This window comes from Arthrobacter sp. 24S4-2 (genome assembly GCF_005280255.1).
Taxonomy (GTDB): Bacteria; Actinomycetota; Actinomycetes; order Actinomycetales; family Micrococcaceae; genus Arthrobacter.
The window spans coordinates 1,082,661-1,196,883 of record NZ_CP040018.1; the positions used below are offsets into that span (position 1 = coordinate 1,082,661).

Sequence of the window (114,223 nt, forward strand, 5' to 3'; positions counted from 1 at the left end):
TGGTGTCGTCGTGCCAGACGATGACTTTGCCGTCCTCGGTCAGGTGGGTGTCCAGCTCCAGCGTGGTCACACCCAGCTTGAGGGAGTTGGCAAAGGCACCCAGTGATTCCTCGGTCCACTGGCCGCGGCCACCGCGGTGGGACTGCAGGTCAAAGGGGCGGTTGCGTTCGTTGGTCTTGATGGCAGCGCCCGAAGATGGCGCAGTGCCCGGCGCCAAAGCAGTGCCAGGCGCCGGCGCGGAGCCCGACGACGGCGTACCGGCTTCCGCGTCCGGTGCGGCGACGGCGGGGCTCGCCAGGGAGACGATGAGGGCGGCAGCTGCCGCGGCAGTCAGGATGGTGCGCATGGTGATGGTTCCTCCTGGTTGACGGGTCACCGGCCGTGCGCCGGCGACCCGCCCACGCTAGGCACGCCAGATGGACTCCCGCCACTGTGAAGTTGACCGGGGGGTTAACGATGGCTGTGACAAGGACTTTGCCCCGATAGTTTCTATACTTCGTCCGAAACAGGAATCCCAGGCCAAGGCCGGAGGTCGATTTTCCGGGCGAAAATCCCCGCAAAGTCGGGCCAAATCCCGTGCCGCCACTGCAACAGCCAAGCCGTGAAACATTCAGGTTCTTCAAAAGAATCATTGTGGTTGCGTAAACTTTACGATAGTTTCTACATGTGATGCAGGTCGCACAGGAGAAATCGTGCGACGGAGGCGCCGAGCAAAGGACAACGATGACCATCAGCCCAGACGCGCACATGGCGGAGGAACGCCTCCAGCGCATGCATAAACGCTTGGGAGGCATTGCCTACGGCGGGGACTACAACCCCGAGCAGTGGCCCCGCGAGGTATGGCTTGAGGACGCCCGCCTGATGCAGGAGGCCGGCGTCAACCTGGTCACGCTGGCTGTTTTCTCCTGGAGCCGGCTGGAAACCGCCGACGGCGTGTACGACTTCGGCTGGCTGGATGAGGTCATGGACCTGATGCACCAGCACGGCATCGGCGTGGACCTGGCCACTCCGGACGCGGTTCCCCCGGCATGGCTGATCGCCCGGCACCCGGACATCCTGCCGGAACTCGCTGACGGCACCACCTTCGGGTTCGGATCCCGCCAGCACTTCGACGTTTCGCACCCCGTCTACCGCAAGAAGGCGCTGGCCATCGCGGACCGGATGGGCGAGCACTACGCAAAGCACCCTGCCCTGATGATGTGGCACGTGGGCAACGAATACGGCCCGGTGTCCTACGGCCGCTGGGCGGACGCGGCCTTCCGCGAGTGGCTGCAGCAGAAGTACTCCTCGCTCGAAGAACTGAACCGGGCCTGGAGCGCGGACGTCTGGGGCCAGGTGTATTCGGACTGGAGCCAGGTGGGTGCCCCGGCACGGCCGCGGACCTGGTCCAACCCCACCCGCAGGCTGGATTTCCACCGGTTCACATCCAGCAGCATGCTGGAGCACTTCAAGGCCGAGCGGGACATCCTGCGCCGCCACACTCCGGACCTTCCCATCGTCACGAACTTCATGCGCTTCTTCAAGACCAACGACTACTGGTCGTGGGCGGCCGAAGAGGACGCCGCGGCCCTGGACATCTACCCGGACCCGCGTGAATCCGACGCCCACGTGGCGGCAGCCCTGAACTTCGACCTGATGCGCTCCCTCCGGAACGGCCAGCCGTGGATGGTCATGGAGCAGGCCACCGGTGCAGTGAGCCAGTGGTCGGTGAACGTCTCCAAGCTGCCCGGCAAGATGCGGCTGGGCTCCTACCAGGCCATCGCCCAGGGCGCGGATTCCATCCTCTTCTTCCAGTGGCGCCAGGCCAGCGGCGGCACGGAGCGGTACCACTCGGGCATGGTCAACCACGCGGGCCCCAACACCCGGGTGTTCCGCGAGGTCACGCAGCTGGGCAACGAACTCAAGGAACTCGGCGCGCTCACCGGCACGCGCTCCAGGGCCAAGGTGGCCATCGTCTTCGACTGGGACTGCTGGTGGGCCCTTGAGCTGGGCAACTCGCCCCGCTCGGACCTGAACTACGCCCAGGAAGTCCTCAGGCTTTACCGCCCCCTCTTCGACGCCAACATCACCGTTGACTTCGTGGACACCAAGAGCGACCTCGGCCAGTACAACCTGGTCCTCCTTCCGGCCAGCTACCTGCTCACCGATGACGCGGCGCAGCGGTTCGAGGACTACGTGTCCGACGGCGGTCGCCTGGTGGTCAGCTACCTCTCCGGCATTGTGGATGAGTCCAACACCATCCGCCTGGGGGGCTACCCCGGCGCTCTCCGCAAGGTTCTCGGTGCCTGGAGCGAGGAAATGCACCCGCTCGCCGGCGAGGGTGAGGAAGTGAAACTCGCAACGGCCGACGGCGGCACCGCCTCAGCCAGTTACTGGACGGAGCACCTGCACACCGGGACGGCAGACGTGCTGGCCACTTACGATTCAGGCCGGCTCGCCGGGACGCCGGCGGTCACCCGCAACTCCTTCGGAAAGGGCACCGCCGTGTACCTGTCCGCGCGGGTGGACGACACCTTCCTGGAATCCCTGCTCGCGTCCGAACGCGAGGCGGCGGGGATCCGGCCGGAACTGGCGGCTCCGCTGGGAGTCCAGGTCCGCCGTCGCGCTGGCAACGGCAGCAGCTTCCTGCTGGTACTGAACCACAACGACGGTCCTGCCAGTGTCGACGTCGGCCGCGGGGGAACCGACCGGCTCAGCGGCCGTCCCCTTCAGGGAACCGTTGAGCTGCCGGCCAACGGGGTGCTGGTACTCCAGGAATCCGGCGCCGAAGAATCCGGCGCTGAAGAATCCGTCCCCGGCGAATCCGAACGATAGGAGGGAACCACCATGGCAATGCGACTGGAAGCTCCTCCCGAGGCGGTCGCGGGGAACCCGTCCGGCAAACACGGCAGGCCCGGCAAACGCGACAAGTCCCGGAAGCCCGGGAACAAGCCCGGCGGCTGGAAGCTGGCGCTCAAAAGGGACTGGCGTTTGTACACCTTGTTAGCGCTACCACTGCTGTATTTCGCGGTGTTCCGGTACCTGCCCATGGCCGGGAACGTGATCGCGTTCCGGCAGTTCCAGCCTGGCGGCAGCATCTTCGGGGAGAAGTGGGTGGGCCTGAAGTACGTCACCCTGTTCATCAATGATCCGAGCTTCTGGCAGGCGTTCCAGAACACCATCGTCCTGGGCGTGCTGACGCTGCTGTTCTGCTTCCCCATGCCCATCATCTTCGCGCTGATGCTGAACGAACTGCGCTCGCAGAAATTCAAGAAGTTCGTGCAGACCGTGGCGTACCTGCCGCACTTCATGTCGGTGGTGATCATCGCCGGCATGATCCTGCAGAACTTCTCCATGACGGGCACGGTCAACCAGATCGCCAGCACGCTGTTCGGCACCACGGTGAACTTCACCCAGGACGCCGGCTGGTTCCGCCCCATGTACATCAGCTCCGAGGTCTGGCAGACCATGGGCTGGGGCGCCATCCTCTACCTCGCCGCACTGACCCGCGTGGACGAGTCGCTGTATGAGGCGGCACGGATCGACGGTGCAAACCGGTGGCAGCAAACCTGGCACGTGACGCTGCCGGCCATACGGCCCACCATCATCACGCTGCTGATACTGAATATCGGCACGTTCATGGCGGTGGGTTTCGAAAAGATCCTGCTGATCTACAACCCGCTCAACTATGAAACCTCCGATGTCATCTCCACCTACCTGTACCGGGTGGGCCTGGAGTCCAGCAACTTCAGCTACGCGGCCGCGATCGGAATGTTCGAATCCGTCATCGGCCTCACGCTGATCCTCTCCGCGAACGCCATCTCCAAGCGCCTCGCCGGAACGAGCCTGTGGTGAAAGGGGCAAACATGGAGGGAAAACTCCTGAACCGGGCCGGTTTCAAGCCAGCCAAGAAAGAAACCGGTGTCCTGTTGAAGGACATGAAGGAATCACGCGGGATGAAGGCCTTCCGGATCTTCAACCTGGTGTTCCTGCTGGCGGTGGTGTTCCTGACGATGTACCCGTTCCTGAACATCATGGCCCAGTCCTTCTCCAGCGAAGGGTTCATCAACTCCGGGCAGGTCAACCTGTTCCCGCGCGGCTTCAACGTGGAGACCTACAAGCTGATCCTGGCGGACTCCACCTTTTGGAACAACTACGGCAACACGGTCCTCTACACGGTGGTGGCTACGGCCATCTCCATGGTCCTGACCACCACGTTCGCCTACGCCATCGCCAAGAAGGACCTCAAGGGCCGCGGCTTCTTCATCGGCATTGCGGTGTTCACCATGTTCTTCAACGGCGGACTGATCCCCAACTACGTGCTGATCAGCTCGCTGGGGATGCGGGACTCCATCTGGGCCGTGGTGCTGCCCAACGCCATCAGCGTCTTCAACCTGCTGATCATGAAGTCCTTCTTCGAGAACATGCCCCGGGAACTGGAGGAAGCCGCCGCCATCGACGGGCTCACCCAGTACGGGGTGCTCTTCAAGGTGGTCCTCCCGCTCAGCAAGGCCATTGTGGCCACGATGGTGCTGTTCTACGCGGTGGCCAACTGGAATTCCTGGTTCCAGGCCTTCCTGTACCTGGACAAGCCCGGGCTGTTCCCGGTGACCATCTACCTGCGCAACATGATCGCCGGCGTTACCACAGCCGGCTCCGCGGGAGGCACCGCGGAAAACGTCGGCCAGATCGCCGCCAACATCCAGTCGGTCACCATCGTCCTCACCGTCATCCCCATTCTGTGCGTCTACCCGTTCGTCCAGAAGTACTTCTTCTCGGGCGTCATGCTCGGTTCCGTCAAGGAATAACCCCTAAGAAAGGACATCCAATGATCCCCAAACGAGAGCTCCGCAGACGAGACTTTCTCGGCCTTGCGTCCGTTGTCACCATCGGCCTGATGCTGACCAGCTGCGATTCCGAATCCGCCAAAGTGGACACGTCCAAGTCCCGCACCGGGGCCATGGACAGCTTCGGGGTAGGGGACACGTTCAAGGCGACGGCGCCGCTGACGTTCAGCTTCCTCTTCAGCGACCAACCCACGTACCCGTACAAGAAGGACTGGCTGCTGTTCACCACGATGGCCAGCGATAACAACGTCACCCTCGATACCACGGTGGTACCGTTCAGCGACTACGAGCAGAAGCGCAGCCTGCTCATCAGCTCCGGCAACGCCCCGGAGATCATCGCCAAGACCTACCCCGGCCAGGAATCGGCCTACGTGTCCTCCGGCGCCGTGCTGCCGGTCAGCGACTACGTGGACCTGATGCCGCATTTCCAGGACAAGGTCAAGAAATGGAAGCTGGAGCCGGAGATCGCCGGCCTCACCCAGGAGGACGGCAAGTACTACGTGCTGCCGGGCCTGCACGAGGAGCTGTGGCCGGACTACTCGCTGGCGTTCCGCAAAGACATCCTCGAGAAGGAAGGCATTAAGGAGCCCAAGACCTGGGATGAGGTCCGCGAAGTGCTGCGTTCGCTCAAGAAGGCTTATCCCGATGTCGTGCCCTTCTCCGACCGGTTCAAGGGCGACAGCGTGCTCAACATCGCGGGCAACGCCTTCGGTACGGTGGCCGGCTGGGGCTTGGTGGACGGCCTGAGCTTCGACGAGTCCAAGAAGGAATTCGAGTTTGGCGCCGGGTCGCAGAAATTCAAGGAGCTGGTGACTTACTTCAACTCGCTGGTGGCTGAGGGCCTCATGGACCCGGAGAGCTTCACCCAGACGGACGATTCCGCCATCCAGAAGTTCGTCTCCGGCAAGTCGTTTGTGATCAGCGCGAACTCGCAGAACATCATCACCTACCGCACCTCCATGGAACAGTCCCTGGGTAAAGGGAACTTTGCCGTGGGCAAGATTACGGTGCCGGGCGGCCCGGACGGGGACATCATCGGCGGCTCGCGGCTGGAGAACGGCATCATGCTGAACGCGTCCGTGAAGGGCAAGGACAGCTTTGTGGCGCTGATCCAGTTCATCGACTGGCTGTTCTACAGCGACGCAGGACAGGAGTTCTCCAAGTGGGGCGTGGAAGGGACCACGTTCACCAAGGAGAACGGCAAGCGGGTCCTGGCCAAGGACATCAACTTCCAGGGCCTGAACCCGTCCGGCACCAAGGACCTGCGCGTGGATTACGGATTCTCCGGCGGCAACTTTGCCTACGGCGGCACCACGGACCTGCTGCAGTCCACTTTCAACGAGGAAGAACTGGCGTTCCAGAAGGCGATGAAGAGCAAGACGCCCAAGGCCGTGGCGCCACCGGTGCCGTTCAGCGATGCGGACCGCGAACAGGCCACCCTGGTGCTCACCCCGCTGAAGGACCACGTCAAGCAGAACACCCTGAAGTTCATCACCGGCCAGCGGAACCTCAGCGAGTTCGACGCCTACGTCAAGGAGCTCGACGCCAAGGGCAGTCCAAGTACGTTGAGCTGGCGAACAAGGCGTACAAGGCGTACGCAGAGAAGAAGTAGCTAACGGCCGACGGCCACAGGCCGGGCCCGGTGCACGCGGGTTGATTAGGGGAGAGGCAGCAGTGGAACAGAAGAAAGCGGAGTACGGCTCCGGCCCGCTGTTCAGGGCGGCCACCACGGTTTACAGCGTGATGGTGGGCGATGTGCTGCTGGTGTTCAGCAACATCCTGCTGGTGCTGGCTCCCGTGCTGGCTCCGGTGCTGGTCAGCGTTGCCGGCGGTTCTGCCCTGCCGGCCGCCGGCGTCCTGCTCGTGGCGTTCGTGCCGGTGGGCCCGTCCCTGGTGGCCGCGGCATACGCCTTCAACCGGTTGCTGGCCGGTGAGGAAACCGGGGTGTTCCGCGACTTCGTCCGTGGCTACCGGGCCAACTTCCGGCAGGCGCTCGCGGTGTGGCTGCCGTACGTGGCGGTGCTGGCCGCCGTCGTCGTCAATCTTTTGCTTCTTCCCGGAACGCCCGACGCCGGGAGCCCCGCCCTGTCAGCCGCACGGATCGGGCTGCTGGGGCTGGGACTGCTGGTGGCCACTGCCGGTGTCACGGCCATGCTGCTGCTGTCGCGGTTCACCTTCCGGACGCGGGACCTGTACCGGCTGTCGCTGTACAGCCTGGGCGCGCGGAAGCGGGTCTCGCTGGGCAATGCCGGGATCCTGTTCATCACGGCCTTCCTGCTCACGGCCACCACCGCGGGGCTGATGGCTGTGATCGCCGGCTTGGTGATGTTCCTGACCTGCCTGAACTCCCGGCCGCTGCTGCGGTTCGTTGAGGGGAAGTTCACGGTGCGGGAGTCGGTGCGTGATTCGGTGCGGGAGGCCGCGGCGCGGGCGGAATAGAGCGACGGACTAGAGCAGGCGCAATAAAGAAGCCGGCCGGACTCCGGGCGGCGTTGCACGCCCGGAGTCCGGCCTTCCGTTGCCTAGAGCCCGTTGCGGACCAGTGCCCCTGGGCCACTACGGTGGTGACCTTCTCCAGGGCCGAGGCGTCTGCCAGGGGATCGGCGTCCACCACGATCACGTCGGCGAAGGAACCGCGGACCAGCCGGCCGGCGTTCTCGCCCCAGCCGAGCAGGCGGGCAGCATGGACCGTCGCGGACCGCAGGGCCTCCAGCGGCGAGAGCCCGGCCTCGGCGAGCAGGCGTGCTTCTGTACCGATGGGGGTCACATCGGTACCGAAGGAGTCGGTGCCGGCAACGATCGTCACGCCTGCCTCGTGCGCGGCGCGCACCGCAGCCTGGAGGATCGGCGTGTACTCCTTGCCGCGGGCAGCGAGGATCGGATTGGCCGAGCTTGCCATGCCGGTGATGGCATCCATAGTCGGCGTGAAGTAGGTCCCGCGGCGGGCCATCTCGGAGATGGTTTTCTCGGTGACGAAGACGCCGTGCTCGACGCTGCGCACCCCGGCGCGGACAGCGCCGTCGATCCCCTCGGCGCTGTAGGCGTGGCACAGGACGCCCGCGCCGTTGGCCGCCTTGACCACGGCAGAGAGCTGCTCGTAGTTGTAGACCAGCTCACGGGGGTCCTGTTCCGGCAGCCCGGCGCGGGGATTGGCACGGGTCTTGATGACTTCGGCGCCGCGCTTGAGGTTGACCCGGGTCAGGTAGGCCAGGTCTCTCGTCTCCTTGACGCCCCCGGACAGGGTGGCCAGCGGCGCGAGATCCGGGTCTGACAGGAGGGAGTCGCCGAGCTCCGGCGAGATGAACAGCCCTGCGGGCAGCATGCGTGGCGACACGCCCGGGGCCCACCCGGGGAGCGCCGCAAGCGCGACGTCCTGGTAGAAGCTGGTGGATCCGCTCCTGACACTGGTGGCGCCGCCCTGCAGGATGGCGCGGGCATCGGCCAAGGCATTGGCGTGGACGTGCACGTCGATGAGCCCGGGGAGTACCCAGCGCCCGGCGGCGTTGAGCACACGCGCACGGCCGGCGACGGCGGCCACCGCCTTCCGCGTGGAGTCCCGGGTACCGACGGCGGCGACTTTGCCGCCGTCGAGCACCAGCACGCCGTCCGCGACGGCGTCTCCGGTCTTGGGATCCACGATGGTGCCGCCCTCGATGATCAGGGGCTGGGGGGAGATGGGGCTGCCGTGGTAGTCGGGCCCGGAAGGCCGGTCTGCGGCATGCGCCGCCGAAGCCCCGCCGAGCTGGGCGGCGATAGTCGCAACAGAGATGCCGGCGAGGGCGGCGGCACCGGCCAGGATGCCGCGGCGCGGGACGTCAGCCGGGGGCTGCGGGGCTGAGGTGTGGTCGTGAAGGCACATCATTGTCTCCTTGGGGAAGGCCGCCCGGGGAGCAAGGGGCGGTTTGCCCTTAGAACGTTACTTGGTATTCCAAAATCCGAATAGCCCTTAATGCCTTAGTCGCCGCGCAATGTGCCGGCGATCTCATATTCCAGACAGATAATGGTCTGCCTGGCCGATTCTCGGCCTTACGGCCCCCGGCTGCGTCAGGCCGGTGGTTGACGGCTCGGAGGTTTGGTATTCCAAATGTGCTTCTGGAGGTGCCGCGCCCTGGCATTGGCGTGGCCGGGAACGCTACGGGCTGAGGACCTGTTCGCGCAGGATGTCCGCGTGGCCGCAGTGTTGAGCCAGCTCCCGCAGCATGTGCAGGTAGACCCAGCGCAGCGGCAGCGGGCCGCGTCGGTTGCCGAGCACCAGATCGTCGAGTCCCAAGGAGGCTGCAGCGAGTCGGGACGCTTCGCAGGCCTCGCGGTGTGCCTGCTGGATGGAGGCGATGGTGTCGCTGTCGTCCAGGATGAAGGACTCGTCGGGCGTCGAAGGGATGCCGATCTCGCCGCGCGACCTGCAGGTGATGGCCTCGTCGAACCAGACTTTCTCGACGAAGGTTGCGTGCTTTACCAGGCCCAGCAGGGTGGTGCGGGAAGGAACCAACCGCCGGCGGGCCTGTTCCTCGGTTAGCCCATTCAGGCAGTCGTTGAGGGCGACGCGGTGCTCGTTCAGGAAAGCGTCGAACTGGGCGCGCGCTGGTTGGTGGATGACGTCGTCGGCGAAAGTCACGGGCAGGGAGGACATGTGGGAGCCTAGCAAGGAGGAATGCCATGGGCTACAGGTGGGCTGCGGCAGAATGGGGGCGTGACCTCGTCTGACGCCTCTGTGAACCGCAAGCCTGCCCATCCGAAGCCTGTGAACAGCAAGCCGAAAATGTCAGTGGGAATGCGGGCGAACCTCGTGGTGACCGCGCTGGTCCTCTGCCTCGGACCCGTGCTGATCGGCGTTGGCAGTCACCAGATAAACACCGACGCGGAGCTGGTGCAGGCAGGGGAGCGTGTCACGGGAACGATCGTTCAATTTGATGATGTATCGAAAGCTTCCGAGCGCGACATCAAAGTGGAGTTTCAGTCCACCGACGGATCGGCCCATTTCACCTGGGCAACCGTTGACCATGACCAGCACCCTGTGGTTGGCGAGGAGGTCACGGTGGTTTACCGGGCGCTGGACCCGAGCCAGGCGACTGTACTTGGGTTTGAAAGCGACGGTGTATTTTTTAGGGGACTGGGCATCTTCCTGACGGCCATTTTCGGGGGAATCGGTGTATTCCTTGCCCTTCGCTACCTGCTGGGCCGAAGGAAGGACCGACGGAAGCGAACCGGATAACGCCACCTGAAAGGTGAGGGATCGACAGGGCTGAAACTGTTGAAGCTGTCCTCCACGACGGCTCGGCCATCACTGTCACGATTCACGGGGACGGGCCGGCGCTGCTGCTGCCCGTCCGGCTGGAGCCGCCATGCGACGGCTGACGCCGCGCCCCTCGCCGCACACCAGGACGAACTCATCGCCGCCGGCTGGGACGTGCACGTGCTTCCCGGCCTGGACCATCTCGGCGTGATGCACAGTTCGGTCGTCCTGCCGATCCTGGCCGGCTGGCTCCAGAAGGTGGGCGGGGTGAAGTAGGTGCCGGTGTCCAGCCGCATGCAGCGTCGCCGGGTCCGGCGCTCAGGGCTCCGACAGGGCGCTGATGCAGGCATTAAGCAGGCGCATTAATTCTGCTTGATCGTTGGACTTGAGTCCCTGGAGCATCTGCTTTTCAACCGACCTGACGGCAGCACTGGCAGCTTCCAACCGCTGTCGACCAAGAGGTGTGAGCTGGACGGGGAGAACGCGACCTGCCGGTGCTTGCGCCGGGCGGGAGGCGAGACCCTCCCTTTCGAGCGTCTGCAGGAGCACGTTCATCGACTGGCGGGACACGAAGGCCCCCGGGCCAGATCGGAATTCGACAACCCGGGCCGCTGAGCGAGGAGCTCAAGGCAGGCATACTGCGGAACTGTCATGCCGCTGGGGCGCAATGCGCCGTCCAGTGCGGACCGCAGGGCGCTGTGCGCCTGCTTGAGGAGGTATCCCGGCGACTTGTCCAGATCCACGCCGGCGTCTTCTTGACTCATGTCAATATTCTGACATAGTCTCCCCTTGTGTCAATGTACTGACACACATAGGAGGTAGAGGTAATGGCCGCTATCGGTCCCGATTTCATTTCCCTGCAGGTCCGCGATCTGGAGCGCTCGGCATGGTTCTACGAGCATCATCTGGGGCTGACGCCCTCCAAGGCCGGCCCACCCCACGCCGTCGTTTTCGAAACGCGTCCCGTCCCGTTTGCGGTCCGAAACCCTTTGCCCGGGACTGACCTCGATGCGATCGGCCAGCCCGGCGAAGGAGTTGCCGTCTGGCTAAGAGCCACGGACGCCCAGGAACTCCACGATGCACTTGTTGCTTCCGGCACCACCATTACGTCGGCGCCAATCGACGGGCCTTTCGGCCGGACGTTCACATTCGCCGATCCGGACGGCTATCGGATCACCATCCATGATGGCGCCTAAAACGGTGAACGGCGGGTCCATATGAGCCGATGAATGGGTGGCGAATCACCACCTGCTGGTCTACAGGGCGGAGCGCCGGTTGCGGGCCTGCTGCACCAGCCGGCTGAAGGCAAACACGAAGACGGCCTCGATCAACACCATGAGTCCGAGCATCAGCCATTGGCTTTCGCTGATGAAGAAGGCAACCCCGAGAAGCACGAGCACCGTTCCCAGGGCCAGTGTGTACACGGCGAAACCGAACGCCACCCTTGCGCTGCGCACTCCCGTCCGGAAGCCGAAGCCCATAGGTTCACCGCCGGGGTATCCCTCGACGCGGTCGGGACCTGCGGGCTTGAGTCTGTCGAACTCTTCCCAAGGGTCCCGGTCCTGATCCTGGTCCGTCATGGTTCCATTATCCCGCGAATCCAGCGGCCCAGGCCCACGGGCGGCAGGCACAAGCCGAACTCCGTCAGCGGCCGCCCGCCGTCGTCCGTTGCTGCTGCACTGGCGTCCGCCGGATCCTCCGGCTCCCAGCGCAGCAGGTCTCCCGGCTGGCACTCCAGCGCCTCGCAGAGTGCCTCGAGGGTGGTGAAGCGCACCGCTTTGGCCCGGCCGTTCTTGAGCACCGCCAGGTTGGCGGGCGTGATGCCCACCCGCTCCGCGAGCGTGCCCACGGGCATTTTGCGCTTGGCCAGCATCACATCGATGTCGACGAAGATCGGCATCAGATCACCTCGTCCAGTTCGTCCCGGGGGTGTTTGGCTTCGGCGTCGCGGGCCACCGCCTGCGCCAGCAGCATGCGGAGTACGACAACGACCAAGGCCACTCCGGCGACCAGCACACCTGCCCCCGCGCGGGGAACAGTGGTAGCCTGCCGACGATGACCGTGAACCCAGCTCTGCTCGACTGGTTGCTTGACTCCGACCCGGCACTGCGCTGGCAGGTCGAGCGCGACCTCTCGGGCGCCCCGCGTGAGGTGTGGAGTGCGAGCCGGGGCCGCATCGCGACGGAAGGGTTCGGGGCGCGGCTGCTCGCCCTGCAGGACCCGGACGGCCAGTGGGCAGGGGGAGCATACTTCCCCCGCGACTTCGACTTCCAGGGCCCCGAGACGGCCGAGGGTGCGGGGCAGCCGTGGACCGCGACGACGTGGACGCTCAACACGCTCCGCGACTGGGGCCTCGATGCCGCCGCCCTGGCCGGCACGGCGGAACTGCTCGCCGCGAACTCCCGCTGGGAGTATGACGACCTGCCGTATTGGGGCGGCGAAGTGGACGCCTGCATCAACGCCTACACGCTGGCCAACGGGGTTTGGCTCGGGGCGGATGTCTCCGGAATTGCCCAATGGTTCCTGGACCACCGAATGGCCGACGGCGGCTGGAACTGCGAGTGGGTGGACGGTTCCACCCGTTCGTCCTTCCATTCCACGCTCAACTCGCTAAAGGGGCTCCTGTACTACGAGGCCGCGACCGGCGGCAGCGACGCCCTGCGCGCTGCCCGCCGGGCCGGCGAGGAGTACCTGCTGCAGCGCCGGCTGCTCCACACACTGTCCACGGGCGAGCTCGTCGGGCCATGGGTGACCCGGTTGGCCTACCCGTTCCGCTGGATCTACAACGCGCTCAGCGGGGCCGACTATTTCCGGACGGCCGCGCTGCACGACGGCGCCGACCCCGATCCGCGGCTCACGGAGGCGGTCGGGGCGATCCGCGCCGCCCGCCGCCCCGACGGCACCTGGCTGCAGGAGCGCCGCCATCCCGGACGGGTGTGGTTCGACGTGGACGTGGCACCCGGCGAGCCGTCAAAGTGGCTCACGTTCTACGGCACGCGTGTCCTCGCCTGGTGGGACGGCGCGCCAAACGCAAAAAGGGGAGCCGGTTGAACCAGAGGGGTCACCGTGACCGGCGTGAGCATCTCCCGCTCGAAGCCCGCCACGCGCCGCGGGCCGTGCAGGATCAGCTCGTGCGTATGCACATCAGCCGTGCTGGACGTGGCCAGATGGAGCTTCACCAGACCCGGCGCCACGATGCGCTCCAGGTCCAGGCCGGTGAAGGACGTGCGGTCCGCGTGGACCGTGAACTCCACCGTGGCCGAGGCTCCGGCGGCCAGTTCCACGCGCGCGTAGCCGATCAGCTCGCGCACCGGCCGGACCACTTCGCCCACCGGGTCCGCCAGGTACAGCTGCACCACTTCGGCACCATCAACAGACCCCGTATTGGTGACGGTGCAGCTCACGGTGACCGCGTCCGACGTCGATATGGTGGGCGCGCTGGCCAGATGGCCTGAGAACTCGAACGAGGTATAGGACAGGCCGTGGCCAAAGCCGTAGAGCGGTGACGGGTCCAGGGCGCTGACGCCAGTGGGGCCGGCCAGCCGGCTCTGCAGGTACGTGCCCGGCTGCCCGCCCGGGGTGCGGGGAACGGACACCGGCAGTTTGCCGGAGGGATTGACGACGCCGGTGAGCACGTCCCAGAGCGCGTCGGCGCCTTCCTCTCCGGGGAAGAACCCCTGGACGATCGCGTCGGCACGCTCGGCGAAGTCGCCCAGTGCGTAGGGCCGGCCGCTCAGGACCACAACCACAACCCGGGTTCCGGCGGCCGCAGCAGCCGTGAGGACCCGGTCCAGCATGGCGTGCTGGTCACCGGGAAGGCGGAGGTCGGCGGCGTCGTTGCCCTCGCCCGAGGTGCCGCGGCCGAACAGCCCGGCGTTGTCACCCACCACAACCACCACAGTGTCCACGGATGCAGCGACCGCGCAGGCCTGGGAGATCTGCTCGGGGGTGGCTGCCTCGCAGGTGCCTGTGGCCGAGCTGCGCACTGCGCCGAAGCGGCGGGCGGCGGCCTGGGCCACGGTGGGCACGGAAATGCCCATGGGCACGTCGGGGTGGGAGGCACCCACGTGCGCGTCGAACGAGTAGCAGCCCAGCATCGCGAACGGATCCTCGGCCAGCGGCCCCACCACCCCAAGCGAACCCAACGCGGCAGCGGGCAGCGGCAGCGCAGGGCCGCCGTCGAACGTCCCGTTGCTCAGCAGCACCAGCGACTGCTGTGCGATCAGGCGCGCGAGGCCGCGGTTCAAGGGAGGGTCCAGGTCGATCGGACCGGCGGCCAGTGCCGGCGGCACGGGATCGAACTCGGGGGAGAGCAGGCCGGCTTCCAGCTTCTGGGTGAGGACCCGGCGCAGCGCCGTGTCGATCACCGATTCGTCCAGCGCACCTTCGCGGACCCGCTGAAGCAGCGGCTCGCCGTAGCAGTTCACGGTGGGGAGTTCGACGTCGACCCCCGCCTCGAGTGCCAGCACCGCAGCGTCGCCGGAATCGGCGGCCACGCCGTGGGTGACGTTCAGGAAGGCGACTCCGAAGTAGTCGGCCACCACCGTTCCGGCGAAGCCCCATTCCTCGCGGAGCAGTGCGGTGAGCAGGGCGCGGTTGGCGGCTGCCGGCACGCCGTCGGTATCGGTGTAGGCGTGCATCACGGACCGGGCGCGGCCGTGCTTGATGGCCATCTCGAACGGCGGCAGCATCACGTCGGCCAGTTCGCGCGGGCCCATGGAGACCGGGGCGTGGTTGCGGCCGGCGCGGGAGGCGGAGTAGCCCACAAAGTGCTTGAGCGTGGCCACAATCCCCTCGGACTCCAGGCCCTGCACATACGCGGTGGCCACGGTGCCCACCAGATAGGGGTCCTCGCCGATGGTTTCCTCCACGCGGCCCCAGCGCAGGTCGCGGACCACGTCCAGCACCGGGGCAAGGCCCTGGTGCACGCCGAGGGCGCGCATGCTGGCGCCGATCCGGCCGGCCATTTCGCGGACCAGGGCCGGGTTGAAAGTGGCGCCCCAGGCCAGCGGCACGGGGAAGGCTGTGGCTTTCCAGGCGGCCAGCCCGGCCAGGCATTCCTCGTGCACCTGGGCGGGAATGCCGAAGCGGGACGCGGCCATGATCTGTTCCTGAGCGGCGGCCAGGCGCCGCGCGCCCTCCAAAGGTTCCAGCGGGGTGGTGCCGTACATGCGGGTGATCTGGCCCAGCCCGTGGGAGATCACGTCATCCCATGAGCGGGCATCGCCGGCCATCTGGCTCTGCAGCGGCGCCACCGAGTCGCCGTCCGTGGAGGCGTTCACCCAGACGCCCACCAGTTGGGCGGCCTTCTCCTCGAGGGTCATCTCACGGATGAGGCGTTCGACGGCGTCCGGCCCGGCGGCGAAGGGGAGTACTTGCTTTTCGGCGGCACCGCTGCTCACGGGTTCTCCTACGGTTGGAAGTGTTTCTTAGAAACTATCAGAAATTTATATTTACTTTCTAGGGTGGGAAAGCATTGACTTACCGGTATTGCAGTTCCTACGGTTGAAGAACCGGGGCTGCGTGGCCCCGAAACTGTCTCGGAAAGTTCTGAGGCACTTTAGAAAGTTTCGGAGAATCCGGAGCAAGCCCGATGATTGACTGCAAAGGCGGAGAATTTCAGATGCGGACGTACAAAGTGGCCATCGTGGGAACGGGCGGCATCGCGGCGGTGCATGCGGACAACCTGGCCCGGACCGGCGGCCGTGCGGAAATGGTTGCAGCCTGCGATGTGGACGAGTCCCGGCTGCAGGCCTTCTGCGATGAGCACGCCATCGCCGGCCGCTACCAGAACCTCACTGAGCTGCTGGCCGAAGCCAAGCCGGACATCGTGCACCTGTGCACCCCGCCCATGATGCACATCGACCAGGCCATCGAGTGCCTGGAAGCCGGCGTGCATGTGCTCTCGGAGAAGCCGCCGGCCCTGTCCCTGGCGGACTTTGACCGGCTGGAGACCGCCCAAACACGAGGCGGCGCAGAGTTCTCCTGCGTCTTCCAGCACCGCTTCGGCGACGCCTCCGCCGCAGCGCGGTCCCTGATCGGGGCCAGCGATTTCGGCCGGCCGCTGGTGGCCCGCTGCGATACGCTCTGGTACCGCCCGGACAGCTACTTCGACCTGCCGTGGCGGGGCACCTGGAACGCGGAAGGCGGTGGCCCCACCATGGGCCACGGCATCCACCAGTTCGACCTGCTGCTACACCTGCTGGGGCCGTGGGCCGAGGTCACGGCCATTGCTTCCCGGCAGGCCCGCGCCACCTCCACCGAGGACCTGTCCGCGGCACTGGTCCGCTTCGAGAACGGGGCGGTGGCCACCGTCATCAACTCGCTGCTGTCCCCGCGGGAGACCTCGGACATCCGGATCGACTGCGAGTTCGCCACCGTGGAGCTGAGCCATCTGTACGGTTACGCCACCAACAACTGGTCCGTCACTCCCGCTCCCGGCCACGAGGATCCGGTCCGCGAGGCATGGGAAGGCCAGCCGCTGGAACGCGGCAGCGGCCACTCGGCCCAGTTCCTGGCCATGTATGACGCGCTCGACGCCGGGCAGCCCGTTCCGGCCGGCGCGGACTCTGCGCGGCAGACCCTGGAGTTCGCTGCCGCGATCTACGCCTCCGCCTTCACCGGCAAACCCGTGCGGCGCGGCGAGATCGTGCCCGGCCACAGCTTCTACACCGGCATGGACGGCGAGGGCCTGGGCACCCGGGTCCTGGACTCAACAGCCTTTGCCTCGACCGCCCTCGCCTGACCCGTCCTGACTTTTTGGAGACTCCCATGACCAGCCCCGCAGCAACCACCGCCACAGCAACCACCACCGCCGTAAGCACCGCCGTAAGCACCGCCTTCGAAGCCACACAGCTGAGCTATTCCGACGACGGCGCCGCCCTCACCTTCACGGTCGGCGGCCAGCAGATTGCCAAGTACACGTACCAGCCCACCGACGATCAGTACGAAAGCCCGCGGCCGTTCTTCCACCCGGTCACCACTCTGGCGGGCGACGAGGTGACCATCTCCCGGCCCTGGGACCACGTCTGGCACAAGGGCCTGTCCTGGGCGCTGCCCAATGTGGGGGACCACAACTTCTGGGGTGGTGCTACGTACACCCGGGCCACCGGCTACGCCAATCTGGACAACAACGGGGCCATGGCCCATGAGGCGTTCACGGCGATCGATGCCTCCGGTGCCGGGATCACGGCGTCGGAATCCCTGCGCTGGTCCGGCCAGGACGGCCGGCCGCTGATCGCCGAGCAGCGCCGCTTCAACATCCGGCTGCTGGATGTTCCCGGTGTGCCGGCGGGCGGCTGGGCGCTGCTGTTCGAGACCACCATGAGCAATATGTCCGGTGCGGAGATCGGCATCGGCAGCCCCACCACCGAGGGCCGGGACAACGCCGGCTACGGCGGGCTGTTCTGGCGCGGGCCCCGGTCCTTCACGGGCGGCGAGTTCCGCTCCGGGCAGGGCACCGGTACGGACGAATTCATGGGGACCCGCTCACCGTGGATTGCGTTCACCGGCCAGCACGACGGCAGCTGCCGCTCCTCCACCGTCCTGTTCGCGGAAGATGGCTCCAACCCCGGCGCACCCAACCAGTGGTTCGCCCGCTCGTCGATGTTCGCCTGCCTGGGTTCCGCGCCGTTCTTCAGCGAGGTGGTGCCGCTGCGCGAAGGCCAGCCCATCACGTACCGCTATGCCGTGGTGATCGCGGACGGTTCCTTGGATGGGGACTCCGCCGCGGCGCTGGCTGATGCGGCCCGGGCTGCGCTGGAGAGCTGGTCCTGAACCATGGTCTCTTCCTTACCCGGGGCCACCACATTTCCCGGCGCCACCGCGTTGTCCGAGGTCAGCATCTACGACTGGCCGGGTGCGGACGGCGCCGCCGGCGGCACGCCACACCTGCACACTGCCTCCGCTGAGGCGTACGTGGTGCAGGCGGGGACCGGCCGGCTGGAGACCCTGGATTCGCGCGGGTTCACCTCCACCGCGCTGGCGCCGGGCGTGGTGCTATGGTTCACGCCCGGCACCGTGCACCGGGCCATCAACGACTCGGGCGACCTGTTGGTCCTGGTGCTCATGCAGAACGCCGGGCTGCCGGAAAACGGCGACGCCGTGATGACGTTCCCGCCGGAGCACCTGACGGACCCCGAAGCGTATCGCCGTGCGGCGGCGCTTGAACACAAGGACGCCGACCGCGGAGTCCCGGCCGCGGAGGAAGCCGCCCGCCGTCGTCGTGATCTGGCGCTGGAAGGGTACTTTGCGCTCAAGGAGGCGGTGCTGGAATCCGGGCCCGGTGCGCTTGCGGAGTTCCATGCGGCGGCGGCGCGGCTGGTGGGTTCCAAGACCGGCACATGGGCGGAATTCCTGGCCGGGGGAGCGGCGCGGCAGGCGGAGGTAACGCGCCAGCAGTTGCGCTCTCTGGACGCGGCCGAAAGTTTCTATCTGCAGGAAGCGCGGACTACCATGGGAAAACGGGAAACCCGCAGGATCTACGGCATGTGCGGCCGTATCCAGACTTGGGAACTTTCCGATAACTAGCGGCCCGCAGGGGCCCGTCCCGGCTGGAAGGTGGGTTCCGTGGTGAGCAAACAGGATACTGGGCGCGCGACGATCAGTGAGATTGCCAGGGAGGCCGGCGTCTCGGTCCCGACCGTTTCCAAAGTGCTGAACGGCCACGCCCATGTGGCGGCGGAGACGCGCGCCCGGGTGGAGGAGATCATCGCCCGGCGTGACTATGCGCGCCGCCCGGCCAAGCGGAAGCAGAAGGCCGGCCTGATTGACCTGGTGTTCCCCGGGCTCGGGTCGGAATGGGCCCTGGAAATCATCGAGGGCGTGGAGCGCGTGGCGCAGGATGCCGGGTACGGCACGGTGGTGAGCAGCCTGAACCTGGACGGTTCGCGGATCCGGCCGTGGCTGGCGAACCTGGCCGAGCGGAAATCGGACGGGCTCCTGATGGCGGTCTACGAGCTGGACTCCAAGCAGATCCAGCGCATTAAGTCGCTGGGGATCCCGGTGGTGCTCATTGACCCCGTGGGCCAGCCCGGGCCGGACCTTATGACGGTTGGGGCTGCCAACTGGGACGGCGCCCATTCAGCCACCGAGCACCTGCTGCAGCTGGGACACCGCCGGATCGGCATGATCGGCGGCCGCGAAGATTTGCAGTGCAGCAGTGCACGGGAGGACGGGTACCTTTCCGCGCTGCGGCGGGCGGGCGTGGCCGTGGATCCTGCGCTGATGGTGCCCGGTGATTTCTCCATCGAGTCCGGTGAGGCCGGGACGCGGAAACTGCTGGAGCTGGCTGACCGGCCCACGGCGATCTTCACGGGTAACGATGCCCAGGCCCTGGGCGCCTACCGTGCCGCGCGGAAACTGGGACTCAGCATCCCCGAAGACCTGAGCATCATCGGCTTTGACGACATCCCGGCGGCCGAGTGGATCGAGCCGGGGCTGACTACCATCCGCCAGCCCGTGGTCCAGATGGCCGAGGCCGCCATGCGCGCCCTGCTCCGGCACCTGGACGGGGACGAGGAACTTCCGCAGCGGATCGAACTGGGGACGGAACTGGTTGTCCGCGGGTCCACCGCGGCGCCCCGGAAGGCGTAGGTTACTAGTCCGGATTCGGATTCCGGACGCCTTTCTCCCCGATGTCTGCGGCGCCGACAACGTCGGCCGCAGGTGAATGGGTGGTCTCGTTTTCGCGGATCCGGAGCTCCGGGTGGTGGAGGTCCAGGGCGGGGCGTTCCGAACGGATGCGCGGCAGCGACGTGAAGTTGTGGCGCGGCGGCGGGCAGGACGTTGCCCACTCCAACGAAGCACCGAAGCCCCACGGGTCGTCCACCTGAACCTTCTCGTTGCTGCGCCAGGTGATGTAGACGTTCCAGAAGAACGGGATCAGCGAGGCACCGAGAAGGTAGGAGGAGATGGTGGAGAACTGGTTCATCCATTCGAAGTTGTCCTGCGGCATGTAATCCGCGTAGCGGCGGGGCATGCCCATGACGCCGAGCCAGTGCTGGATCAGGAACGTGCCGTGGAAGCCGAGGAAGAGCATCCAGAAGTGGATCTTGCCGAGGCGCTCGTTGAGCATCTTGCCGGTCCATTTCGGCCACCAGAAGTAGAAGCCTGCGAACATCGCGAACACCACGGTGCCGAACACCACGTAGTGGAAGTGGGCCACCACGAAGTAGGTGTCCGAGACGTGGAAGTCCAGCGGCGGGGAGGACAGGATGATGCCGGTCAGGCCGCCGAACAGGAAGGTCGCCAGGAAGCCGATGCTCCACAGCATGGGTGTTTCAAAGGTGAGGGAGCCGCCCCACATGGTGCCGATCCAGTTGAAGAACTTCACGCCGGTAGGTACGGCGATCAGCATCGTCATGAAGGAGAAGAACGGCAGCAGGACCGATCCGGTCACGTACATGTGGTGTGCCCACACGGTCACGGACAGTGCGGCGATCGCAATGGTTGCGTACACCAGGCCCTTGTAGCCGAAGATCGGCTTGCGGCTGAAGACCGGGAAGATCTCGGTGACGATGCCGAAGAACGGCAGGGCGATGATGTACACCTCGGGGTGGCCGAAGAACCAGAACAGGTGCTGCCACAGGATGGCGCCGCCGTTCTCGGGATCGTAGATGTGGGCACCAAAGCGGCGGTCCGCGCCGAGGGCGAACAGGGCTGCTGCCAGCGGCGGGAAAGCCATGATCACCAGGATGGCCGTGGCCAGCGTGTTCCAGGTGAAGATCGGCATGCGCCACATGGTCATGCCCGGGGCGCGCATGCAGATGATGGTGGTGATGAAGTTGACGGCGCCGAGGATGGTGCCGAAGCCCGAGAGCGCGAGGCCGAAGACCCACAGGTCACCTCCCACGCCGGGGGTGAATGTGGTGTTGTTCAGCGGTGCGTAGGCAAACCAGCCGAACGAGGCGGCGCCCTGCGGGGTGATGAAGCCGGAGACGGCGATGGTGGACCCGAAGAGGAAGAACCAGAAAGCCAGTGCGTTCAGCCGCGGGAAGGCGACGTCCGGTGCGCCGATCTGCAGCGGCATGATGACGTTGGCAAAGCCGGCGAACAGCGGCGTAGCGAACATCAGCAGCATGACGGTGCCGTGCATGGTGAACAGCTGGTTGTACTGCTCCTTGGTCTGCAGGATCTGCATGCCGGGCTCGAACAGTTCGGCACGGATCAGCAGCGCCATGACGCCGCCGAAGCAGAAGAACACGAAGGACGCGATCAGGTACATGTACCCGATGGTCTTGTGGTCAGTTGTTGTGATCCAGTTGACCACCAGGCGTCCCTTGCGCTTCGGGACCACCTGGGGGTAAGCGGTGGGCGCCGCAGTTCCGGAAGCGTAATCATAAGTGGCCATGACCGGCTCTTTCCCGTCGTGCATCCAGTGCCGCCGTGTGGCTTCAGCAGCTCGTCCCTGCCGGCTGTGCACAACGGCCGGCAGGAAGATCGCCTCCACGCGGGAGGTGGGATCTTCTTCGAATTTACTGACGCCGGGCCGTGCTGTCCATAGCTTGTGGTGGCTCGCCGGCACGCGCAGGCTGCAAGGCCGTTATGCGCGCTTGTGCAGGGCAGGTCCACCGGCCTATACCGCCCGAAGGTCCTTATGAGTACCGTGGCCTCATGCAGAAAATATCGATCGACGCGTTGGCCCGGCAACAGCTGGCGGCTGCCCTTGCCGCGGGCAACGGACGGGCTGCCGACACCGTCTATGGCGGCCACGAGAAGGTGCTCCGGCAGACCGTCATGGCACTCAAGGCCGGCACACAGCTGAGCGAGCACCAGAACCCGGGCGACGCCACGGTTTTCGTCTTGCAAGGAAGCCTCCGGCTGCGTTCCGGGGAGGATTCGTGGGACGGAAAGCCCGGCGACCTGCTGATCGTCCCGGACGGGCTGCACAGCCTGGAGGCGGAAGAGGACTCGACGTTCCTGTTCACCGTGGCGAAGGGTTCGAAGCAGGGCTGAGGTCTCCGCCGGCTCTGCCCAAGCCCAACTAGGTAGCAGCAGGTGTCGTTATGAGCGCTCAAAACGACACCTGCTGCTACCTAGTTGGGGGCGGGGCCGTGCCACGCCAGTCCCGTAACGGAAATCGGCCTCCGGCGCCCACGTGGGACAGACTGTTTCCGTGAGCAACAAACCCCGAACCGCCCTCGCCGTCGCCGGCCTCAGCCTGGGCACATCGCTGAACCCGCTGAACTCCTCCATGATCGCCGTCGCCCTGGTGGTGCTGCGCGCGGATTTCGGGCTCGACGTCGCCACGGTCACCTGGGTGATCACCGCCTTCTACCTCACCTCCGCGGCCGGCCAGCCGCTGATGGGCCGGCTGGCGGACCGGTTCGGGCCGCGGCGCCTGTTCACCATGGGGATGGCGCTGGTGGCGGTGACGTGTACCCTGGCGCCCTTCGCGCCAAACTTCGCCCTGCTCTGCGTCGCCCGGGCGTTCATGGCCCTCGGCACCGCCACCGCATACCCGAGCGGCGTCGTCATCGTCGGGGAACTGGCCAAGACGGCGAAGGTGAAGTCCACCCGGCCGCTTGGCCGGATCCAGATGGCCAACACCTCTGCAGCGGCGGTGGGCCCGGTGGTGGGCGGGCTGCTGGTGAGCCTGGTGGGCTGGCAGGCGCTGTTCGTGATCAACGTGCCCTTGTCCCTTGGGGCCCTGTTCGTTGTCCGGAAGTTCGCCCCGGCGGATGAGGCCCGGGAACGCGGCCGGGCCTCCGAACTGCTGCGCGACTCGGACATCCCCGGCATCCTGGGCTTCGTCGGATCGCTGATGCTCATCATGATGGCCCTGCTGAACGTGCTGCCGGACGCGCGGTGGTGGCTGCTCGCGGGCGGAACCGTGCTGGCTGCCCTCTTCGTCTGGCGCGAGCTACGGTTCAGCCCGCCGTTCCTGGACCTCCGGCTACTGGGGCGGAACAGGCCGCTGCTGCTGGTCTACCTGGGCTTCGCGGTTTTCAACGGCATCTACTACTTCGCCTTCTTCGGCCTGCCGCAGCTGCTGCAGGAAGCGGCAGGCTACGATCCCGGCGTCGTGGGTCTCCTCATGCTGCCGCTGGCAGCAATGTCCGTGATCGCGACGCCGTTCGCGGTGCGCGCGATCGAACGCTTCGGGGTGCGGCGGGTGCTGATCGCCGGGGTGCTGCTGCTTGTGGCCGCCGCCGGGATGATGTGGCTGCTGACCGCATCCTTCGCCATCCCGCTGGTGCTGGCACTCACCGCACTGATGGGCATTCCGTGGAGCGTGGTGAGCATCGCCTCCAGCCAGGGCATGTACGTCTCCACCCAGCCGCACGAGCGCGGAGTGGCCGCGGGCATCTTCCAGACCTGCCGCTACCTCGGCGCCATCACGGCCACGGTGCTGATCGGCATCTTCTACGGCAGCGGCGTGAACCAGGCCAACTGGGGACTCATGGTGCTCACCATGCTGGTGCTCGGCGCCGTCGCTTTTGGCGTGACGCTGCTGTGGCGGGAACGGAAATAAGCTAGCCGGAGAGGGCAAATATGGCGCCCCGTCGGGCGCCCCGTTTCCTCGAATTCACGGCATATTGACACCCGGATTGCGCGGGAATACCGTCGGCCTTAACGGGGCATTCCGCCCCGTCCCAAAAGTATGTTCGGCGCTGGATCTGGGCCGCTTCTGCTTGGCCACGGCGCCAGCAAGGAGGATCCTGTGTCCTGGGAAATTTCTGGAAAGTATGTTGCCCAATGTAATTGCCAGCTGATCTGCCCATGCCCTGTGGACGGTACGCCCACCGGACCGAACGGCGAGTGCCGCGGCGTGGCTGTGTTCAACATCGCGAGTGGAAAACTCGATGATACCGATCTGTCGGGCACGGCCTTCGCCTTCTGCAACTGGTTCCCGTCGAACCTCAGCGCAGGCGGCTGGAAAGTGGGAGTGGTTGTCGATGACGGTGCGTCGGACGCGCAGGCCGGCGCCTTGGAAACCATCCTTCATGGTGAGGCAGGCGGACCGTTCGCGGATTTTGCGGCGCTGTACGGAGAATGGTTAGGAGTTGAGCGTGCGAGCGTCACGTTCTCCGATGGCGACGGGCCGTCGGGTTCGGTCGCCGGGCGCGCTGACTTCACATTCGAGCCGCTGCTGGGGCCGGACGGCGGTTTCACCACCGAGAAGAACGCGATGTTCGGCTTCGCTCCGGAGTTCCGGATCGGAAAGGGACCGGGTCACTCCGACCTCTTTGGCCTGGACTTCGACGGCGTCTACGGCGAGACCGCGGACTTCACCTTCGCAAGTGAGATGGCCGAGGGCGCCCCAAAGGGCCGGGGCTAGTGCGGCCGGCCGATGTATCATCGGAGGCTGTTTAGGAGAGGCCGCGCGCGCATTTTTGCGCGCGCCGCCGTTTCGCGTTCCGCCATGTCCGGGCTAGCCGGGTCGGGCCTTGCCGCGCCCGGAGCCGCCGCGCCCGGACGGGCTAGCGCCCGCTCGTCCGGGGGACTGGGCGCCGGGTTTTCCCGCGCCGCCGCCCGCATCGATCCGCGGGAAGCCGGCCTGATTGCCTTGCTGCTGGTCCTGGCCGCTGCGAGCTGGATCTTCACCTCGTCGCAGTTGAACGGCATGGATATGGGCCGGTGGACGGACCCGGGACCGCTGGGATTCTTCGTCGTCACCTGGGTGGTGATGCTGGCGGCCATGATGTTCCCGTCCGTGGCGCCCATGGTGGTGGCCTATGACCGGGTGCAGCACCATCGCCGGAATACCGGGCGCTATGCCCCGGCCGGCTCCACCGCGGTGTTTGTAGCGGGGTACCTCATCAGCTGGACCGCGTTCGGGCTGGTGGCCTATTCGCTGTACATGTCGGTGGCGTCGCTGGCACCGGGGTTCTTCGCCTCGGACCAGGGCGGCCGCTATCTGGCGGCCGGCGTGATCATGCTGGCGGCCGTCTATCAGCTGACACCTGCCAAGAACGTCAGCCTGATGAAGTGCCGGAACCCCATGGACTTCGTCCTGCACCGCATGCGGAGAGGATACCGGGGTGCACTGGTCATGGGCGTGGAGCACGGCGTGTGGTGCGTCGCGTGCTGCTGGGCCCTGATGGTGGCGCTGTTTGCGCTGGGCGTGATGAGCATCGGGTGGATGGCGTTGATCGGGGCATTCATCGCCGGGGAGAAGATGCTGCCTTGGAAGCGGCTGGCCAACCGCTCGGTTGCGGTGGCGCTGGCTGTTATTGCGCTTGGTGTTGCCCTGCAGCCCGCGGCGATGGGCGGGACGGGGATGTAACTGGCCGTACCGCACAGCGTGCTGGCGGCCAGGAACGGGGGAATCTATTGTCGGTCTCATGCACTGGAGGAGCTCAAAATGGCTGACGGGACCGGACTGATCACGCGTTTTTACAAGGAGATAATCGAGGGTGGAAATCTGTCCCTCATTGACGAGCTGGCGACGGAGGACTACGTCGATCACGAAGAGGCTCTCCCGGGGCAGCCGCCGGGCAAGGACGGCGTTCGCTACTTCGTGGACGCGATCCGGACGGCGTTCCCGGATATTAAAGTCAAGACGGTCGAAGCGTCACTGGCCGACGGAAACATGGAGGCCTGCCACGTGATTCTCACGGGCACCCATCGCGGGGAAATGGCCGGCATGCCAGCAACGGGCAAGAGCGTCGAATTCGGCACAACTGACATTATCCGCGTCGAGGACGGCAAGGTGGCCGAGCATTGGGGGACCACGGACAACTTGACCCTCATGCAGCAGCTTGGTGCCATCCCTGCCTAGGGCTCGCCGGACGGACGTCCGCAATAGGGCCAATAGAGTTTCCCGCCGCCGCTCCTAGCCGACGGCGGGAGGCACCACGTGCGGCACCGTCCCGTGGCGGTGCCGCACCGCTTTGACTGCCCGCGCCTATGCGCGCGCGGCCACGTCCTCCGCGGCTGCGCCGGCGGCCTCTGCGGCCGGCGCGTCAGCCGCATCCCGCTCCACGGTCCGCTGCTCCGCCGCGACATGACCGGATTCTTTCGGCCCGGGCGGATAGGCGTGCGTGCGCCCGGTCACCATGATCACCAGTGCGACGACGACCGGCACCGCAGCCGCGACCGGCACCATCAGCGGGCCTGCCGTGGTGAGGGCAGCCGCGCCGTAGAGCGCGCCGATGGTGATCCCGAGCTGGATGGTGAGCACGGTGAGGCCGTTGGCGGCTTCGCGGTACTCCTTGCCGGCCCGGAGAATGGCGGACTGGTTGTAGATGCCGATCGCGCCGAAGGCCGCTCCCCAGACGGCCATCAGCACCACGGCGCCGGGGACGGTAGTCCCGCCCAGCGGGAGGAGGAGGAAGGCGGCGACGACGACCGCCGTCGTGATCAGCAGTGAACGGCGCGGGCGCATGTCCACGGTCATGCCGGCGATCCATATGCCCACCAGCCCGGAGAATCCCAGGACCGTGAGTGAGAGCGTGATGCTGTAGTCGGGCAGGCCGGCCTCGCGGAGGAACGGGGCAATGAAGGTGAACAGCGCAAAGTGCGCCATGAGCATCAGCGGCCAGGCGATGGCCACCGGCTTCACTCCGGGCTGGCCAATCGCCTTGCGCAGCGATGGCCGCGGGGCGTCCGGGACCCGCCGTACGCCGGGAAGCAGCCACATCGCCAGGGCAGCGAGCACCGCGCCGGCGCCCGCCAGCAGGAGGAAGGACGCCCGCCAGCCGATCACCGCGCCCAGGGCAGTTCCCAGCGGGGCGCCGATGGCCAGGCCCAAGCTGTTGCCGCTGAAGACGATGGCCATCGCTTTGCCCACCTTGTGGGCCGGAACAATGCGAGCCACGAAAGGGGCCATGGCGGTCCAGAGCAGGCCGTGGGCGATGCCGCCCACCAGCCTGGCGGTGAGGGCGGCGCCGAAGTTGGACACCAGGCCCACGAGGGCGTTGCTGATGGCGAAGGTCAGGACCAGCGCCACCAGGAGGATGTGCCGGGGGATGCGGGACAGCAGCATGGCGGCCGGGATCACCGTGGCCACAATGATTGCGGCGTACCCGGCGGTGAGGTAGCCGGCCACGGGTTCGGACACGTTGAGCCCGGCGCTGATCTGGGGGAGCAGGCCGGAGGGCAACAGCTCGGTGGTGATGGCGGTGAAACCGATCATCGACAGCACCAGCAGCGCGCCGAAGGGCATGCGGTCGCGTGCGGAAGCAGAGGTCGCGGGAGACACGGGAGAAGGGTCCTAATCAGGGATTGGGGAAGGAACACGGCGCCGATTGCCGGTGTCCTCCACTCAAATTACCTGATTTATTGGACGTGAGGCAGGGTCTGTCAGGACCACCCTTACGGGAACGCCCGGACTCGTACTAACGGCTTTCGCTCACAGCCGCCGCGCCGCGACGAAGCCGCCCCGGGACTGGCCGGAACCGCTGGGCTGGCCGGTCGGCTCCGGACGGGGTGGATTTGGTGGAGTCGGTGAGCGACAGGCTGCGCCCGTACGTCGAACACAGCCCGGGGACAGAGTGTTCGCTGCCGCGCCAGCCGGCCGACTCGAGCAGCTCCACCGGGTCGTGCGGATCGGCCCGCGCCAGGAGCTCGCTCATCGAGAGCCCGGTCTGCAGGCTGAAGTCTCCCAGGTTTGCTTCCACATATCAGTTTTTGGCAAGGGGCCGGCCCGCACGATTCATGGGATCTCGACGGCTTCACCGCTCACCGCAATTCCGCCGGACGGAGGAATGTCGACAGTGAGCACGCTCGCGCGGCCCACATGACTGCCTTGATGCGCCACCACGCGGCTTGGCGGCTCCACGAGTGAAAGCAAGCGGAGGTATCCGCCGAAGGCAGCGGCAGCCGAACCGGTCGCCGGATCTTCAGTAATGGTGCCCACCGGGAAGAGGTTGCGCGAGTCGTACTCGCCCGGTCCAATCTCGCAGAGCGTCGTGACGGTGCCGGCCCAGTTCTGGGCATCCATCAGCGTGCGCATGGAATCGGGGTCGAAAACGAATGAGTCAAAGGTGCTTCGTTCTGCGAAGACGAGAATGGGATGCCAGTTTCCGGCAAAAGCGACCATCGGAGGGTACGCAGGGTGCAGTTCGCCCCGGTCCACGCCGAGCAACCCCAGCAGGGTGGCCAGAACACCGTCGGGGAACTCGGCCACCCGCGGCTCAACGCTCGTGAAGCGTGCCGTCACCGCTGCGCCCTGGCCTGCAGTCTCGATCGCGACGGGTCCCACGGCCGTGTCGAATATGAAGGTCCCTGTGCCATCCCGCCCTGACAGCGCGACGGCCAAAGCAATCGTGGCATGGCCGCAAAACGGCACCTCGGCAATGGGGGAGAAGTACCGGACACGGTTTCGGCGGAAGTCCCCGTCAACCCGTGCCTCGGTGACGAAGACCGTTTCCGCATATCCGATGTCGGCCGCGATGGCCTGCATCCGGGCGTCGTCGAGCCGGGTTGCGTCCAGGACTACTCCCGCCGGATTTCCCCCGTCGGGGGTGGTGGTAAAGGCGGCATAACGCAGGACTTCGGAGGTCATTTCCATTCCGATATCCTTGCACGGCGTCCGGCCCCGGCACGGCACCCCGGTCGCGGGTTGTTCCCGGAGGTCCGGGGGAGGGACGATGATTCCATGCTTCCCGAGGAGCGGTTCAACGCGCTGGTCGACGAATTCAGCGCCAGTCCAGGGGTCATGGTGCCTGCTGAAACGGGGCGGGGCGGGTTCGGTTCGTCCGCGCTAAAGGTTAACGGCTCGATTTTTGCGATGATCGCCGGAGGCAGGCTTGTTGTGAAGCTGCCGCATGACCGCGTCACCACGCTGATCGGGTCCGGAGCCGGTGCACCGTTCGACGCCGGCAAGGGACGTGCGATGAAGGAGTGGCTCACCGTCACTGCCGACGATGAGGAGTCATGGCTGGCCCTGGCCCGTGAAGCCCTGGATTTCGTGCGGTCTGTGCACCGTTAACCTACGGCGGGGATGGCTCACCATTCCCGCCGTAGGGATCCGAGACGGTTCCACCGTTGTCTGCTACTGCGGATCAGGCATCACGGCATGCCACATCCTGCTGGCCCTTGAACACGCAGGCCTCGGCCAAGGACCGCCTCTACGCCGGCGGCTGGTCCGAATACGCCGCAGACCCGCAACGGACCGCAGAACGATGAAGTTTCCATTCGTATGAGGTAGCCACCGTCCAGTGGAGGAACCCTAACCGGGCGCTCGATTGTTCATGTCAGTGCTCGCCACTGGAGCTAATCGCTCCGCCTTGGTAGCTTTCAACGCATGGCTATCAAATTGGAGAATGTGGGTATCGCTGTTCGCGACATCGAAGCAGCAATATCTTTTTTCACAGATCTCGGTCTTACGGTCATCGGCCGCGACACGGTCAGCGGCGAGTGGACCGATACTGCCGTTGGACTTGACGGAAACCACGCCAAGATCGCGATGCTCCAGACCCCAGACGGTCATGGTCGACTTGAGCTCTTCGAATACATCCATCCCGAGGCGATCGAGTCGAGCCCGACGCGTCCCAACGACATTGGCATGCACCGCGTGGCCTTCTCGGTAGACGACATCGATAAGTCCCTCGAGGTAGCTGCAAAGCACGGATGCTATCCGCTACGCGGCGTGGCGACCTACGCCGACGTCTACAAACTCACGTACCTCCGCGGTCCCAGCGGAATCCTCGTGATGCTCGCCGAGGAACTGAAGAAAGACTGACGCCCGAATCCTGATGGCTGCGAAGTAGTCCCTCGCGTTCGTAGCCGGTACGTTCCGCGAGGCAGCTGCCGCTACCCGTTCGCGGTGAGCCCGGTCAGTACTCGCCCTTGATCACGAAGTAGGAGCCGCGGATAACGCCCGCCAGCTTCGATTTCTGGCGGGCGAACTTGAAACGTGAAGCCAGTTCCTCCGGAATCTCCATGCCTTCGGCCAGCTTGAATCCGACCGCTCGCTTCCCGCCGTCGTCGATGCTGTACATGACGTTGATCGACAGCCCCGACTCGTAGAACACATAGGCCATCCGCAAACCGTCAACTTCGAAGGCGGTTGCTTCGAGGGGGCGGGATCCGATGACGATGTCGCGCTCGTCCCGGAGGATCCGGCTCACCCGGTCCACCACCTCCGGAGCCTCGCTTGCAGGGCTCACTGAGAAGACGTGGTCGTACTTGTTCCGGTAATAGCGGGCCTCGTTCGCTCGCAACCCGGCGAGGGTCTCGGCGACCGGGGATGATTCCAAGCCGGCGGTAGAAACGTTCTTGAAGTCAACGATGTTCGGCATGCGCTCTCCTGGTCAGACGTGTTGGGACCAATGCTAACGCGACGACATGATGCCCGGACGTCTGCGCGCCGTTGGCCTAATCGTCGTCTTGATTCCCCGCTTGGTCCTGGAGGACTGACCGCCGATACGTGCTGGGCGTGAATCCCAGGGACTTTTGGAAGTCGTTCGTCAGGTGGGCGTGATCGGTGTAGCCGAGTTCGGCAGCTATCGCCGCGAGGTCTGCCGCGGGATCGGTCCGTGACCGGTCAGCGGCCTCTTGCAGGCGACGCCGTCGGATGAGCGCGGACGGGCTCAGGCCGATGTACTTCCTCGCCACTCGTTGAAGGGTCCTCGGCGAAACAAACAGACGCGCCGTAACGTCTTCAATGCGGATCACGTCGGTGCACGTTCCGATGATGTCCATCATCGCGTTGGCAAGAATGCCCTCCGCCGACACCTCCGGACCCTGCGCTACCAGCCAGCCAGTGAAGGCCTCCACCGCGCGTTGCCGACGTTCCAGTGGATCGGTTCCGCTCATCGCCTCCGACACCGAGGCATGCAGATCCGCGAGCGGCACCGGCAGTTGCGCATCCCGCAGGCTTCCCGGATCATCCGTGAAACGCGGAACCAGCGCGGGACGCAGGAGGGCCCCAACCGCCCAGCCCCGGCCCGTAAGATCGCGGTGTGTTCGACGGGTTGTCGGGCCGGAAAACTCAACGAGATCCTTCTGGACCACAAGGTTGGACGCCGGGAACGCGATCAGGTGCTGGCGCGACGTGTGCCCTGGCCCGATGTCCCATTCGGGGATCCAAAACCACTGCACCAGGTTCGTGACGGACTCAGGCGCGGGCGCGCGGTGGAACGTGGGAAGCCGTGCCGGGTAGAGGATTCCCTTGAACGAACCCACACTCCTTCATCCAGGCTGTCGCAATTCTCCAAGCCGCTGGGCGGACCTGTGCGTACCGTGAGATCTATGACTGATACTACAAGCCCCGAACTGACCGCGGCCGCCGACGGCAAGCACACAAAGTCCGGTATCCCGCACGGCTACACGAGCCTCACGCCGTTCCTAGCGATCACCTCTGCCAAGGAGGCGGTCACCTTCTACGAGGACGTTCTCGGTGCGCGCACCGTCAATGTCACCGAGATCGGTGGAATCGTGGTCCACGCCGAATTGGACTTCGGCCAGGGGCGGCTCCAAATCGGTGAGCCCAACCCCGACTATCACCTCGTCCCGGCGCCGGGCGGCGACGATGATTGCTACTCCGTCGGCTTCTACTGCGCCGATGTGGACGCCCTCGTTGCGCGCGCCGAGCGGGCAGGCGCCACCGTCAGGGAGCCGCTGTCCACCTTTGTGTCAGGGGACCGATACGCCAGCATCCGGGACCCCTACGGTGTGCGCTGGTCCATCATGACCCGCGTCGAGGACCTCTCCGAGGAGGAAAGCACCCAGCGCGTCGCCGACTGGGCCGCCAAGCAAGGCTGAATCCGCGCACCTCACCGTAGTCCCGCAGCACCCAGACTGCCGCCGTCGTCCGCCGTCGTCCGCGGTGAACACGCCCTGCTCCCACAACTTCCGGCGGAGTACGACGGCGGCAGTCACCAGCGCGAGCGTGGAACCGGGTTCCTGCTGATGGGTTTCGATCGCCAGCCGGCCCCAGCCGGGAGGTGCAGCCCGGACTATGCGTCCGAGACGCCCAGGCCCCGGGCCCGTTTTCCGGGGAACACGGTTCGAAGCTGTGCCCGGAACGTCAGTTCGCTGCGCCGGCTGACCGCGATGACGGAGAGCAGGCCTGTCAGCAGCACGATGGTGCCGCCGGCAGCCACCGACCAGCGCGCGCCGAATTCCGTGCCGATCCACCCCATGAGCGGCGCTCCGACGGCCGTGCCGCCCTGGAGGACGGCCAGGTAGAGGGCCAGTACCCGGCCCCGGAACTGCGGCTCCACGGAGAGCTGGATGGTGGTGTTGCAGCTGTTCAGGAAGGTGATCGAGGCCAGGCCCACCGGTATCAGCACTGCGGCGTAGAGCCAGAACGACGGCGACACGCTGCCTACCAGCGTGAAGAACCCGAGTCCCAGGGCCCCGCCGAGCATGAAGCGGAGCCGTGGGCCGGACCGGCGGGCCGCGAGCAGGGCGCCGGCCAAGGTGCCGACGGCCATGATGGAGCCCAGCAGCCCGAATTCACCCGGTCCCACCCCGAACTCCGCGGTGGACATCAGTGCGTTGGTGATGGGGAAATTCATGCCGAAGGCGCCAAGGACCCCCACCATGACCAGGATGAGCACCAGGTCCGGCCGGCCCCGCACGTACCGCAGTCCCTCGGCCACCTGGTGCTTGCCCCGGACTGCCAGCGTGGCCGGGGCCAGTTCTGAGGTGCGGATCCGGAACAGCGAGATGATGACGGCGGCGAAGCTGGCCGCGTTGAGCAGGAAGACCGGCCCGGTGCCCACCCAGGCAATCAGCACGCCGGCGATGGCAGGGCCGGTGAGCCTTGCGGTGTTGAAGGACGCGGAGTTCAGGGCCACCGCATTGGCCACCTTGTCCTGCCCCACCAGTTCGGAGACGAAAGCCTGGCGGGCCGGTGCGTCAATGGCGCTGGCCAGCCCAAGGCAGAGGGCGGCCAGGTAGGCGTGCCACAGCTGGGCGGTGCCCGTCACCACCAGGAGTCCAATGGCCAACCCGCACAGGCCCATCGCCAGCTGCGTCCAGAGCAGGATCACACGCTTGCGGTGCCGGTCCGCAAGCACGCCGCCGTAGGGGCCAAGCAGCAGCATCGGCAGGAACTGCAGGCCGGTGGTGATGCCCACGGCCGTGCCGGAGTGGCTGGTGAGGACGGTCAGTACCAGCCAGTCCTGCGCCACCCGCTGCATCCACGTGCCGATGTTGGAAACCAGCGCCCCGCCTGCCCATACGCGGTAATTGGGGTTCGCCAGCGCCTGGAACATGGCGCTCATTTGGCGGCCAGCTGCTGCATGATACGGGCCGCCCGGCTCAGGGTCCGGCGGTCCTCGTCGCTGAGGCCGGCCACGCGTTGGGCCAGCCAGGCGGTCCGCTGCTCGCGCGCCTCGGCCAGGATGGCATCGCCGGCCGGGGTGATTCCCACCTGGACCTGGCGTCCGTCCAGCGGATGGGCTGTCCGGGTTACAAAGCCCTGCTCGGTGAGGGCATTGACGATCCGGGTCATGGACGGCGCCTGCACGTGCTCGCGTTCTGCCAGTTCGCGGAGGGTCTGCGGGCCGCCGCCGTTCAGTTGGGCCAGGACCGTGTACTGGCCGGGTGTGATCACGTCACCGGTCGCTTCCACGCGGAGCCTGCGGGAGGTGCGCATCACCGCCGTCCGAAGGTCGATGGCCAGAATGTCCGGCTTGATGCTGTCCCTGGGCTCCCGGTCCGTTGCCATCACTGTGCGTTGCGCCTCCCACGAATTTACTTAGCACTGCTAATTAGCTCTGCTAACCATTATGCTCCGGCGGCGTGCAGGCGGCAAGTGCAGCGGTTGCCGCGGAGCACGTCGTCGAGCTCCAGGACTGACGTGGCGCGGCGGGAGGACTCGCAGGCGTCGAGGTGGGTTTGCCTGGCGGGCGTCAGTGACTCTCAGCCGGACGCAGGCGATATCAGTCGAAACGCAGCCGGTGTCCGGATCAGAACGTTCCACGAGTTGCCAGCAACACCCACGCCACCGAGCATCCACCCCAGTTTGTTCTTCTTCTGCGGTGCCTGGGGCCACCGATGTGGTCCGGGCTGAATGCCGTGACCATGAGGTGGTTGCATCCGTTGTCCCCCTGATCTCGTCTGGCAGCCGAGCCTGACTCTGCGCGGTGGCAGCTCGCTTGGGGATCGCGCGCGATGGGGAGTACTATTCGGGGCCGCAGCCGTCATGCGAGCATGGGCTCACGGAAACGCTGAGTAAGGGGACCTGATGAAATCCAACGAACTGCTGCTGGACGCCTTCGGCCGGATCCGGGAGACCGTGGAAGCAACCCTCGAAGGGGTCGACGGCGGGTCCCTGGTCCGGCGGCCCGCAGGCACCGGAAACTCGATTGCGTGGCTGATCTGGCACCTGGGCCGGGTGGAGGATGCGCAGGTCGCCTCAGCCGCCGGCCTGAAACAGGTCTGGACCTCGCACGGGTTTGCAGACCGCTTCGACCTGCCGCTTTCAAAGCGTGACACCGGGTACGGCCATTCGAGCGAGCAGGTCGATTCGGTGAAGGCCCCGCCGGCGCTGCTGCTCGAATACTATGACGCCGTTCACCGGCAGACAGTGGGCTTTCTGGAGACCCTCGGCGACGGGGATCTCGACCGGATCGTCGACACCCGCTGGGACCCGCCCGTCACCCTCGGCGTGCGGCTGGTCAGCACGATCGCCGACTGCCTCCAGCACGTGGGGCAGGCCGCGTACGCCAAAGGCTTGAACCGCGGGCGCGGGTAGAGCGGGCAAGGGGGAGTACGACGGCGGCGCCGGGTTTGCACCCGCCGGCGAGCCTCAGGTGTACATGAGGGAGCCCGGCGTGGTGAGGAGCTCACCGGTTTCCAGCCAGGTCTTCAGGCCGGAGAGGATCATCGGCCAGCCGCCGTAGAGCTGCTCGTTGGCGCCTTCGCGGAGCTGGTCGTGCGTGACGGTGAGGTGGCAGGAATCGTCGCCCACCGGCTCGATCTCCCACGTGATGCGCGACGCGCCTTCGGACTTGACGTCCTCGCCCCAGAGTGCGCGCATGGTCTGGACGAGCTTGCGCGGCGGGTCCACCTCGATGTTTTCGCCTTCGCCCAGGAGATCCCCGCCGTTGGGTCCCATCTCGAAGCGGCTGCCGGGCGTCCAGTCCGAGCTGATGGTCATGCCGAACTGGTACTTGCTGCGGATGTCGCTGTCCGTGATGGCTTCCCAGAGCCGCTCGGGGTGGTCTTGATATAGATTTCGAAGATCTTTTCCATGGGACTTTCCAATCGGGTTTTGAGGTCGCTGAGGGCAGCGGCCCATGGTTCGGCATATTTGCTGACCCAGCGGTCGTGGACCAGCCGGATGGGGACCGGATTCAGGAAGTGGAGTTTCTCCCGACCCCGACGGCGGGTGACCACCAGGCCGGCTTCCTCCAGTAGTTTGAGGTGCTTCATGACCCCGTAGCGGGTCATGTTGAAGCGTGCCTCGAGCGCGTGGAGGGTCTGCCCGTCTTCCCGGAATAGTTCGTCGAGGAGCTCGCGGCGGGTGGGGTCGGCGAGGGCCTTGAATACAGCGTCCACAAATTCAGAATAGGTGACCAATTGGTCACATGTCTAGGCTTTCTGAGGCAGCAACTGACGCCGACAGCCACGGGCAACCGGAGAAGCGTCGATTTTCATTGATGTGTCCGGGCAGCGGTGCAAAAATGATCGAAGCACTGTGTGTCCAACGCCAAAGACGGCGCCACTTGGGGATGACGCATGATCTCCATTGGAGGAACGGAATATGCTGCAGAACCAATGCCGGGGATGGAATAGGGTCGACGCGGGAGGGCCGCGGCCATGACGACACAGCCCCCGAAGATCCGCCGCCTCCGAGTGCCGGACATCAACGTCGTTGACCACCGGACGCTGAGGAAAGCGCTGGGCGGGACCATCGTCGGCAACACGATGGAATGGTACGACGTCGGCGTGTTCGGTTACCTGATCACCACCATGGGCCCGGTGTTCCTGCCCGAGGCGGACAAAGCCGTACAGAACCTGTTCCTGCTGGGAACCTTCGGCGCCACGTTTATCGCCCGTCCGGTGGGCGGGATGTTCTTCGGCTGGCTGGGCGACAAGATCGGCCGGCAGAAGGTGCTGGCCATGACCCTGATGCTGATGGCGGCGGCCACGTTCGTCGTCGGCCTCCTCCCGGGCTACACGGTGCTGGGCATCTGGGCCGCCGTTCTTCTCGTGGCCACCAAGCTGATCCAGGGGTTTTCCACCGGCGGTGAGTACGCCGGCGCCACTACGTTCGTCTGTGAGCATTCGCCGGACAGGCGCCGGGGCTTCTTCGTCAGTTTCCTGGACATGGGCAGTTACCTGGGCTTCGCCCTTGGCGCTGGGCTGGTTTCCGCCCTTCAGTTGGGGTTGGGGCAGGACCAGATGGAGGCGTGGGGCTGGCGCATTCCGTTCCTGATCGCCGGTCCGCTGGGCATCATCGCCATCTACTTCCGGATGAAAATTGAGGAGTCACCAGCATTTAAGGCAACCCTCGAAGCGGAAGACGAATCCGCCCGGCATCCTGAGACCGGCGAGGTGCTCGGGCCCGTGGGGCCGGTGGGCATTTTCAAGGCTCACTGGCGCAGGATCGTGCTGGCCATGATTCTAGTGGCTGCCGGCAATACGGTGGGCTACGCCCTCACGTCCTACATGCCCACGTACCTGACCAGCAACAAGGGATACGACGAGATCCACGGAACGCTGCTGACCATCCCCGTGCTGGTGGTCATGTCGTTGTGCATCCCCTTTACCGGTCGTCTTTCGGACCGGATAGGCCGACGTCCCGTGCTCTGGATCGGTGCCATCAGCACAGTGGTGCTGTCGACGCCGGCGTTCCTTCTGATCTCGATAGGAACGGTTCCTGCAACCATTACCGGCCTGGCCCTGGTCGCATTCCCCGTCACCTTCTTCGTCGCCAACCTTGCGTCGGCGCTGCCGGCTCTGTTCCCCACGGCCCACCGCTACGGGCCATGGGCATCGCCTACAACTTTGCCGTCGCCATCTTCGGCGGCACCACCCCTTCATCATCGCCTCCCTCATCCAGGTGACGGGCAACGACATGATGCCCGCCTACTACCTGATGGCCACCTCGGCGATCGCCGCAGTCACCATCTACTTCCTGCCGGAATCAGCCCGGCGCCACCTGCCCGGATCAATGCCTAGTGTCGACTCGGAAGAGGCGGCCCGCGAACTGGTGGCGACGCAGGATGAGAACCCACTGCTGGATATGGACACGCTGCCGTTTGACAGCAGCTATGAGGCCGCACGGGGGTCTCACGTGGGACATGAGGGGGACGACGCCCGGTAGTTGAGGGCGCACAAGATGGGTGGCACGAAGCGGCGCCCGTCACCCTCGGCGCAGCACTATTTCCGTAGCCAAGAATCGGTTCCATAATGGGTCCATAAGCTTCGGGGACCCTCGCGCGGTTGATGGCTGGCGCAGCGCAGCAGAGTCCCAGGTGGCTGCCCCGGTACTTGGCGGAACGGGCGGCCACGGTCACGGGACAAGATGTTCCGGAACCGCTACCGGGGGAGAACATCGCCATCAACGAGAGAACAATGCACAAAGGAAATCATCATGCTCAAGGATTTAGAGATCATGGCTGTCCTTCCCGCGAAGGACATCAACAGGGCGAAGGATTTCTATCGGGACAAGCTGGGGTTGGAACCTTCCGAGTCCCCTGAGGACGACAGCCTGATGTACCGCGCCGGCAAGGGAACGGGCTTCCTCGTTTACCAGACAGAGAATGCAGGGTCAGCCAAGAACACCCAGATGGGCTGGGAAACGGACAACCTCGAACGCGAGATGGAGGACCTGCGGGGCCGCGGCGTCGTCTTTGAAGACTACGATTTTCCCGGCCTGAAGACGGAGAACGGCATTGCCACGAGTGACTGGGGGAAGGCCGCCTGGTTCCTGGACAGTGAAGGGAACATCCTCAACATCTCTCAGCGCGCGTAGCAATCAACGCCCCCGCGGAGCAATGCGGTGAGCGCCACAAAACGGTACGGCCAGGCGTTCATGCGGAAAGAGAACGGCGTCGGCGCTCGCCGCTGCGGTCCCTCGCCGGGGCGGGCCACCGTCATCCATTTGTGCAGGGGGAGGGTGGCGAGGATGCCCTTCAATTCTGTCTCACTGTCTGCCCTCCAGAGGCCAAGCGTTCGCCACTCACCCGGCTCGACCGGAGGCCTCCACAGCCGGAGAAGGTGACCTTGCTCGGCCAGTTCTGCGGCCCTGAGCGCTTCCCGTGACCTGGTGTCCTCTACGGTCGCGTCTGCTGTTCCGTCGGGAACGTTTGTAATGAGGGTGGTCAGGAATTCCATTTCCTTCTTCTTCCTTACTAAACGGATTGGTGAGGGGCGTCGGCCCGGATGGCGGCTGGCAGTCGCCGTGCTTCGCGGGCGGTGGCGATGAGCAGGAGGATCGATTTGGTCGCGATCGACACGACGAGGAGCGTAACGGCGGCGAGCAATCCGACTGTGATGGCCTGCCAGGCAAGCGGCTGGAGTAGGTGCAGCCACGTGATGGCCAGCGCAGCGACACTCGCCACGGGGAAGGTGAATGACCAGAAGCCGAGCGAGAACGGCAGCGCGCAGTAGCGCGGCAACAGCAGCACCTGGATCATCATCATTAACGCCGTCATTGCCGTCAACCCCTCGAACACATGATCGGGTCGACCGCCGGAGATCGTAAGCCACGCTGCTGACGCGACTGCCGGGGGAGCCATCATGATCGCGAGTGTCGGGACGAGCGGTGCGGGCATGGTTGGACGGAGCGCGAGCCGGAGGAAGACGAAGACGGAGATCACCAGCCAGAAGAAGATGCCGATTGCGAAGCTTCCGACGGCAAGCCACTCAGGCCCCGTCTCTGCAGCAGTGAGTGCACCGACTAGACCGGCTGCACTGATGGGCAGGTAGTACCCGCCGTGAACGGATTCGAGTGGCATCTCCCCGCGCATCCAGAAGCTCAGAATCCATGCGGCGAACGCGGCCGCGGCGCCGAGGGAGATCAACGTCAGCACGGTTCCGGCAATCGGAATCGTGCGGTGAAGGGCCGCTCCGAGCAGCATCGCGGCGATGGGAAGCAATGCCGCAAGGGGACCCTGAGCGAAGTGCGTGAGCTGATGAGAGAGTGGTTGATCGGTGCGCGTGCCGCGGTACACGTGCACCGCGATGGTCCAGATCCAGGAGATCGCAGCGATCAGCCAGAACGCTTGCCCGAGCTCGAACGGGAGGCTGAGCGCGGAAGTCGCCACGGACCAAACTTGGGCGAGGCCCGCCAAGCCCAGTGGGATGGCGAGTGTGTTCAACGGGACACGCGTTCGCCCGCTTGTCGCAGGGGTGACGTGCGCCGAGAGGAGTTGAGCAGACAACGGAATGCCTTCCTGATAGGGGGGTGTCCCTATGTTTTTTGTCAAGCGTTGGGCCCCGGTTTTCTTTGCAAGTGGTGTGACCTGTTTGTGGGCAGAGATGCATGGCCAGCGGTGTGTCGCCGCCAGCTGACAGGCCAGGCCGTTCAGGCGCTTTGAGTCCCGGGTGCTTCGTATAGGGTGCCGTCGCGGAGCATTGCGAAGAGGACGTCGCAGCGGCGCCGTGCGAGGGCGATGAGGGCCTGGTTGTGGCGCTTGCCTTCGGCACGTTTGCGGTCGTAGTAGGCCCTTGAGAGTGGGTCTTTGAGCGCGGCGAAAGCGGAGAGGAAGAATGCCCGTTTGAGGCTTTTGTTGCCTTTTTTGGAAGGATGGTCGCCGCGGATCGAGGTGCCCGACCGCCACGTCACCGGGGCCAGTCCGGCGTACGAGGCAAGATGGCCGGCGGTCTTGAATTCCTTGCCCGCAACTTCGGTGATGATTCGCGCTTCCGTCCTGACCCCGACCGCCGGAATGGAGGTCAGGACGGTGTGAAGAGGGTGGGCCTCCACAAGCGCTTCGACCTGGGTGAGGATCTCGTCCCGGGACGTTCGCAACTGCTTGAGCATCGCTGCCAGCTGCGGCAGGACGATGCCTGCGGCGTTGGTGCCGGCGACCACGACGGTCTGCTCTCCCAAGGCGGTGAATACCTCGGCAGCCCAGGCCTTCCCGGCCCGCGGAGCGTGGCGGGACAGGAGCGTGGCGACCCTGTTCTGCCCGGCCTTGCGCAGAGTGGAGGGCGTGGGGTACTTGACCAGCAGCTCGGCCATGGCCGGGTGGTCCAAATGCATGCCAATGACCCGTTCCAGAGCCGGATGGACCTGCGCGAGCAACCCGCGGATCCGGTTTGAGGTGGCCGTGGCCTGCTTGGCCAGGTCATCATCAAAACCACACAACATCGACAGCTCCGCGGCCTGCTCGTCGGCGACGACGATGGAGCGAAGCGTGTGCGGCAGGGACCGGGCAGCCTCGGCAATTATCGCCGCGTCCCGGGCGTCCGTTTTGGCCTCGCCGGGGTGCAAGTCAGCGATGCGCCGCATGGCCAGACCGGGCAGGTAGCCGACCATAATGCCCTCTGCCTGTGCCACGGCGACCGGCAGGGCACCAATGGTGGAGGGCTGGTCAACGACCAACAGCACGCGTCCCTTGCCCGCTACGGCCTTGATGATGGAGCGTAATTTGGCCTCGTCCTGGGGCAGTGCCCGGTCGAGGATCTTCTTGCCCTGGCGATCGATGGCGACCGCGTGGTGATTGCTCTTGCCGACGTCAACACCGATGAAGATGTCGACGAGTTTATGGTCATTGATCAACGCAGACCTCCCAGAATTTGTGTCCGTCAAATCTGTGTTGGCATGTCCCGCGGCGGCAAGGCCCGGCATCCACGTTACGGCTGACCTACGCGGTGCTTCCTTGCGCTGGTCCGGTCCCCATTAGCGATCCCCTGGCGCCTATCGAATCCCGGTGACAACACCCCCCGGATCATTGATGACTGGGGGAATTAATCATGCCGGGACCGACAGGCCAACAACCCCAATTCTTACTCGATAAGGGCTACTAAGAAGGTAACGGGGGAGGGGACCCACGATTGGTCCCATCAGCAGTTTTTGACCTTGAAGTACAATATCACGCAGGTTACGCTTTTCCCATGGGCAGACCGATGCAGTTTGAGACGGACACAGCCGTCGACAAGGCGATGGACCTGTTCTGGCGTCAGGGGTACGCCGGGACCACGCCGCAGGAGTTGGCCAGTGAGCTGGGGATCGGCAAAGGCAGTCTCTACAACACGTTTGAGAGCAAGCACGCGCTGTTTATGCGGGCCCTTCGGCGCTACAGCGAGAGACGACTCGAGTACCTGACCGACCTGTTCTCAGCGCCTGGGCCGATCCGGCCGCGTCTCAAAGGAGCGATGACCGTCCTTGCCGGCGTAGGCGAGCACCAGCGGGGGTGCGTCATGGTCAATGCTGCCGCCGAGCTTGGCACCGCCGACGACGACGTAAACCGCATTGCGGACCACCTCTTCACACGGATCGAAGCTGTGTTTCGGCAAGCAATCGCGCAGGGACAAGAGTCCGGAGAATTCAGCATGGATCGGGATGCCGAGGCCGCCGCCAGCCAGCTGCTTGCTTCTGTGGTCGGGCTGAGCGTGCTCGTCAAGGCAGGTGGGCCGTTGGAGAGGTTCGGCGCCGTCGTCGACAGCATCGTCGACGGATTGTGACCTCGAAAAGAATCCACGATCAGACGTGGGCAGGCGCGCGGCTCAGTCTGATGTTGTGAAGAGTTCGATGCCGGCTGCGATTGCGACTTCCCGGTAGGCGTTTGCCAGGTCAGCGAGGCTCGCGTGCTTGTTTAGTCCGCTCGGGTTCGGCACCACCCAGACGGGGGCGCCGCCGAGAGGATCCGGCTGACGTCCCACCTTCGCCTGCGGCCGGGCGAAGGCGGTCCGGTAGGCGGTGATTCCCAGAACCGCCACTACTGCCGGAGCGACGCGTCCCACGCGCTCTGACAGCGCATCGGCTCCAGCGATAAGTTGTTCTGCCGTGAGTTCGTCCGCGCGTGCCGACGCTCCCGCAACGAGTGAAGTGATGCCGAGGCCACGCTCATGCAGATGTGCGAGGTCTTCGGGAAGGAAGCCCGCGGAAGCATCTATCCGCCGGTCGACGATGCCCGCCCGGTAGAGCGCAGGGTGGAAACGGTTGCTCCCGCCGCCACCGAAATGCGCCTGCACTGCAACGGCGCGCAGACCGGGATTAGTGCCCACGAACAGAAGCCGCGTGTGGTCCGCGAGCAGGTCCGGCAGGCTCCCGCCGCGGAACGAATCAAGCGCAGACCGAGTAAACCGCACCATTCCACCTTAGGGCCCGCGCCATCCGGCATGAAATTCCGGTCCCGTTTCCGGGTACCTGGCGGGGGAGGAAAGTGTTGGCCCAAAGGCAGTACCTGGCCGTGCTGTCCGCGGATCGGTGGATTGACTCACAGGGGACATGCGGGGACGGCGCCCGATAGCTGAGCGTGCGTCAGGTGCGGCTGTCCAGTACGGCCTGCAGTTTCTCGAACGACTCTGTCCAGCCGCCGCGGTGCAGGGCCAGCCGTTCCTCCGTCAGGAACGGTCCCTGAGAGAGCGCAAGGCGCGTGCCCTTGCCCGTGCCTTGGAGCGATAGCTCGACCACGGTTTTCCGGTCGTCCGGCATGGGTTCCTCGCATCGGAAGGAGCGGATCGAGCTTCTGGTTGTGTCTCGCCTGCAACTGCAGCCATACGAGCAGGCGCGTTTCGGGGTCGTCCAGGTCTATGCCGAAGAGGGCGGCCTCCACACGGGATAGGCGGTAGCGGACCGTGTTGACGTGCACGTCCAGGGACTTGGCGGCCTCGATCGCGTTACAGCCACAGCTCAGGTAAGCGTGGATGGTCTCTTCAAAAGATCTCCGATGCGGACAGGACCAGTTCTTTCGACGAGGCTGACAATTTCCGATCCCGCCGACGGCGCGACGTCCGCCAGTGTGGGCAGGGCATGATTCTCTGCCGCGGGGAGCACACTCACGGTACCGCCCGATACATTGTCTGGTAGTAGCTGCTAATACAAAGCCCCTGAATTCGTCGCTATGTCCATGGTGGTACGGAGTTCCGCTCCTACGCTGAACCGTAACGCACGCTCGCAGTGGAAAGGCCGTCATTGAAAATCCGCGAAGCCAGGCAGCTCGTCCAAGTCAAGGCCCCCGTGCTATCCCGACGACGCCGTGTGTTGGCCAACGCTTTTAATGTGGAGGAATACCGGAAATCGGCACGGAGAGTCCTGCCGGCGGGTATATTCGATTATCTCGACGGCGGCTCTGAAGACGAAGTGACGCTCCGCCGCAACCGCGCCGTCTTCGATTCGTGGGCGCTCATGCCCAGCTGGGGGCCGGTTACCGGTCCGGATACCAGCACCACGTTGCTCGGTAAACAAAGCGCATTGCCCCTGACTTTGACGCCAACCGGCGCAACCCGACTGTTCCATCCCGAGGGCGAGCTGGCCGTCGCGGCGGCCGCCAGCCGGGCCCGCATTCCGTACGGGCTGGCCGGGCTAAGCACCGTGGCCATGGAAACCATCGCGGCGAGCCACCCGGCACTCGACCGCTGGTTCAACATCGGGCTCACCTCCGACGCCCAGGCCCTGAAGGACAAACTGGCGCGCTGCGAGGCCGCCGGATTCACCACGCTGATTGTCGGCGTCGATACGCGGGCGCTCGGCGCCAGGGAACGGGACCTCCACAACGGCTTCACCGCGCCTCCGGCGCTGACGCTTTCAACCATCGCGGACATCGCCCGGCGGCCCTCCTGGTGGATCAACTTCCTGAAGTCGGACGGAATCAGTTTTCCGAACCTGGATCCGCGCAGTGCCGCGGCCACCTCCGTGGTCACCCCGTCCATGTGGCAGCACATCCTTGGCCACTCGGATGCCACCAGCGGGTGGACGGAACTGGAAGCCTTGCGCCAGGCGTGGCACGGCAAGATCGTGCTGAAGGGCTGCGTCAACCCGGCAGACGTCGCGAAAGCCGCCCGGATCGGCCTGGATGCCGTCCAGCTCAGCAACCACGGCGGCCGCCAACTGGACCACATGCTGAGTCCCATGGATGTGCTGCAGGAATCCCGCCAGCGGGTGGGCAATTCGATTGAGATCTATGTGGACTCGGGCATCCGCCGGGGCAGCGACATCCTCAAGGCGCTGGCGCTGGGCGCCGATGCCTGCTCGATCGGCAGGGCCTACCTGTACGGATTGGTGGCGGCGGGCTCTCCGGGCGTCGGGCGCATCATCGAGATCTTCTCGGACGAACTCCGGCGTACCATGACGTTAGTAGGCGTTTCCAGCATTTCCGAGCTGAAAGCTCGCGGCGGGGAAATTCTCCGGGACATCCGTCATTCCGGAGAAATCCTTGCAACAACAGCATCAGGCAATAAGCACTAACGAGTTCAGAACAAGTACACAGTGCCCCTCCCGCGGCGTTGCGGGAGCCAAAAACAATCCCTGAATAGCTAAGGAAGCCATGCGCACCCGATACCTAATTCCCGTCCTCACCATAGCCACGGCGCTCTCACTCTCCGGCTGCGTCGACAACAGCCAGCCGGCCGCCACCGGCTCGGCATCGGGAACCTCTGACGCCGTCGACGTGAAAAAGAATGACGCTATTGCCGCGATGCTCCCGGAGAAGATCAAGAACGCCGGCGTTCTTAACGTCGGCATGGCAAACAACTACCCGCCAAACGAATTCAAGGACGACAACGGTGCGCCGGCAGGCTGGTCAGTGGACCTGACCAACGCCCTGGGCAAGGTCCTGGGCTTGAAGGTCAACTTCGACATCGGCACCTTTGACAACATTCTTCCCGCCGTCAAGGCAGGAAAGGATGACATGGGCATGTCCTCCTTCTCGGACACACTGGAACGCGAAAAGCAGGTGGATTTCGTGAACTACTACTCTGCCGGGATCCAGTGGGCCGCCCCCAAGGGCAAGACCGTGGACCCCAACAACGCCTGCGGGCTCAAGGTGGCCGTCCAGGCAACCACGTATGAGGACACGCACGAAGTGCCTGCAAAGTCGAAGGCCTGCACCGACGCCGGCAAGCCGGCCATCACCATCTTCAAGTACGACGCCCAGGACCAGGCGACCAACGCACTCGTGGTGGGGCAGGTGGACGCCATGAGCGCCGATTCGCCTGTTACCCTCTTCGCGATTTCCAAGACCAAGGACAAGCTGCAGACCGCCGGCGACGCCTTCGAAGTGGCGCCGTACGGGATCCCCGTGGCCCATGGCAGCGAATTTACGCCGATCCTCCAGAAGGCGCTCCAGTCGCTGATCGACGACGGCACCTACACCAAGATCCTGTCCAAATGGGGAGTGGAAGCCGGCGGAGTCAAGAAGGCGGACCTCAACGTGGCAGCCAAGGGGTGATACACCATGAGCGAGCCGGAAACCGGCCGGATGATTGAGGCGGACCCCGGCAGGAAGCCGGATCCCGCCAGGAAGCCGCGGGCGGGCAGGGCAGGGGACGACGACGGCGCGCCGCCGGAGGCGATCATCGCCATCCCGCTGCGCCACCCCTGGCGGAACGTGGTGGCAGTGCTCCTCATCATCGGGCTGGCGGTCTTTGTGCTGGATGCCGCCCAGCGCCCGGACTACGGCTGGGCGGACGTGGGCAAGTACATCTTCGACCGCCGGATCAGCCAGGCTGCGTGGGTGACGTTGTGGCTGACCATCTACGCGATGATCGGCGCAATCGTGATCGGCCTGCTGCTGGCCATCATGCGCCTCTCGCCCAACCCTGTGCTGAAGAGCATCGCCTGGCTGTACATCTGGATTTTCCGGGGAACCCCGGTGTACGTGCAGCTGGTCTTCTGGGGCATCGTGGCGCTCATCTATCCGGTGTTCACGCTGGGAATCCCGTTCATGGACCCGTGGGTCACCGTCCCGAACGAGGTCTTCACCAACCTCTTCATCACCGCGGTGATCGGACTGGCCCTCAACGAGGCTGCCTACATGTCGGAGATCGTGCGGGCGGGCTTGCTGTCAGTGGACGAGGGGCAGGCAGAGGCGTCGACGGCGCTGGCCATGTCCTGGGGGCAGACCATGCGGTATGTGGTGGTCCCGCAGGCGATGAAGATCATCATTCCGCCCACCGGCAACGAGGTGATCTCGATGCTCAAGACCACCTCGCTGGTGGCGGCGATTCCGTTGAGCGTCGACCTCTACGGCGTGTCCCGGGGTATCTCCGCGGTGACGTTCACGCCGGTGCCGCTATTGATTGTGGCGTCGCTCTGGTACCTGCTCTTCACCTCGGTGCTGATGGTGGGCCAGCACTTCATCGAAAAGCGGTTCTCGCGCGGAACCGGAAGGGCCAAGACGGGCAAGCAAAGCACGACGGCGGTTCCCGGCGCACCGGGCGGTTCCGGCGGACCCGTCGTTCCCGGCGGACCGCTGGGCAATGACTTTGGAGGAAAAGGATGACGGACGCGCCGATGGTGCTCGCGGAGAAGGTCTCCAAGAATTTCGGCACCAATAAGGTGCTGCGCGGAATCAACCTCAAGGTCAACGCGGGGGAGGTTCTCTGCATGGTGGGACCCAGCGGTTCGGGCAAGTCGACGTTCCTGCGCTGCATCAACCACTTGGAACGGGTTGACGGCGGCCGGCTCTCGGTGGACGGCCAGCTGGTTGGCTACCGCCAGAAGGGGGACAAGCTCTACGAACTGAAGCTCAAGGAAGCAGCCTTCCAGCGCCAGGAAATCGGGATGGTGTTCCAGCGGTTCAACCTGTTTCCGCACCTGACCGCGGTGGAGAACATCATCCTGGCCCCGATGCGGGTGAAGGGTATCTCCAAGGCCAAAGCCACCGCGCGGGCCAAGGAACTGCTGGAGCGCGTGGGACTGGCGGACAAGGGCGATGCCTATCCGGCGCACCTGTCCGGCGGGCAGCAGCAGCGCGTGGCCATCGCCCGCGCACTGGCCATGGACCCGAAGCTGATGCTCTTCGATGAGCCGACCAGTGCCCTGGACCCGGAACTGGTGGGCGAGGTGCTTGACGTCATGAAGGAACTGGCCAAGAGCGGCATGACCATGATTGTGGTGACCCACGAGATGGGGTTCGCCCGGGAGGTGGCGGACACCCTGGTTTTCATGGATGAAGGCGTGGTGGTGGAGGCCGGGCCTCCCCGGCAGGTCCTCAGCGATCCGCAGCATGAACGGACCAAGGCGTTCCTGTCCAAGGTCCTCTGACGCCTGCTCAGGGTTCCGTCGGCTGCCCGGCCACGGGCGTCACCCGGATGCGGGCGATGCGGAGCCGGTCCATGGCGAGGACCGTCAGCATGTGGCCCGGGACCTCCACCCGGTCCCCGACGACGGGCATGCGGCCCAAACGGGAGATGACGAACCCGGCCACTGTCTCGTAGCGGCCCTCCGGCAGCGTGATGCCGGAGGCTGCCGCAAACTCCTGCAGGATCAGGCCGCCGTCCACGTCGATGGATCCGTTGGCCACGGTGACGCGGTCCTCGTGGTCGGCCCCGGTGTCGTATTCGTCGTAGATTTCGCCCACCAGTTCCTCCACCAGGTCTTCCAGGGTGACGATGCCGTCCGTGCCGCCGTATTCGTCCACCACCAGCGCTATGTGGTGGCCCAGCCTGCGCATCCGGGACAGCGTCGGCAGCACCCGGTTGGTTCCCGGCAGGGGGAGGAGTTCGCGGACTATGTCCTTCACCATTCCCTGGTCCTGCTTGCCATCCCGGGGCATCAGGTCGCGGATGTGGACGAAGCCCAGGACGTCGTCCGGGGTCCTGCCGATTACGGGAAAACGCGAATACGGGCCGTCCCGGACCATGCTGCGTGCGTCGGCAATGCTCATGGTGCCGTCGATGAACGTCACCTCGGTGCGGGGGCGCATGACCTCCTGCAGCGTGCGGTCCCCGGCGCCGAACACGTCGGTCAGGATGCGTCGGCTGCTTTCTTCCAGCAGGTCGCTCTCCGCCACCATGTCCCAGAGTTCCTCGGAACTGATGCCCTCGCGTTTGGCGTGCGGATCACCGCCAAAGAGCTTGACCACCGCGTCGGTGGAAACGGACAGCAGCCAGATGACGGGCCGCATGAATTCGGACAGGACCATCAGCGGCGGGGCCAGGACCTTCGTGAAGCCGACGGCGCTCTGCATGGCCAGCCTCTTGGGCACCAGCTCACCCAGCACCAGCGAGAGATAAGCCACCAGGAACGTCATGCCGATAAAGGCCACCGGCTCGGCCGCGGCGCCGAATCCCATGCCTTCCAGGATGGGTTCGATGTCGGGTGAAATGGTGGACGCGCCATAGGCGGCTGAGAAGAAGCCGGACAGTGTCACGCCGATCTGGACGGTGGAGAGGAACCGGTTGGGATTCCGGGCCAACGCCGCAGCCCGGGCCCCGCGTTTTCCCGTCTTTTCAATCCGGCGCACCTGGCTTTCCCGGAGGGACACCAGCGCCATTTCCGTGCCGGCAAAGACGCCGCCCAGCAGCACGAAAAAGAGAACCAAGGCGAAGTTGACCAACGTGCCGCTGTCCATGACCTGACACTACCGAATGCGGTCAACAACCCGTCACGTCGCGAGCGTAAGCAGCTTGCCTTCCGCCACGGCCCGGCGGGACAGCGTCTTGTAGCCTTCCTGCTCGAACAGCACGGTGATCACGTCCTCCTCATGCCGCATCACCAGGCCCGGCCCCCATACCTTGTGGATGACTGCGGCCTGGAGCGGGAAAGGTTCCCCGCCCGCGGCGGCCGCGGCGGCGTCGTCGTAATCCTCCTCGTAGGCGGAACCATCGGTGCAGGTATCGCAGTTGCCGCAGGGCTCCGGGAGGTCCTCGCCGAAATAGCCCAGCAGGAACTGGCGCCGGCAGCCGTACGTCTCGGCGTAGCCGCGCATCATCTCAATGCGGGAGCGGTCCACCCGCTGGCGTGCTTCGGCGCGTTCGACGGCGTGCTCCACCACCGTGGGCAGCTCGGGTTTGGTTTTGAGCCGGATGCCGCGCCTGCCGGACTTCACGGCGCCCGTTTCCTGCAGCTGGTTCAGGAGCCCGGTGAGCTTCCGCGGGGAGAGGCCGGTCTGCTCCGCGAGGGCCTTCTGCTTCAGCGGCCCGTCGGCGGCGCGCAGCACCTGAAGGACGGCCAGGAGCGACTCCTCGTCCGGAGCATGCGTGCCGAAGAACTTGCGCAGGCCCAGGTCCTCGGGCCGGTAGTGGAGGACGGCGGCGGCGGGTTCGCCGTCGCGTCCGGAGCGGCCGATCTCCTGGTAGTAGCTGTCCAGCGATTCGGGGATGTCGGCGTGGATGACGAAGCGGACGTTGGGTTTGTCGATGCCCATGCCGAAGGCGGTGGTGGCCACCACGACGTCGAGGTGGTCGTCCAGGAACTGCTCGTGGACACGGTCCCGCTCGTCCTGCTTCCGGCCGGCGTGGTAGGCCTCGGTGCGCAGGCCGCGTTCGGTGAGCTCGGCGGCGTAGGCCTCGGTGTCCTTGCGGGTGGCGGCGTACAGCAGGCCGGGACCCTTGAGCGCGGCCACCTGCTCCGTCACGGCGCGGCGCTTGTCCCGGTCCGTGTGGTGGCGGATGACTTCCAGCCGGATGTTGGGCCGGTCGAAGCCGTGCACCAGGACCAGCGGGTCCTTCATGCGCAGTCGCTGCTGGATTTCGTCGCGGACCGGGGGAGAGGCGGTGGCGGTGAGGCCGACGACCGGCGGGTTTCCCAGTTGCCCGCGGACCTCGCCGAGGCGCAGGTAGTCGGGGCGGAAGTCGTGGCCCCAGGAGGAGACGCAGTGTGCCTCGTCCACCACGAACAGCGAGACGTCCAGGGCCGCGAGCCGTTCCACGGTTTCAGTCTTGGCCAGCTGCTCGGGGGCCAGGAAGACGAAGACGGCGTCGCCCCGCTCGGCGGCTTCCCAGGCGTGGTGCACCTCGGAATCGCTGCGGCCGGAGTTGATGGCGACGGCGGCCTCCCTGCCCAGGTCCTCCAGCAGGCCGTCCAGCTGGTCCTCCTGCAGGGCGATCAGCGGGGAAACCACGACGGCGGGACCGCGCCTTGCGCTGCCGGGTTGGCTGGGGTTCTGGGCCCCTTGCCCCTGGTTTCGGTGCAGCGCCAGCGCGGCCACCTGGTAGATGGCTGACTTGCCGTAGCCGGTGGGCATGACGGCGAGGACGTCCTGGCCGGCGACGAGGGCGCGCATCCCGGCGAGTTGGCCGGTGCGGAGGTGGGGGAGTCCGAAGGTATCGGCCGCAAGCTGGCGGAGGCCGGCGTCGGTGTCTGTGGGGACAGGGACATCGGCGATGGGCTTAGCGGGGACTGCGGGGGTAGGCGCCTCGGTCATGATGGCAGCTCCGTGGGTGCGATCCGACGGCCGGTTGTCTTCAGCCTGGGGATTCAGCATAACGCGGCGGCGGGTTGCTGCGGGAAGCCACCGGCCGCGGCGCGGGGCCGCCCGCGACTACGCTTACCGACGCGACTACGCTGACCGATATGAAGCAAACTGACGCTACCCCCGCCACCGACGCCGCCGCCGTCGTAGCTTCCGCAAGGCACGCGGCGAGCCTGCCGAACAGCAGCCTGCCGAACCCCGCTCAGCAGAAGGTGCTCGATAGCCTGTCCGCCGCCGGGATCAGCGCCGACAGCTCGCCCCGGCGGCTGGCCGAGTACTCCTACGACGCGTCCAACTACCGCGTCCCTCCGCTGGCCGTGGTGTTTCCGCGGTCAACGGAGGACGTGGTGGCCACGTTGGCGGTGTGCCGGGAAACCGGAACCCCGCTGGTCAGCCGCGGCGGCGGAACGTCCATGGCGGGCAATGCGATCGGGCCCGGCGTGGTGCTGGACTTCTCCCGGCACATGAACCGGATCCACAGCGTGGACGAGGCAGCGGGCACCGTGTCCGTTGACCCGGGCGTGGTGCTCGCCGTCCTCTCCCGCGAAGTGGAGCAGGCCACCGGCAACCGGTTCACGTTCGCTCCGGACCCGTCGTCCAAGAACCGCGCGACCATTGGGGGTTCGCTCGGCAATGACGCGTGCGGGAACCACTCCGTCCGCTACGGCCGCACCTCGGACCACGTGGTGGAGTTCGACGTCGTCACCTCCGACGGCGCCCGGCTCACCGCCACTGCCACCGGGCTGCGCGCCACGGACCCGGAGGACAAGCCGGCGGCGGCGCGCGCGGCCGCCCTGACGGATTCACTCAGGGAGCTGGCCCACAACAACCTGGCAAGCTTCCGCACGGAGCTGGGCCGGATCCAGCGGCAGGTCTCGGGTTACCACCTGGCCAACCTGCTTCCGGAAAAGGGCTTCAATGTGGCCCGTGCCCTGGTGGGCTCCGAGGGCACCTGCGTGGTTGTCACCGGTGCGCGGATGAAGCTGGTGCCCAAGCCGGCCAGCGCCCTGCTGGTGTGCCTCGGCTACGCCGACGTAGTGGACGCCGCCCGGGACATCGAAACCATCCTCGAATTCTCCCCGGCCGCCGTCGAAGGCATCGACGAGGCCATCGTGGACACCATGCGCTTCCGGCGCGGCGCGGGCGCAGTGCTCGGGCTGCCGGAAGGCAAGGCCTGGCTGTACGTGGACCTCGACGGCGACGACCCCGCCGAAGTCCACGCCGAGGCGGGCCGCCTGCTGGCCCGCCTCCAGGAGAACGGGCGCCTCGTGGCGGGCCGGCCGGTTCCGGACGCCGTGGAGCGGGCCTCGCTGTGGCGCGTCCGCGAGGACGGGGCCGGGCTTTCCTCCCGCCTGTCCACCGGCGGAGAGTCCTGGCCCGGGTGGGAGGATTCCGCCGTCGCACCCGAAAACCTGGCCGACTACCTGGCGGACTTCCGCGAACTGCTGGACAGCTACGGCCTGCAGGGCGTCATGTACGGGCACTTCGGTGCCGGCTGCATGCACATCCGCATCACGTACGACCTGCGGACCGAGGCGGGCAGGGACGTATTCCGGCGGTTCTCCGCGGACGCCGCGCGGCTGGTGGTGCAGCACGGCGGCTCGCTCTCCGGTGAGCACGGCGACGGCCGTGCCCGCTCCCAGCTGCTGCCGCTGATGTACTCACCGCGCATGCTGGAAGCGTTCTCCACCTACCGCAGGCTGTGGGACCCTGCCGGCATCCTGAACCCGGGATCGCTCACGGACCCGGACCCGCTGGATGAGAACCTGGCGCTGGACGGCGTGCCGCAGCGCGAGTGGCGGACCAGCTTTGACCTCCGGCCGCTGCACTCCGGCGGCGGATCCTCCGCGGAGACGGACAACCCGGCGGAGGGCAACCAGGCGGACGCGGGTGGCACCGGCATAGACCCGTGGGTCCACGCCGTGCAGGGCTGCATCGGCGTGGGCCGCTGCCGCACCGATTCCGGCGGCGTGATGTGCCCCAGCTACCGGGCCACCCGGGACGAGAAGGACTCCACCCGCGGCCGTTCCCGCGTGCTGCAGGACATGGTCCGCGGGGCGCGCACGGTGGAGGAAGGCTGGAAGTCCGAGGAGGTCCGCGAGGCCCTGGACCTCTGCCTCTCCTGCAAGGCCTGCTCCAGCGACTGCCCCACGGGCGTGGACATGGCCAGCTACAAATCCGAATTCTTCGACCACTACTACCGGGGCCGGCTCCGGCCGCTCTCGCACTTCTCCCTGGGCTGGCTCCCGCGCTGGCTGAAGATCACCGGCCGCGTGGCGCCGCTGGTCAACGCCGTGCTGGCCACACCGCTCGGCAAGGTGGCCGCCATGCTGGGCGGACTCACCACCGAACGCTCCCTGCCCCGGTTTGCCGACGGCAACGAGTGGCGCAAGGAGGTTGCGGCGGCGGGCGTGGTGATGCCCGGCCGTCGCCCCCGCAAAACGCAAGACGGCGGGAGCCGGCAGGGTGCCGACGGCGCCAACGGCGCCAGTGCTGTAACTGCTGACGGCGTGGTGCTGTTCGTGGACACCTTCACCAGGGGCTTCCGCCCCGAGGTGGCCGGTGCCGCGGCGCGCGTGCTGGCCGGCGCGGGGGAGCGGACGGAATGCTCGGCGGACGCGTGCTGCGGGCTGACCTGGATTTCCACCGGCCAGCTGGGCACCGCCAAGAAGCTGCTGGGCAACGCGGCCGAAGTGCTCGACGACGGCACGGACCGCCCCATCGTGGTGGTGGAGCCCAGCTGCGCGGCGGCACTCCGGAAGGACCTGCCCGAACTGGTCCACACGGACCAAGCCAAGCGGGTGGCGGCACGGGTGCGGAGCTTCGCCGCGCACGTGGACCAGCTGGCGCGCGCCGGCTGGACGCCTGCACCGGCGGAGCCGCTTCCGGAACAGGTGGTGCTGCAGACGCACTGCCACGAGTACTCCGTCTTCGGGGCCGGGACGCAGAGGGCCGCGCTGGCCGCGGTCGGCATCACTGACGTGGTGGACGCCGCCGGCTGCTGCGGCGTGGCAGGCAACTTCGGCTTCGAGAAGGAGCACTACAGGGTAAGCATGCAGGTGGCCGAACAGGCCCTGGCTCCTGCCCTGCGCAGCACCGGGCCGGGGTCCGCGGTGCTCACCGACGGTTTCTCCTGCGCCATGCAGGTCAAGCAGCTCGACGGCGAGCGGCCCGGACGCCACCTCGCCCAGCTGCTCGATCCCGGCAACTAGCAACATCTCGAGTCCGCCGTTGCGGCGGACCGGTCTTAGAACCCAAACGAGGAGCTTCCGGCAACGCCTCTGCACCCTACCGGACCCTACCGGCCGCCTTGGGCGCGAGGAAGCAGTGTGGGCTGGGCGGCACCCTGCCCGGTCTCGGCTTCGCTGCGTGCCTTGCCCTTTGCGTCCCCGTCATCGGGCGCCTCCGTTCCGCCCGGAGGCCGGTCGTTCGCCGGTGGTGGCACGTCAGTTGCGCCGGAGGCGCCTGAACCGGCAGGCTCTCCTCCGGTCTGCGGAACTTCCGAAGGAGGCCCGGTTTCGACGTCCTCGGCAACCTGCTGCCCGCGCCCGGGCGCTGGGGAGTTCTCCTGCCGTTCGCCTGTGGAAGGTTCTGAACCGGAACGCGAATCCGGGGCAACGGGAACACGCCCGGCCGGCAGCGTCCCGGCAGGAGAAGGAAAGACGGCGGCGGGTGCAGGTCCGGGTACCTGTGCCGGTGTAGGTGACGCCGGTGAGGGTGGTGCAGGCGAGGTCGGGTTCGGCGTCGGCGGCGCGGGACGAAGGAACGCGCCGATGATGCTGCTAACGGTTTCTTGGGCCAGGCTGCGCAACGTGTCGTTCCCGGCGGCCGCTCCGCCGGCAACTCCGAGGGAAGCCGCCACAGCGAGCGTGGTGAACACACCGCGATTCTTCCTCGCGTGCTTGCGGGACCAGACCTCCAAGCGGGTCACGTTTGCTGTTCCGGGCCGATCCAGCAACGCTGCGAGCTCGGCCGAAGGCTGCGGAATTTCTGTAACCCGAAGGTTCCTCATCTCCAGCAGCAGGGTCCGCAGCTCGGCGTCGTCCGGACAGCCCACCTCGGCGAGCAGCCCGTCCACGCAACGCTCGTCGTCGAGCCGGCGTTCTTCCTGCCTTTTGTCCGCGTTGGTCATGACGCGCCTTCTCTCAATGAGTGACGGAGTTTCCTGAGGCGGCATAAGGCCCGGTGCTGCAGCTGCTTGATGGCTCCGGGAGTCTTGCCCATGATTTCCGCCGTCGTTTCCAGCGACAGGTCCGCGACGATCCTCAGGGTCAGGACCTCCTGCTGGTCCTGGTTCAGCGTTTCGAGAAGGCCCTTCACATCCGCCGTGCCCTCCGCCGCCAGCAACTGGTCCTCGGCCGAAGCGCTGCAGCGCGGGTCTTCTTCGGGCTCGTAGCTGGTGGTTAACGGGGCTTTGAGACGACGCCGATGCTCGTCCACGTAGCGCGCGTGCGCGATGGAAAAGACCAGGGACTTGATCCCTTTCGCGCCGCCGCACACGTGGCCGAGCTGCGGGTACAGGGCCAGGAAGACCTCCTGTGTGGTCCCTTCCGGATCTTCCACGCCACGTGCGCGGAGATAGCTCAGCACGGCAGGTGAGAACTCGCGGTACGCAGCGCAAAAGACGTCCTCGTCGGCCTGACCGGACGTCTTTGGGTCACCCTTGACCTCTTGCATCCACCCCCCTGTGCGGATGCCCTATCGGGGGCATCCTTCGGACGTGCCGCCGGGCCAGGACAAGCAGTTCGCCCCGGCCCGATGACCCTCCTGCTGACACGCTACCGGCGGCCGCCGGACTTCGCATGCGAGTTGCCGGACTGGTGGCCCGCACCGCCCTCGGAGGCAGGTGCTGCGTCCTGGCGCTGCTGCTTTACCTGCACGTCGCCCTGCTCGTCAGCGTCCTGGTCAGTCGAGGTCCCGGCGGACTTGTCATCCGCGTTGTCGTGGGGGCCGGGACGTCCGCGCAGTAGGTGACGATGTGGCTTTCACCGCCGGCAGCCGTGACGAGTGCGGCATAAGCTGTGGACCCGGAGCCCAGGCCGCCGTGGGTGTAGGCGTTGCAGAGGCCGAAGGCTGCAGGGCCGGTAGCGTCCGGTCCCGCGGCGGTATGCGATGGAGCCGGTTTCTCGGTGTCAGCCGGGGATGGGCTCGGTTTCGGCGATTCGGTTTCTGTGGCCGTGGGGCTGGGTTTCGGCGATTCGGTTTCTGTGGCCGTGGGGCTGGGTTCCGGCGATTCGGTTTCCGTGGCCGTGGGGCTGGGCGACGGCGATTCCGTCGCCGTGACTGTGGGGCTGTCCTGCAGCGAATCGGCGACGGCGGCGACCCCAGTCCCGCCTACCACCAGAGCTCCGGCAGCGAGCACTGTTGCCGCCAGTTTGTTTCCAGAAAGAGTGAACAAGGACATGAGACCCTCCGTTGACGAATATTTGCGTTCAACTTTGCGTAATTTGTGTTCAACTTTTGCGGTTTCCCCCGCACTCTGTGGATCGTAAACGGTGTCACAAAGGTTACGGGTTTTGTAAAAATACTTTCGTGCGGCTCCCGAGTCAGGGCAGCCGGAGGCCTTTTCACGGCCCTGACCTGTCTGCTTTGGTGAGGCGGCCGCCCAGGCCCGACGGCCGCCGTCGTGATCTATCCCTGCGGTGCGTGCGCCTTGGTGAGCTCAACGTGCGGCGGGGCCCAGGAGCTGAGGAGGGCCAGGCCCGCTGCGGCCGCTGCGCTGAGCACCACCGCCCCCAGCCAGAGCGATACCGGCCAGCGGATCCCGTCCGCCACCGCGAAGGCCACCAGCTGGCCCGTCCACAGGAGCGCCGCGATTCCGGCTGTCACCGCGGGCAGCCGCCGGTCTAGCCAAACCTTCGGCAGGCGGGCAAGCAGCATATCCGCCAAGATGGCGGCCGCAGTGGCTCCGGCAGCTCCGGCGACGGCGATGGGACGGAAGCCCACCATAGCGACGGGCAGCCAGGCAGCAGCTGCCACCAGCATGGTGATAATCCCTCGGGCGGGGCGCCGGGCGGCGGAGAGCGTAAAGAGAAAGGCCGCAATGATCAGCGCTGTGGTCAGCAGGTAACTGGTCAGGCCGATGACCACCGGCATCTCCGCCTGTAAGCGGCCAGGGGTGCCCACCGGCGTCGGGATGAAGAGGGCCGTCGGCCCGGGCCGGACGAAGGCGGAGCAGTAGATGAGGAAGAATGCTCCCAGCCCGGTCATCAAGACGACGGCGAACAGCGCCGCCGGGGTCCACTCAAGGTTCCCGGCGCGGCTGGCTGCCCGGGCGCTTCGGACCGCGGTGCCCAGGATGAGGAAAAGGCTGAAGCCGAGTAACAGGTGGGTGGGACTGACCAGGGCATCCAGCGTGACTTCGATGCCCAGGAGCTCGTGCCACAGCAGGTCCAGGCCGCCGGCGACGGCGAAGAGGACCAAGCCCACCGCAGTCCCGCGGTAGCCCGACGGCACAGCCTGCGAGAGCGGCTGCCCGGGTTTCCGGTTCCGCCAGATCACGGCGGCCGTCCACAGCGCCGTCGCCACCATTCCGGAGTAGAGGGCCGCGTGCCACGGCGTAAAAAACGTCTCCAGGCTGGGGAGGTTCAGGTGCGCCCAGCCGTCCAGGAAGACGGCCAGCACCAGCCAAACACCCAGGAGCTCGGTGACCAGGTCGCGGCGTCCGTTGATCACAGGGTTTTCTGCGGTATCGAGCATGGTTGCCCACTTCCACGGAGGTGTTCGGTGAGGGGATGGTACTGCTCTGGCGGGGCGCTCACAAGGGACTGACGATCGCTGAGGGCGCCCATTCAGTTCCGGGGTCCCACCTCAGGTTTGGCGGGCGGACAGGACTTGCACCAGGGTTCCGAATGCACGCTAGGTTGTGTCCGGGTTCCCCGGCCGCCGGTGTCTGTGGTGCAGCTCGTAGCTGTCGAACACATCGGAAGACGTGGCTCCTGAATGGCCGAATTTGCCGCGCAGGACCTCCGCGAGTTCGTCCAGCGCCGCGTGGAGCATTCGTCCGGCGAACTGGAGTTCAGGGCTCTCGCTGCGCTGGGCCTGGGATGCCAGCTCTTGGGCGTAGGCCACCGTGGCCGGCAAGGAGCCGCGCTGCTCCACTTCACGGAAGTAATAGGTTTCATGGAACGCAAGCAGATCTATGCTCACCGAAGCCACGTTTGCCGCCATTGACTCCAACAGCCCGGCAGCATGCCTGGGATCCAGCGACAAGACACTGGCCGGACCTGCAGCCTCCCTGAACAGGGTCAGCTGGTGGGCAAGGGCGCGGCGGCGGTTCAGGGCGGGGTACGTCTGCAGGATCCAAGTGACCGTTGCTGTCAGCAACCCGAATCCGGTGACGGCCTGGAGGGCCACAACCAGCCTGAGCAGCGGATGCACTGCCACGATATCGCCGAACCCCACGGTGGAAAGAGTGACCAGGGAGATGTAGAGGGCTTCGGCAAAGTCGGCCCGCAGCGGAACCCCGGCTCCGTAGACAAAACCCTCCGTCAGATGGGGCAGGTACAGCAGGGCCCAGCCGATGGCTGCCAGGCCGGCCCAGGCGCCGATGACAGCGGCCATCGCCAAGGGTGCAGCGATGAAGGAGCCCCGGCCCCGCAGTTTTCTCGACAGCAGCCAGAATCCGCGGATGATCGTCCGGCCTACAGGGCCGGAACCGTGCGGATAAAGGAGCGTACGAAAGACGTCGACGAGCATCAGCAGAATCAGGCCGGCACCCAAAGCCGTCCAGAGCGTGTCCTCGAAGTCCATGCCTCATCTTAGAGGCGGCACTGTTTGGAACCCGCGATGGAGATCACGGGACAGGGCGACGGCGCACGCTTGCTCAGAACAGCAGTGCGAGCAGCGCAACTAGGGGAGGGACGGTAGCCCCGAGGGTGGCGGGGATGCTGTCGCCCTTCCTGGGGTAGTGGCCCAGCCAGTCCGCCAGCCCCATGGTGGCGCCGCTGATCACCATGTTGGCGCAGCAGTAGACCACCAGGGTGTAGCCCACCACCGCGTAGCCCGTGTTCACCGCGACCACCCCGGCGATGTTCCCCAGCCCGATCAGGAGGTTGCGGAACCCGGTGGGGATGGCCCACATCATCACGGCGGGCACGTTTTGCGCAGGTGTGCTGAGGAATTTCTGCGCTGCCGGGTGCCGCAGGAAGAAGCTTTCCAGCGGGAACACCACGATGTAGATCACTGCGGCAAGCACCGCGAAGAGCTGCGATACGGCGTTCATGGAGGAAGAGTACGACGGCGGCGCGCGCCGCTGCGATCCCTCACCGGGGGGTTCCTGGAGACCCGCTCAATCCCCAGTTTGGGGGATTGCGGTCCGGCCCTCCGACCGGATACTGGAGGTATGTGGGAGGAGCGCGCTGAGCGCGCCCGGCGCGAGATTGCCGGCCTCGCCGCGGGCGGCCTGGACCTGGCTGAGCTCTACACCGCGGCGCTGGCCGTGGTGCGGCGGGCGGTTCCGTTCGATCAGGGCTGTTGGGCCGGGGTGGACCCGGACACCCTGGGCATGACGTCCGTGACCAACTGGCGGCCGTGGCCGGTGACGGATGAGTCTGCCGCCCGCTTCGCCGAGTCCGAGTACGCCGGTGCCGAACCAAACACGTTCAGGGCGCTGTTGCGGCGGCCGCGGCCCGTGGCCCGGACTTCCGATGCCCCGCACCGGGACGTGGTCCGCAGCGTCCGGATCAACGACCTGTTGGCTCCTCAGGGTTTGCATCATGAGCTGCGCGCGGCGTTCCGGGTGGACGAGGCGTGCTGGGGGGTGGGCAGTATCTTCCGGGAGGGCGGCCAGGACTTCTCGGACGTCCACGGCGAACTGCGGGCGGCCACCCCCGCCGCGGTCCTGTGGTTGGCCGAGGTGGAGGATGCGGCGCCTGGCGGTTTCACCATGACGTTGCACTCCGTTGTGGCGCAGGCACACGCTTCCATCTCAGGCACTGCCCGGGACAGAATGCGCGACGCCGGCGGCAACTGGGTGGTGCTGCAGGCCAGCCGCCTTATTACGGGCGACGGCCCGGGACAGATGGTGGTCACCGTGGAGCCGGCCACCTCGCACGACGTGGTCAGCCTCCTGCTTGCCGCCTACGGGGTCACCGCCCGTGAGCGGGACGTCTGCCTGGAGGTCCTGTCCGGGAATCCGACGGCGGACATCGCCCCGAATCTGTTCATCTCCCCGCACACGGTGCACGACCACCTGAAGGCGCTTTACGGAAGAGTGGTTGTCGGCAGCCGCGGTGAGCTGGTGGCCAAATTGTTGATTTGAAGCTGCCGCAGCTCCGCCGAGCGTGCTCCTGCTGCGACGCGTGGCCCGCGAGGCGGCCACCGTGCTCATTCTGGGGCTTGAGGACCAATGCTCGGGAAAGCCACGCAAAGCAGATCCCGCGTGGTAACGATGGGTTCCTCGGTTCGTTGAGCCTTATGGCTAAACATGAATATCTGACTGCGGCCGAGGAGGCCTCGTACGGCGATTCTTGGCGCCGACGACTACCACCGTCTAAGACGGGGAGGGAGGGCCTGAGTTTGGGCTAGGCGTAGGGTGGAATTTAGACGATAGGAGCACTTCATGAAGAAAATCCTCATGGTACTGACCAGCGTTTCCGAGATCGGCGATACGGGCGAGAAGACCGGCTACAACGTGGCCGAGACTGCACATCCCTGGAAGGTCTTCAAGGATTCCGGGCATTTCGTCGACTTCGCGTCCATCCAGGGCGGCCAGCCCCCGCGCGACGAGGTGGACTCAGAAGATCCCATCCAGGTTGCCTTTACGGAGGACGAGGCCACGCGCGCCGGTCTCTACAACACTGCCCGCGTCGACGTCGTTGATCCCGATCAGTACGACGCCGTCTTCCTCGTGGGCGGCCACGGTGCCATGTGGGACTTCCCGGACAGCGAAGGCTTGCAGAATCTGGTGGCCAGCGTCTACAACGCCGGCGGCTTAGTGGGCGCGGTCTGCCACGGACCGGCCGGCCTGTTGAACGTGGAATTGGAGAACGGGTTCCGCCTTGTCGAGGGCCGGAAGGTGGCCGCCTTCACCAACGACGAGGAGGTTGCCGCCGGGAAGGACAAGGTCATCCCGTTCTTTTTGGCAGACCGACTTGAGGAACAGGGCGCCACCCACGTCTCCGCTGGTGTCTTTGAGGAAAAGGTCGTGGTTGACGACCGGCTGGTGACCGGCCAGAACCCGGCTTCAGCCGCTGGCGTGGCCAAGGAGATGGAGAAGCTCTTCGCAGAGGTCATCCACCAGGAAAAAGCCGAGGAACAGCACGAGACGGAGGCTCTGCGCGCCGAGAAGGACGCCGAGAAAAACGCCAAGAAGGCTGCCGCAGAAGCGGAGCACTAACACCAACAGCGCACTGAAACTGGCGGCCACCCCGACGACGGAGTGGCCGCCAGCCGTCGTACATGCGCCGGCAACCACACTGTCCAACGCATCGCCGACCTGCTTCAGGTTCCGCGCTCCACGATCTACGGCCGGGATCCGCCTGCGGGCGGCCGACTTCTTCTCCTAATCTGACGCGGTGTCTCGCAAGCCCAGCGTCTCGGGAGTGCGCCACCGAGCGATCACAGACCGCCGCCACCCGGTAGCTGGCCGATTTGCCGTAGCTGGTGGGCATGACGGCGAGGATGCCCCAGCCTGAGATGAGGGCGCTCAGCCCGGCGAGCTGGCCGGCGTGGATATGGGGGAGTCAACGGGGCCAGTCACGAGCTGGCGGAGGCCGGCGTCCGGGTCATCGGGGATTGTGGGGTAGGGGCCTTGGCCATGATGGCAGCTCCGTGGGGGTGCGAGCAACAAGGGTTCGACACGAGCCACCGGTGCGCGCGTCTCACGCACAACATGCGTGGCAGCTATGCATTGAATTCGCAGTGTGAAGCGCAACCTCAAGATTGCCTCAAGACTCAATCAGCGTTGTGGCAGGATCTCCGCAGATTCTGATTTGCCAGCACGGTGAGAAATACGCTTCTCATTAGCAACATTTCGGCTTAAGCAAAAGGCCCGGCTAATCGCCGGGCCTTTATTAATGGGGATAACAATGTCGAACTACGATAGCCTTTTGGGGCCAGCGCCAACGGAGCCGGGACCGGGGCCCAGGCCACCGCGTAAGCCACGAGCTTCCACCTTCATTGTCGGAGGCATTACAGCGCTGTTCATGATCGTGGGTGCCTTCAGCGGCGGCCTTGGCGGTGCATTGGTCTTCCTGGCCATCGCGGCCGCCCTTACCGGCCTCTATGTCCTGGCCACCGGACGCCGCTCATGGGCACGGCTCCCGGCCAAACGGAAGGCGGGGGCCGTTGCCCTTGCCGTCTCCCTTGCCCTCTTCATCGGCGGTGCCTCCGCAATGCCGCGGACCGCTACGGGGGATCTTAAAGCCGCCTCATCGGACAGCACTGCGTCGCCAGCCTCCGCCGAAGCGAGCGCAACCGGCGGAGCGACGCCGACGCCGTCGTCCACTCCAACTGCCCAGGAGACCGGCGAGCCCCTGGACCCAGAGAGCCCTTACCTCCTGGCGCAGGGTGTCACCGCAACGGCTCCGAAGACGCAGCCTGCCTTCGCCACGAAGGCGATCGACCTGCTGGCCACTCTTCCCATCAAAGGCCGGGCACCCAAGACGGGATATGATCGCGCGCTGTTCGGGCAGGCGTGGGCAGATGTTGACCGCAACGGTTGCGACACGCGGAATGACATCCTCAAACGCGACCTCACCGGTATCAAATACACCAACAGCGTCCCCTGCAAGGTGCAGTCCGGCACACTGGCGGACCCATACACCGGCACCACCATCAACTTCCTGCGGGGGGTTGCGACCAGCAGCGCCGTCCAGATCGACCACGTTGTTGCGCTCAGCGACGCCTGGCAGAAGGGCGCACAGCAGCTGACCACGGAACAGCGGACAGCCTTCGCCAATGACCCCCTGAACCTCCAGTCGACAGACGGTCCCACCAACATGAAGAAGGGCGACGGCGACGCCGCCACCTGGCTGCCGCCGAACAAGGGCTTCCGGTGCGAATACGTTGCCCGGCAGATTTCAGTGAAGGCTACGTACAGCCTTTGGGTTACCCAGGCGGAGCACGACGCGATGGCCAGGATCCTTGCCGACTGCTCGGGCCAGCTTGCACCGACGAATGAGCAGGCCCCGGCCGCTGCAGCACCTGCTCCTGAGCCTGCACCCGTGGTGGCGCCCGCGCCCGCAGCTCCGGTTGCTCCGGCCCCGGCCTATGTGGCACCGGCCCCCGTTGCTCCCGCGCCCGTGGCGCCGGCACCCGTTGCACCCGCACCCGCACCCGTAGCGCCGGCCGCCGCCTATTACGCCAACTGCGCGGCGGCCAAGGCCGCAGGTGCCGCACCGATCTACGCGGGGCAGGCAGGGTACCGGGCCGCGCTGGACCGCGATTCCGACGGCGTGGCCTGCGAAAGCTAGACCAATTCCATCGCTTCACAGTTCCAAATTTTCCAAGGGGGAAAAATGAAAAAGACACTGATATTAGTCGTGCTAGCCGGTCTCATGCTGACGGGATGCAGCGGCAAGCAGTCGGATGCGCAGCCGACAGCATCAGCGACGGCTGTTGCAGAGGTTGCTGAGGCTGTCACGGTTCCAGACGTGATGGCCCTGACCCTGGACAAAGCCACGGATCAGCTGGAAGATCTCGGGCTCAAGGTCGAGGCTGTGGACACCGTCGACGGCAAGTCGATCATTATCAAGAAGAACTGGCAGGTGACATCCCAGGACTCCAAGGGAGGGGTGCCCGCGGCGAAGGGCTCCACGGTGCACCTCGGCGTCAAGAGCCTGGAAAAGGTTGCGGCGGAAAAGGCCGCCGCTGACAAGGCGGCAGCAGATAAGGTCGCGGCTGAAAAAGCTGCGGCAGATAAGGCGGCTGCGGACAAGGCAGCAGCAGATAAGGCAGCCGCCGATGCAGCTGCCGCGAAGTTGGCGGCCGAACAGGCGGCTGCGCAGCAGGCCGTCCCGCAGCAGCCGGCGCCGGCCGCTCCTGTCGCACCGGCTCCGGCTCCCGCTGCCGTTTCCTACGCCAATTGCGCTGCCGTCAAAGCTGCTGGTGCCGCGCCGCTGTACGCCGGGCAGCCTGGGTACAGCACGAGCCTTGACCGCGATCGTGACGGCGTTGCCTGCGAGAAATAGTCGTCACGTCACGCAGTAGCTCGTCTGCCGTGGATGCCTTCTTCTGCTGGAGGGTGCCCACGGCAGACGGCTTTAAGGACAAAGAACCCTTTCGGACAAATGAAACTAGTGCACTGTCTCGCTCTGCCGCGGCTCGGGTTCGCGCTCCTGAGGACTCAGTATCGAGTCAGATTTGAGAGCAAGTAGTCCTGAAAGTAGTGCTGCGAACAAGATTGACGCAAACGCCATAGATGACGAAACACCCATGAGGTACGTGGCAACGGTGAGGCTGAGGGGGCTGGAGACTGTTTCAAGAAACTGAACGGCCGTCATGGTCTTACCGAGATCAGTGGAGGGAATCTGTTGGTGGATGAGAGACGTGCGTCCCACGGTCCAGGCAATGCCTCCGGTGCAGACGATAAAGAGAGCACTGGCTACAGCGATCCACGAAGGGACGAAGAAGAGCGACGAGCCCCCAGCCATGAGCCACGAGGAACGTTGCATGAGTATGTTTGGACGCCAACTGGAAAACAGGCCGGACAGAATTGATCCGCAAAACAGGCCTGCAGCCGCGGCCGCGCCGACAATCCCGACTTCGGTAGTTGAGCCGCCCAGACCAACTGAGGTCTGGAAGATAGCCAAAGTTGAGAGAGGCGCGGACAGGAAGCCAATCAGAATAACTGTCCCAGCGAAACGCCACCAGCCGTGCAGTTGAGAGAGTCTCTTGTATCCTGCAGAAAGTTCCCGAATAAAGCCTGGCCGATCGGGCAGGCTGCTTGGTCGGTCCGGCCACGGCAGGAAGTTCATAATCAACGCGATTACGGTGAAAGAGACAGCGTCCACGGCCAACAACCACCAAGGACCCCAAACAGCACTTAATGCTCCACCGATGGCCGGCCCCACGATGGAAGCAGAAGTCCATGCCGTAGAGACTGATGCATTGAACTTTGCTGTGCCGCCGCCATACATTTTCGGGATGGCAACGAAGGTTGCAGTTCTCGCGAACATGTCGAGGCTGCCGCGCAGGAACGCGCCGAGTACCAGAACCCAAAAGGGAGTATGCCAGGGGCCAATGAGCAGTGCCATAGCCGCAACAACCAGCGCTTGACCCCAATATCCAATGTGGGTCATGGTACGCGGGGACATGCGATCAGCCAGTCCACCTATGAGCACTCCAGGGAATGCCTTTGGTAGTTGTGATGCGACGGCAACGATGGACATCTGGGCAAGGCTGCCGCTCGTTTGAAGCACGATGAGCGGGAGGGCGATGTTGTACGCGCCCCCGCCAAGCGAATTTACCCACATTCCTGTCAGGTGCAGGCGTCGCTGCCATGGCTTTGCTGGAGACAATTTAGTTTCCTTGGTACGCGCGGAGAATGGTTGCAAGATCGGTTTGCTTTTCTACTGACATCAGTAGCCATTGCAAAGTTGGTGCCTGCCAAAAGCTGATGTTCCAGGTCCGGGCAACCACCATGTGGAAGAGGCTCGTACCGCATGGAACCAAAATCCGCCATTTTCCGGGAAGAACGAGGGCGAGGGGCAGGACGAGCAATTCGAGGAAAGGGATTACCCGAGTAATGACTCGAACGGGCCGGACAAATCTCTCTTGCGCAAATGGGTGGCTATTAGATGCCTTTAAATGCGAGTGATAGATGTGATTCGCATCGCCGTGTCGGACCCAAGCGTCGAAGCCGTGGATGAGTTTGGACAGGCCAGCTTGGGTGTAGGGCAAGTACAGAGCTACACGGGACACTGAGAGCGGCAAGTTGGCGAGCCGCGGATCGATCTTTCCGGAGTGGGGCCACTGACTTACGGCGAGTACTGCCTCGATAAACGTGTCATAGGGCCATCTCCCGGGAAGCGACTGGGCATCTGCGGCACGAGTTCCAAGAAATACCCCCAAGGCTGCCCGCCGAAGCCAGGAAGAGGGCTTTGTATCAGAACCCTTGCATACTTCGCTCGCTGCGGCTGCCAATAGCAAGCCAGTCGCTATGCGTTGAGCCCTCAGGATGTTGCGGGAACTGGGATCATGATCCGAATTCAACGCCGGAGGATCCAGAGCAACTTTGTAGTCCTGCAAAGCATTTGGGCCGGGTCTTAGCGTAACTGTCAGGGCAGCGACGATCCACAATGCGGCAGTGCGGACTTGTCGCGAACTTACTGGCTTACAGCGAATTTGATGGAACATAGGTATACACGACTTCCCTTTCCTGAGGCTTTCCCCTCACGGTCGTCTCCACCCAGATTTCCATTCTGGATAGGGGAGCGTTTGGTAAATTTGCAGGGGCTCGAACCTCGTCAAAAGGTCTCCACGGATCGCTGCGCAGCCTCCGGAGTATCCTCTGGCACAGAACTTGTTTCGGCCGGTCCTCGTCAGCCATGAAAATGTGTGCGAACACTGCCCCCGCCCGAAAGAACTGAGTCGGAATGCAGTTTGCAGGCCCGCACGCTACGACCGTTCCGTCTGACGAGTAGAATTCAACAGCGAAACGCGAGAGACGGTCGTAGAACTTCGCATTGAACATGTTATTTGATGCGATTGGCCAGAAGTTCCTGTTGGCCACGGTCGAAGCCAATGATGCGACGGTATAGGCCCCGGCCAAGGCGACGAGTACTTTGCTGCCGGTGACCTTAGGCGCACGCAACACAGTGAATATTCCTGGCGAAATCTTCAAAATCTGAAGACAGTTCCAGTGAGTCAAAGACCAGTCGTCGACCATCGAGCTGGGTTGAGCCGGTGAGTAGATAGCGAAACACTTCCATGGCGGCAACGGATGCCACGATGGAGTTGAGGGGTCCAAAGCTTGGTGCCTGGTAGGCCGAGTTGAGATTCTCAGTACTCAGGGACGTTTTGGAGTTCGTCCGCCCATCGTTATCTGTTGCCGCGCATAGCAGGCACGGGGTAGTGCCTGGCCTGACGACTGGTCCCACCACTCCACGCGTGTCTTGGTAACCAGCGCAGGTAAAGGGAGTTCCGGAGATGATGGATGCTTCGTTGGACCACTCGAGCACTTCTTGGGGAGTATCGGCGGAAACAACCACGAATTCTGAGTCTCGAAAGATTGGCAAGAGGTCTTCGACGCCGGAGATCATCGACGTGATTTCGATAGTGTTGAGGCCGGGAGCTCGAAGCCGAAGATTTTCTGCAGCTGCGTCGATCTTCGTTTTGCCAACGTCTTGGGCAGTGAAGAGATATTGCCGGGTGAGGTTGGTCTCTTCGACGGTATCTCCGTCTACGAGCACGATGGAACCTACCCCCGCCGTCGCGAGCTGCATGGCCACGTTAGTCCCGATGCCTCCGACGCCAATGAGCGCTACCGTTCGTGTGCGTAGCAGCTCGCTTGCTCCCGGCCCTGTGCCGTGAGCAAGCGCGAAGTACAGATCATGGCGGCTGTACCGACCTGAGAGATCGATCCTGTATGGCACCAGAATTTCGGCTTCGATGAGCTCCTCAATGATTTGTCCGGAGCTTTCGCCAAGAAGTAGTTGGGCCTCGTTGCCCAGTTCATCGAGAGTTCGTGGTTGTGAGGCAAATCCGAGCAATTCTGCCAGCCCGTGTGGTGCGTCTTCAATTTCGATTGCATTGGGTGGCGCCAGGCCGATTTGGACGGTCGTGTCTGTTGTTATAACGGGGAGCGACTGCTTAAGGGAGTAGGTCGTGGCTACCAATTCTTGCCTCCAATTATGAGTGGGGACCACGCAGCGCGTGGTCCCCACTTATTTTCTTCGATCAGTTGAACACGAGGTTCAGCTTGGAACGGCGCTTGGCCAGTCGCTTGAGCTTAAGCACTTGAATCACTCCTTCATGTTTATCAATTCGTTGGACGGATTGAATCTATGGCATCTGTCATGGTCTTGACAAGTTTGTAAGCAAAAATTCTTTGGGCGTAGATCTGTGTTACAAAAGTGGGTTGCGCGCGGTATAGAGTCGGGTGCATGTTCGAACTCGTTCTCCCGGATGCGTCCTTCTACCCGTCGTTTGCCGAGTCCCACCGCGAGTGGGGCGACACCCATCAAGATGGTGCCGGGCTGTTGCCGGATGATGACGTCACCAGCCTGGAGGGGTTCAATGCCTGGGTCCAAAGGCTGGTGGGTGCTGAACACGTCGCCGAGACGGGCGGCATTGTCCCCTGCACCTATCGCTGGATTACAGAGGGCTCGCGGTACGTGGGGGCGATTGCCTACCGCCACTACCTCTCCCCGGCCCTCCTGAACTCGGGCGGGCATATCGGATACGGGGTTCGGCCGTCCGATCGTGGGCGAGGGGCGGCGTCGTGGGCTCTGCATGAGGTGTGTGCTCGTTTGGCTGCGCAGGGAGAGCCTGATCGCGTTCTTCTCAGCTGCGACGATGCAAATGCAGCGTCAGCTAGGACTATCGAGCGCTGTGGCGGCCTGCTCGAGGACGTCAGGATGGGCGGGAATGGGCGGTATTTTCGGCGCTACTGGATTGATTTGGCCCGTTTAAGGCCAGACGGTTGTGGTGCAGTTCCAGCTAAAGCATTCGCGCCAGAGAGCGCCCCACGGTCCTGCCGGTGAAGAGGCAGCCGCCCAGGAATGTACCTTCCAGTGCGTTGTAGCCGTGGGCCCCGCCGCCGCCGAACCCCGCTGCCTCACCTGCAGCGTAGAGGCCGGGAATGCGCACGGCGTCCTGCGAAAAAACCTGTCCACTGAGGTCCGTCTGGATGCCACCCAAGGTCTTGCGAGTAACAACATGGAGCCTCACGGCAATTAGCGGGCCGGCTGCCGGGTCCAGGATCCGGTGCGGTTTGACCGTGCGGAACAGCCGGTCGCCCAGAAAGCGGCGGCTGTTGTGGATGCCCGAGATCTGCGTGTCCTTGGAGTAGGGGTTGCGGACCTCTGCGTCCCGTTCCTCGATCTGCCGGCGAAGCCCGGAGTAGTCCAGCAGCGGCTCCGAGGTGAAGCCGTTCATCCCGCGGACCAGATTCTCCAGGTTGTCCGCCACCACAAAGTCAGCGCCGTGCTCTTTGAACGCTTCGATGGGGCCGCGGCGCCGCGGCCCAAACGCGAGCGAAGCAACAGCTTCAGGTCCCGGTTGGTGATGTCCGGGTTCTGCTCGGAGCCGGAGAGGGCGAACTCTTTTTCGATGATTCGCTGGTTCAGGATGAACCAGGAGTGGCTGTACTGCTGGATGTCCGGGGTGGTCCGCAGCAGCCGCAGGGTTCCCATGGTGTCGTAGCCGGGCAGCCCGGGGGAGGGGAGCCGGCGGCCCAGGGCGTCGAACCACAGCGACGACGGCCCCGGCAGGATCCGGATGGCATGGTCCGGCCAGACGGGGTTCCAGTTCTGGATGCCCTCGGTGTAGTGCCACATGCGGTCACGGTTCACCAACCGGACGCCCGCCTGATCGGCGATGTCCAGCATCCGCCCGTCCACGTGCCGGGGTACCCCGGTAATCATCTTCTCGGGCGGCGTCCCCAGCCGCTGGGGCCACCACCGGCGCACCTGCTCGTGGTCGCCACCGATCCCACCGCTCGCGATCACCACGGCCTGGGCACGCAGCTCAAACTCCCCAACAGCGTCCCGGTTCGAGGCAACGCCGCGCGGCGACGCGTCCGGTGCCAGCACGGTGCCGCGCACCCCGGTGACCGTGCCGCCGTCGAACACTAATCCGTCCGCCCGGTGACGGAAGAAGAACCTGACCTGCCCTGTGGCTGCCGCCTCCCGGGCCTTGTCGGCGAACGGCTCCGAGACGCCGGTGCCCGTTCCCCACGGGACATGGAACCGGGGGACCGAGTTGCCGTGGCCGCCGGCCCTGCCGTCGCCGCGTTCGGCCCAGCCCACCAGCGGTGTGAATTTGATGCCCTGCTCCTGCAGCCAGGACCGTTTCTCCCCGGCCGCGAACTCGACGTACGCGCGGCCCCACCGCTGCGCCCACTCGTCCTCAGGAAGTGAGCCGTCCAGCCGGTCCCATTGGGCCGAGCCCTGCCAGTCCTGCCACGCCAGCTCGAAGGAATCCTTCACGCCCAGGCGCCGCTGCATGGGGGTGTCCACCAGAAACAGCCCGCCGAGGGACCAGAAGGCCTGGCCGCCCAGGTTGGCTGCGTTCTCCTGGTCCAGGATGGCCACCCGCTTGCCGGCCCTGACCAGCTCGTTGCTGGCTACCAGCCCCGCCAGCCCGCCGCCGATGATGATGACGTCTGCGTCCATCAGATAACCGCCCTGGTTGAAGGTAAGTGATAGTTCAGCATCAACCTACAGCAGCGGGCTTGGTCAGCCGGGCTCCGCAGCAGGGTGGCCGTCAGCCAAGTGACGGCGGCTGCCCCGCCCGCCGGTGCCGGTGGTGCAGTTCGTAGCTGTCGAACACATCCGACGACGTGGCTCCGGTATGGCCGAATTTGCCGCGCAGGACCTCCGCGAGGCCGTCGAGCGCCGCGTGGAGCATGCGTCCGGCGAACTGCAGTTCGGGGCTTTCGCTGAGCCGGGCCTGGGATGCCAACTCCTGGGCGTAGGCCACCGTGGCCGGCAAAGAACCGCGCTGGTCGATTTCGCGGAAGTAGTAGGTTTCATGGAACGCAAGCAGGTCTATGCTCACCGTAGCCACATTTCCGGCCATTGACTCCAACAGCCCGGCAGCATGCCCGGGCTCCAGCGACGATAGTCCGGCCGGACCTGCAGCCTCCCTGAACAGGTTCAGCTGGTGGGCAAGGGCACGGCGGCGGTTCAGTGCCGGGAACGTCTGCAGGATCCACGTGACCGTTGCTGTCAGCAAACCAAAACCGGTCACGGCCTGGAAGGCAACAACCAGTCTGAGCACCGGATGCGCTGCCACGATATCGCCGAACCCCACGGTGGAAAGAGTGACCAGGGAGATGTAGAGGGCTTCGGCAAAGTCGGCCCGCAGAGGAACCCCGGCCCCGTAAATAAAGCCGTCCGTCAGGTGGGGCAGGTAGAGCAGGGCCCAGCCGATGGCCGCCAGGGCCGCCCAAGTGCCGATGACAGCGGCCATTGCCAAGGGTGCTGCGATGAAGGAGCCCCGGCCGTGCAGTTTTCTCGACACCAGCCAGAATCCGCGCATGATCGCCCGGCCCAGGGGACCGGAACCGTGCGGATCAAGGAGTGTTCGGAAGACGTCGACGAGCATCAGCAGAACCAGGCCGGCCCCCAAAACCGTCCAGAGCGTGTCCTCGAAGTCCATGGCCTCATCTTAGAGGCGGCCCTTCCTGAGGGGCAGCCGGCGTGCGACCATCAAAGTGCCGGCAGCCCGTAGGTGTGCCGGCCGTATTGGTCCGTCGCGCAGAGGGGGGCCGGAATGACGTTAATGGGGGAGCGTAGTGGGTAGGGAATCTCGTCCGAAGGAAAGGGCCCTGCCGCGCTGGGCCGGAACCGCCGTCGTCGTCTATTTGTCGGTGACGTTTGCCGTTGTGGTAGCAGCGCTGCTTAGCAGAGGCTTCGCACTGGACCTGGATGCCGGGGTCAAGGAGGGCCTGCTGCTCGCCCTGGTGATTCTGACGCTGCCCGTTTCGTTTGCGTATTTCGTCATCGGCACTTTCGGCTCCAGCGCCGTATTGAGCCTGACTACGGTCCTCTACTATTTCGGATACCTCCTCCTTGCACTGGTCAACGCGGGGGTCTTCCGATGGGTTGTCCTGAGTGCCCGGAGGCGTGCTCTGGTTCCAGCCGGCGGCGTGCCAGGCGTCTCGGCGCAGCATCCGCGCGCGGCGCTGCGCGGGGTCACCCCGGACGTCGGAAAGCTCTGGTGGGCCGTGCCGCTGGCAGTTCTGCTGAGCCTTCCGCAGTGGATGGTGGCGGGTTTTGCCTGGTGCGGCATCAGCGGTTGCAGCGGCGGAGGTTTCGGGGTGGCCACCGGGTCCGAGTGGATCGCGGTGATCCTGAGCGTGGTCAACGGCGTCATCCTGGCGGTGGCCGTGTTTGCAGTGCGCTGGCTGTACCCCACCCGGAAACGTGCGCTGGTTGCCTTGGTGGCCGGGACGTTGTTCGGACTGGTGGGTGCTGCGGTCACCCACGGGTAGTGGCCAGCAATCACCCTGGTAACGCACCGCCGTCGGGAATTCCGACGGCGGTGCGCGGCTTTGCAGCGGGCCCGGCCCGGAAGCTAGATGGGGCTGCCGAACTCGCGGATCGTAATTCCGGTGAAGCCAGCCGGGCCACCGTCGGCGTAAAGCGAGATGCCGGTGTCGCCGTCGGCGAAGTGCACTTGCTGTGAAAGCACCGTGTGCCCGGCGTTCACGAACACTTCGACGCTCTGAGTATCGACGAAGATGCGCAGGTGCACTGATCGTGCGTTGGCGTCGATGGGCGCGGCAGCCCGCGAGTAAGGCGCGAGCGCGTAGCCGCTCTGGTCTGAGGGCGCGCGGTCGACGTACAGCCCGTCGCCGTACTTGCCAATGTTCGTATGACGCAGGCCGTCTGAGGAGCGGCCCACCGAGACCCCAATGTTCATAGCCGCGTCCCGTGAGATGTCGAGCTCGAGCTCGTAGGCGCGCCCGCTCCACGGCAGCACGGAGTTGCCGTTGACCGTGCGGTCGGGGAGTGTGGTGGTCGCGGTGACGTAGCCCGAAAGCGCCTCAACGGGGGTACTGAGCAAGCTGTACAAGCCGCCCGATTGGTGCTCGAGCCGCAGTTCCCGCGCGATCGAGTTCTGCCCGTTGTAGCCGTCGGATGCATCGGTGGGCACGTCGCGTGCCGCGTACTTCCAGTTGTTCATCCAGGCGATTGCAAGGCGCTTTGTCTCTGGCGCCTCGACCGATGGCCACGTCACGGCGGCGTACCAGTCCCAGCCCCAGTCGAGCCACTGCGGTGTGAGGTCGCCGGCGATGAACGCCGTGCCGTCCCAGGTGCCGGTCCAATACGCATAGGTCATCGGTAGGCCGGCACTGTAGGCATCCATGCTCGCGCCGAGCACCCAATGCCGTGTGCTGTCGCCGGCGGTTATCTCGAACAGATCGGGGCATTCGATCCCGCCGAGCGCATGGTTCGGGTAGTCGAAATTGGACTTCCACTGCCAATCCCGCAGGTTCGGCGAGGTGTAGAAGGCCGCGTAGCGCGCCCGCCCGATCACGCACACCCATTCGCTGCGTACCGCGTCCCAGTGGATCTTGGGGTCGCGGAACCACTCTGCGTTTTCGATCTCTGCGGGCGTCGTGGCCGTGCGGCCGTCGGTGTTGACGATCACCGGGTCGGCGAGGGCCGTGAAAGTGAAGCCGCCGTCGGGCGACCAGTAGAGGTACTGCTCCTGATACTTGCGGATCCCGTCGGTCGGCTGTGTCGCGAGTGCGATCACCGCCCCGGCACCGAAGCCAGCGGTGTTGGCGGCGTCGACGACGGCTGATCCCGACCACACCGGGAAATCGGGCTGCAAGGGCATCACCACGCCGTGGTGGGCGAAAGACACGCCATCGCTGGTGGTCGCGTGGTCCCATCCGCCCGGGCCATTATTCTGCCCGGAGTGCAGGTAGTAGAGCTGGTAGGCGCCGTTGGTATGTACGGGGCGCTGCGGGTCGCACAGCCAGCCCGAGGGAGGAGTCATGTGATAGACCGCCCGCAGCGACGATTGGGCGCGCGCCGCACCGGGTACAGCGCCGCAAGCGAAAAGCGTAAGAGCCCCAACGCCTGCACCTTGCAGGGCAGCGCGTCGTGAGATGTCGTGCGTCATAAAGTGGTTCCTCTCAAGTTCGACGGGCGCCATAGCCGGTCGAACGTGGTGGTTGTGGAGCGCCTCGGCAGGTGGGGACATGGCAAGGCCCGGGCAGCCAACGCTGCGCGCTCTTCGGGCTGGAGAAACATCGACCGGCGATGGTGACATGCCGTGCCGCTCAACGTCGAGGGGCTCGGACTCTCACCGGTTACGCAGGACGATAGTGTGATTCGCGGGTAATGGTCAAGCGTTTAATCAAAATAGTTTGACGCCATCCCGGAACCGCGCGGACCGCCGCGGAAGCGAAAAAAGAAATGTTGCTAAAACGCTTGATCACAAAGAATCTTGACGCTAGATTATGGTGATCAAACGCTTTAGCAGAATGGACATCAGCGCAGATGAAACGCTCAGTCTTCTTCCAGCCCACCGATGGATGGGTTGGAGACCTCATCCCCTTCGAGAAGGACGGAGAGTTCTGGCTCTTCTACCTCCACGAAGACCGCTCCGATCCGAAACCCGGCACTTCATGGAACCTCGTCACCACCAAGGACCTCACGCAGTTCGAGGACCACGGCGTTGCCCTGCAGCACGGCAGCGAAACCGACCTGGACTTCAATGCCTACACGGGCAGCGTCGTCGTTGATGAAACCGGCATCCACCACCTGTTCTATACAGGGCAAAATCCACGCAACCTGGGAGCGGACGGGGCACCCCTCCAGTTGGTCATGCACGCCACGAGCACTGACGGAATGCAGGCCTGGACAAAACATCCCGAACTCACCTTCGGCGCTCCCGACGGCTTCGAGTCCGGGGACTGGCGGGACCCCTTCGTGTTCCGGGATGAAAACAAGAACCAGTGGCGGATGCTGCTGGCGGCCCGGCACTCCACCGGACCGGAACGGCGCCGCGGCGTCATCGCCCAGTGCGTCTCCAGCGATCTGATGACGTGGCAGCATACGGAACCGTTCTGGGATCCACGCCGCTACATCACGCACGAATGCCCGGACGTCTTCTCTTGGGGCGGCTGGTGGTACATGGTCTACTCCGAGTTCTCCGAAACGTTTACCACCCGCTACCGCATGGCCAAGAGCCCCGACGGCCCCTGGACCGTGCCGGACCTGGACAGCATCGACGGCCGGGCGTTCTACGCCTCCAAGACTGCCGAACGCGACGGTCGCCGCTTCTTCTTCGGATGGATCGCCAGCAAGGAAGGCAACAGCGACAACGGCCCCTGGCAGTGGGCCGGCACAATGTCCGTCATGGAAGCCCGCCAAAACCCGGATGGCACGCTCGCATTCGCCTTCGCCGACGAACTCGTGGACAGCTTCTGGGACGACGTCGCCGTATCCCTGACCAACCACCTGCCCACACGACTGGACGTGCCGGACGGGTACACCGCCGTCATATCCGACGAAGAACTTCCCAGCCAGTTCTATGCCAAGGCAGTGCTGGACATCGCCCCCAACACCACCGAATGCGGGCTGCTGCTGCGCTCCAGCCAGGACGGGGACCACTCCTACGTCCTGCGCCTGGAACCGAAACGCGGCCGGCTCGTCTTCGACCGCTGGCCACGGGCCATCACCGGAAACGCCCAATGGCACGTGTCCGGGGACGTTCCGTTCGAGATCGAACTGGAGCGCCCCTGCGATCTCGGGCCCGGCCAACACACCCTGGAGGTGATCGTCGACGGCGACCTGTGCGTCGCCGTCGTCGACCGGCAGGTGGCTCTCAGCACCCGGGTCTACGACCTGCCTGCGGGACGGATCGGCCTTTTCACCGGCGAAGGATCCGCCACCGTCACCGAACTTGAGATTCGTCAGCGCACCGACAACTGAATGTCCCCACCCCAACCTCTGTTCCAATCAAGGGAGATTGCCGCAATGAAAAAACTATTCCGTGCTGCCGCCGTCGCAGCCGCCGCAGCCCTGGCTTTGTCAGCCTGCGGCGGCGTAGGAGCCTCCAGCGACCCGGCCAACGTCAGCCCGACCGGGGAGATCAAACCCCGTGAAATTTCGTGGCTGCTGTCACGTCCCGCTGACGGGGCAGTCATCAACATCATGAAGAAGCTCGCTGACGACTATGCCAAGGACCACCCGGGCTTCGCGCTGAACCTCATTACCACCCCGGACCGTCCCTCCTACATCCAGAAGCTGGAGACCCTGGCTGCGGCCAACAAGCTCCCTGAGCTCTTCGACACGGACGCGACGCCTTTCGCCCAGCAGCTGGCAAAACAGGGCAAAATGGTCGACGCAGAGAAGCTCCTGAAGTCACTGGACATCTACGACGACTACCGGCCCGGGGCACTGGACTACCAGCGCTTCGACGACGGCTCCTTGTACATGATTCCGTTCCAGTTCGAGCTGGAATATTTCTGGTACAACAAGGCACTGCTGGAAAAGGCCGGCGTCACGGTGCCGAAGTCCCTCAATGACATCCCGGCAATGTGCACGGCGCTGCGCAATGCGGGGATCACCCCGATCGCTATCGACGGCCAGGACCAATGGCCGCTGGAACGCTACGTGGCCTATCAGCCGTTCCGGGAAGCCGGCCCGGACTTCGTTCAGAAGCTGAAGAAGGGCGAAGCGAAGTTCACCGATCCTGCCGGGCAGAAGACCGTTGAATGGATGGCCGAGCTCGGCAAGGCCAAGTGCTTCCAGGATGGCTTCTCCGCCCAGGGCTATTCCGACGCGCAGAATCAGTTCACTTCCGGCCAGGCTGCGATGTACAACATCGGCACCTGGGAGCTGCCAAGCCTGGCCACTGACAAACTGAACTCCGCGGTCCGGGACGACGTCGACTTCTTCACCCTGCCAACGACTGATGGTTCCGTGACATCGGCCAACGAGTTCGTCTCCCCGTCCGGCATCGGAATGGCCGTCAACTCCAAGACCTACGATCCCCTGGTGAGTGACTTCCTGAAGTTTGCCCTGAAGAAGTACCCTGCCGAGTATGCGGCCACCGGTGCCCTCTCACCCACCACCAATGTGCAGACTACGGTCCCGGCCAACGCCACCCCGCTGTACAAGAAGGCCCTGGAAACGGCGGACACCCTCGGGGCAAAGCAGGCCATGCCGTGGGACACCCAGCTGGACCCCACCACCAACGGCAGGCTTCAGCAGGAACTCGTGCTCCTGGTGCAGGGCAACATCACGCCTGAGAAATTCACGAGCACGATGGACGACACCATCAAGCAGAACGCCCCCAAGTTCTTCAAGTAAACCGCAGCGGCGGGGGATCGAAAGGTCCCCCGCCCGAAAGGCCCAGCCATGCTTCCCAACAGGTCAAGGACCTCAGTCCTCGTCTTCCTGCTTCCACCATTGCTGCTCTACTGCGCAGCCGTACTCTTCCCGATTCTTCAATCGTTGTTCCTCAGCTTCTTCTCCTGGAACGGCATCAGCGACATGGAGTTCGTCGGGCTGGAGAACTACATCCGGATGCTCACCGCCGATGACATCTTCTGGCGCTCATTTGCCAACGCGCTCATCTACCTGGCCATCTGCCTGATCCTGCAGCTCGGCGGCGCACTGGCCGTGGCCAGCCTGCTCACGTCCCTGCGCCGGGGACGGGAGCTCATCAAGACCCTCTACCTGCTGCCCGCCGTGATCTCCACGGTTGCGATCGCGTTCCTCTTCGTACGCATCTACTCCATCGACCCGGTGGGACTGCTGAACCAGCTGCTGCACTGGATCGGGCTCGGCAACTTCGAACGCGCCTGGCTGTCCGACGTCAACACGGTACTTGCTGCGGTCTCCGCCCCGAGGGGTGGCGGTTCACGGGGCTGTACATGCTCATCATCTACGCCGCGCTGATAGCTGTGCCCAAGGAGCTGGAAGAAGCTGCGGTTCTGGACGGTGCCTCAAAGTGGACGCTGTTCACGAAGATCCGCTTCCCGTACATCCGGCCGGTGTGGATCACGACGACGATCATGGCCACCACCTACGGCCTGCGCGGCTTCGACATCCCCTACCTCATGACCAACGGCGGCCCCGGACAGTCCTCTGAGCTGCTCACCACGTACATGTACAAAACAGCATTCACCAGTACCGACTTCGGGTACGCCAGCACCATCTCCGTGTTCATCGTGATCGAATGCCTTGTCGCCGTGGGCCTCATCCTGTTCATGCTCAAGCGGAAGGCAGACTCATGATCGTCCAAACAGCCCCGGCTACTCCACCGACCATGCTGCCCCCGACGCCCGCCATCAAGAGACGACGCCGGAAGCCCAGCCTGAACCGGACCTTGTCGCGGGTGCTGATCCTGCTGATCGTGATCGTTCAGGTCTACCCTCTCGCCTGGCTGTTCCTGACCAGCCTGCGCACCGAGCAGGACTTCGCGACCGGTGACCCGTTCGCACTGCCGAGCTCGCTGACGTGGGAGAACTACGCGCGGGCGTTCGAAACAGGCGACCTCGGCAGGAATATCCTGAACAGCTTCATTGTCACCATGGGCGCCAACGTTCTGATCGTCCTGTTTGGCATGATGGCTGCCTACGCCATCCAGGTCCTCGGTTTCCGCCTGAGCAAGTTTGTCCGCGGGCTGTTCCTGATCGGAATCATCGTTCCCGTCCAGATCGCCCTGGTCCCGTTGTTCATCGATTACTCAACAGTGAACCTGCTGGATACCTACCAATCGATGATCATCCCCCTGGCCGGTTTCGCACTGCCCATGTCCATCTACCTGTTCTCGTCATTCTTCGAATACATTCCCCGGGAAACCTACGAAGCCGCCTCCCTTGACGGCGCCGGCCCGTACAGGATCTTCGGACTGATTACGCTGCCACTGTCGCTAAACACTGTGGTCACCGTGGTTCTGGTCAATAGCATCTTCATCTGGAATGACTTCATCTTCGCCAATACGTTCGTCCTCTCCGAAGATCTGAAGACCATTCCCTTGGGCCTGCAGAACTACATCGGCGCCATGGGCAAGGTGGACTGGACTGCCACCTTCGCCGCTGTGTGCGTCACCATCACCCCCCTGCTCCTGGTCTTCCTTGTCCTGAACAAGGCCATGATCCAGGGCTTGGAAAGCGGGGCGACCAAGGGATGACGGCCATGGCAGACGGATATACTCCTGATGGAGGACAGATGATTTCGCAGGAGAAAGACTCAGGCAACGCGGCCACCCCCGACGTTCCTGCGAGGATAGGCCGCGCCCGTCCGGTTACCCTCCGCGAAGTTGCTGAAGCAGCCGGTGTGTCCACTGCCACGGTGTCGCTTGTGATCAACAAGAAGAAGAATGCCCGCATTGCAGAGGAGACGCGTCAGCGCGTCAAGGACGCGATCCGGCAGCTCGGTTACCGCCCCAACGCGATGGCCAAGACCTTGGTCAGCGGCACTTCGAAGTTCATCGGGCTCGTCGCAGACGGCGTCGCCACCACCCCGTTCGCGGGTCAGATCATCCACGGAGCGCAGGATGAAGCCTGGAAACACGGGTACGCGCTGCTGATCGCCAACACCGAGGGAAACCGCGACCTGGAAAAGGACGCGATCGCCATGATGCTGGAATACAAGGTGCGCGGCATCCTGTACTCCACATGGTTTCACCGTCCCACCGCCATCCCGGAGACGCTGCGCGAGGCGGACTTCGTCCTGGTCAACTGTTTCTCTCCGGAGCCCGGCGCGGCCCGTGCTGTGGTACCCGACGAAGAGCAAGGTGGGAAGTCCGCGACGGAAATCCTGCTCCGCGGCGGCCACCGGCGCATCGCCTTTATCAACGCCACGATCCCCGCGCCCGCCAAGGACGGCCGGCTCCAGGGCTACAAGGATGCGCTGGAGGCTGCCGGAATTCCGTTCGACCCGGAGTTGGTGATGGAAGCCTATCCGGATCAGGAAGGCGGATACGGCGCTACCGAAGAGTTGCTCAAGCGCAACGTCGCCGCTGTGTACTGCTACAACGACCGTATGGCCATGGGACTTTACGACGGACTGCGGGAAAACGGGCTCTCCATTCCGGATGACATGGCTGTTGTGGGCTTCGACAACCAGGAAGTTATCGCGGCCCACCTTCGGCCTCCGCTGTCCACAGTGTCCCTGCCCCACTACGAACTCGGGGCGGCAGGAGTCCGCATGCTGCTGGGCCTGGACGAAGCCCCCAACGACTCCGCGGTGAAGATCATGTGCCCCGCCGTTGAACGGGCATCCGTGGCCGTGCACTCGCCGGCGTAGGTTGCTGGCGCCGGTTACCCCGTCGGGTTAGGGGCTGACCGCCCGCCCGTTCTGGATCAATACGTCCAGGTGATCGGCAATGTCGGCCAGCACCGCGATATCGGCAAGCGGGTCAGCGGACAGCACCAGCATGTCGGCGTCCGCGCCCGGGGCGACGACGCCGATCTGGCCTTCGCGCCCCAGCAGCTGGGCCGCCGTCGTGGTTGCCGAGCGGATGGCGTCGATAGCAGGCTGGACCTTCCCCAGAAGCCGGAACTGTTCGTTCTGGTGGCGGTGCATGCCGCCGAGGAGGTCGGATCCGAAAGCCATCTTGACGCCGGCTTCGTGCGCGCGGGCGATGGCTTCGAGGCCGCTGCTGAGCACGGAGTCCACCTTGGCCCACATCTCCTCAGTGAGCCCGAATTCCTTGCCCTCTTCCTTCAGCGCCCAGTACGTGACGAGCGTGGGGACCAGGAAAGCGTCCTTTTCGAGGAACAGGCGGAGGCTCTCGTCGTCGAGCAGGTTGCCGTGCTCGATTGAACGGACGCCGGCCTCAAGGGCCCGGTTGATAGCACGCGCAGTGTAGGCGTGGGCCGCCACGTAGCGGTTGGCGGCCTCGGCCTCCTCCACGGCGGCACGCATCTCGTCCATCGAGTACTGGGTAGAGTCGATGCGGTCCGTGGGCGACGAAACTCCGCCGGAGGCCATGATCTTGATGTGGTGGGCGCCCTTGCGCAGTTCATCCCGCGCTGCTGCCCGGACGGCGTCGACGCCGTCGGCTACGCGGCCGATGCCGCAGCAACCGCGGCCATTGGGCTCGTGGTCTTCGCCGGGGAGGCGCATGTCGCCATGGCCGCCGGTCTGGCTCAGTGCGTGCCCGCAAAAGTGGATCTTGGGGCCTTCCAGCAGGCCTTCCTGCTGCGCCATGGCCAGCCCGAAGTCGGCCCCGGAGAGGTCCCGGACGGTGGTGAAGCCGCGGCGCAGCATCTGGCCCATGATCCGGGCCGTATGGGCGTAGACGTACGACGCCGGAGTCCAGGTCAGCGATCGGAAGTCCGCACTGGCGGCAACCACGTGGACGTGGCAATCGATAAGCCCTGGAATGACGAACTTCCCGTTGCCGTCGATCACGCGGGCCCCTGAGGGCGCTTCGGCGCCCGGACCGATGCCGCTTATTTTTCCGTCAATACTGACGACGTCGGCAACGGAGTAGGTGCCTGCCTCGACGTCCAATACGCTGGCATTGCGGATCACAAGGGTAGCGCTGCCGGCCCCTCCTCCGGTGCTGATCTGGGTGTTCGGGGTAGTGCTCATTTAGATGGTGTCCTTCCCGGGGACTTCGGTGGGACGGGCTGCAAAGGCTTCCGTGAGGTCGGTTAGGTTCCGCTTGACGACGTCGACGGCGGTTTCCACACTTTGCTCCGTGTAGCGGCCTTCGGCGTCCAGCATGGCAAGGACGCCCACGACGTTACGGTCCTCGTCGAGGACAGGAACGTTGATGACCGCTCCGCAGCCGAGCCGCTGGATGAGTTCGGAATCGGCGAAGACTTCACGCAGCGCGTTCAGGTCCGCTGCCAGGAACGGCTTCTTTTCGTCAATGACCGTTCCCAGCCAGCCCGGCGAGATTTCCACGGTTTTCTCGCCACCCACCGGGTAGTCTGCCGGGTGGCTGGTGAAGAGCCGCCGAAGACTGGACCGCTCCGGGATCCACTGGAGGGCTGTGAAGAGGATGACGCCGGGATCCCGCCGCATGGCATCGAAGGTCTGCTGAAACACTGTGTCTGCTTTCATGGTGTCTGTTATTCCGCTCATCTCTGTCCTGTTCCTGCAGGTGCCGGATCATGCTCCGCCCGGGCATTGATGTCTTCCAGGGATTTGCCAGCGGTGGAGGCGCCGAAGATGACCACACCAAGAACGCCGATGGTCAGCACAACCGTTGTCATGACGAACACCCCGCCGAAGCCAAGGGCCACCGAGAAGATGCCAATGATGGACGGTGCCAGAATGCTGCCGATGCGTCCCACGGCACTGGCCAGCCCGACGCCGGTGGCGCGCATCCACGTTGGGAACAGTTCGGGCGTGTAGGCGTAGACCCCGGCGTAAGTGCCGTTGAGGAAGAAGGACAATGTTGCCGCGGCCACCAGAATCATCCCCGAGTCGTTGGATTGGCTCAGCCAAAACGCGCTGAGCGCCGATCCTGCGAGATACAAAGCGATCGTGTTCTTACGGTCAATCCGGTCGCACAGCCACGCCGCGGAGAAGTAGCCGGGGATCTGTGCGAGGTAAATGATGATCGAGTACTCGAAGCTCTTGGTGACGGTGATTCCGCGGCCCACCAGCAGGGTGGGGATCCACGAGAAGAAGCCGTAGTAAGAGAACGTGATCACGAACCAGATCAGCCAGATGACGGCGGTACGGCGGCGCATGGCCCTTGACCACATGAACTTGAGGGCGTTCCAGATGTTGATCTTCTGTTCGTGCTTGGTGATCTCTTCGCTGGCCGGCGGGAGCGTGGCGAGGTTCTTGCCGGTTGCCTTTACTACGCTCTGCTCAAAGCGCCCAACCACCTCTGTTGCTTCAGCATGCGGCCACGGCTGATGAGGAAGCGGGGGATTCAGGCAGGCTGCGGCGCCACCACAGCAGGAGGAGGATCGGAATGGCTGTGACCACCTGGGCCCAGCGCCAGCCGTCCTCGCCCATGGGGACCATAAAGCGGCCAATTAAAGCCGCACCAACGAAGCCAAACGAGAAGAACCCGGCAAGGGTTCCGATGAACCAACCCCGACGCTTGGGCGGGATGAACTCGGAAAGGAACGGCGCAATGATGACGCTTTCGGCGCCGGCTCCCAACCCTGCAAAGATCCGTGCAATCAGGAAGACCTCGAAGTTGGGAGCCATGGCGGCAATCACGGACATCAGGCAGTAGAAGGCAAGGGCCCACAGCATCACCTTCTTGCGGCCGAAGCGGTCGCCCATCCAGCCGGAGAGGATGGCGCCGAAGAAGAAGCCGAGCGGGGCGGCTGAACCAACCAGGCCCAGGCTTGCGTTGCTGAGGCCCCACAGTTCCTGGATGCGCGGAAGCAGGAAGGCGACCACTGCCCCGTCCATGCCGTCGAACGAGTAGCCGAGGCCTCCGATGAGGAGAAGCTTGTAGTGTGGACGACTGAGAGTCAGGCGATCCAAGCGTGCGGTGAGAGACATGGTGATTCCTGCCAAAGTGGGCCAAGTTGTACATTTTGAGGAATATGCACAAGTCTGTGCAGATGCGATGTATTGAAGTTAGGGCCAGAGTGTGAGGCAGGTCAATAGGTGAAACAAGAAATTAACTCTTCGTCGGTCACCGAGTGGCTGGACAGCCGCGTGCAGGGACGGAAACTGGCCGCGCGGCAAATGCAGGTCATCGGCATCCTCCGCTCACAGCCCCGGCTTGCCTCCTACGGTTCAGTCAGCGACATAGCGGCAGCGGCGTCGTCGAACGCTTCCACCGTGACCAGAACCGCGCAGGCGCTGGAATTCAAGGGCTGGGCCGACTTCCAGTTCGAACTCCGCTCACGGTTCCTGGCGTCGCTGAGCGCCCTCGAAGTCGCGGCCGAGCACAACGGGCACATCAGCAGCCCGGCCCAGGCCGCCGTCTCTACCGACCGCGCCAACCTGGCTCATCTCGAGCGCACACTCGATCCAGGTACTGTCCGCTCCATCGCGGAAGCGATCGCCGGGGCACGGCAGACCCTGATTGTGGCCGCCGGAAGCTACGCCGTCCCGGGCAAGGCCTTGGAGCATAACGCGGTTATTGCCGGTTACAACGTCCGGTTACTTGACGCTGACGTTGCTGCCCTGACGAATACCCTTGCCCGGGTGACCTCGGAGGACCTGGTGATTGTGATCAGCCTGTGGAGGGTTTACGACAGCACCATGCGCGCCGTGGAGATCGCCCACAACGCGGGCGCCACTATCGCCTCGATTACGGACAGCGCCGGCTCTCCCGTGGCAGAACACGCCGAGCAGCGGATTGTCGTTCCCACCGAAGGCGCGGGCTTCTTCCCGTCGCTGACGGGTGCCGTCGCCGCGGTCCAGGCGATCGCCGTCGAACTCGCTTCCCTGGACCGTGACCGGTCAAACAAAAACATTGCCGCGTCCGAACGGACCTGGGACCAGATGCGGATCATGCACCCGCGGTCAAGCTCTTAAGAAGGCGCTTGGGGAAGCCGCCTGACAAGGGATTTTCAATCAGACGGAGGGCCCCTGGTTACACGGCGGATCGTCGAGGCACTCGATTCAGTGACGGGGTGGTGCGAAGCAGCCGGCGTGTGGCCACGGCGTCGACTAAGGTACGAGTTCTGAACTCCTTAGTCGGATGATGCCGGGGCGCTCGCAATACCGAAGTGCCATAGTGCAGCGTCCAGGTCTTCAGCGCGCCACCCCCGTGAGTCTGCAGCAGCGCGGATCACGGCCGACATGTTGGCGTAAGAGGTGTCCTCGATAGCGGCGGCCCCGGCCACCCTCCGTATCCGCACGTCAGTAGTTCCCTGCATGGAGAGTCCACTGAGAACGTCGATGTAATCCAACGTCTTGGGGCTCACATGACGTACCCCTGCGAGGGCATCGCGAAAAACCGGCCTTTCAGCTGGGTCAGTGAGTCTGGCCCGGAGTTCCTCGACAGTTTCGATGCCCTGATCCTCAAACACACGTGTTAAGTCGTCTATCTGGGCAAGCCGGCCCGGCGACGGCCAATCGATGACTTCCGAGAGGCTTCCCGTCGCAAGTCGTTTCCGGAACCCACTCGTGGTTTGTGCATCTGGCCATGCGGCAACCAGAGCGTCAACGCGCGGCTTCACGGTCGCCTCGTAATTCTGCCGTCGCTGCAGGGAAGCATCGACAATAATCGCTCCGACGGAAGCCCAACCACGGCTGACCTCAGTCGAGGCGTCGATGCCGTGGGATTCAATGAAGGCGAGGAGTTTGGCGGTGTCGCCGTCAATAGTCATAGGTGAATACTTCCACGGAAACAGGGCGGTCTCGGAGCGCCGCCACCATCCAGTAAGGCGGCACCCGGTTTGGCGGCGAGTTCACATGGGCTGTGCGGTCATCTTGCGAAGATCGGATGCTGCCGTGGTAGGGCTGCGTCCGCCTTTGGCTGTGAGAGGCCGCTACCGCGCGGCGGAGGAGTCCGACCCCGAACCCGCCGGAGCCCAGGAGGCGAGGAGGGCGAGGCCCGCGGCCACCGCGGCGCCGAGTACCACTGCGCCCAGCCAGAGCGAGACGGGCCAGCGGATCGCGTCCGTCACCGCGAACGCCACGAGCTGTCCCGTCCACAGGACCGCCGCGATTCCTCCCATGACCGCCGGCAGCCGCTTGCGCAGCCAGGTCGCCGGAAGCCGGGCCAGCAGCAGGTCAGCCACGACGGCGGCAATGGTGGCGCCCGCTGCTCCAGCAATTGAATACGTGTGGAAGCCCAGCATCGCGACGGGCAGCCATGCTGCAGCGGCCACCAGCAGGGTGACAACCCCGCGGGCCGCACGCCTCGCCGCGGAGAGCGTGAAGAGTAAGGGGGCGAAGATCATCACGGTGGTTAGCAGGTAGCTGGCCAGGGTTATGACCACCGGCATCTCCGCCTGGACGCGCCCGGGGCTGCCGAACGGCGTTGGAACAAAGAGGGCCGTTGGCCCCGGCCGGACGAAGGCGGAGACGTAGATGAGGAAGAACGCCCCCAGCCCGGTCATAAGTACGACGGCGAACAGCGCCGCCGGGGTCAGGGCCGGGTGATCGTCGGGGCTGGCTGAATGACTGGCTCGGGCGCTGCGGACCGCGGTGCCGAGGATGAGGAAGAGGCTGAAGCCCAGCAGCAGGTGGGTGGGGCTGACGAGGGCATCCAGCGAGACCTCGATGCCCAGTAGCTCGTGCCACAGCAGGTCCAGGCCGCCGGCGATGGCAAAGAGGATGAGCCCCACCAGGGTTCCCCGGTAGCCGGGCGGGATGGCCTGCATCAGCCGCTGCCCCGGCGTCCGGTTCCGCCAGATCACGACGGCGGTCCACACCGCCGTCGCCAGCATGCCGGAGTAGAGGGCGGCGTGCCACGGGGTGAAGAACGTCTCCAGGCTGGGCAGGTTCAGGTGCGCCCAGCCGTCCAGGAAGACGGCCAGCACCAGCCACAGGCCCAGGAGTTCGGTGACCAGGTCGCGGCGTACGTCGGTCCTGGTGTTACGCGCAGTTTCGAGCATCGTTGGCCACTTCCACGGAGCTGTTCGGTGAGGGGATGGCGCCTAAACCTGTGCCGTCCGGTCAGCCCGCGGCCGCTTCCACAGCGCGACTGCGAGGACAGCTACCCAGAGCAGAAACGCCCCGATGCTGATTCTTTCGCCGATGCCCAGCACGAGATTCGGTCCCGGGGCGGCCATGAACGCAACCATGCCCATGACCGCAGAAGCAACGAGCGAGACGATGGAGTAGGCGCGCATCCGGCCGCGGAACCCGGCGGCCACGAAGCACATGGAAGCGACCATGAGGGCGAGCTGGATGTTGGTGGCGAGGATGTGCATGGGGATGGAAGCATCGTCCCCCAGCGTCAGGGGGTAGATGGCTCCCATGATGTTCCACAGCCCGTACCCGGTGAGCAGGCCGCCGCCGATGCGCAGGGTGCGGTTGCCGCGCACGGAGTTCCAGACGCCCACCCCGAACGCAGTGAACAGCACCGTGTAGACCCATGTGAAGGGCAGCACGACGTCCCGGCCGGGGGAGCCGACGGCGAACAGTTCGCTCACCATCTGCTCGGTGCGTTGGTACCCGTCCCATTGGGATGCTGCCACGACGTCTGTGGCAATCACGTAGAGGAGCGATGACAGCGGCCCCGCAGTGAGAAGGACCTTGCGGAGAGCGTCACGGCGCTGGCTTCCGTGCGGCGTGGCCCGCCCGCGTTGCGGGAGTCGGCGCTTGTCGATTGACATGTCCGGATGTCCTCAGAGCCGCGGTCTGGCAAAGGCTCGGTGCAGGGGTCCGCGGGCGTCCGCCCCCCGCACCTACCTGTTTAAGCTTTGGGCCGGTTGCCGCAAGTTGATAGGGCCGAACGGCCTTGCCCTGCTGCCACGCGGAGGTTCGGCTGGACGGGCTGGGCCGGGGCTGCGTGGGACTGACGGCAGCCGACACATGCCCGGGGTGACTGGGATAGGCTCCCTTGGGACCTGAACAGGCATTGCTTGGGACCGGAACACGCACCAACTGCAAAGGGTGGGGAATTCATTGGATCTACTGGGCGGCCTGAGCCGCGACGAACTCCGCCTCTTTTCCTGGGTTGCCGCCGCCGTCTTCGCGCTGGTGGCCGGCGTCTGGCGTCCGCACCGGCTTCATTGGACTGCCCTCGGTTCCGTCCTGCTCTTCGCAGCCCTCAACGCGGGTGCCGGGATCTACGTCCTGAACCATTTCAGTGACTCGCGCTGGTCCACAGGGAAAGAACCGCCGCTAAGTGTTCCGTCGTTTTCCGGGACGCCTGTCGTGGGGCAATTTCTGGAACCCCTGGACTCCGCTCTGAACGGAGTGGTCGGCGGGGTGAACGAGTTCATGGCATTCAAGCAGGCACTCCCCGTCGCGATGGACTTCCTTGCCGCGTCCGGCTGGGCCCTGCTGGTGGCGTTCCCGCTTGCTATTCTCGCCGCCAGCATCAGCTTCGCCGCGGCCAGGCGCCGAACGGCGGACTTCGAAAAATACCGTGCCACCGTTGACCTGCTCCAAGATGAGCTTGAGCAGGTCAAGCGGCAGATCTCCGCAGGGCATTCCGTCGACACAGAAATCCCTGCACGGAGTGCCCCCGAACAAGCAGGCAACTAAGCGGTAGACGGCCTAAGAGCGTGTGGTCCCGCAGCGCCGCCACGGTGGACGCGTTCCGGGACAAGGTCAGCCGGCGGGTGGCGATTATGGCACACCTGTATCCTGACAATGCAGGTTGTATGGTTCCAACGGCCATCAACCAAGCTCGGTTCGCGGCCGGATGACGGTTCCGAATCTTGGGCGTAGCCATCCACGTTGTCCAATCACCGCCGCAATCGTCAGTCGCCGATCGGCTCCTCTGACGCTTGGAATGGATCTTTATCACTACCGACACGCCAGCTCCCGTGGGAATCCCGACGCCGGTCCTCAAGCCCGCGCGCACAGCTGCGATGGATGATCCCGCCGTCGTGACCTGGGCCGAGGCTGGTGAGAACATGACCGCGCGATGGCGTTCGGCGAACGGCAGACCGGCGCCGACGCGCGTCGAAGTGGTCTCCGACTCTCTCACGGCCGATGATGCGAACCGGATGGCGTCACAGGGGATCGCGATGCTCTGGCACGGTGACTTCCACAACGCACGGCAGATCCTCAACGCCATGGACCGGCGGATGGGCGCCGGAAAGAAAGAGACCGCAGCAACTCCGGCCGATAAGTTCTATCGGCACCGCCAGTCCCGCTCGCATCGTGCACGCGTTCTCGGCCTGCTGCTGATTCCTCTTGATCCGGGCCCGGTGGTGCCGCTGCGCCGCGCACCGGACATCCGGCAGGCCGCCGCTGAAGCGTACGGTGATATCGGCGAATCTTCCATTGTGTCCCTGCATGAGCTTGTCGGGGCCATTGGCGCCCACGAGTGGCGACGTAATGGCGTCCACGTCGATGCACTGCAGGGCCGCATCCACCCGCACTATGGCACGTTCTTCCCCACCCGGAGTGAGTATGTGGATCTCGTGGCCGCCGCTGCGCTGCCCTCTGACACGCTGGCGTTCGACGTCGGAACCGGCACGGGTGTACTCGCTGCCGTCCTCGCGCGCCGTGGCGTCCACCGTGTGGTGGCGACGGACAATGAACCGCGTGCAATCGCCTGCGCCGCTGAGAATTTCCGGAACCTCGGTGTCCAGGACCGTGCTGGGGCCGTCCTGACCGACATGTTCCCGCCGGGGCGGGCACCCCTCATCGTGTGCAACCCGCCCTGGATTCCGGCCACGCCGCATTCCAGCCTGGACAGCGCCGTCTACGACCCCGGGAGCAGGATGCTGTTCCGCTTCCTGAACGGACTCCCCGACCATCTGGAGCCCGGCGGTGAGGCCTGGCTTGTCCTCTCCGACCTGGCCGAGCACCTGGGCCTGCGGACGCGTGAGGATCTGCTGGCCGCCATCGAGGCGGCCGGGCTGAAGGTGATGGAACGGCTGGACACCAAGCCAACGCATCCGAAGGCATCGGACCGCGACGATCCTCTGTTCGAGGCGCGCGCGGCCGAGGTCACATCGCTGTGGCGGCTTGTTCGCCGCTAGCCCGCCACCGCCGCCTTCGCTGCCTGCTTAGCGTTCATCCACTCGCTCATCCACGGGGCCCGGACGCTGGACGTGATCCGGCAGTCGGCCACGAAGGTTCCCTTGGCGCCGGCGTCGATCCACTCCTGGAGCGCGGAAAGGTCCGCCAGGGAGCGGATGATCGCCGACTCGGCACCGAGCGCGCGGGCGATGCCGCTGAAGTCCACCTCGGGGATCAGCATGGGCTTTTCGGTCAGGCCCTGGGAGCCGTACTGGTGGATTTCGGCTCCGTAGGCGGCATCGTTGTAGATCACCACGACGGCGCTGCTTGCCGTCCCGATGAGCGATTCGAGGTCGGACAGGCCCATCAGGAAACCGCCGTCGCCGGAGGCCAGCACCAGGGTGCGGCCGTCCTCCACTGCGCGGGCTGCCCCGACGGCGCTGGCAAGGCCCAGCCCGATCGACTGGAAAGCGGTCCCCACCATCACCAGGTCCTGCGGCCGCGGGATGTTCCAGTACATCGGCGCCCACCCGATGAAGTGCCCGCCGTCCTGCACCACGGTACGGCGCTCCGGCAGCACGGCATCCAGTGCCGTGGCCAGGGCGCGCGGGTCCAGCCGGCCGTCCGGGGTTACCTCGGAGCCTGCCTGATGGCCCGGCCCTTCGGCCAGGCGCTGGCGGGCTTCCGCGCGCCAGGCTTCCGCCGCCGCCTCGCCGTCAAGCATTCCCAGGAGGCGCCCGGCAGCGGTTTTCGCGTCGGCGCTGACGAACAGGTCCACCCTGGGGTGCGTGGGCTGCAGGGCGGTGTCGATCTGGATGACGGTGCTGTCCGGGCCGAGCAGGTGCCCGAACCGCATGGTGAAGGGGCTCAGGCTCGCCCCGGCCACCAGGACCACGTCGGCCTCGCCCATGAGCCCGGCCGCGGTGTCCGTGCCGAAGCCGCCGGCCACGCCCAGGTACCCCTCGCCGTGGAGGAGGTTGAGCGCTAGGGCGGTTCCGGCGGTCAGCGCGCCCAGGCGGTCGGCGAGCTCCCGGAGCTCCGGGCCGGCTCCGGCGAGGTGCGCACCCCGGCCGGCCAGGATCAGTGGCCGCTTGGCCCCGGCCAGCAGGCGGGCTATTTGCCCAAGGCCGCCGTCGACGTCGTCCGTCACCTTCGGAGCCGGCGGCGCCGGAAGTTCCTCGTCCGCAGCCTCGAGCGCCGCGAGGTCGTAAGGAATGGCAATCACGACGGCGGTGCGCTTGGTGAGTGCGTACTCCACCGCCTGCCGGGTGATGGAGCCCGCGGCGTCGCGGGTGACGGTGAAGGTGGCCGCGCCGAGGCCGGCGGCGATGGCCGCCTGGTCCACGTCCTGCGGCCGGGCGCCGCTGCTCGGAGCGTCCCCGGTGACCAGTACGACCGGGATCTGCGCCTGGACCGCCTCGGCCAGGGCGGTGAGCGCGTTGGTGTAGCCGGGGCCGTAGGTGGTGGTGCCTGCTGCGAGGCGGCCCGAGGCCCGGTAGTAAGCGTCGGCCGCGGCGATGGCGGCGCCTTCGTGCCGGACGGGTGCGAAGCGGAGGCCCAGCTTCTCCGCGGCGTCCAGGAAGTAGACGTTTCCGTTGCCCATGACGCCGAAGACATCGCTGACATAGCTGCTGAGAACCTGCGCCACGCGGCCTGAGACGGTAAGTGTAGTCATGCAGGAATCTTGTGGGCCAGGATTCAGATAGGCAAGAGGGCTGGCTGCGGCTGGGACTTTTGGCAGTAGGCGGTTGTAGAAGTGACAAAATGCCCATTGTGGCGCGCATCACCCGCGCCTACCCTGAAGTGCGGGATTCCTGCTCCGTCAGCCGGCTCAGGAGTCCGTCGTAGCGGGGCGGCATGAGTTCCAGCACGGAAATGGCTGTGCTGGTGCGCTGGATTCCGTCGATCTCCAGGATCTGGTTGGTGATGCGGTAGAGATCGGCCGTGCCGCGGGCCACCACTTTGGCCATGAGGTCCGCGTCACCGGTGGTGGCGTGCACCTCGATGACCTCCGGGATCGCTGCGAGCCCGTTTTCCACCGAACCGGTCCGCGTCTGGCTGATCGAAAGGGAGAGGAAGGCCATCAGTTCATATCCGAGCGCGGCGGGGTCCAGCCTGCGGCTGAAGGAGCGGAGAGCGCCGCTGCGCTCCAGCCGTGCCAGCCGGGCGTGGACGGTGTTCCGTGCGACGCCGAGCGTCCGCGAGAGTGCCAGGGCGCTGGCTTCGGGATCCTTGTCGAGGGCCAGGATGATCCTGCCGTCGAGGGAATCGAGGGTGCGAGAGTTCGCGATGGTCATATTTTCACCAGACACGGTAGAAGTTGAGCAGAAGTCCCAATGGCTTGAGCGTATCTTGCAATGTGCGCCGGGTCACAACCATGATCGGTCCTCATGACCCCTGATCAACTCCTGGCGGCACCCGAGACCGCGCTGCCCACCCTTCGTGACGCCGTCGCCGGCCTCCCGTCCTACGTCCCGGGCCGGCGCAGTGCCGGCATGGACATCGCAGCCCTCGCCAGCAACGAAAGCCACTACGAACCACTGCCCGCTGCCGCCGCTGCGGTGGCCGAAGCGGCCGGCAGGATGAACCGCTACCCGGACATGGCCGCCGTCGAACTCCGCGAACGGCTCGCCCGGAACCTGGGCGTCACCGCCGGGGAGGTCGCGGTGGGGCCCGGCAGCGTGGGTGTTCTGCAGCAGATCATCACCGGACTGTGCGACGCCGGGGATGAGGTGGTCTTCGCGTGGCGCTCCTTTGAGGCGTACCCCATCCTGGTGGAGTTGGCAGGCGCCCGGCCGGTCCGCATCCCGCTGGACGACGCCGAGGGCCACGACCTCGATGCCATGGCCGCGGCCGTCACCGCGCGCACCAAGGTCATCCTGCTCTGCACCCCCAACAATCCCACCGGCGTGCCGATCAGCCACGAACGCATCGAGGCCTTCCTGCAGACCGTCCGCTCCGACATCCTGGTGGTGATCGACGAGGCCTACGTGGAATACGCCGAAGCGGGCAGCGGCCCCGATTCCCTGGCGCTCTACCGCCGGTACCCGAACGTCTGCATCCTTCGCACCTTCTCCAAGGCCTACGGGCTCGCCGGCCTGCGCGTGGGATACGCCGTGGCGGCGCCGGCCATCGCCGAGGGACTGCGCCGGACCGCCCTTCCCTTCGCCGTGAGCTCGCTGGCCCAGAAGGCGGCCGTCGCTTCCTTGGACGCGGGGGAGGAGATGGAAATCCGCGTCGCCGCCGTCAGGCAGGAACGCGCCCGGATGGCCCAGCAGCTGGAAGCCCAGGGCTGGAAACTGCAGCCGAGCCAGGGCAATTTCCTGTGGATCCGCGCCGATGAAAACCTCCTCGCGGGGCTGGTGGACGCCTTCGACCGCGCAGGCATTCTGGTCCGGGCCTACCAGGGCGACGGCGTGCGGATCACCGTGGCTGACCCCGCCTCCAACGAGCGCGTGCTCCGGCTCCTCGAAGTCCACTTAGCCTGACCACTCACTGACTTTTACCAACCCGTTCCACCTACAACCAGAGGAATCCCCATGGAACAACAGACAAAGACGTCTGCCCGCGCCCTCGGCGCGGCCCTTAAACCCCGCCAGCTCACCATGATGGGCCTGGGAAGTGCCATCGGCGCTGGTCTCTTCATCGGCTCCGGTGCGGGCATCCAGGCTGCCGGCCCGGCGGTGCTGATCTCCTACCTCGTTGCCGGCACGCTCATCATCCTGGTGATGTGGGCCCTCGGCGAGATGGCCGCCGCCCACCCGGACAGCGGCGCCTTCTCCGTCTACACGGCCAAGGCCTACGGGCCGGTGGCCGGTGCCACGGTGGGCTGGCTGTGGTGGCTGCAGCTCGTGGTGGTCATCGCAGCGGAAGCGCTGGGTGCGGCGGGCCTGCTTGCCACCATCTTCCCCGCCCTGCCGGTGTGGCTGATGGCCTTCGTGTTCATCGTGGTGCTCACCGCAGTGAACCTGACTAGTGTGAAGAACTTCGGTGAGTTCGAGTTCTGGTTCGCCCTGCTCAAGGTGGCGGCAATTGTCGGGTTCCTCCTGGTGGGTGCTGCCCTGCTCTTCGGCTGGCTGCCGGGCGTTCAGTCGCCGGGCCTGTCCAACTTCACCGGTGCCGGATTCGCGCCCAGCGGTTTCGCCGGGATTGCCACGGCACTGTTCGTGGTGGCGTTCGCGTTCGGCGGCACCGAGATCGTGTCCGTGGCGGCAGCTGAGACCACGGAGCCGGCCCGCAGTGTGAAGAAGGCAGTCCGGACGGTGCTGTGGCGCATCCTGGTGTTTTACATCGGTGCGATCTTCGTGATCGCGGCCGTGGTTCCTGTGGGTTCTGCTGGCCTGAAGAGCCCGTTCGCCGCGGTGCTGGACGCCGCCGGCATGCCCGGCGCGGCCACCGCCATCACCCTGGTGGCCGTCGCAGCACTGCTCTCCGCCCTTAACGCCAACCTCTACGGTGCCTCGCGGATGGCGTTCTCCCTGGCCGAGCGGGGTCAAGCGCCGCGCCTCCTCGCTTCCGTGTCCAAGGCCCGGGTTCCGGTTGTCGCGGTCCTGGCAAGCGTCGTCTTCGGCGTTGTCACGGTTGTGCTGGAGCTGGCTTTCCCCGAGAAGGTGCTACCCGTCCTGCTCAATATCGTGGGCTCGACGTGCCTGCTGGTGTGGACGTCCGCGCTCCTGGCCCAGCTCGCGCTGCGCCTGCGCGCAGACCGCGAGGGAACGGAGCTTCCCCTGCGGATGCCCGGCTTCCCGTGGCTCACGGGCTTTGGCTTGGTCATCCTCGCGGCGATCTTCACGGTGGGCTTCATCGGCGAGGATTCCCGTCCCCAGCTCCTGAGCACTTTCGCACTCGTGGCGCTTCTGGCGGTGGCGAACTGGCTGCACCACCGGAAGGGGAACGCTTCGGGCCGCGTTGAGGCTTCGGAGCCCGCCAAGCAGCCGGTGCTCATCGACTGAATCAGGCGGTGTCTACCGATTCGCTGGTTTAGGACACACGAAGGGCGCGTCCGGCTTTGGCCGGGCGCGCCCTTCGCAATTCATGCCGGGCTGACCACGTTGGCTCTATGTTCGGCAAAGGTGGCCGCTGCCCACTCGTCGAGTCCGGGCGCACGACGGCGGGCTGCCGCCGCCGGCTGTATCCGGTGACTTTCTGGTCGGCTGTCTGCCGCGAGACTACGCAGCCGGCCCGCCGTGGCCACATCAGGTCGTGAGTGGAGCCGCGCCACATTGACCGCCTTGAACTACGCAGAACAGCAGGTGCTTGTCGGTTTGGCCTTGAGGCCAATTTTTGCGGCCTCCGCTCCTGTTGATGAAGCGGTGTTGGAGGCGATCCATACTTTAGTGGCTGTCGCGGCAAGCCGGTCGGCTTCGTCAAGCATGACCGGCTCTACGAGTTCGGTGACTCTGTTCATCGAGCGTCGCTTGTTAAGTGTCGCTGGCGTGACGTTGACAGCGCGCATCGTCGATACCTTCGAGGCGCCGTCGCTCACGTCCCAAGGGGCGCCCGCCGCATCGATTAGCATTGCTCCAATTGGCCAGCAACGGAAGGAAGTCGCGTCATGCAGTATGTCGTCCTGCAGGTGATTCTCAAAGAGAAACTCTGGGGAACCGGTTCGGGCAACCTGACCTCCCTAGAGAAGGCCATCAACGATCAGGCCGCCAAGGGCTATCGACTCCACACCATAACCACCGCCAGCAGCGGGAGCAAGGGATTGATCGGGGGCGGCGACCGCATTCAGGCGACGCTGGTGTTCGAGAGTCTAGGATGATCGCACATCGCGAAACGAGCTGTGGCGTCTGGATAGCCAGGCGCACTCCGACGAGCTGGGTGCCCGCTAAACGGTCCCTTACCGGACGTTGACTTAGCCTCTGAATGACCGGTGTGGCCGGAGAGCCTTCCCCATCTTTCGATCACTGCACTGTTGGGGCCAATCGAAACGCAACGTCATGGCGACCTGGGATTTCACCATCGGCCCTTCTTGATTGGTTGGGATTGTGTGTAGGACTCGGGAAGCTTGGTCCTGGCCCCGGACATGCGAAGTGGATCAGGCGATCCTCGCCGGATGCGCTCTTTTCGACCGCGGTACACTACCGTCATTTCCCAGATGAGGTAAACGGCCGCCAGGGCCATCAGCACTGCACCCAACAGGGTTGCCCACTGTGCACTCGCCTTTCCAACCGGATTAGTGATGAAGACGTAGATCATGAGGCAGAGCATTGGCAACAGGAACAGCAGTCCGGGCAGGTTCTGCCACCACCGTGTACTTCCGTTCGGTGGGCCTCCCAGCTCTAATTTGGTGTAGCTGTGCAGGATCCCGTCTTCGGACAAATACAGGACCCGTTGCTCACCGCGGGCGAGAGCCGCTGTATGCTCGGCATGCACCGCATTATCGTGTTCCTGGTGGCTGCTGACTGCCATAGTTCCCGCAACATCCATAGTTCCCCCAACATCTAGCATTCTCCGGCCCTCAAGCCCCGATTTTACGGTCGTTTCTGAACTACCTCACGCTCTTGATGTCCATGATTTTTTGAAGGACAGCACCACGGAACAAGTGACAGCCGTGAGAGTCAGAATCGTCAGTGATGCTAGAGCGGGATTTACCATCCCGGGACCAGATCGTATGAGTCGTTGCACCATCCCTTAGCGTGCTTCCGAACAGCTTCAAACATCGACACCTGACGTCACGCAGACGTGAACCGCGAGGCTACCGACTCACGCATCCTCGCCACATCAACGTCGCCGGCTGTCTGCTCTGTAAGCACTTTGGCTAACCGTTTTGGCCAGAGCACGTGAACGCCACGAGTCGAGAACGCGCCCCCGATCAGGGGCCAGTCTGCTTCGATGAAGCACATCGCCCCGGTGACCGGAACATCCCCGACGAGATCGCGCACGACGTCGACCTGTTTGAGCACCCCATCGACCAGTTTCGTGCAATCACGCCGGCCAACGAGGAGCTTCTCGACGCGTGGGCGAAGGATGCCACCCTCGATCTTCAGTTCAGGCCGTCCCTTGTACCGCTTGGCATCGATCACCCAGATCCCACCGGGAGTGATGGCGATGTGGTCGATGTTGGCCTTCGAGCCGGGGATGCGTCGGTCGTGGAGGACAGCCAGGCCATCGGCGGCCAGGGCATTAAGCCGAGCGCCGAGGCGTTCCTCACCGATCGCGCCTCGATCCCAGGACTTGGTGTGCGACCGCTCGTCAGAAAGGGCGACTGCCAGGCCACCGAAGCGACCCCACTTATCGCGGAGCTTTTCCTCGTCCTTCGCCTTGCGGCGCTCATATTCGCGCCGGGCAGACGACCCGGCTACTCCGGACTCAGTGGACAACGACTCATCACAAGGTGGTTCCAAGTCGGGGACATAGTTTCCGTGGCCTCGGTGGCACACACCAAGCAGCGGATGGTCTTCGTCTCGCTCTCATAGATCGCTTCTGTCCCGGCCGGAAGAGAGGCACCGCACAGCCGACAGGCTCGGGCGTACCGGAGCCTCATCTGCTTCACGAGGAGGCACCTTGGATCACCGGCACGGACCCAGTCTGCTTGTAGATCACGGCGGTTAGTCCGCGGATACCCTTTGCCATGGCCCAATCTTCGCCCACGGCAGGAACTTTTTCGGGTGAGCCGCGCGTAGCGGCACCCAAAGACCTCGCGAACTGTCTCAGTAGAGGATGGCACACTGGGACACCTTGAGCGCGAGATGAAACTCATTCGAGCGCTTGAATCCGACTGCGACTGTGAGCGTGGTGATTCTGCCGGCAGAGATGACATGGCCTTTCCCGGTGCTGCAGTTGACCACCACACCGCATGCCGGAATCCGCCGAGCCCCCTTCCTTCTTGGCTGGGTGACGTAGCATTCTGAGACAACGACAGCCAGCCAGGTGTTTAGCAAGAAATTCAATGCCCTTGCAGCGCATCTGACTATGACCAAGGCAGAGTGGGGGAAATGAACGGACGTGTATTCGGAACTGCCCTGATGGGGACGCTATCAGCACCGGCGAGCCGGAGTTGACGATGACGACGGTGCAAGTGCGAGCGACTCCTCGTATCCTTCGGATTCGACCTTCGCTTTGGTGCCGACCACGACGACGGCGACGTCTGCCTGGCGGGGGAAACCCGCGCTAGCCGCCGGTTCTGGGTGCGAGGAGGATCTGCACGGCCTCGATCCGTTTGCCCATACCCGACGTGCCCGCCGTTCCGCCGTCGGCGACCCATGACTGCCAGCCCAAATCTTGCACGTGGGCGCGGTAGTGGATCCTGTAATGGTTCGCCATCTCACCGGTCAGCCTGATTTCAAACGCTTCCAAACGTAGCCCTTGCCCGACTGTGCCGATGGGATTGGCCGAGGATGTCCACGGCTGCCAGCCGATCGACTGCACATGCCCCCGCCACTCGATGTCCCCGGTATAAGCCGTGCTGGACACGTTGAGGCGCAACGCCTCGACCCGAAGGGCCCGACCCGTGGTCCCGGCGACGGTCCCATCCGAAACGTTCGCCATCCAGCCGAGGTTCTGAACGTGGGCGGCGTACACGGCAGTGAATGCCGGTGCGACCTTCGGAACCAACTCGATCGTAACGGCCTCCACCCGCCGACCTTGCCCGACGGTGCCGGCCGTGGCTCCGTCGATCCCGTACGGCTGCCAGCCGACGTTCTCCACGTGGGCTCGATACCTGATGCTGTACTGCGAGGCCAGATCCCCCGTCAACCGCAGCTGGAACGCCTCCAGGCGCAGACCGCGCCCGGTCGTTCCGATCGGGGACGCCGACGTCGTCCATGGCTGCCAGCCGATGTTCTGCACATGCCCCCTCCACAGAATGTCGCCCGACAGGCGGTCTCCTGCCACCGACAGACGCAACGCCTCCATCGGCAGTGACCGGCCGGTCGTTCCTGCGGTGGCGCCGTCCGAGACGCTCGACTGCCAGCCGATGGTCGCGACGTGGGCCTGGTAGACCCCGATGCACGTCATGTCGTAGTCGTAGGTGCCGTCGGTCCATTGCGCGATGTGGACGGTGCCGCCGGAGAAGCTGCGATTCACACAGAGGTCGGATGCTTCACTGGCGAAGTCGAGACGCCCTGCCGGTGACCAGACGGGCACGTCGGGAAGCTGCCACGATCCGGTGATGGCCTCCCAACCGCTCAAATAGGAGTAGATCCCGTGCGGGTACCCGGCGTCCGCGAGTGCGGCCAGGAGCCCGGAGATGACGTACCGGTTCTCCTGCCGCTGGGCTGCTGTCAAGCTGGGCCAGGGCTGTTGCGGGCGGGGCTCGACGTCGACCCAGATTCTCTCCGGTCGCCATCCCACCTCATCGAGAGACGCGAGAGCCGCGCGGCCCTCGGCGTAGCCGACGTTGCGCAGCCGGTCCGGCCTGGTGCTCGCGGGCCAGGGCCGTCGTCGCCGTAGGTGTGTCAACTGCAACTTTAAACTGACCGCTGGCTGCAGTTTGCGTTGACCGGTGGCTGCAATGGACTGACCGGTGGCGGCAAGTACTTTTGAACACTGGTCAGGCGCCTGGGGCATGCTGGGGTTGGGGCGCCTGACCACGTTGCGGGTTAGTTCATCGGGCGGGTTCCTTTCCCGTTTTGGGCTTGCATGAGCCGGACGGACTCGCCGCTGGTTTGGCATAGGTGCGCGTGGTGCATAAGCCGGTCCACGGTCGCGGTGGCGATGGTTTTGGGCATCAGCTCATCAAAGCCGCTGGGGTGGATATTCGAGCTGATCGCCAGGGATCGCTTCTCGTAGGAGGCCTCCACGACGCGGTAGAAGCCCTCGGCGGCATCGCCGGAAACCGGCAGGAGTCCGATGTCATCGATGCAAATCAAATCCACGCTGGTAACGCGGGTGATGGCTTTGTTCACGCTGTCATCGATGCGGTGCCGGCGCACGAGGGCGCCGAGGTCCTCCAGGCTCAGCCACGACACGGACATGCCTTCGTCGATGGCCTGCTGGCCCAGGGATTCCAGCAGCAGGGTCTTCCCGGTCCCGGAGGGCCCGCACGCGATCAGGTTCTCCCGCCGCCGCACCCACTCCAGGGTCCGCAGGAACGAGGTCGTCGCCGCAGGGAGGGTGGAGAGGGACTCGTCCCAGACATCGAAGGTTTTCCCGGTGGGAAACCCCGCGCGTTTACGCCGGGTGGTTAGCATCGACCGGTTCCTGCCGGTCGCCTCGGCCTCGAGCAGGACGCGAATGACTTCTGTGGGGTCCCAGCGCTGGGCCTTCGCGGTCGCCAACACCTCGGCGACCACGGCGCGGGCGTGCGGCATGCGGGTGGTGCGCATCAAGGCGATGATGTGCTCCACATCCGCCAGCGGGCTGGCGGCAAGGGTTGTCGCGCTCATTCGGTGGCTCCTTCAAGATCAATATCGTCGCTGGTATTTGTGCTGGCGGTGCCGAAGTTGGCCCATGCGCTGGTGCCCTGACTCAGCCACTGGCCTTGATCGGTGACGGTGTGCCGGGTAGTGCTGATGGTGCTTGGCGGCTGGCCGGTGGCGGTGTTGGTGATGATGGAGACCAGGTCCTCGTGGCTGAAGCGGTGGTGCACGGCGGCCGCGCCGAGGCCCTGGTCAACCACGTCATTGCCCATGACCTTGGCCAGGGTGGCGGCGCGTTCCATCTTGTGGCGGATCTTGTTCGTCCCGGCCGCGGCGGCTTCCTTGAGCCAGAGCGCTGCCCCGGCGCCCAAGGCCAGGAACTCCTCCTCGGCCTTGTTCGTGGGGCGAATAACCCGTTCCAGGGCCCCGCCGGAAGCAGGAGGGAAATGGGAATCAATGATCGCCGGCACGCCGGGGCGGGTAAGTTCGTGCCGGGCGACTTCCACCGGCCCCTGCTCGCCGACATGGACAATGATGACCTCGGCGTCGGTGCCGCGCACCCAGAGCCTCTGCCCCATCAGCGTGTGCGGGACGGAGTAGCGGGAGTGCTCGTAGGTGACCATGGGCGTGTTCGGCGGGACCTGCCGGACCTGCCCGAAACTGGCCGTCACCGGCACTGCCGGGACCGGGTGCAGCTTGGGCTGTTCGATCAGTCTCAGCATGTCCCTGGGGATCTCCAGGGTGGCACGGTGCACCTTGGAATTCACATCCTCCATAAACGCCTCGCACGCCGCTTCCAGCTCGGCGAAGGAGGCGTAGTCCGAGCGCAGGTTCGTGTCTTTGGGGACGATGTCGGCTTTGGCGATCTTGACCGCGTTCTCCACCCCGCCCTTCGAGGCCGGGTCCGCCGGCATGCAGGTGTGCACGGCGGTGGAGTAGTGCCGGGCGAACGCGACGATCTGCGGGTTACGGACCGGCACCCCGGCGACGTGCTCGATCGTGACGGTTTTCTCATTGTCGGTCAAAACGTACGTTGGGACGCCCCCGATGAGCCTGAAAGAGCGGTCCAGGGCGGCGAACACGCTCGGCATCGTCTTATCCCGCAAGGGAATCACGATACGGAAGCGTGAATACGCCAGCCAGGCCACGAACAACACCGTTTTGGCGCCGTCAACGACGGGCCCGTCTCCGTAGTCCCATTGGAGCCACAAACCTGGCTCCACAGTCCAGGGGCGGTGAACACGCGTGTTTTGGGCCCGATATTTCGACTTCAGCCCGGCCAGCACGTACCGGGTCGTGCGGATCGATCCGGGATAGCCCAGATCAACGAGTTTTCCGTGCACAACGTCCCCGCGGATCTTCCCGCGGGACTGCTCGACCAGCGACTTCATCTGCGGCAGGAACGGGTCGGTGATCCGGCCCCGCTGGCGGGCGACCGGCGCCTGGACGCCTTCCTGCCGGGCCTTCACATACGAACGGACAGTGTTGTGCGAAACGCCGCAGATCTTCGCGGCATCCCGGTACGACCGGGTCAAATCATAAGCAGCTAAAATTTCCATGAACTCTCCTGGAGACTTCACATCAAGCCCCTTCCTTCCCACGATGGGTGAAACAAAAAACGATTGGCATCGCTATTTCACCGCGGAAGGAAGGGGCTCTCCCCGTAATGACACGGGGGGATGGACAAGGGAATCCCAGCAAGCCCCGGCCACACGCACGGCCAAGAACTGGTCAAAAGTACTTGCAGCCACTGGTCAAAACCACTGCCGCGAACGGTCAATCCAAATTGCCGTCTCTGGTCAGTTTAAAGTTGCAGCTAACATAGGTGTCGTATTGCGCGGTGGTGGGATAGGTAGCCATGGCGTAGGCCTGAGCCCGGACGCCTCGGTCGAGCACCCACTGGAACTGCCCGTCCAGGCAGGGGTTCTCGGTGAACGCGAGTCCGTTCGTCAGCCCCACGACCACGAACTCCGTGTCTTCCGGCGGCATCGGAAGACCGCCCGGACACTGTGGCCACGAAACGTCATGTCCGTAGTCGACTGCTCGGGCGGGTGCAGCGAACAGCACGCCGAGTGCGATCACAAGTAAAACCGCCAGGAGCCGGGGCGTGGATGCCCGGGAGCGGCGGCCAGGTCGAAGAGCACCAAGGCCGGCCATGATGGCCCCCCTATTCGAAGGATGACCAAATCATCCCACTCGGCCGCCTTCGCCGCTAGGGGAAACGCCCCTGTGCACGCCCCTGCCGACGTGATCAAACGGCTGGCAGGGAGTGGCCCCAGTACCTGCGCGACCGGCGGATCAGCGTTCCGAGCCCATGGCATCCGTTTCAGGAGTGTCGCTCGAGGCGAGTGCACAGTCTTGGACGTCGAACCGCTGCTTCGAAACGGTGCGACGCTCGAACTTGATAGTCGCCGACCGGTTTCAGAACTGGCGGATGAGGTTGAACGCCTCATGACTTCCAACCTGAGGTAACGCCCGCAAGCGCATCGTTTTGCGGGCAGCAGTGTTCATGCTGGGTGTAGCGCGGATGCGGTTGTTTCGGCTACGGGATCGTCTCCACGGACAGGGCCCTTAGCCAGCCATCTGTGGTCTCACCGTTGATCGTAGCCTCACCCATTTCTACAGTCATCTGGACCTTTGTACCGTCCTGCCACCCGGCCGCAGCTGACTTGTCAACGAACACGGACAGGTCTTGGGCTCCCCCCTTGGGCCTTTAGCATGACAGTGAACTCCCCGGTGGCCCCGGTCATCCATAGTTCGGACATGAACAGTTCGCCAGTCAATTGAAACTGGTCCCCAGCCTTGATTCCACCCAATTGGGCGGAGCTGAGCTTGTCTAGCAACTCATCGACGGTGATAGCTGTGACGGCAGGGTTGGCAGGCGCGGGCTCGACTGATGGCGTGCTTGCTCCAGTTGGCGCAGTTTGGGACGGAGGTTGCGACGGAAGGGTTGCCGCGTCGTTGCTCGAACTATCCCCGCCCCCGAGCGCGCTCATCATGGCAGCGCCATAATCACGAGCGCAATCAGGCCGCCGCCGATCCCGATCAGTTTCCACGGGATCTCTGGTTTCGGGCGTCGGAAGGTCAGCTCCGTCCGCAACGTCCCTTGAGTCTGGAAAACAAACTCCCAGCCCTCATTCTCTAACTTGGCTCTCGTCCTGGCCTCCATGCCACGAACCGTCTTCACGGACCTCGTCTCGTACTTCACACCCGTTGCTGTCGTCATACTGTTCCCCCTCGGCGCCGGATATCAAACACTCACTCTTCGAGAGCTTAGAGTGGCGCGACGGTGTCCAAGTCGGCCCCAAAGCGACACACTTCGCAGCGTTGTGCGTGCAGAACCCATACGCGCTTTACAACCGGATTGCGGGCGACAGTAGCGGCCTAGGCTCCGCCGTTGGCGAGCCCCATAAACATCGTCCGGTGCAGCACGTCCACGTGCTTTCGCGAGACCTCCACGGCTTCACTGACATCGCCCGCACGTAGCGCTGCCACCAGCGCCACGTGGTCGCAGTTCGATTTGTGCAGCAGTTCGATGGGGTAGGGGATGAAGTAGGCGTAGAGCTCCGTCAGTGTCTCGTGGTACGCCTCGACGGCGGTGCCCAGCCCTGACGCGGTACCCACCAGCTGGTGGAACTGCTCGTCCGCCTGGTGGTAGTCGGACCAGTCCGCGGACTCTGCCATCTCGCGGGTCAGCCGGTCGAGCTCATCAAGCTGTTCAGCCGTGGCGTTGAGCGTCGCGTAGTGCGTCACGGCGCATTCAAACAGCAGCCTGCGGTCCACCAGCCGGTTCACGGCCTGGGATTCGGCCGGCGACGCCGAGAGTTCGGCCAGCACGCTCTGCGGAGGCTCATCCGCCACAAACGTTCCGCCGGCCCGGCCCCGGCGGCGGACCACCACGCCCTGCTCCGCCAGGCTCGCCAGCGCGCGGCGCGCCGTGATCGGGCTGACCGACAGGCCCAGGGCCACGTCCTCCTGGTCGGGCAGTCGCTCGCCGGGTTTCAGCAGCCCCAGCGAAATCGCCATGCCGATCCGCAGCCGCACGGCATCAATGGCGCTGCGGCGATCGATGCCGGCCAGCCTGCCGGCGCCGATGGGCGAAGTGTCGGCGGTGTCCTCCAACTGACGGGTCATATCCGCTACTTTACGGCCCCAACCTCACTCTTCCCATAATTGGATCATTCTGATCTAATATAGTGCAGATCACATCCCCAACGTGGAGAACGCCATGCAACGCATCCTTCCCCTCATCGCAGCCCAGGCCAGGCCGCGGCTCATCGGCGAACCCGTCTCGGCGTTCGCGGACGAGGTCAAAACTGCCCTCGAAGCACAGCCACACAGCAAGCTGGTCGTCTTCCCCGAGCTGCACCTCTTCGGGGATTCCAACCCGGACCAGCAGCGCACCGAAATGCTCCAGGCTTCGGCCGAACCGCTGGACGGCCCCCGCGTCAAAGAACTGAAACAGCTCACAGCGGACCTCAAAATCTGGCTGGTCCCGGGCAGCGTGTGCGAACGCGGCCCGGAAGGGCAGCTGTTCAACACCCAGCTGGTCCTGTCCCCGGAGGGAGAGCTCGCCGGCTGTTACCGGAAGATCTTCCCCTGGCGGCCCTTCGAGCCCTACGATCCCGGCGACCGGTTCACCACCGTTGACCTGCCGGGCATCGGCAGGGTGGGCCTGAACATCTGCTACGACGCCTGGTTCCCCGAGGTGTCACGCCAGCTCGCGTGGATGGGTGCAGAAGTCATCCTCAACGTCGTCAAAACCACGACGCCGGACCGGCGCCAGGAGCTGGTCCTCGCCAAGGCGAACGCCATCGTGAACCAGGTCTTCGTGGTCAGCGTCAACTGCGCCGGCCCCACGGGTATGGGCCTGAGCCTCATCGTCGACCCGGAAGGCAACACGGTGGCGGAAGCGCCCGACGATGGCCCCGCCCTCCTCACAGCGGAGCTGGACCTTTCCGCCGTCGAGCACGTCCGCAGGCACGGCACCGAAAACCTCAACCGTCCCTGGTCCCAGTTCCGTCCCGGCGAAGGCGCCATCGAACTGCCCGTTTACCAGGGCCGGATCAATCCGGCGACCTGGACCCCCCAGTCCTTCACGTCCTAAGGAACCCCACGTGACAACACAACCCACCCTCACCCGCACCCTAAAGCTGCCGTCGCTGGTGCTGTTCGGCCTGGCGTACCTGACCCCGCTGATAGTCCTGGCCATCTTCGGCCTCATCGCCGAAACCACCGGCGGGGCGTCGCCGGCCGCCTACCTGATGGCGATGGTGGCCATGCTCTTCACCGCCCACAGCTACGGCCGGATGGCCGTCGCACATCCCGTGGCGGGCTCCGCCTACACGTACGTGCGCCGGTCCATCGATCCCAGGGTGGGCTTCTTGGTGGGCTGGGCGATCCTGCTGGACTACCTCTTCCTGCCCATGGTGATCTGGCTGATCGGCGGCTCCTACCTGACCGCGCAGTTCCCGGGCGTGCCCATCGCCGTCTGGATCGTGGGTTTTATCGCCGTCACCACCGCCCTGAACATCCTGGGTATCAAGGTGGCGGACAAGGCCAACTACGTCCTGATGGCGTTCCAGCTGCTGGTGATTGTGTTCTTTGTGGCGCTGGCCGTCGGCAATGTGGTGTCCACCTCGGGCGCCGGCGGGCTGGCCAGCACCCAGCCGTTCTTCAACGACACGTCCAGTTTCGCCACCATCTCCGCCGGCGCTGCCATCGCGGCGTACTCGTTCCTAGGTTTCGACGCCGTCACCACCCTCACCGAGGAAACTGTTGACCCGCGCCGGAACGTGCCCCGCGCCATCATGCTCATCGCCCTGATCGGCGGCGGCATCTTCGTGGCCGTCTCCTACGTGACCCAACTGGTCCATCCCGGGGGAGTGTTCGAGGACTCGGCCTCCGTGGCCAGTGCCATCGCGCTGCAGATCGGCGGCCAGCTGTTCGGGGCGGTGTTCCTCGCCGGGCTGGTGGTGGCGCAGTTCGCGTCCGGCCTCGCCGCGCAGGCCAGTGCCTCGCGGCTGATCTACGCCATGGGCCGCGACTCGGTCCTGCCCAAGGCGGTCTTCGGCCGGCTCAATGCGAAGTTCCACACTCCCGTGGTGAACCTCTTCGTCACCGGCGCCGTCGGGCTGATTGCCATTTTCCTGGACGTGGCCACGTCGACGTCGTTCATCAACTTCGGCGCCTTCACCGCCTTCACGCTGGTGAACGTCTCGGTGGTGTTCCACTACGTGCGGCAGCGGCGTGCCGGGAAGCAGCTGAACCCCGTGTCCTATGTGGTGGTCCCGGCGGTGGGCGCCATCGTCTGCGCCTACCTGCTCTCCCAGCTGGACAGCAACGCGATTACGCTGGGAGTGTCCTGGCTGGTGCTGGGCGTGGTGGTCCTGGCGCTGATCACGCGGGGCTTCCGGGCGGCGCCGCCGGAAATGACGACGACGGAAAAGGCGACCGTCGAGGCCGCCGCCTAGGTTTGGGGTTCTTCGGGCGACGAGGTCAATGAACGGGAGGTGGAGGCGTGAGGATAGCCCTCGGACAGTTGGAGTCCGGCACCGACATCGAGGCGAATCTTGCCGCGATCGACCGGTTCGCCGCGTCGGCAGCCGGCGACGACGCCGGGCTGGTCGCCTTCCCGGAGTACGCCACCTACGAGAAAAAGAAGGTGGATGCGACGTTCCCCGAGATGGCCGAGCCGCTGGACGGTCCGATCTGCCAGGAACTCGCAGCCACCGCGGCCCGTCACAGCATCGCGTTGGTGGCGGGAGTGGTGGAAACCTCTGAGGAGCCGGGCAAGGCGTACAACACGCTGGTGGCGTACGGGCCCGACGGGTCTCGTCTCGCCATATACCGAAAGATTCACCTTTTCGATGCCCAGGGCTTCGGGGAGTCGACGTTTATCAAGCCAGGTCCGTCCACGGAACCGGTTGTCTTCGAGTCCCGGGGAGCACGCTTCGGCCTGATGGCCTGCTACGACCTGAGGTTCCCGGAGCTGGCCAGGTCACTGGCCGACGCCGGCGCCCAGGTCCTGCTGGTCTGCTCGTCGTGGGTGCCGGGCACCCACAAGACAGAGCAGTGGCTGGCGCTGAATGCGGCGCGCGCCATCGAGAACAGCGTGTACGTGGCAGGGGTGTGCCAGGCGCCCCCGGTGTCCGTGGGCCGCAGTGTTCTGGTTGACCCCATGGGTGTTATTGAAGCCGATCTCGGCCTGGAAACCGGAGTGCGGGCGGTGGATGTCTCGATTGAGACGGTGGCACGGGTGCGGGAGCCGTTCCCGATGTTCCGGCGAAGGCGGTTGTAGATGGCCGGGTGGCAACAATGGTCCACGACCCGTTGCCTTGTGCGTTCCTTCGCTAGCTGCCTCTCTTGCGGCCTAACGGAGGAAGACTTGTCGAACCCGAGGCTTCCGCCTGACGTTGACTGCTGGAACCTCATCACGATGACTTACCACTTTGACTCATCGGCAGCCTCCAAAGCGGTCATGCAACTTCAGTAAGTGGCAGCCGAAAGTCGGAGGCCTTTTCGGCGCGAAAATCAATGTCGCGTCGTATTTGCTAGATTGCCCAATCTGGCACTATTGTCACTTCTTAGTTGGGGAATTGTGTCATTCGGACTGATCTGGGGATTACCCCGGCGTCGTTGTTTAGAGACAAAAAACTTCAGCTCGCACCCAAGAGCAACTCTAGACAGGAACCGCAAATGACCGAGAATAGTACACAAGCCGACGTTAAGGGTAACGCAAGAGCCCAAGCAGCAGCCGACAAGGCCTACCGTAAGGCATCACGTCCTTGGTTCAAGAAGAAGCGATTCCTTCTCCCTCTGATTATCTTGATCGTTATTATCATCGCGACTGCTTCCAACTCGGGGAAAAAGGACACCGCAGCGACGAGCGCTCCGGCAACGACGGCGGCAAGTGCTCCAGCCGCCAACCCGGCCGCTCCTGCTGCCGCCGCCGTATGGACAAAGGTCGCTGAGCTGTCGGGGTCAGCCGATATGGCAAGCCAGTCATTCCAGTTGTCAGGCAAGGAAGCCCGACTTGTTTACTCATTCACGGGCGGAAAGATGCTCAACGATCAGTCTGCGGCAATCGGCGCGATCTACCTGATGGACGACGGCAAAGATAAAACGAAGGACGGCGGCATACCGCTCAAGATGCTTAGCAAGGATGAGTCGAGTGAAACGGCAGTCCACAAGTCTGCAGGTAAGTACTACCTCGACGTGACGGCGGCCAACTTCGAGGCCTGGACCATTACCGTCGAAGAGAAGCAGTAGTCCTAGTCAAATTGCGAAACAGGTTCCCGTGAGTTCTAGGAGCGTGGGGCGGTAGTGGTTTCCGTCATCCAGGAGTGGTCCTGTCTACTGACCGGTGACACGTTGCCATCTTGATGGCCGGGCTGTCCGCGGCGGTGGTGGGCCTCCTTCGAGGATTGGCAGCGGCCGCGGGCCGGGCAGCCGTGGCCGCCTTGGCCCGTGGGTCAGGCTCCGGCCGGGGCGTTGAGACCGGCTTTGGCTTTGAAAGTGAACAATTTCAGCAGGTTGTGACAGCCTGCCATCAGTTCCCACTCGTGTTTGGCCTGTTCGAGGCCGCGCAGGAGTGCGTGTTTGCCCTGGCGGGTGTGGATTTGCCCGAAGACCGGTTCGATGATCGCCTTGCGCCGCGCGTAAACGGCCCGGCCCTTCTTGGTTTTGAGTTTCCTCGCCATCCGTTCCCGGAGTGTGGCGGTGGCCGGGATCCTGCCCCGGGGCGTCTCGGGAACCTTTTCGCCGTGTTTGAGCCGGCCGGTCGCGATGAAGAACTCGGTCCCGCCGGCGGCCTCGATTTCCTTCACGTGTTCGAGGTTGGCTGCTGAACAATATCCGGCATCAATGGTCCATTGGGCGGGCATCCGGCCCAGGGTTTCGGCGGTGCGTTCGGTCATCGGGACCAGTTGCTGCACGTCCACCGCGGTGTTGTTCAGATCGGTGGCGACGATGACCTGATGGTCCGCGTCGACCACGGCCTGGGCGTTGTAGCAATAGTGGTACGAGCCGTCTGCGGTCTTCATGATCCGGGAGTCGGGGTCCGTGAAATTGCGCTGGGCCCTCGGTCTGACCTCCGCTTTGGCCGCGGCTTCCTCGCCCTTGGCCGCAGCCGCCCCGTCGTCATCGCCGCGGTCCCGGGCTTTCTGCTCCGCCTCTTGGCGTGCTTTGGCTGCTGCGTCCTCTTCGAGCTGTTTGCGGGCCGCGGCCATCTTCGCCAGCCGCGATTGCCGGTCGGCCAGGTCCGGCGGGAGCTCATCGCCGCGCGTATCCGCCCCGAACCGGGCATCCTCCTCCCTGTCCACGGCCTCGGCGTCGGCGAGCATGTCCGAGACCTCCGCGGCGAGGATCCTCTGTTTTTCGGTCAGCCGTCCGTAGCTCATCGCCTTTCGCCGGGACGCGTTGGCCCGGACCTTCGTCCCGTCCAGGGCAACCCGGCCCAAGGAGACCATGCCCGCGGCCCGGCAGAGTTCCAGCGCCTGCAGGAACACGTTCCCCAACGCCGCGAGATGGCGTTTGCGGAACCGGCCGATGGACCGGAAATCCGGTGCCTGCTGCCCGGCCAGCCAACGGAACGCGACCACGTCCACGCACGCCCGCTCCAACTCCCGGGAGGAACGCACCCCGACGCAGTAGCCGTAAAGCAGGACCCGGACCATCAACCGCGGATCATACGGCGGCTGGCCCTTCGTCTTCCCATACGAGCCGTAGAACCGGGACAGATTCAGCTCCCGGGACACCAGATCAGCGATGAACCGGGCCAGATGATTGCCCGGCAACCACTCATCCAGCGACGGCGGGACCAGCATCACCGCGTCCGGCTCAAAGGATTTGAACCGCTTCTTCACACCAGCACCGGCCTCAACGATCCCGTCATCAAAACGCTCCACCCGCTCCACGAGAGCTTCATCAAAAAGGCCATCCTGGGAACCGGAATTCATACTCCCGATTCTTCCAGCCACCCCTCCCGCACCCCGGCAATTCACACGGCGTTTTAAGAACCCGGCCGACTACTGACCCGCGCTCCTAGGTGGATCACCTATTAATCAGGTGCTTAGTCGTAAATCACGCAAGACGCTCGGCCTAGACACTGGCCGAGCGTTTTGCGTTATCGGGCATTGAGTTCCAGCTCTAGCGAGTTGAAAATCCATACGGGGAGCGAGGCCCCTGCGAAGTTTTCGGGAGATTGCAGTCGTCACTTTCACCAAATAGCCTGGCACAGTGACTAACTTCATTGGGGGAGCGGCTGCAGACAAGCTGCCCGAGGGCTTATACGAACTACTCAACACAGATGCACTTAGTCATCTCCTGAACAGCGATCCGCCAATGCAGCCCATCTTCGCGAACGTCGAAGACGAAGACACCCCAGACATCCTCTCCCGCCACGTCGCCGATGCCGTCCGCCATGCGCTCGTCGCCGCCAAGCCAACGGACAGAGTTGCCCTGGCAAACCGCCTCCTCCAGGAACTGAATACACAGGACCGAATCGCGGACGGCCCCACACAACTCCACTCCCTCCACCGCACGGACACCCTCAAGCGGCGCCAACTCCGCCGCCCCACCACTCCGCTATCAGACTCGGCCCTGCTCACCAACAGCAAGGACGATCCGAACCTCGCCGCGGAACTCCGGGCAGAAATCGAGTCCGCCAACACCGTCGACCTGCTCTGCGCCTTTGTCCGATGGACCGGCCTCCGCCTCCTTCAGCCGGCGCTCGAGGAGCTCCAGGAGCGCGGCGCCAAAGTCCGAGTCATCACTACCACGTACATGGGTGCCACGGAACGCCGCGCCATCGACGAGCTCGTCAACCGCTACGGCGCCGAAGTGAAGATCAACTACGAAACCCAGGCCACGCGCCTGCATGCCAAGGCCTGGTTGTTCCGCCGGGACTCTGGCTTTGATACCGCCTACGTCGGCAGCTCCAACCTCAGCCAGGCTGCCCTCCTTGACGGCCTCGAGTGGAACGTCCGGCTCAGCTCAGTTGGCACACCAACCCTGCTGCAGAAGTTCGAGGTCACCTTCGACAGCTACTGGGAGCAACGTGCCTTCCAGAGCTATGATCCGGAACGTGACGGCGAAAAGCTGGACGCCGCCCTGGAACGCAACGGTGGCCGCCGTACCGCGGCCCCAGATGCCACCACCGGGCTCGAAGTTCAGCCGTACCTCCACCAGGAGGAGATGCTGGAAGACCTGGAGGCCGAGCGGCTGAAGGGCTTCAACCACAACCTCCTGGTTGCGGCCACCGGCACCGGGAAGACCGTCATCGCAGCTCTTGATTACAAACGACTGTGCGAGGCTGCCGGCCGTGATTTGAAACTGCTCTTCGTAGCCCACCGGCAGGAAATCCTGAAGCAAGCGATGCGCGCTTACCGGGACGTCATGCAGGACGGGGCCTTCGGCGAACTCTACGTCGGAGAGCACAAGCCCCAGCAGTGGAGGCACATCTTCGCCTCGGTCCAGTCACTGTCATCGCTCGGCACCGAACAGCTCGAGCCTGACTTCTTCGACATAGTCGTCATCGATGAATTCCACCACGCCATGGCGCCCACTTACCGGCGCCTGCTGGATCATCTGCGGCCGCAGCAGCTACTCGGGTTGACCGCGACGCCGGAACGCGGCGACGGCGTCGACGTCGCCAATCAGTTTTTCGACGGCCGCACTGCGAGCGAACTGAGGCTGTGGGACGCTCTGGACGCTGACCTGCTGGTGCCATTCCACTACTTCGGCGTTTCGGACGACGTCGACCTGAGCCAGCTGGAATGGAAGCGCGGCAACTATGACACCACACAGCTGAACAACCTCTACACGGGCAACGATGCCCGCGCCGCGAAGGTGATCCGGGAACTCCGTGACAAAGTCACCAGCACCGACCAGATGCGGGCCATCGGTTTCTGCGTCTCGGTCCAGCACGCGCACTACATGGCCGAGGTGTTCAACCGTGCCGGCATCGCCTCCGTTACTGTCGATGGCAGCACCGACGATGCCGACCGCGCCGCGGCGCTGGAACGCCTCCGCAGGCGGGAGATCAACTGCATCTTCGCCGTCGACCTTTTCAACGAAGGCCTGGACCTGCCGCAGGTGGACACCATCCTGCTGCTCCGGCCCACGCAGAGCGCCACAATCTTCCTCCAGCAGCTGGGCCGGGGGCTGCGCCGTGCCGAGGGCAAGGCGGTGCTGACGGTCATGGATTTCATCGGACAGCAGCGGCGTGAGTTCCGCTTCGATCTGCGCTACCGGGCGCTGACGGGCTACGGGAGGAAGGAGCTGGAGAAGGCGGTCGAGGACGAGTTCCCGTTCCTGCCGTCGGGCTCCCAGATCGTGCTGGACCGGGTAGCGCAGAAGGTAGTGCTGGACAACATCAAGGCACAGCTGCAGTTCAACCGGGCGCAGCTGGTCCGAGACATTGCCTCGTACGCGGAGACCGAGCTGGAGGCTTATCTGGAGCAGTCCGGGAACGACGTGAAGTCGATCTACCGTTCGACGAGGGACTCGTGGACCGGATACCTCCGCCAGGCAGGCCTGATCGACGGGTTCTCGCCGCTGGAGGCTGTTCTCAGCGGGAGGATCCAGGAGCTCTCGGATACCGATGAGAGGAAGCTTCTAGGTCGTATGGCTGCGCTCATCCACGTGGACGATCCGGAACGCGCCGAGGCGTACTCAATGCTGGTCCGACCCGATGCGCCCCGCTACGCGGAGCTCGGAATGAGGGATCAGACATTCGCCCGGATGCTGTTCTATACGCTTTGGGACGACGGCGGCGGTTTCCAGACGTACGACGCCGGACTGGACTACCTGCGCGGCTATCAGTTCGTATGCAGCGAGATTCGCCAGATCGTAAGACTCGGAGTCGCGGCGTCCAAGCACGCGGCGAAGGGCCTCGGCGTCGGGCTGCAGCACGTTCCGTTGCTCTCGCATGCGACCTACCGGCGCGAAGAGGTCCTGGCGGCGCTGCAGTATGGCTCGCTGGAGCTGGGCAAGAACGTGCAGCATCGGGAGGGCGTGGCCTGGAGCCCGGCGACGTCCACCGATGCCTTCTTTGTCACGTTGAATAAGGACGATAAGAAGCACTCTGCCACCACGATGTACAAGGACTACGCCATCAGCCCGGAGCTGTTCCATTGGGAGTCGCAGAACGCGACGTCACCAGGGAGCCCGACGGGAAAGCGCTACTTGGACCGGGCTTCGCACGGTTCGAAGGTCTTGATCTTCACTAGGAATACGGCCGACGACGAGACCGGCCTGACCGTTCCTTACACATGCCTTGGGCAGGTGGACTATGTGCGGCACGTGGGTGAGAAACCCATCGCCGTCACCTGGAAATTGCAACGGCCGATGCCGGCGGATGTGTTTACGACTGCCGCTGCGGTGGCGCAATGAAAAAGCGCCAGATGCTGCCCTGATTCGGCGGCATCTGGCGCTTCCCGGTTGGGAGGTCTCCGGTCTAACCGACGGACGAAGTACTCGGCGCCCAGGCTACCGAGGCGACGGCATCATGACTGTGGATGCTCTCGAGATTCCGGATGGTCACGGCATGCCCCACGTTTCGGCTTCTCAGCGCAAGTGAGAGGTCCCTGGCCATGTCCTCGACGAAAGCCGGGTGGTCGTAAGCCGTCATTGTGATGGCACGCTCGTCTGGGCGCTTGACCAAGGGGTATACAGGGCACGATCCGCTGGACCGAATCAACTCAACAATTTGGAAGGCATCCATTGGGTAAGCGTCATCTTCGGTTCCTGAGACTGCAACCGCGACGTCACTACGCTGGTTGTGCGCTCCATAATCGCTGATGGTCTTGCTGCATGGACAAAGGCTCGTGACTTGCGTGGTAACGGTAGTGGTCAGCGTAAACGAACCCGCAGCGATGGCGGCGTCCAGTCCCAGGTCGCTCGCCTGGAAGGCCTCGAGTCCCGACACAGGGGAGATCACTCTAGTGGCTATCGGCAACGCGATGCGCACTTGGGCATGATCGATGTCCATCTTCGCGGCAACGCGCTTCATGACCAGAGGAAGTTCTCGAGGGTCGATGCTTGCCAGATGGTCGTGGACCAACTGGACCATGCGGCTCATATGGGTGCCACGGCGGTCCGAAGGAAGGGTTACCAGGACATCAAATATCCCGATACCGGCTTGGGTAGTGGTCCCGTCTCTGAACTCGGTCGGATATCGCAGGTTGGAAATTCCAACGTCGGTGAGTTCAATGCCTCGGACGTCCGCTTCGTCCTGTACGTCAGGCAGCATCTGACGCTTCTCCCCGGTAAATACATCCCGAGGTGCAGGTCTCGCGAACTTGCACAGCTGAAAGGTTCGGAAGTTTCGACTCGAGACGGACCCAGATCCATCGGGCGAGAACCTCACTGGTGGGGTTCTCTAGCCCTCGACTTCGTTGAGGTAGTTGTGGTCCAACTGTTCTTCCAGAGGCTTGAACACGGCCTTAATTTCGCCGAAATCCTGGACCCATCCCGTGTCTTTCCCTACTGCCCCTTCGACGTGAATCTGAACGCGGTAGGAGTGACCGTGCAGACGGCCGCACTTATGACCATCCGGAACACGCGGGAGACGATGGGCGGATTCAAAAGTAAACTCGCGGTAGATCTCTGCTGTGAAGGTCATGGAATTCCTAGGTACTTGTGGGTTTGCATGCTGAGTTGCCAGTTGGGGTGTTCCAAGCAGAACTCGACGGCAAGCCGGGTGTTTTCAACGATGTCCGGACCGTCCATCGGTTGAACGCGAAACGCATCGAAATCCAACTGCTCAAACGTTGTGGGGTTAACGCCTGCCTGGGGGTATACGAACTTGAGTTCGTTGCCTCCCGAAACGACGAGATCGGCGCCAATCTTGGGGCTCACGCATAGCCAGTCGACGCCTTCCGGAGGGACCTGCGTACCATTGGTCTCGACGGCGACGTAGAAACCACGGCGTTTTAGCGCTGCCACTGCTTCGTTGTCGAGTTGGAGCAGCGGCTCGCCTCCGGTGCAGACAACCATTCGATTGCCTTCCCAGCCGGAAGGCCAGGCGGCCTCAACGGCATCTGCTAGGTCCTCGGGAGTCGCGAACTTTCCGCCGCCTTCACCATCAGTTCCCACAAAATCCGTATCGCAGAATTTGCAGACAGCGCGGGCGCGGTCTGCTTCCCGCCCTGTCCATAGGTTGCAAAGGCTGAATCGGCAGAATACAGCAGGTCGGCCCGCGTGCGTTCCCTCACCTTGGAGGGTGTAGAAGATTTCTTTTACTTTGTAGTTCAAGTTACACGCCCTGGTAGGTGACGGGGTCATGGCTGCCTGCGTCCGCGAAGCCCTTGAGACGGAGGAGGCATGAGTCGCAGTGTCCGCACGCGTGGCCCGCGTCATCCGGGTCATAGCAAGACGACGTCAGGCCATAGTCGACGCCAAGAGCCAGTCCCATTTGGACGATCTCACCTTTGGTCTTGTCCATCAGTGGGGTGTGGATCTTAATTACTCCGCCCTCGACACCGGCCCGAGTTGCCAGGTTGGCCATCGCTTCAAACGCTTGGATGTACTCGGGGCGGCAGTCCGGATAGCCGGAGTAATCAAGGGCATTCACGCC

The 114,223-nt window shown here is 64.8% G+C and carries 102 protein-coding genes and 9 pseudogenes (2 of these 111 only partly in view); 53 read left to right on the forward strand and 58 right to left on the reverse strand.

The window, feature by feature from the left end:
- On the reverse strand, positions 1–346 hold the 5' portion of the coding sequence (locus FCN77_RS05085; RefSeq protein WP_137321392.1) for a glycerophosphodiester phosphodiesterase family protein. 758 nt of this gene lie to the left of the window's left edge; only the first 346 of its 1,104 coding nucleotides appear in the window; it begins with the start codon at positions 344–346; its stop codon lies beyond the left edge, outside the window.
- A gap of 377 nt (positions 347–723) precedes the next feature.
- Between FCN77_RS05085 and FCN77_RS05090 the strand changes: the two genes are divergently transcribed.
- From FCN77_RS05090 to FCN77_RS05110, 5 genes are read left to right on the forward strand one after another with little or no spacing between them, the layout of a single operon-like run.
- Positions 724–2,814 carry a beta-galactosidase gene (locus FCN77_RS05090; protein ID WP_137321393.1) on the forward strand — a complete coding sequence of 697 codons (2,091 nt, stop codon included), beginning with the start codon at positions 724–726 and terminating at the stop codon, positions 2,812–2,814.
- Between the two features lie 12 nt (positions 2,815–2,826).
- A complete protein-coding gene (locus FCN77_RS05095) occupies positions 2,827–3,834 on the forward strand; it encodes a sugar ABC transporter permease (protein WP_137321394.1) in 1,008 nt (335 codons plus the stop codon).
- Positions 3,835–3,845: 11 nt separating this feature from the next.
- On the forward strand, positions 3,846–4,787 hold the full coding sequence (locus tag FCN77_RS05100; RefSeq protein WP_254678851.1) for a carbohydrate ABC transporter permease: 942 nt from the start codon (positions 3,846–3,848) through the stop codon (positions 4,785–4,787).
- Between the two features lie 20 nt (positions 4,788–4,807).
- Positions 4,808–6,442 (forward strand): extracellular solute-binding protein, encoded by a 1,635-nt coding sequence (locus FCN77_RS05105; protein ID WP_254678852.1) that lies wholly within the window; start codon positions 4,808–4,810, stop codon positions 6,440–6,442.
- 58 nt (positions 6,443–6,500) lie between these two features.
- Complete coding sequence (locus tag FCN77_RS05110) at positions 6,501–7,265, forward strand: DUF624 domain-containing protein (RefSeq protein WP_137321395.1); 765 nt, start codon at positions 6,501–6,503, stop codon at positions 7,263–7,265.
- Here the strand turns inward: FCN77_RS05110 and FCN77_RS05115 are convergent.
- Complete coding sequence (locus tag FCN77_RS05115) at positions 7,207–8,688, reverse strand: amidohydrolase family protein (protein WP_254678853.1); 1,482 nt, start codon at positions 8,686–8,688, stop codon at positions 7,207–7,209. The genes FCN77_RS05110 and FCN77_RS05115 overlap by 59 nt on opposite strands.
- 270 nt (positions 8,689–8,958) lie before the next feature.
- Positions 8,959–9,456: a DinB family protein gene (locus FCN77_RS05120; protein WP_137321396.1), complete on the reverse strand. Its 498-nt coding sequence runs from the start codon at positions 9,454–9,456 to the stop codon at positions 8,959–8,961.
- A gap of 60 nt (positions 9,457–9,516) precedes the next feature.
- On the opposite strand from FCN77_RS05120, the gene FCN77_RS05125 reads away from it, so the two are divergent.
- A complete protein-coding gene (locus FCN77_RS05125) occupies positions 9,517–10,038 on the forward strand; it encodes a DUF3592 domain-containing protein (RefSeq protein WP_254678854.1) in 522 nt (173 codons plus the stop codon).
- Positions 10,039–10,077: 39 nt separating this feature from the next.
- Positions 10,078–10,335, forward strand: a complete 258-nt coding sequence (locus FCN77_RS25830; protein ID WP_175417145.1) for a hypothetical protein — start codon at positions 10,078–10,080, stop codon at positions 10,333–10,335.
- Between the two features lie 42 nt (positions 10,336–10,377).
- On the opposite strand, the pseudogene FCN77_RS05135 reads toward FCN77_RS25830, so the two are convergent.
- A pseudogene (locus FCN77_RS05135) lies at positions 10,378–10,823 on the reverse strand (MarR family winged helix-turn-helix transcriptional regulator).
- Between the two features lie 63 nt (positions 10,824–10,886).
- Here FCN77_RS05135 and FCN77_RS05140 point away from each other — a divergent pair.
- Positions 10,887–11,255, forward strand: a complete 369-nt coding sequence (locus tag FCN77_RS05140) for a VOC family protein (protein ID WP_137321397.1) — start codon at positions 10,887–10,889, stop codon at positions 11,253–11,255.
- A 60-nt stretch (positions 11,256–11,315) separates the two neighbouring features.
- Here FCN77_RS05140 and FCN77_RS05145 read toward each other — a convergent pair whose 3' ends face one another.
- The 3 genes and pseudogenes from FCN77_RS05145 to FCN77_RS05155 all read right to left on the reverse strand — a co-directional run.
- Positions 11,316–11,639: a hypothetical protein gene (locus tag FCN77_RS05145; RefSeq protein ID WP_137321398.1), complete on the reverse strand. Its 324-nt coding sequence runs from the start codon at positions 11,637–11,639 to the stop codon at positions 11,316–11,318.
- Positions 11,640–11,758: 119 nt separating this feature from the next.
- Positions 11,759–11,959 (reverse strand): annotated as a pseudogene (locus tag FCN77_RS05150) (helix-turn-helix domain-containing protein); the annotation flags it as partial.
- A pseudogene (locus FCN77_RS05155) lies at positions 11,959–12,084 on the reverse strand (DUF2975 domain-containing protein); the annotation flags it as partial. The pseudogenes FCN77_RS05150 and FCN77_RS05155, both read right to left, overlap by 1 nt.
- Positions 12,085–12,114: 30 nt before the next feature.
- Here FCN77_RS05155 and FCN77_RS05160 point away from each other — a divergent pair.
- The gene (locus tag FCN77_RS05160) at positions 12,115–13,110 is read left to right on the forward strand and encodes a squalene cyclase (protein ID WP_137321399.1); all 996 of its coding nucleotides are present in this window, start codon (positions 12,115–12,117) and stop codon (positions 13,108–13,110) included.
- Here FCN77_RS05160 and FCN77_RS05165 read toward each other — a convergent pair.
- A complete protein-coding gene (locus FCN77_RS05165) occupies positions 13,047–15,461 on the reverse strand; it encodes a glycoside hydrolase family 3 N-terminal domain-containing protein (protein ID WP_137321400.1) in 2,415 nt (804 codons plus the stop codon). The genes FCN77_RS05160 and FCN77_RS05165 overlap by 64 nt on opposite strands.
- Positions 15,462–15,682: 221 nt before the next feature.
- Between FCN77_RS05165 and FCN77_RS05170 the strand changes: the two genes are divergently transcribed.
- Genes FCN77_RS05170 through FCN77_RS05185 form a run of 4 tightly spaced genes read left to right on the forward strand, consistent with a single transcriptional unit; the run spans position 15,683 to position 19,653 of the window.
- Entirely contained in the window at positions 15,683–16,804 is a 1,122-nt protein-coding gene (locus FCN77_RS05170) for a Gfo/Idh/MocA family protein (protein WP_137321401.1), read from the forward strand.
- A 26-nt stretch (positions 16,805–16,830) separates the two neighbouring features.
- Entirely contained in the window at positions 16,831–17,835 is a 1,005-nt protein-coding gene (locus FCN77_RS05175; RefSeq protein WP_137321402.1) for a PmoA family protein, read from the forward strand.
- Between the two features lie 3 nt (positions 17,836–17,838).
- Positions 17,839–18,588, forward strand: a complete 750-nt coding sequence (locus FCN77_RS05180; protein ID WP_137321403.1) for a cupin domain-containing protein — start codon at positions 17,839–17,841, stop codon at positions 18,586–18,588.
- A gap of 39 nt (positions 18,589–18,627) precedes the next feature.
- Positions 18,628–19,653 (forward strand): LacI family DNA-binding transcriptional regulator, encoded by a 1,026-nt coding sequence (locus FCN77_RS05185; protein ID WP_137321404.1) that lies wholly within the window; start codon positions 18,628–18,630, stop codon positions 19,651–19,653.
- 4 nt (positions 19,654–19,657) lie between these two features.
- On the opposite strand, the gene ctaD is transcribed toward FCN77_RS05185, so the two are convergent.
- Positions 19,658–21,409: a cytochrome c oxidase subunit I gene (gene ctaD, locus FCN77_RS05190; RefSeq protein ID WP_137321405.1), complete on the reverse strand. Its 1,752-nt coding sequence runs from the start codon at positions 21,407–21,409 to the stop codon at positions 19,658–19,660.
- A gap of 263 nt (positions 21,410–21,672) precedes the next feature.
- Here ctaD and FCN77_RS05195 point away from each other — a divergent pair, with 263 nt between their 5' ends.
- The 5 genes from FCN77_RS05195 (at position 21,673) to FCN77_RS05215 (ending at position 25,783) form a co-directional block, all read left to right on the forward strand.
- Positions 21,673–22,014, forward strand: coding sequence for a cupin domain-containing protein (locus tag FCN77_RS05195; protein ID WP_137321406.1), 342 nt, complete (start codon positions 21,673–21,675; stop codon positions 22,012–22,014).
- Positions 22,015–22,174: 160 nt separating this feature from the next.
- Positions 22,175–23,533 (forward strand): MFS transporter, encoded by a 1,359-nt coding sequence (locus tag FCN77_RS05200; RefSeq protein WP_137321407.1) that lies wholly within the window; start codon positions 22,175–22,177, stop codon positions 23,531–23,533.
- A 189-nt stretch (positions 23,534–23,722) separates the two neighbouring features.
- Positions 23,723–24,340, forward strand: coding sequence for a DUF1326 domain-containing protein (locus FCN77_RS05205; RefSeq protein WP_137321408.1), 618 nt, complete (start codon positions 23,723–23,725; stop codon positions 24,338–24,340).
- A gap of 84 nt (positions 24,341–24,424) precedes the next feature.
- A complete protein-coding gene (locus FCN77_RS05210; RefSeq protein WP_137321409.1) occupies positions 24,425–25,288 on the forward strand; it encodes a DUF2182 domain-containing protein in 864 nt (287 codons plus the stop codon).
- 78 nt (positions 25,289–25,366) lie between these two features.
- A complete protein-coding gene (locus tag FCN77_RS05215) occupies positions 25,367–25,783 on the forward strand; it encodes an ester cyclase (protein WP_137321410.1) in 417 nt (138 codons plus the stop codon).
- A 126-nt stretch (positions 25,784–25,909) separates the two neighbouring features.
- On the opposite strand, the gene FCN77_RS05220 is transcribed toward FCN77_RS05215, so the two are convergent.
- From FCN77_RS05220 to FCN77_RS05230, 3 genes are all read right to left on the reverse strand, one after another.
- Entirely contained in the window at positions 25,910–27,205 is a 1,296-nt protein-coding gene (locus FCN77_RS05220) for an MFS transporter (RefSeq protein ID WP_254678855.1), read from the reverse strand.
- 136 nt (positions 27,206–27,341) lie between these two features.
- Positions 27,342–27,623 carry a hypothetical protein gene (locus FCN77_RS25835; RefSeq protein WP_175417146.1) on the reverse strand — a complete coding sequence of 94 codons (282 nt, stop codon included), beginning with the start codon at positions 27,621–27,623 and terminating at the stop codon, positions 27,342–27,344.
- A gap of 35 nt (positions 27,624–27,658) precedes the next feature.
- Positions 27,659–28,516, reverse strand: coding sequence for a PhzF family phenazine biosynthesis protein (locus FCN77_RS05230; protein WP_137321411.1), 858 nt, complete (start codon positions 28,514–28,516; stop codon positions 27,659–27,661).
- 87 nt (positions 28,517–28,603) lie between these two features.
- On the opposite strand from FCN77_RS05230, the gene FCN77_RS05235 reads away from it, so the two are divergent.
- Entirely contained in the window at positions 28,604–28,936 is a 333-nt protein-coding gene (locus FCN77_RS05235; protein ID WP_137321412.1) for a TfoX/Sxy family protein, read from the forward strand.
- A gap of 315 nt (positions 28,937–29,251) precedes the next feature.
- On the forward strand, positions 29,252–29,689 hold the full coding sequence (locus tag FCN77_RS05245) for a VOC family protein (protein WP_137321413.1): 438 nt from the start codon (positions 29,252–29,254) through the stop codon (positions 29,687–29,689).
- A gap of 94 nt (positions 29,690–29,783) precedes the next feature.
- Here FCN77_RS05245 and FCN77_RS05250 read toward each other — a convergent pair whose 3' ends face one another.
- Positions 29,784–30,248 carry a phage tail protein gene (locus FCN77_RS05250; RefSeq protein ID WP_137321414.1) on the reverse strand — a complete coding sequence of 155 codons (465 nt, stop codon included), beginning with the start codon at positions 30,246–30,248 and terminating at the stop codon, positions 29,784–29,786.
- 76 nt (positions 30,249–30,324) lie between these two features.
- Positions 30,325–31,134, reverse strand: coding sequence for a helix-turn-helix transcriptional regulator (locus FCN77_RS05255; RefSeq protein ID WP_137321415.1), 810 nt, complete (start codon positions 31,132–31,134; stop codon positions 30,325–30,327).
- A 66-nt stretch (positions 31,135–31,200) separates the two neighbouring features.
- Here FCN77_RS05255 and FCN77_RS05260 point away from each other — a divergent pair, with 66 nt between their 5' ends.
- Entirely contained in the window at positions 31,201–31,713 is a 513-nt protein-coding gene (locus FCN77_RS05260) for a glyoxalase/bleomycin resistance/extradiol dioxygenase family protein (RefSeq protein WP_137321416.1), read from the forward strand.
- Positions 31,714–31,907: 194 nt separating this feature from the next.
- Here the strand turns inward: FCN77_RS05260 and FCN77_RS05265 are convergent, their stop codons facing one another.
- Together FCN77_RS05265 and FCN77_RS05270 are read right to left on the reverse strand one after the other, a co-directional pair.
- Positions 31,908–33,182 carry an MFS transporter gene (locus tag FCN77_RS05265; protein ID WP_137321417.1) on the reverse strand — a complete coding sequence of 425 codons (1,275 nt, stop codon included), beginning with the start codon at positions 33,180–33,182 and terminating at the stop codon, positions 31,908–31,910.
- Complete coding sequence (locus FCN77_RS05270) at positions 33,179–33,628, reverse strand: MarR family winged helix-turn-helix transcriptional regulator (protein WP_137321418.1); 450 nt, start codon at positions 33,626–33,628, stop codon at positions 33,179–33,181. Before FCN77_RS05270 ends, FCN77_RS05265 begins: the two co-directional genes overlap by 4 nt.
- A gap of 519 nt (positions 33,629–34,147) precedes the next feature.
- On the opposite strand from FCN77_RS05270, the gene FCN77_RS05275 reads away from it, so the two are divergent.
- Positions 34,148–34,657, forward strand: coding sequence for a DUF664 domain-containing protein (locus FCN77_RS05275; RefSeq protein ID WP_137321419.1), 510 nt, complete (start codon positions 34,148–34,150; stop codon positions 34,655–34,657).
- A gap of 54 nt (positions 34,658–34,711) precedes the next feature.
- Here FCN77_RS05275 and FCN77_RS05280 read toward each other — a convergent pair.
- A pseudogene (locus FCN77_RS05280) lies at positions 34,712–35,463 on the reverse strand (ArsR/SmtB family transcription factor).
- A 261-nt stretch (positions 35,464–35,724) separates the two neighbouring features.
- Here FCN77_RS05280 and FCN77_RS05285 point away from each other — a divergent pair.
- Both FCN77_RS05285 and FCN77_RS05290 read left to right on the forward strand, forming a co-directional pair.
- Positions 35,725–37,234, forward strand: a pseudogene (locus tag FCN77_RS05285) (MFS transporter).
- Between the two features lie 270 nt (positions 37,235–37,504).
- Complete coding sequence (locus FCN77_RS05290; protein WP_137321420.1) at positions 37,505–37,885, forward strand: VOC family protein; 381 nt, start codon at positions 37,505–37,507, stop codon at positions 37,883–37,885.
- On the opposite strand, the gene FCN77_RS05295 is transcribed toward FCN77_RS05290, so the two are convergent.
- The 3 genes from FCN77_RS05295 to FCN77_RS05305 all read right to left on the reverse strand — a co-directional run bounded on the left by FCN77_RS05295 (position 37,873) and on the right by FCN77_RS05305 (position 40,639).
- Positions 37,873–38,247 carry a muconolactone Delta-isomerase family protein gene (locus FCN77_RS05295; protein WP_137321421.1) on the reverse strand — a complete coding sequence of 125 codons (375 nt, stop codon included), beginning with the start codon at positions 38,245–38,247 and terminating at the stop codon, positions 37,873–37,875. The genes FCN77_RS05290 and FCN77_RS05295 overlap by 13 nt on opposite strands.
- A gap of 17 nt (positions 38,248–38,264) precedes the next feature.
- Positions 38,265–39,233: a transporter gene (locus FCN77_RS05300; RefSeq protein ID WP_217496231.1), complete on the reverse strand. Its 969-nt coding sequence runs from the start codon at positions 39,231–39,233 to the stop codon at positions 38,265–38,267.
- 206 nt (positions 39,234–39,439) lie between these two features.
- Positions 39,440–40,639 carry an IS110 family transposase gene (locus tag FCN77_RS05305; RefSeq protein ID WP_254678593.1) on the reverse strand — a complete coding sequence of 400 codons (1,200 nt, stop codon included), beginning with the start codon at positions 40,637–40,639 and terminating at the stop codon, positions 39,440–39,442.
- Between the two features lie 347 nt (positions 40,640–40,986).
- Here FCN77_RS05305 and FCN77_RS05310 point away from each other — a divergent pair, with 347 nt between their 5' ends.
- Positions 40,987–41,544, forward strand: a complete 558-nt coding sequence (locus FCN77_RS05310) for a TetR/AcrR family transcriptional regulator (RefSeq protein WP_217496232.1) — start codon at positions 40,987–40,989, stop codon at positions 41,542–41,544.
- A gap of 42 nt (positions 41,545–41,586) precedes the next feature.
- On the opposite strand, the gene FCN77_RS05315 is transcribed toward FCN77_RS05310, so the two are convergent.
- The 3 genes and pseudogenes from FCN77_RS05315 to FCN77_RS26625 form a co-directional block, all read right to left on the reverse strand.
- Positions 41,587–42,171: a mismatch-specific DNA-glycosylase gene (locus FCN77_RS05315; protein WP_137324653.1), complete on the reverse strand. Its 585-nt coding sequence runs from the start codon at positions 42,169–42,171 to the stop codon at positions 41,587–41,589.
- Positions 42,172–42,343: 172 nt separating this feature from the next.
- Complete coding sequence (locus FCN77_RS25840; protein ID WP_254678856.1) at positions 42,344–42,517, reverse strand: SRPBCC domain-containing protein; 174 nt, start codon at positions 42,515–42,517, stop codon at positions 42,344–42,346.
- Positions 42,518–42,623: 106 nt separating this feature from the next.
- Positions 42,624–42,998, reverse strand: a pseudogene (locus tag FCN77_RS26625) (helix-turn-helix domain-containing protein); the annotation flags it as partial.
- A 65-nt stretch (positions 42,999–43,063) separates the two neighbouring features.
- Between FCN77_RS26625 and FCN77_RS05325 the strand changes: the two are divergent.
- The 4 genes from FCN77_RS05325 to FCN77_RS05340 all read left to right on the forward strand — a co-directional run bounded on the left by FCN77_RS05325 (position 43,064) and on the right by FCN77_RS05340 (position 47,068).
- A complete protein-coding gene (locus tag FCN77_RS05325) occupies positions 43,064–44,269 on the forward strand; it encodes an alpha-hydroxy acid oxidase (RefSeq protein ID WP_254678857.1) in 1,206 nt (401 codons plus the stop codon).
- 79 nt (positions 44,270–44,348) lie between these two features.
- Positions 44,349–45,251, forward strand: coding sequence for an ABC transporter substrate-binding protein (locus FCN77_RS05330; protein ID WP_137321426.1), 903 nt, complete (start codon positions 44,349–44,351; stop codon positions 45,249–45,251).
- Between the two features lie 6 nt (positions 45,252–45,257).
- Positions 45,258–46,304 (forward strand): amino acid ABC transporter permease, encoded by a 1,047-nt coding sequence (locus tag FCN77_RS05335; RefSeq protein WP_137321427.1) that lies wholly within the window; start codon positions 45,258–45,260, stop codon positions 46,302–46,304.
- On the forward strand, positions 46,301–47,068 hold the full coding sequence (locus FCN77_RS05340; RefSeq protein WP_137321428.1) for an amino acid ABC transporter ATP-binding protein: 768 nt from the start codon (positions 46,301–46,303) through the stop codon (positions 47,066–47,068). The genes FCN77_RS05335 and FCN77_RS05340 overlap by 4 nt, the downstream gene beginning before the upstream one ends.
- A 7-nt stretch (positions 47,069–47,075) precedes the next feature.
- Here FCN77_RS05340 and FCN77_RS05345 read toward each other — a convergent pair whose 3' ends face one another.
- Positions 47,076–48,377, reverse strand: coding sequence for a hemolysin family protein (locus tag FCN77_RS05345; protein ID WP_137321429.1), 1,302 nt, complete (start codon positions 48,375–48,377; stop codon positions 47,076–47,078).
- Between the two features lie 33 nt (positions 48,378–48,410).
- Positions 48,411–50,171 carry a RecQ family ATP-dependent DNA helicase gene (locus tag FCN77_RS05350; protein WP_137321430.1) on the reverse strand — a complete coding sequence of 587 codons (1,761 nt, stop codon included), beginning with the start codon at positions 50,169–50,171 and terminating at the stop codon, positions 48,411–48,413.
- 149 nt (positions 50,172–50,320) lie between these two features.
- Between FCN77_RS05350 and FCN77_RS05355 the strand changes: the two genes are divergently transcribed.
- Entirely contained in the window at positions 50,321–53,431 is a 3,111-nt protein-coding gene (locus FCN77_RS05355; RefSeq protein ID WP_137321431.1) for an FAD-binding and (Fe-S)-binding domain-containing protein, read from the forward strand.
- 86 nt (positions 53,432–53,517) lie between these two features.
- On the opposite strand, the gene FCN77_RS05360 is transcribed toward FCN77_RS05355, so the two are convergent.
- Positions 53,518–54,351, reverse strand: coding sequence for a hypothetical protein (locus tag FCN77_RS05360; protein ID WP_137321432.1), 834 nt, complete (start codon positions 54,349–54,351; stop codon positions 53,518–53,520).
- Positions 54,348–54,896 (reverse strand): RNA polymerase sigma factor, encoded by a 549-nt coding sequence (locus FCN77_RS05365; protein ID WP_137321433.1) that lies wholly within the window; start codon positions 54,894–54,896, stop codon positions 54,348–54,350. Before FCN77_RS05365 ends, FCN77_RS05360 begins: the two co-directional genes overlap by 4 nt.
- 125 nt (positions 54,897–55,021) lie before the next feature.
- On the opposite strand from FCN77_RS05365, the gene FCN77_RS25845 reads away from it, so the two are divergent.
- Positions 55,022–55,189, forward strand: coding sequence for a hypothetical protein (locus FCN77_RS25845; RefSeq protein ID WP_175417147.1), 168 nt, complete (start codon positions 55,022–55,024; stop codon positions 55,187–55,189).
- Between the two features lie 661 nt (positions 55,190–55,850).
- On the opposite strand, the gene FCN77_RS05370 is transcribed toward FCN77_RS25845, so the two are convergent.
- The 3 genes from FCN77_RS05370 to FCN77_RS05380 all read right to left on the reverse strand — a co-directional run bounded on the left by FCN77_RS05370 (position 55,851) and on the right by FCN77_RS05380 (position 58,443).
- The gene (locus tag FCN77_RS05370; RefSeq protein WP_137321434.1) at positions 55,851–56,918 is read right to left on the reverse strand and encodes a hypothetical protein; all 1,068 of its coding nucleotides are present in this window, start codon (positions 56,916–56,918) and stop codon (positions 55,851–55,853) included.
- A 159-nt stretch (positions 56,919–57,077) separates the two neighbouring features.
- Positions 57,078–57,971 carry a potassium channel family protein gene (locus tag FCN77_RS05375; protein ID WP_137321435.1) on the reverse strand — a complete coding sequence of 298 codons (894 nt, stop codon included), beginning with the start codon at positions 57,969–57,971 and terminating at the stop codon, positions 57,078–57,080.
- 73 nt (positions 57,972–58,044) lie between these two features.
- The gene (locus FCN77_RS05380; RefSeq protein WP_137321436.1) at positions 58,045–58,443 is read right to left on the reverse strand and encodes a DUF1304 domain-containing protein; all 399 of its coding nucleotides are present in this window, start codon (positions 58,441–58,443) and stop codon (positions 58,045–58,047) included.
- A gap of 120 nt (positions 58,444–58,563) precedes the next feature.
- On the opposite strand from FCN77_RS05380, the gene FCN77_RS05385 reads away from it, so the two are divergent.
- The 4 genes from FCN77_RS05385 (at position 58,564) to FCN77_RS05400 (ending at position 63,352) form a co-directional block, all read left to right on the forward strand.
- Positions 58,564–59,481, forward strand: coding sequence for a helix-turn-helix transcriptional regulator (locus FCN77_RS05385; RefSeq protein ID WP_137321437.1), 918 nt, complete (start codon positions 58,564–58,566; stop codon positions 59,479–59,481).
- 300 nt (positions 59,482–59,781) lie between these two features.
- Entirely contained in the window at positions 59,782–60,558 is a 777-nt protein-coding gene (locus tag FCN77_RS05390; protein WP_137321438.1) for a type 1 glutamine amidotransferase domain-containing protein, read from the forward strand.
- Positions 60,559–61,249: 691 nt separating this feature from the next.
- The gene (locus tag FCN77_RS05395; protein WP_137321439.1) at positions 61,250–62,635 is read left to right on the forward strand and encodes a DUF1524 domain-containing protein; all 1,386 of its coding nucleotides are present in this window, start codon (positions 61,250–61,252) and stop codon (positions 62,633–62,635) included.
- A gap of 45 nt (positions 62,636–62,680) precedes the next feature.
- Complete coding sequence (locus FCN77_RS05400) at positions 62,681–63,352, forward strand: excalibur calcium-binding domain-containing protein (protein WP_137321440.1); 672 nt, start codon at positions 62,681–62,683, stop codon at positions 63,350–63,352.
- Between the two features lie 105 nt (positions 63,353–63,457).
- On the opposite strand, the gene FCN77_RS05405 is transcribed toward FCN77_RS05400, so the two are convergent.
- On the reverse strand, positions 63,458–64,681 hold the full coding sequence (locus FCN77_RS05405; RefSeq protein ID WP_137321441.1) for an MFS transporter: 1,224 nt from the start codon (positions 64,679–64,681) through the stop codon (positions 63,458–63,460).
- A 1,281-nt stretch (positions 64,682–65,962) separates the two neighbouring features.
- Positions 65,963–67,000 (reverse strand): TOMM precursor leader peptide-binding protein, encoded by a 1,038-nt coding sequence (locus FCN77_RS05415; RefSeq protein WP_254678858.1) that lies wholly within the window; start codon positions 66,998–67,000, stop codon positions 65,963–65,965.
- 267 nt (positions 67,001–67,267) lie between these two features.
- On the opposite strand from FCN77_RS05415, the gene FCN77_RS05420 reads away from it, so the two are divergent.
- A complete protein-coding gene (locus FCN77_RS05420) occupies positions 67,268–67,867 on the forward strand; it encodes a GNAT family N-acetyltransferase (RefSeq protein ID WP_137321443.1) in 600 nt (199 codons plus the stop codon).
- Here FCN77_RS05420 and FCN77_RS05425 read toward each other — a convergent pair.
- Together FCN77_RS05425 and FCN77_RS05430 are read right to left on the reverse strand one after the other, a co-directional pair.
- Positions 67,824–69,499: pseudogene (locus FCN77_RS05425) on the reverse strand (FAD-binding dehydrogenase). The gene FCN77_RS05420 and the pseudogene FCN77_RS05425 overlap by 44 nt on opposite strands.
- A 91-nt stretch (positions 69,500–69,590) precedes the next feature.
- Positions 69,591–70,487 carry a potassium channel family protein gene (locus FCN77_RS05430; RefSeq protein ID WP_137321444.1) on the reverse strand — a complete coding sequence of 299 codons (897 nt, stop codon included), beginning with the start codon at positions 70,485–70,487 and terminating at the stop codon, positions 69,591–69,593.
- A gap of 136 nt (positions 70,488–70,623) precedes the next feature.
- Here FCN77_RS05430 and FCN77_RS05435 point away from each other — a divergent pair, with 136 nt between their 5' ends.
- On the forward strand, positions 70,624–71,322 hold the full coding sequence (locus FCN77_RS05435) for a hypothetical protein (RefSeq protein WP_137321445.1): 699 nt from the start codon (positions 70,624–70,626) through the stop codon (positions 71,320–71,322).
- 83 nt (positions 71,323–71,405) lie between these two features.
- Here FCN77_RS05435 and FCN77_RS05440 read toward each other — a convergent pair whose 3' ends face one another.
- Entirely contained in the window at positions 71,406–72,965 is a 1,560-nt protein-coding gene (locus FCN77_RS05440) for a glycoside hydrolase family 32 protein (RefSeq protein WP_137321446.1), read from the reverse strand.
- A 380-nt stretch (positions 72,966–73,345) separates the two neighbouring features.
- On the opposite strand from FCN77_RS05440, the gene FCN77_RS05445 reads away from it, so the two are divergent.
- The 5 genes and pseudogenes from FCN77_RS05445 to FCN77_RS05465 all read left to right on the forward strand — a co-directional run bounded on the left by FCN77_RS05445 (position 73,346) and on the right by FCN77_RS05465 (position 79,111).
- Complete coding sequence (locus tag FCN77_RS05445) at positions 73,346–74,782, forward strand: GH32 C-terminal domain-containing protein (RefSeq protein ID WP_137321447.1); 1,437 nt, start codon at positions 73,346–73,348, stop codon at positions 74,780–74,782.
- A gap of 45 nt (positions 74,783–74,827) precedes the next feature.
- Positions 74,828–76,165: an ABC transporter substrate-binding protein gene (locus FCN77_RS05450; RefSeq protein WP_137321448.1), complete on the forward strand. Its 1,338-nt coding sequence runs from the start codon at positions 74,828–74,830 to the stop codon at positions 76,163–76,165.
- 48 nt (positions 76,166–76,213) lie between these two features.
- A pseudogene (locus FCN77_RS05455) lies at positions 76,214–77,094 on the forward strand (carbohydrate ABC transporter permease).
- Positions 77,091–77,993: a carbohydrate ABC transporter permease gene (locus FCN77_RS05460; protein ID WP_137321449.1), complete on the forward strand. Its 903-nt coding sequence runs from the start codon at positions 77,091–77,093 to the stop codon at positions 77,991–77,993. The pseudogene FCN77_RS05455 and the gene FCN77_RS05460 overlap by 4 nt, the downstream one beginning before the upstream one ends.
- A gap of 38 nt (positions 77,994–78,031) precedes the next feature.
- Positions 78,032–79,111, forward strand: a complete 1,080-nt coding sequence (locus FCN77_RS05465) for a LacI family DNA-binding transcriptional regulator (RefSeq protein WP_175417148.1) — start codon at positions 78,032–78,034, stop codon at positions 79,109–79,111.
- Between the two features lie 27 nt (positions 79,112–79,138).
- Here FCN77_RS05465 and FCN77_RS05470 read toward each other — a convergent pair whose 3' ends face one another.
- From FCN77_RS05470 to FCN77_RS26635, 4 genes are read right to left on the reverse strand one after another with little or no spacing between them, the layout of a single operon-like run.
- A complete protein-coding gene (locus FCN77_RS05470; RefSeq protein ID WP_137321450.1) occupies positions 79,139–80,404 on the reverse strand; it encodes an amidohydrolase family protein in 1,266 nt (421 codons plus the stop codon).
- Entirely contained in the window at positions 80,405–80,902 is a 498-nt protein-coding gene (locus FCN77_RS05475) for a GAF domain-containing protein (RefSeq protein WP_254678859.1), read from the reverse strand. It lies immediately after the preceding gene.
- Complete coding sequence (locus tag FCN77_RS26630; RefSeq protein WP_254678860.1) at positions 80,899–81,657, reverse strand: MFS transporter; 759 nt, start codon at positions 81,655–81,657, stop codon at positions 80,899–80,901. The genes FCN77_RS05475 and FCN77_RS26630 overlap by 4 nt, the downstream gene beginning before the upstream one ends.
- A gap of 10 nt (positions 81,658–81,667) precedes the next feature.
- The gene (locus tag FCN77_RS26635; RefSeq protein ID WP_254678861.1) at positions 81,668–82,291 is read right to left on the reverse strand and encodes an MFS transporter; all 624 of its coding nucleotides are present in this window, start codon (positions 82,289–82,291) and stop codon (positions 81,668–81,670) included.
- A gap of 108 nt (positions 82,292–82,399) precedes the next feature.
- Between FCN77_RS26635 and FCN77_RS05485 the strand changes: the two genes are divergently transcribed.
- Positions 82,400–83,278 (forward strand): MurR/RpiR family transcriptional regulator, encoded by an 879-nt coding sequence (locus FCN77_RS05485; protein ID WP_137321451.1) that lies wholly within the window; start codon positions 82,400–82,402, stop codon positions 83,276–83,278.
- Positions 83,279–83,436: 158 nt separating this feature from the next.
- Here the strand turns inward: FCN77_RS05485 and FCN77_RS05490 are convergent, their stop codons facing one another.
- The 3 genes from FCN77_RS05490 to FCN77_RS05500 all read right to left on the reverse strand — a co-directional run bounded on the left by FCN77_RS05490 (position 83,437) and on the right by FCN77_RS05500 (position 86,031).
- A complete protein-coding gene (locus FCN77_RS05490) occupies positions 83,437–84,075 on the reverse strand; it encodes a hypothetical protein (protein WP_137321452.1) in 639 nt (212 codons plus the stop codon).
- Between the two features lie 162 nt (positions 84,076–84,237).
- Complete coding sequence (locus tag FCN77_RS05495) at positions 84,238–85,308, reverse strand: hypothetical protein (RefSeq protein ID WP_137321453.1); 1,071 nt, start codon at positions 85,306–85,308, stop codon at positions 84,238–84,240.
- Positions 85,309–85,350: 42 nt separating this feature from the next.
- Positions 85,351–86,031 carry a DUF998 domain-containing protein gene (locus FCN77_RS05500; RefSeq protein WP_137321454.1) on the reverse strand — a complete coding sequence of 227 codons (681 nt, stop codon included), beginning with the start codon at positions 86,029–86,031 and terminating at the stop codon, positions 85,351–85,353.
- Between the two features lie 292 nt (positions 86,032–86,323).
- Between FCN77_RS05500 and FCN77_RS05505 the strand changes: the two genes are divergently transcribed.
- Together FCN77_RS05505 and FCN77_RS05510 are read left to right on the forward strand one after the other, a co-directional pair.
- The gene (locus FCN77_RS05505; RefSeq protein ID WP_175417149.1) at positions 86,324–86,908 is read left to right on the forward strand and encodes a hypothetical protein; all 585 of its coding nucleotides are present in this window, start codon (positions 86,324–86,326) and stop codon (positions 86,906–86,908) included.
- 284 nt (positions 86,909–87,192) lie between these two features.
- Entirely contained in the window at positions 87,193–88,359 is a 1,167-nt protein-coding gene (locus FCN77_RS05510) for a class I SAM-dependent methyltransferase (RefSeq protein WP_254678862.1), read from the forward strand.
- On the opposite strand, the gene FCN77_RS05515 is transcribed toward FCN77_RS05510, so the two are convergent.
- Together FCN77_RS05515 and FCN77_RS05520 are read right to left on the reverse strand one after the other, a co-directional pair.
- Positions 88,356–90,014, reverse strand: a complete 1,659-nt coding sequence (locus FCN77_RS05515) for a thiamine pyrophosphate-binding protein (protein ID WP_137321455.1) — start codon at positions 90,012–90,014, stop codon at positions 88,356–88,358. The genes FCN77_RS05510 and FCN77_RS05515 overlap by 4 nt on opposite strands.
- 118 nt (positions 90,015–90,132) lie before the next feature.
- Entirely contained in the window at positions 90,133–90,636 is a 504-nt protein-coding gene (locus tag FCN77_RS05520; RefSeq protein ID WP_137324658.1) for an Lrp/AsnC family transcriptional regulator, read from the reverse strand.
- A gap of 93 nt (positions 90,637–90,729) precedes the next feature.
- Here FCN77_RS05520 and hisC point away from each other — a divergent pair, with 93 nt between their 5' ends.
- Positions 90,730–91,827, forward strand: coding sequence for a histidinol-phosphate transaminase (hisC, locus tag FCN77_RS05525; RefSeq protein ID WP_137321456.1), 1,098 nt, complete (start codon positions 90,730–90,732; stop codon positions 91,825–91,827).
- A 51-nt stretch (positions 91,828–91,878) separates the two neighbouring features.
- A complete protein-coding gene (locus FCN77_RS05530) occupies positions 91,879–93,291 on the forward strand; it encodes an amino acid permease (RefSeq protein ID WP_137321457.1) in 1,413 nt (470 codons plus the stop codon).
- 284 nt (positions 93,292–93,575) lie between these two features.
- Here FCN77_RS05530 and FCN77_RS05535 read toward each other — a convergent pair whose 3' ends face one another.
- Entirely contained in the window at positions 93,576–93,746 is a 171-nt protein-coding gene (locus FCN77_RS05535; RefSeq protein WP_217496233.1) for a hypothetical protein, read from the reverse strand.
- A gap of 147 nt (positions 93,747–93,893) precedes the next feature.
- Here FCN77_RS05535 and FCN77_RS05540 point away from each other — a divergent pair, with 147 nt between their 5' ends.
- Positions 93,894–94,103, forward strand: a complete 210-nt coding sequence (locus FCN77_RS05540) for a DUF4177 domain-containing protein (protein ID WP_137321459.1) — start codon at positions 93,894–93,896, stop codon at positions 94,101–94,103.
- A 194-nt stretch (positions 94,104–94,297) separates the two neighbouring features.
- Here the strand turns inward: FCN77_RS05540 and FCN77_RS05545 are convergent, their stop codons facing one another.
- From FCN77_RS05545 to FCN77_RS05580, 8 genes are all read right to left on the reverse strand, one after another.
- The gene (locus FCN77_RS05545) at positions 94,298–94,753 is read right to left on the reverse strand and encodes a hypothetical protein (protein WP_137321460.1); all 456 of its coding nucleotides are present in this window, start codon (positions 94,751–94,753) and stop codon (positions 94,298–94,300) included.
- Positions 94,754–95,016: 263 nt separating this feature from the next.
- The gene (locus FCN77_RS05550) at positions 95,017–95,664 is read right to left on the reverse strand and encodes a nuclease-related domain-containing protein (protein ID WP_254678863.1); all 648 of its coding nucleotides are present in this window, start codon (positions 95,662–95,664) and stop codon (positions 95,017–95,019) included.
- A gap of 790 nt (positions 95,665–96,454) precedes the next feature.
- Positions 96,455–97,570, reverse strand: a complete 1,116-nt coding sequence (locus FCN77_RS05555) for an Ig domain-containing protein (RefSeq protein WP_254678864.1) — start codon at positions 97,568–97,570, stop codon at positions 96,455–96,457.
- 314 nt (positions 97,571–97,884) lie between these two features.
- The gene (locus FCN77_RS05560; protein ID WP_137321461.1) at positions 97,885–98,670 is read right to left on the reverse strand and encodes an ATP-binding protein; all 786 of its coding nucleotides are present in this window, start codon (positions 98,668–98,670) and stop codon (positions 97,885–97,887) included.
- The gene (istA, locus tag FCN77_RS05565; protein WP_175417151.1) at positions 98,667–100,223 is read right to left on the reverse strand and encodes an IS21 family transposase; all 1,557 of its coding nucleotides are present in this window, start codon (positions 100,221–100,223) and stop codon (positions 98,667–98,669) included. Before istA ends, FCN77_RS05560 begins: the two co-directional genes overlap by 4 nt.
- A gap of 196 nt (positions 100,224–100,419) precedes the next feature.
- Positions 100,420–100,725 (reverse strand): hypothetical protein, encoded by a 306-nt coding sequence (locus FCN77_RS05570; RefSeq protein ID WP_254678865.1) that lies wholly within the window; start codon positions 100,723–100,725, stop codon positions 100,420–100,422.
- A gap of 913 nt (positions 100,726–101,638) precedes the next feature.
- Entirely contained in the window at positions 101,639–101,869 is a 231-nt protein-coding gene (locus tag FCN77_RS05575; protein WP_137321463.1) for a hypothetical protein, read from the reverse strand.
- 158 nt (positions 101,870–102,027) lie between these two features.
- On the reverse strand, positions 102,028–102,777 hold the full coding sequence (locus FCN77_RS05580; RefSeq protein ID WP_137321464.1) for a FadR/GntR family transcriptional regulator: 750 nt from the start codon (positions 102,775–102,777) through the stop codon (positions 102,028–102,030).
- A 94-nt stretch (positions 102,778–102,871) separates the two neighbouring features.
- Between FCN77_RS05580 and FCN77_RS05585 the strand changes: the two genes are divergently transcribed.
- The 4 genes from FCN77_RS05585 to FCN77_RS05600 all read left to right on the forward strand — a co-directional run bounded on the left by FCN77_RS05585 (position 102,872) and on the right by FCN77_RS05600 (position 106,914).
- Positions 102,872–103,750, forward strand: coding sequence for a carbon-nitrogen hydrolase family protein (locus FCN77_RS05585; RefSeq protein ID WP_137321465.1), 879 nt, complete (start codon positions 102,872–102,874; stop codon positions 103,748–103,750).
- Between the two features lie 10 nt (positions 103,751–103,760).
- A complete protein-coding gene (locus tag FCN77_RS05590; protein WP_137321466.1) occupies positions 103,761–105,116 on the forward strand; it encodes an APC family permease in 1,356 nt (451 codons plus the stop codon).
- 47 nt (positions 105,117–105,163) lie between these two features.
- Positions 105,164–105,943, forward strand: a complete 780-nt coding sequence (locus FCN77_RS05595) for a carbon-nitrogen hydrolase family protein (protein WP_137321467.1) — start codon at positions 105,164–105,166, stop codon at positions 105,941–105,943.
- Between the two features lie 398 nt (positions 105,944–106,341).
- A complete protein-coding gene (locus FCN77_RS05600; RefSeq protein WP_137321468.1) occupies positions 106,342–106,914 on the forward strand; it encodes a hypothetical protein in 573 nt (190 codons plus the stop codon).
- A gap of 203 nt (positions 106,915–107,117) precedes the next feature.
- Here the strand turns inward: FCN77_RS05600 and FCN77_RS05605 are convergent, their stop codons facing one another.
- Entirely contained in the window at positions 107,118–108,602 is a 1,485-nt protein-coding gene (locus tag FCN77_RS05605) for an IS1182 family transposase (protein ID WP_137320619.1), read from the reverse strand.
- A 385-nt stretch (positions 108,603–108,987) separates the two neighbouring features.
- Here FCN77_RS05605 and FCN77_RS05610 point away from each other — a divergent pair, with 385 nt between their 5' ends.
- Positions 108,988–112,038 (forward strand): DUF3427 domain-containing protein, encoded by a 3,051-nt coding sequence (locus tag FCN77_RS05610; protein WP_137321469.1) that lies wholly within the window; start codon positions 108,988–108,990, stop codon positions 112,036–112,038.
- Between the two features lie 64 nt (positions 112,039–112,102).
- Here the strand turns inward: FCN77_RS05610 and folE2 are convergent, their stop codons facing one another.
- The 4 genes and pseudogenes from folE2 to queC form a co-directional block, all read right to left on the reverse strand.
- Entirely contained in the window at positions 112,103–112,897 is a 795-nt protein-coding gene (folE2, locus tag FCN77_RS05615; protein WP_217496234.1) for a GTP cyclohydrolase FolE2, read from the reverse strand.
- Positions 112,887–113,269: pseudogene (gene queD / locus FCN77_RS27335) on the reverse strand (6-carboxytetrahydropterin synthase QueD). Before queD ends, folE2 begins: the two are co-directional and overlap by 11 nt.
- Positions 113,266–113,901: a 7-carboxy-7-deazaguanine synthase gene (gene queE / locus FCN77_RS05625; RefSeq protein ID WP_137321470.1), complete on the reverse strand. Its 636-nt coding sequence runs from the start codon at positions 113,899–113,901 to the stop codon at positions 113,266–113,268. The pseudogene queD and the gene queE overlap by 4 nt, the downstream one beginning before the upstream one ends.
- Position 113,902: 1 nt before the next feature.
- Positions 113,903–114,223, reverse strand: the 3' end of a protein-coding gene (queC, locus tag FCN77_RS05630) for a 7-cyano-7-deazaguanine synthase QueC (protein WP_137321471.1). It continues 369 nt past the right edge of the window; 321 of the gene's 690 nt are visible here — the last part of the coding sequence; the start codon falls outside the window, past its right edge — the gene reads right to left on this strand; its stop codon occupies positions 113,903–113,905.

Excerpts from the sequence above, each read along its gene's own strand:
- FCN77_RS05090 (WP_137321393.1), top strand. The coding sequence starts at position 724 with ATGACCATCAGCCCAGACGCGCACATGGCGGAGGAACGCCTCCAGCGC.
- FCN77_RS05095 (WP_137321394.1), top strand. The coding sequence starts at position 2,827 with ATGGCAATGCGACTGGAAGCTCCTCCCGAGGCGGTCGCGGGGAACCCG.
- FCN77_RS05100 (WP_254678851.1), top strand. The coding sequence starts at position 3,846 with ATGGAGGGAAAACTCCTGAACCGGGCCGGTTTCAAGCCAGCCAAGAAA.
- FCN77_RS05105 (WP_254678852.1), top strand. The coding sequence starts at position 4,808 with ATGATCCCCAAACGAGAGCTCCGCAGACGAGACTTTCTCGGCCTTGCG.
- FCN77_RS05115 (WP_254678853.1), bottom strand. The coding sequence starts at position 8,688 with ATGATGTGCCTTCACGACCACACCTCAGCCCCGCAGCCCCCGGCTGAC.
- FCN77_RS05120 (WP_137321396.1), bottom strand. The coding sequence starts at position 9,456 with ATGTCCTCCCTGCCCGTGACTTTCGCCGACGACGTCATCCACCAACCA.
- FCN77_RS05140 (WP_137321397.1), top strand. The coding sequence starts at position 10,887 with ATGGCCGCTATCGGTCCCGATTTCATTTCCCTGCAGGTCCGCGATCTG.
- FCN77_RS05145 (WP_137321398.1), bottom strand. The coding sequence starts at position 11,639 with ATGACGGACCAGGATCAGGACCGGGACCCTTGGGAAGAGTTCGACAGA.
- FCN77_RS05160 (WP_137321399.1), top strand. The coding sequence starts at position 12,115 with ATGACCGTGAACCCAGCTCTGCTCGACTGGTTGCTTGACTCCGACCCG.
- FCN77_RS05170 (WP_137321401.1), top strand. The coding sequence starts at position 15,683 with ATGCGGACGTACAAAGTGGCCATCGTGGGAACGGGCGGCATCGCGGCG.
- FCN77_RS05175 (WP_137321402.1), top strand. The coding sequence starts at position 16,831 with ATGACCAGCCCCGCAGCAACCACCGCCACAGCAACCACCACCGCCGTA.
- FCN77_RS05180 (WP_137321403.1), top strand. The coding sequence starts at position 17,839 with ATGGTCTCTTCCTTACCCGGGGCCACCACATTTCCCGGCGCCACCGCG.
- ctaD (WP_137321405.1), bottom strand. The coding sequence starts at position 21,409 with ATGGCCACTTATGATTACGCTTCCGGAACTGCGGCGCCCACCGCTTAC.
- FCN77_RS05195 (WP_137321406.1), top strand. The coding sequence starts at position 21,673 with ATGCAGAAAATATCGATCGACGCGTTGGCCCGGCAACAGCTGGCGGCT.
- FCN77_RS05210 (WP_137321409.1), top strand. The coding sequence starts at position 24,425 with ATGTCCGGGCTAGCCGGGTCGGGCCTTGCCGCGCCCGGAGCCGCCGCG.
- FCN77_RS05215 (WP_137321410.1), top strand. The coding sequence starts at position 25,367 with ATGGCTGACGGGACCGGACTGATCACGCGTTTTTACAAGGAGATAATC.
- FCN77_RS05230 (WP_137321411.1), bottom strand. The coding sequence starts at position 28,516 with ATGGAAATGACCTCCGAAGTCCTGCGTTATGCCGCCTTTACCACCACC.
- FCN77_RS05235 (WP_137321412.1), top strand. The coding sequence starts at position 28,604 with ATGCTTCCCGAGGAGCGGTTCAACGCGCTGGTCGACGAATTCAGCGCC.
- FCN77_RS05245 (WP_137321413.1), top strand. The coding sequence starts at position 29,252 with ATGGCTATCAAATTGGAGAATGTGGGTATCGCTGTTCGCGACATCGAA.
- FCN77_RS05250 (WP_137321414.1), bottom strand. The coding sequence starts at position 30,248 with ATGCCGAACATCGTTGACTTCAAGAACGTTTCTACCGCCGGCTTGGAA.
- FCN77_RS05260 (WP_137321416.1), top strand. The coding sequence starts at position 31,201 with ATGACTGATACTACAAGCCCCGAACTGACCGCGGCCGCCGACGGCAAG.
- FCN77_RS05265 (WP_137321417.1), bottom strand. The coding sequence starts at position 33,182 with ATGAGCGCCATGTTCCAGGCGCTGGCGAACCCCAATTACCGCGTATGG.
- FCN77_RS05270 (WP_137321418.1), bottom strand. The coding sequence starts at position 33,628 with ATGGCAACGGACCGGGAGCCCAGGGACAGCATCAAGCCGGACATTCTG.
- FCN77_RS05275 (WP_137321419.1), top strand. The coding sequence starts at position 34,148 with ATGAAATCCAACGAACTGCTGCTGGACGCCTTCGGCCGGATCCGGGAG.
- FCN77_RS05290 (WP_137321420.1), top strand. The coding sequence starts at position 37,505 with ATGCTCAAGGATTTAGAGATCATGGCTGTCCTTCCCGCGAAGGACATC.
- FCN77_RS05295 (WP_137321421.1), bottom strand. The coding sequence starts at position 38,247 with ATGGAATTCCTGACCACCCTCATTACAAACGTTCCCGACGGAACAGCA.
- FCN77_RS05310 (WP_217496232.1), top strand. The coding sequence starts at position 40,987 with ATGCAGTTTGAGACGGACACAGCCGTCGACAAGGCGATGGACCTGTTC.
- FCN77_RS25840 (WP_254678856.1), bottom strand. The coding sequence starts at position 42,517 with ATGCCGGACGACCGGAAAACCGTGGTCGAGCTATCGCTCCAAGGCACG.
- FCN77_RS05330 (WP_137321426.1), top strand. The coding sequence starts at position 44,349 with ATGCGCACCCGATACCTAATTCCCGTCCTCACCATAGCCACGGCGCTC.
- FCN77_RS05335 (WP_137321427.1), top strand. The coding sequence starts at position 45,258 with ATGAGCGAGCCGGAAACCGGCCGGATGATTGAGGCGGACCCCGGCAGG.
- FCN77_RS05340 (WP_137321428.1), top strand. The coding sequence starts at position 46,301 with ATGACGGACGCGCCGATGGTGCTCGCGGAGAAGGTCTCCAAGAATTTC.
- FCN77_RS05345 (WP_137321429.1), bottom strand. The coding sequence starts at position 48,377 with ATGGACAGCGGCACGTTGGTCAACTTCGCCTTGGTTCTCTTTTTCGTG.
- FCN77_RS05350 (WP_137321430.1), bottom strand. The coding sequence starts at position 50,171 with ATGACCGAGGCGCCTACCCCCGCAGTCCCCGCTAAGCCCATCGCCGAT.
- FCN77_RS05355 (WP_137321431.1), top strand. The coding sequence starts at position 50,321 with ATGAAGCAAACTGACGCTACCCCCGCCACCGACGCCGCCGCCGTCGTA.
- FCN77_RS05360 (WP_137321432.1), bottom strand. The coding sequence starts at position 54,351 with ATGACCAACGCGGACAAAAGGCAGGAAGAACGCCGGCTCGACGACGAG.
- FCN77_RS05365 (WP_137321433.1), bottom strand. The coding sequence starts at position 54,896 with ATGCAAGAGGTCAAGGGTGACCCAAAGACGTCCGGTCAGGCCGACGAG.
- FCN77_RS25845 (WP_175417147.1), top strand. The coding sequence starts at position 55,022 with ATGCGAGTTGCCGGACTGGTGGCCCGCACCGCCCTCGGAGGCAGGTGC.
- FCN77_RS05370 (WP_137321434.1), bottom strand. The coding sequence starts at position 56,918 with ATGCTCGATACCGCAGAAAACCCTGTGATCAACGGACGCCGCGACCTG.
- FCN77_RS05375 (WP_137321435.1), bottom strand. The coding sequence starts at position 57,971 with ATGGACTTCGAGGACACGCTCTGGACGGCTTTGGGTGCCGGCCTGATT.
- FCN77_RS05380 (WP_137321436.1), bottom strand. The coding sequence starts at position 58,443 with ATGAACGCCGTATCGCAGCTCTTCGCGGTGCTTGCCGCAGTGATCTAC.
- FCN77_RS05385 (WP_137321437.1), top strand. The coding sequence starts at position 58,564 with ATGTGGGAGGAGCGCGCTGAGCGCGCCCGGCGCGAGATTGCCGGCCTC.
- FCN77_RS05390 (WP_137321438.1), top strand. The coding sequence starts at position 59,782 with ATGAAGAAAATCCTCATGGTACTGACCAGCGTTTCCGAGATCGGCGAT.
- FCN77_RS05395 (WP_137321439.1), top strand. The coding sequence starts at position 61,250 with ATGTCGAACTACGATAGCCTTTTGGGGCCAGCGCCAACGGAGCCGGGA.
- FCN77_RS05400 (WP_137321440.1), top strand. The coding sequence starts at position 62,681 with ATGAAAAAGACACTGATATTAGTCGTGCTAGCCGGTCTCATGCTGACG.
- FCN77_RS05420 (WP_137321443.1), top strand. The coding sequence starts at position 67,268 with ATGTTCGAACTCGTTCTCCCGGATGCGTCCTTCTACCCGTCGTTTGCC.
- FCN77_RS05430 (WP_137321444.1), bottom strand. The coding sequence starts at position 70,487 with ATGGACTTCGAGGACACGCTCTGGACGGTTTTGGGGGCCGGCCTGGTT.
- FCN77_RS05440 (WP_137321446.1), bottom strand. The coding sequence starts at position 72,965 with ATGACGCACGACATCTCACGACGCGCTGCCCTGCAAGGTGCAGGCGTT.
- FCN77_RS05445 (WP_137321447.1), top strand. The coding sequence starts at position 73,346 with ATGAAACGCTCAGTCTTCTTCCAGCCCACCGATGGATGGGTTGGAGAC.
- FCN77_RS05450 (WP_137321448.1), top strand. The coding sequence starts at position 74,828 with ATGAAAAAACTATTCCGTGCTGCCGCCGTCGCAGCCGCCGCAGCCCTG.
- FCN77_RS05460 (WP_137321449.1), top strand. The coding sequence starts at position 77,091 with ATGATCGTCCAAACAGCCCCGGCTACTCCACCGACCATGCTGCCCCCG.
- FCN77_RS05465 (WP_175417148.1), top strand. The coding sequence starts at position 78,032 with ATGATTTCGCAGGAGAAAGACTCAGGCAACGCGGCCACCCCCGACGTT.
- FCN77_RS05470 (WP_137321450.1), bottom strand. The coding sequence starts at position 80,404 with ATGAGCACTACCCCGAACACCCAGATCAGCACCGGAGGAGGGGCCGGC.
- FCN77_RS05475 (WP_254678859.1), bottom strand. The coding sequence starts at position 80,902 with ATGAGCGGAATAACAGACACCATGAAAGCAGACACAGTGTTTCAGCAG.
- FCN77_RS26635 (WP_254678861.1), bottom strand. The coding sequence starts at position 82,291 with ATGTCTCTCACCGCACGCTTGGATCGCCTGACTCTCAGTCGTCCACAC.
- FCN77_RS05490 (WP_137321452.1), bottom strand. The coding sequence starts at position 84,075 with ATGACTATTGACGGCGACACCGCCAAACTCCTCGCCTTCATTGAATCC.
- FCN77_RS05495 (WP_137321453.1), bottom strand. The coding sequence starts at position 85,308 with ATGCTCGAAACTGCGCGTAACACCAGGACCGACGTACGCCGCGACCTG.
- FCN77_RS05500 (WP_137321454.1), bottom strand. The coding sequence starts at position 86,031 with ATGTCAATCGACAAGCGCCGACTCCCGCAACGCGGGCGGGCCACGCCG.
- FCN77_RS05515 (WP_137321455.1), bottom strand. The coding sequence starts at position 90,014 with ATGACTACACTTACCGTCTCAGGCCGCGTGGCGCAGGTTCTCAGCAGC.
- FCN77_RS05520 (WP_137324658.1), bottom strand. The coding sequence starts at position 90,636 with ATGACCATCGCGAACTCTCGCACCCTCGATTCCCTCGACGGCAGGATC.
- hisC (WP_137321456.1), top strand. The coding sequence starts at position 90,730 with ATGACCCCTGATCAACTCCTGGCGGCACCCGAGACCGCGCTGCCCACC.
- FCN77_RS05530 (WP_137321457.1), top strand. The coding sequence starts at position 91,879 with ATGGAACAACAGACAAAGACGTCTGCCCGCGCCCTCGGCGCGGCCCTT.
- FCN77_RS05535 (WP_217496233.1), bottom strand. The coding sequence starts at position 93,746 with ATGAACAGAGTCACCGAACTCGTAGAGCCGGTCATGCTTGACGAAGCC.
- FCN77_RS05540 (WP_137321459.1), top strand. The coding sequence starts at position 93,894 with ATGCAGTATGTCGTCCTGCAGGTGATTCTCAAAGAGAAACTCTGGGGA.
- FCN77_RS05545 (WP_137321460.1), bottom strand. The coding sequence starts at position 94,753 with ATGGCAGTCAGCAGCCACCAGGAACACGATAATGCGGTGCATGCCGAG.
- FCN77_RS05560 (WP_137321461.1), bottom strand. The coding sequence starts at position 98,670 with ATGAGCGCGACAACCCTTGCCGCCAGCCCGCTGGCGGATGTGGAGCAC.
- FCN77_RS05575 (WP_137321463.1), bottom strand. The coding sequence starts at position 101,869 with ATGACGACAGCAACGGGTGTGAAGTACGAGACGAGGTCCGTGAAGACG.
- FCN77_RS05580 (WP_137321464.1), bottom strand. The coding sequence starts at position 102,777 with ATGACCCGTCAGTTGGAGGACACCGCCGACACTTCGCCCATCGGCGCC.
- FCN77_RS05585 (WP_137321465.1), top strand. The coding sequence starts at position 102,872 with ATGCAACGCATCCTTCCCCTCATCGCAGCCCAGGCCAGGCCGCGGCTC.
- FCN77_RS05600 (WP_137321468.1), top strand. The coding sequence starts at position 106,342 with ATGACCGAGAATAGTACACAAGCCGACGTTAAGGGTAACGCAAGAGCC.
- FCN77_RS05605 (WP_137320619.1), bottom strand. The coding sequence starts at position 108,602 with ATGAATTCCGGTTCCCAGGATGGCCTTTTTGATGAAGCTCTCGTGGAG.
- FCN77_RS05610 (WP_137321469.1), top strand. The coding sequence starts at position 108,988 with ATGCAGCCCATCTTCGCGAACGTCGAAGACGAAGACACCCCAGACATC.
- folE2 (WP_217496234.1), bottom strand. The coding sequence starts at position 112,897 with ATGCTGCCTGACGTACAGGACGAAGCGGACGTCCGAGGCATTGAACTC.